The sequence below is a fragment of the Cellulomonas sp. P5_C5 genome (assembly GCF_054049655.1).
Genome location: NZ_JBFULY010000001.1, coordinates 1 through 110,377, shown reverse-complemented (window position 1 = coordinate 110,377; position 110,377 = coordinate 1). Strand labels below are relative to the sequence as shown.

The window sequence follows — 110,377 nt, the reverse complement described above, 5'->3', positions numbered from 1 at the left end:
ATCGCGATCGGCGCGGTCTACCTGGGTTCGGGGGCGGGGTTCCGGGCGCCGCTGCGGATGGTGGTCGTGGGCATCGCCGTCGGTGCGATGTCGATGGCGTTCGTGCAGCTGGCCCTCGCGCGTGCCACCCGCGAGGACGCACAGGTCGTGGCGGCGTACCTCAACGGCAGCCTCGCGGCGCGGGCGTGGTCGGACGTGGTCCTCATCGTGGTCGCGCTCGTCGTGCTGCTGCCGGTGGCGCTGACCCTGACCCGACCGATGCAGCTGGTCGAGATGGGCGACGAGGTCGCCGTCGCGGTCGGCGTCCACGCGGACCGGGTGCGGACGTGGGCGGTTGTCGTCGGTGTGCTGCTCACCGCGGCGGCCGTCACCGTGAGCGGGCCCATCGCGTTCGTCGCGCTGACCGCCCCGCAGATCGCCCGTCGGCTGACCCGGTCCACAGGACCGGGTATGGTCGCCGCCGCGTGCTGCGGCGCCGCGGTGCTCGTCGTCGCGGACCTGCTCGCCCAGTACGCCGTGCCGGGCGTCGTCTACCCCGTGGGTGTCGTCACCGCCGCGCTCGGCGGCGTGTACCTCGCGTTCCTGCTGGTCCGCGAGTGGAGGAGGAGCGCACTGTGAGCAGCCCTGTGAACGGTCCGCCGCTGGAGGCCGAGGGCCTGACCCTCGCCTACGACCAGTTCGTCGTCGCCCAGGACCTGTCCGTGCAGATCCCGCGCGCGTCCTTCACCGTGATCATCGGCCCCAACGGCTGCGGCAAGTCGACGCTCCTGCGGGCGCTCGGCCGCACCCTCAAGCCGCGCGCCGGCCGGGTGCTCCTGGACGGCGCCCCGATCTCGGCCATGCGGAGCAAGGACGTGGCCCGCCGGCTCGCGCTCCTGCCGCAGAGCCCGATCGCGCCGGAGTCCATCACCGTCGGAGACCTCGTCGCCCGCGGCCGGTACCCGCACCAGGGGCTGCTGCGGCAGTGGTCCGCGGCGGACGCCCGGGCCGTCGCGGACGCCCTCGACGCCACCGAGGTCACCGACCTGCGCGACCGCTACGTCGCCGAGCTGTCCGGCGGTCAGCGGCAGCGCGTCTGGCTCGCCATGGCCCTCGCGCAGGAGACCGACCTGCTGCTCCTCGACGAGCCGACGACCTTCCTCGACATCGCGCACCAGTTCGAGGTCATGGACCTGTGCGCCCGGCTGCACGAGGAGGGCCGCACGCTCGTCGCGGTCCTGCACGACCTGAACCAGGCCGCCCGGTACGCCACCCACCTCGTCGCGATGAAGGCCGGGGTCGTCGTCGCCGAGGGTCCACCGGCCGACGTCGTGACCGAGCCGCTGGTGCGAGAGGTCTTCGGGCTCGCCTGCCGCGTCGTGCCGGACCCGGAGACCGGGACGCCGATGGTCGTGCCGGCCCGCCGCGACGCGCACGTACGGCACGCCCGCTAGGTCCTCGGCATTCACGTTGGTGACGGTCGGTCTGTCGGGGCGCAACGACGGCGTGGCGGTCAGTGTTGTGGAGCTCGAGGGCCATGGTGCGAGGCCGGCGGTGCAGCCCTCCTCGGACTCGTAGGCCAGCCGTACGCCCGGTCGTGGCGAGGGCGCGGTTCTGAAGTATCCGACCTTGCAGTGCTGCCACGGACGGTGGCCTTTTGTGATCGTCATCGACGCTGCGCACCGGCGCGGACCACATTGTCGAGCGGCTAGCGCAGTTTCAGGCCGCGTGCGTCCCGGGAGTTGCCGGCGAGGAGGACGATCCCATCGATGAAGCTCCACGCGCCGGCGGCGGCGATGAAAAGGAACCCGATGAGGAGCCAGGCGGTCCCGATCCCGACGGCGAGCAACGCGAGCTGGGCTGACGCGATACCGGTGTGGCCCGTGTACCAGCGGCCTGCGCCAACCGAGCCGAGGAAGATCTGAAGCAACCCGGCTACCGCCTTGGATTTATCGGACAAGGGCTCGCCGGTGAACCGGTCGCGCCCGTACGGCGCGGTGGGGTCCATCCACGCCGGGACGTACAACGGGATGACCGGCGCCGGTGGTGTTGCCGGTTCAAGTTCGCGCGGCGAGTGCTTGGGCGGTGGCGGCACGAGCGGGACGGGCGGCGCGACCGGAGGGCTGGACGGCACCACCTCGGACGGAGGTGGTTCGGGCGGAACCGTCGCGTCGTCGGGTGTACTGCCCATGGCGGACAGCGTAGTGAGCCAGCCGGCCTGAATGCCCTGGTCATCGTCGCTCAACCACGAGCGCCAGTTCACCTACGACGGCCGGGCCGCATCGCGACCTTGGTCGGGGGATTGAGATGCACGGTGGCGAGCACGCAACACACATTCGACCGCGTGACGCTCGCCGGACCGTTGACCTATTGTTGATCTCCAATAGGGGGTGGGCCGCCGGCGGCAACCGACGACCCACCCGATGAGACCTCAGCTCAAGTAAGAGGTCCGAACCACAAGTTCAGCACCGACGCCGTGGCCGACACGACGGACGCGATCACCCTGATTAAGGTCGCCCGTCGTTCGGCCATTGGCATGCCCGGCACCTTCATGCCGCAACCCGTGCAGCGCGGTCCAAGATGAGCGGCCAAAGGCCCCACCTCCCGTTGAAAGCGAAACGCCAATGAAGCGGTCGCCGAGCGGATCCCGGCGGCACGCTCAACGGTAGGTGTTCCGGCCCACAACAGATCAGGCGTTGTGGGTCCGCACTTGGAACTGCGTCGCGCTCCGCTGGGTCGGAGACCTCCTGACCAGGGCGTTCGAGGCGTCGTGCAGGTACGTGCGGCACATTCTCTAGGAGTACCGAGCTGTCGCGACATCGCTTTGACCTGCGTGCTCACACCTCCGCAACGACAACCATCTGGCTTGAGGCTGCCGATGTTGCGCATCACCCGACGACGTTGCGCTTGTTCTGGCACGGGAAGCCCTCGGAGATGAGTTCGATCACGGTGAGGACGTCCTTCTTCCTCCTAGATGTAGCCGAACACCAAGCCCTTGCAACGACGCCATCGCGCCTGCCAACGACCGTGTTCGTCGCGGGCGACATGCTCCAGGGCTTCGACCCGCTTGCGTTTCATGGGTGGCGGGGAGTCGGGCGCACAGCATTCGAGCTCGGCAACGCGGGCCGAGCCCGCGGCGCTTACCGCCAAAGCCGTGGTGCGCGCTCGGCACCTCAACTAGAGCCGGACCTGCGCCAGGGCGGTCAGCGGCAGCCAGCGCTCGCGGTCCGCGAGGGCGCCGACCGGGGCGAGCACGTCGGCATCGACCAGCGGGCCGAGGTCGATCCCCGTGAGCGCCTCGACGTCCGCGACCGGCACCTGGAACGTGCGGAACGGGCCGAGGTCCGGCACCTCCACCTGCAGGGTGCGGACGAAGGGCGTCTGGTCCAGCACGAACGCGGCCGCGCGCAGGTCTCCCGCCGACGCCCACGCCGCGACCTTCCAGAACATCCGGGGGATCTGGATGCCGCGGTAGACCGGGTCGTCGTCGGCGAGGACCGGTCCGGTGAGCACCGAGACCCGGTGCCCGTGGTCCCGGGCGTACTCGAGCACGTGGTCCTCGAGGCCCACCCAGAGCAGCTCGCCCTGGTTGAACGCGGACGCCTGCGGCGCGGCGTTCGGGTACGCGAACGTGTCGAAGTTGGCCTTCCGGGCCGTCACCAGGTCTCCCCAGACGGGGTCCCGACGGCGCACCAGGTGCCCGCGGTCGAGGTCGTTGCGTGCGTACAGCTCCGGGCCGGCCTGCTCGTCGACGGGTACGCGCGGGTCGAGGTGCCAGTCGTCACCGCGCTCCAGGTTCACCAGCTGCGCGCCGTCGATGTTCACGGCCGTCGCCGCAGCCAGCCGGCGCGCAGGGTCGAGCAGCACGGTGAAGTGCGTCGACGGGAGGTCCCGGACGGTCTGCGCGGGTACCGGGAGCGGCACCAGCGGTCCAAGGAACGCGGGGTCGTATCCGGGCTCTACGGTGCTCACATGCGGACCGTACCGACCACCCGTGACGTCCTGCTGCGCGATGCTCGCCTGGTGGACGTCGACGGGCCCGTCGACGTCCTGCTCCGCGACGGCCGGGTCGCAGCCGTCGGGCCCGGGCTCGACGCCGACGCACCGCAGGTGCGGCTCGACGGCCGGTGGGTGATGCCCGGGCTGTGGGACGCGCACGTGCACCTGACCCAGTGGGCGCTGGCCCGGCGGCGGCTCGACGTCTCCGGGGCCACGTCCGCCGCGCACGCCGTGTCGCTCGTCGCCGCGGCACCCGCGCCGCCGCCGGGGACGGCCCTCGTCGGCTTCGGGTTCCGCGACGGGCTCTGGCCCGACGTCCCGACGGCCGCCCTGCTCGACGCGGTCGTCGGCGACCGGCCCGTCGTCCTCGTCTCCGGTGACCTGCACTGCGCCTGGGCCTCGACCGCCGGTCTGCGGTTCCTCGGTGTCGGGTCGCACCCCACCGGTCTGCTGCGGGAGGCCGAGTGGCTCCCGCTGCAGGGAGCCGTCGACCACGTGCCCGACGACGTCGCGGACGCCCTCGTCGACGACGCGTCCGCCGCCGCTGCCGCACGCGGGGTCGTCGGCGTCGTCGACCTGGAGATCGCCGACAACGTCGCCGTCTGGCGTCGTCGCGCGGCCTCCCGGCCCGCCCGGCTGCGGGTGCGTGCGGGTGTGTGGGAGGAGTTCCTCGACCGCGTCGTCCGGGAGGACCTGCACACCGGCGACACCGTCGCCGGGCTGGTGACGCAGGGTCCGCTGAAGGTCATCACCGACGGCTCCCTCAACACCCGCACGGCGTACTGCCACGACCCGTACGCCGGCCTGACCGGCCCGAACGCCCACGGCGTCCTCGCGGTACCCCCGTCCCGGCTGGCACCCCTCATGGCGCACGCCACCCGGCACGGTCTGCGCTGCGCGATCCACGCGATCGGCGACTCGGCGAACGCCCTGGCCCTGGACGCCTTCGCCGAGTCCGGTGCCGCCGGGTCGATCGAGCACGCGCAGCTGGTGTCCTGGGAGGACGTGGAGCGGTTCGCGGCGCTGGGCGTGATCGCCAGCGTGCAGCCCGAGCACGCCATGGACGACCGCGACGTCGCCGACCGCTACTGGCCCGGCCGCACGGACCGCGCGTTCGCCTTCGGGTCGCTGCACCGCGCCGGCGTCCGGCTCGCGCTCGGGTCCGACGCCCCCGTCGCGCCCCTCGACCCGTGGGTCGCCGCCGACGCCGCGGTCGCCCGGTCCCGCGACGGCCGTCCGGCCTGGCACCCCGAGCAGGCGATCGACCGTCGGGTCGCGCTGGAGTCCTCCGTCGACGGGCGCGGGCTCACCGTGACGGTCGGGGCGCCCGCGGACCTCGTCGTCCTCGACGCCGACCCGCTCACCGCACCCCTGCGCGGGATGCCGGTCGCGGGCACGGTGGTGGCCGGCGGCTGGACGCACCGCGGCTTCTGATCCGCGGGCGGCCCGGGGTCCGGGTGTCGACGAGAATGAGCGTCATGCGTGCCGTGGTGATCTCCGAGGCCGGCGTCCTCCCGACCGTGCGCGAGGTCCCGGCGCCGTCCTGTCCCGACGACGGCGTCGTGCTGCGGGTCACCGCGACCGGCGTCTGCCGCTCCGACTGGCACGGCTGGCAGGGTCACGACGACGACATCACGTTCCCGCACGTGCCCGGGCACGAGCTCGCCGGGGTCGTCGAGCAGGTCGGTCCGCTGGTCCACTCCTGGGCGCTCGGCGACGAGGTCACGGTGCCCTTCGTGTGCGCGTGCGGCGACTGCCCCGCCTGCCTCGCGGGCGAGCAGCAGGTCTGCGAGCGGCAGCGCCAGCCGGGGTTCACCGACGACGGGTCGTTCGCCGAGCTCGTCGCGATCCACCGCGCCGACGTCAACCTGGTCCGCCTCCCCGACGGCATGTCCGCGGTGACCGCGGCGGGTCTGGGGTGCCGGTTCGCGACCGCGTACCGGGCCGTCACCGTGCACGGCCGGGTCGGTGCGGGCGACTGGGTCGCGGTGCACGGCTGCGGCGGGGTGGGGCTCTCGGCGGTCATGGTCGCGGTCGCCGCCGGTGCGCGGGTGGTCGCGGTCGACGTCTCACCGGTCGCCCGCGACGCGGCCCGCGCGATGGGTGCCGCCGTCGTGCTGGACGGCACCGGCGACGTCGCCGCGCAGGTCCACCAGGTGACCGGCGGCGGCGCCACGGTCTCGCTCGACGCGCTGGGCAGCCGCGCCACGGCGACCGCGTCGGTCCTGTCGCTGCGCCGTCGCGGGCGGCACGTGCAGGTCGGCCTCCTGCTCGGCTCCGACACCGCCCCGTCGCTGCCCATGGGCCGGGTGATCGGGTGGGAGCTCGAGCTCTACGGCAGCCACGGCATGGCCGCCCACGAGTACCCCGCGATGCTCGCGCGCATCGCCTCCGGCGAGCTCGACCCGTCTCGGCTCGTCGGGCGCACGGTCGGTCTCGACGAGGCACCGGCTGCGCTCGCCGCCCTGGGCCACGGGACGGGTGGTCCCGGGATGACGGTCGTCGTCCCCTGACGGGTAGAGGTCAGCCGCGTGCGGGACCGCACGTCTCGGGCTCGGCGAACGCGGGGATCTCCTGATCCTCGTCCGGGGCCCGCCGGCCCGTGTCGGTGCTCACGGACGTCGCGAGGGCCGTCGAGGTCTCTCCCGTGGTCGGCTCCGCGTCGTCGGACGCTTCGGCCGTCGTCGCCGCCGCCCGCGCGACGTCGGCCGACCGGCGCCGCGCGGCACCCCACTGCGTGAGACCGACGCCCGCAAGCACGATCGCGCCACCCACCGGCTCGTACCAGTGCAGACCCTCGTGCAGCACGAGGACGCCGAGGGTCGTCGACACGAGCGGGATCACGTAGGTGACGCTGGCCGTCACCGTGGCGCCGGCGACCGCCAGGACGCGCCAGAACAGCACGTAGGCCAGCCCCGTCCCGCCGAGGCCGAGCGCGAGCAGGGCCAGTGCGGGTGCCGGGGCGATTGGGGCGGCCAGAGGGGTGGAGACGGCGAACGGCAGGATCACCAGGGCGCCGACGGCCAGCTGGATCGCCGGCAGGGCCACGGTCGACAGGCCGGTGCCGGTCAGTCGACGACGGCTCCACGCGTTCCCGAGGCCGTAGCAGAACGTCGCGCCCAGCAGCATGAGACCGCCGACGAGGTCGATCGCGCCGGAGTTCCACACGCCGAGCAGGACCGCGATCCCGCCGAAGCCCAGTGCCAGACCGCCCACCTGCACCCGGTCCGGACGCTCGCTGGGCAGCAGGAGCGCGACGAACACGGCCGTGAACAGGGGAGTCGTCGCGTTCACCAGGCCCGCGAGGACGGAGGTGACCCGCTGCTCCGCGAGTGCGAACAGCACGAACGGGATCGCCGTCATGATCGCGCCGACCATCACGAAGTCACCGATCCGACGCCGCTCGACCCGGACGCGCTCGCGGCGGATCAGCAGGATCACCGCGAGCAGCACGAAGCCGATGACGATCCGGCCGAACGCCACCTGCGTCGGCGCGAACGACTGCAGCGCCGTCGCGATGAACAGGAAGCTGCACCCCCACAGCACGGCGAGCAGCAGGTACGGGCCGATCCAGCCGCGGGTCGAGGAGGCCGGAGACGTCACCGGTGCATCATCTCTCCGACCACCGACACGCAGCCCGCGGCCGGTCCGTGAGCTCAGCCACCCGCACCGCGCCGGAACCGCCACGAACCACCACGAACTTCGCTAGCGTGCGCGCGGTGGGATACCGGACCAGCACCGACGTCTACTTCCTCGACGCCCCGCCGGAGCAGGTCTGGGCGCTGGTCGCGGACCCGACGGTGGTCGAGGAGCTCGTCGCGCACGGCGTGACGTTCGAACCGCCGCTGGGCGGTCCGGTGTCGACGGGCGACACCTGGGTCGAGGTGCACGGCGCCGAGTGCAACGACGACCGGGTGCCGTGGACGGCCGTCGAGGCGCGCGCGCCGGAGCTGCTCCGGCTGCACGGCTGGCAGTCGGGGATGCGGCAGGAGTCGACGTACGAGCTGTCGCCGCACGACGGCGGGACGATGGTGCGCACCCGGCTCACGCTGACGCCGACCCTGCGCGGCCGGTCGAAGGAGCGTCCGCTGACGTGGCTCCTGTTCGCGGTCGGGGTGCTCGGGTGGATGGTCGCGCGGGAGCCGGACCTGGTGAAGCAGAACCTCCCGGCCCGGCTCCGAGCGGCGGACGGCCCCTTGTCGGCATAGGTCGCTACGCGATATATATCGGCCATGGCGTTCCGGATGAGTGAGCAGGCGTACTTCGTGCTGCTGTCACTGGCCGAGGAGCCCCGCCACGGCTACGGCATCGTGCAGGCGGTCAAGGTCCTGTCCGACGACCGCGTCCGGCTCGGCGCCGGCACGCTCTACGGCATCCTCGACCGCCTGGTCGAGGCCGGGTACGCGGAGGCGTCGGGCGAGATCGTCGTCGACGGCCGCCTGCGCCGGTACTACCGGCTCACCCCCGAGGGCATGGCGGCGCTCGCCGCCGAGACCGCCCGGCTGACGGACCTCGCCTCGCTCGCGCGCCGGGTGCTCGCCGCCCGACCGACGTCCCGTCCCGCCCTCGGGTCGGCGTGATGCGCGGCCTGGACCGGTCCGCCGCCTTCTGGCTGCGGGCGTACCCGAGACGCTGGCGGGCGCAGAGCGCCGCCGAGGTCGCCGAGGTGCTGTCCGACGTCGCCCCGGCCGGCGCGACCCGGCTCGACGTGCGCGCGGCCGCCGGGCTCGTGCGGGCGGGGTGGAGCACGCGGTGGCGGCAGCGTCCTCCCCTCGGCGCGTTCCTGCGCTACCGCCTGCGCGGTCGGCGTCCGCCGCGCGCGTACGACGGGTGGCTCCGCGACGACCTCGAGGGCGCGCTCTACCCGTGGCGGGCGGCCCTGCTGCTCACCGCCGTGGTCGGGTCGCCGTTCGTGGCCGCGGGGATCCTCCTCGGCTGGCCGCTGACCGGGGTCGTCGCCGCCGTCGTGTACGCCGGGACCGTGGTGGACCACGCGCGGGGTCGCGCGCACACGGTCGAGACGCTCTTCGGGTCACGCCCCGACATCGGCCCGATGGGCCCCTACCGGCTCCTCGACCGATGACGGCCGAGCGACTCGAGCGGTCCGCCGCCTTCTGGCTGCGCGCCTACCCGCCGGGCTGGCGGGCCCAGCGTGCCGACGAGGTCACCGCCGTCCTGGTCGACCTCGCCCCCGACGGCGCCCGGCGCCTGGACGTCCGCACGGCCCTCAACCTGCTGCGCGGCGGTGTCATGACGCGGTGGCGCCAGACCCCGCCGCTGCGCGTGTACCTGGCCTACCGGCTGTTCGACGCGCGCGTGCCGCCGCAGTACCGCGACTGGGTGCGCAAGGACATCACCGGGCCGGGAGGCCTCCGCCGCAACCTGGTGGGGCGGCTCTGGCTGTTCGTGTTCCCGATCTCGAACGCGGTGGCGGCCGGGTTCCCCGTCGCGACCCTGCTGTGGTGGACGGCGCTGGCCGTCGCGTTCACGGCCGTGCTGCTGATGGTCCGTCCCGAGGCCGCGGCCCGGCGCAGGCTGCAGCGTCATGCGCGACGCCGGACGCGCCTCGAGCCGCACGCCGTCGGCGGGTTCGTCTGGGTGCGGCGACCGCGCGAGCGGATCGCGGCCGAACCCGGCGCCCGCGTGCTGGTGGTCCTCCTGACCGTCGGTGCGGTCGCCTGGACCGTGGCCGCGGTCCTCGCGCCGACCCGCCTGGGGTCCGTGCCGTGCGGCGCCGGCTGCACCGACGTCGTGATGGTGCCCCGGGCCGCGCGGCTGCTCATCACCGCACCGCTGACGGCAGCCGTGGCGGTCGGCCTCGGCGTCGCGGTCGCCGTCGCACGCCGGTGCCGTCGGCTGCTCGCCGCAGCTCCCCCTCAACCTGCTCGTCAGCTCGTCGGCCTCGCGCCGCACACCGGCACCGCGGTGGTCCTCTGGAGCGTCGTGGTCGTCGCCACCGCTCTCGCCGAGGTGAGCGGCGCGTGGGCGCTGTCGCTGTCCGCGGGCGCGGCTCCGGCCTGTCTGCTCGTCCTCCCGTCCGCGCTCGCGGTGTGGCGGCACGCCCGCGCGACGGACGGCCTCGCCCTCGTCGACCTGCGGCACGTCGCCTGCACGGGCCGCCCGGTGATCGCGGACCGGTTCGACACCGACCTCGTCCCCGACCTCGACCTCGCCCCCGCCCTGGAGAGCCGATGACCATCGACCCCCGTCTCGAGCGCTCGGTGCGCCGGTGGCTGCGTGCCTACCCGCGCCGGTGGCGGCTCCGGCGGTCCGACGAGATGGTCGCGCTGCTGGCCGACCTCGCGCCCCCGGGAGCGACGCGCGTCGACCTGCGAACGGCCGCGGGGCTGGTCCGGTCGGGCTGGGCGACGCGCGCGCGGACCCGGCCACCGCTGCGGCACGTGCTCGCGTACCGGCTGTTCGACCGTCGTGTCCCCGCCCGTTACCGCGGATGGGTCCGCGACGACCTCGAAGGGGCGTCCGCGCCGCTGCGGGTCCTGCTCGCCGTGGTCGCCGTGGTCGTCGCCGTCTCGGTGCTGCTCCCGCTGGCGACCGGCGACCGACCGCACGCGCCGTCGGGCTCCGCACTGGCGGTGGCGCTGGGGATGTCGATCGGCATCCTGTGCCGCGGTCGATGGCAGCTGCAGAAGCAGGCGCGCAAGCACCTGGTGGCCGACGTGGGCGAGGAGGTCACCGCCGACACGCTCCTGTTCGGGTGGGTGATGCGAGACAGGCTGACCGCACGGGGGGCGGCGGGGTTCCTCGCGGTCGCCGTGGGGGTCGTCGGGCTGGGCGCCGTGACGGCGTGCCTGGTGGCACCGACCAGGCTCGGTGGCGCGGCGTGCGGCGACGCCTGCGTCGGGACGGTCACCGTCGCGCGCTCCGGCATCTCGCCCGCGCTGATGGTGGCGCTCGTGGGTGCCCTCGCGATGGGGGTGCTCGGCTCGCTGCTCGCCCGCCGCCGTACACGACGGCTCGTCCCCGTCCGGCCCGCCCAGCCGTCGCGACGCCTCGTCGGGCCGATCCCGAGGCACCGCATGCTCGTCGCCGTGCTGAGCGGCTGCTTCCTCGGTCTCGCATGGGTCGAGGGCTCCGGCCGCGCGGACCTGTTCTTCTCGGTCGGGATCGCGGTGTGCGCGCTGCTCGCCGTGCCTGCGCTGCTCGTGGTCTGGCGGACGGCACGGTCGGGTCCGGCCGACCTCGCCCTCGTCGACGCCCTGCGGATCGCGTTCCGGGGTGTGCACCCGCGCGTCGACACTCTCCAGGAGGGCCTGGTCCCCGCCCTGGTCGCCACCGACTGAGCACCTGGACCAGGCCCCGGCGCGCACTGGCTAGAATCGCCGCGACCCCCCACCGCCGCGCGAACACCTGGAGCCCTTTCGTGGGACGAGTCGTCGTCGATGTCATGCCGAAGCCCGAGATCCTCGACCCGCAGGGCAAGGCCGTCGCCGGCGCCCTGCCGCGGCTCGGGTTCGGGCAGTTCGCGTCCGTCCGTCAGGGCAAGCGCTTCGAGCTCGAGGTCGACGGGCCGGTGACCGAGGAGATCCTCGCCGCGGCCCGCGAGGCCGGCGAGCACGTGCTGTCCAACCCGGTGATCGAGGACGTCGTCGCGGTCTACGAGGACACCCAGGCATGACGAGGATCGGCGTCGTCACCTTCCCCGGCACGCTCGACGACCGCGACGCCGCCCGCGCGGTCCGCCTCGCGGGTGCCGAGGCGGTCTCCCTCTGGCACGGCGACGCGGACCTGCACGGGGTCGACGCCGTGGTCCTGCCCGGCGGCTTCTCCTACGGCGACTACCTGCGTGCGGGTGCCATCAGCCGGTTCGCGCCGGTCATGGGTGAGATCGTCGACGCGGCCAACAAGGGCCTGCCGGTCCTCGGCATCTGCAACGGCTTCCAGGTCCTCACCGAGGCGCACCTGCTGCCCGGGTCGATGATCAAGAACGACCACCTGCACTTCGTGTGCCGCGAGCAGGTCCTCTCGGTCGACAACGTCGACACCGCGTGGACCCGCGACTACACGGCGGGGGAGCACATCACGATCCCGCTGAAGAACCAGGACGGCCAGTACGTCGCCGACGAGCACACGCTCGACGAGCTCGAGGGCGAGGGCCGCGTGGTCTTCCGCTACCAGGGCTGGAACCCGAACGGGTCGCGCCGCGGCATCGCCGGGATCTCCAACGCGGCGGGCAACGTCGTCGGCCTCATGCCGCACCCCGAGCACGCGGTCGAGTCCGGCTTCGGTCCGGACGGCGCCCAGGGCCCCCGCACCGGCACCGACGGTCTGCGGTTCTTCACGTCGGTCCTCAAGGCCCTCGTCGGCTGAGCGTTGACCACCAGCATCGCGCTCGTCGACTGGGACGACCCTGACGCGCTCCGGCTGCGCACCGCCCAGCAGGCCGAGCTGCTCGCCCTGTACGGCGAGGAGGACATCGGCCACGAGATGACCGGCGAGAGCATCCTGGCGATGCTCCTCGTGCGGGTGGACGGTGAGCCGGTGGCGTGCGGGGCGATCCGCGACGCGTCGGCCGAGCTGGGCGACGGCGTCGGCGAGCTCAAGCGCATGTTCGTCGTGCCGGACCACCGCGGTCGCGGCTACTCCCGTGCGGTGGTCCGCGAGCTCGAGCGCGTGGCGCAGGACAGGGGCCTGCACCGCCTCGTCCTGGAGACGGGCGTGCTGCAGGCGTCCGCCATCGGCCTGTACCTGAGCGAGGGCTACCGGTCGATCCCCAACTTCGGCGAGTACGCGGCGGAGGCCGAGTCGCGCTGCTTCGCGAAGGACCTGGACGCGACGACCACCCGGCCGCCGCGCACCGGCGAGCGGCCGACGGTCACCCTGACGCGCACCCACTGGTCCGACCCGGTCGCCACCGCCCTGCGGTTCGCGATGTGGCGCGACATCGAGGTGCGGTACCCAGAGATCGCCGCGAGCACGCCCGGCGGGTTCGCGGTCGACGACCCCCAGCAGGGCGTCGGCGAGCTGACCACGGTGCTCGCGTGGCTGGACGGTCACCCGGTCGGCTGCGCGACCCTGCGTGCCGCGCGGGACGGCTATCCCGCCGGGTCGGCCGAGCTGAAGAAGGTCTGGGTCGACGAGTCGGCCCGCGGCTCCGGTGCGGCCCGTGCCCTGCTCGTCGCGATCGAGGACGACGCCCGCATGCGCGGGCTGACCAGCGTCGTGCTGCAGACGGGGATCCGGCAGCCCGAGGCGGTCTCGCTGTACCTCTCGGCCGGCTACCGCCCGGTGGTGCCCTTCTTCGACTTCACCGACGACTTCCTGTCGCTCTGGATGGCCAAGGACGTCTGAGCGGCCACCCGCGCGTGCTCGGCGAACCGCATCCACTCGTCCTCCAGCGACGCCGGCAGCGCGACCCAGTCGTGGAACAGCCGCCCGCTGTCCCCGGGCGACCAGACGGTGGCCCCGGGCAGCGCCAGGGCGTCCGCGAACGTGGCGGTGTCCCGGCCGAGCTTGACGGCGAGCCGGTCCCCGCCGACGTGCGCCGCGAACATGGTCGACCCGACCTTGAGGATCGGCCGCCCCATCATCTGGGCGCGCGTGGCTCCGCGGGCGACCAGGTCGTCCGCCATCGCCTCGTAGTCGCTCTCCTCGGTCATCCTCCGAGCATGCAGCATCCCGGTGACATGCCTACGGTGGCCGGGCGCCGCGGTCAGCAGCCCCGTGAGCGCGCTGGTCGAGGAGGACGCATGACGCACGACGACGACGTCGCCACGGTGGCGGGCCTGATCAAGGACGCGAAGATCGCGATGCTCACGACGGTGGGTGCGGACGGCTCGCTGGTCAGCCGGCCGATGGGCGTGCAGGACGTGGACTTCGACGGGGACCTCTGGTTCTTCGCCGACGCCGACAGCCACAAGGTGCACGAGATCGAGGCGGGCAGCCCGGCGAACGCGGCCTTCGCCGACTCGACCGCATGGGTCTCGGTCTCGGGGTCGGCGGAGGTGGTCCGCGACGTGGCCAAGAACCGCGAGCTCTGGGGCGTGACGGCCGAGGCGTGGTTCCCGGACGGCCCGGAGACCCCCGGCCTGGTGCTCGTGGTGGTGCACGGGCAGACCGCGGAGTACTGGCACGCCAAGGGCGGCCGGCTGACCACCGCGTTCAGCCTGGTCAAGGCCAAGGTCACCGGCGAGCGCTACGACGGCGGGGAGAACGAGACCGTCCAGCTCTGAGCGGCTGCGTCGACGCGCCGAGGTTGACCAGGAGCAGATAGCTGAGCAGGGCGTGCGCGCGAGCGGTGGTCAGCCTGCGAGTGTCCCGAGTGCCTGCGCGAGGTCGTCGATCAGGTCCGCGGGGTCCTCGAGCCCGACGGAGAGCCGCACCGTCGACTCGGCGATCCCGACGGCCGCGCGCCCCTCGGGCCCGAGCTTGCGGTGCGTGGTCGTCGCGGGGTGCGTGACGAGCGACTTGGCGTCGCCGAGGTTGTTGGAGATGTCCACGACCCGCAGCGCGTCGAGGAAGCCGAAGGCGACCTTCTTGGCGACGTCGGGGGTCGCGCCGTCGGGCACGGCGAGGGTGAACGTGACGACGGTGCCGCCCCCGGACTGCTGCGCGAGGGCGAGCGCGTGCTGCGGGTGGGAGGGCAGGTACGGGTAGCGGACCAGGGAGACGCCGGGCTGCTGCTCGAGCCACGTCGCCACCTGCAGGGCCGACGAGGTCTGGTGGCGGACGCGCAGCGACAGCGTCTCCAGGCCCTTGAGCAGCACCCACGCGTTGAACGCGGACAGCGACGGGCCGGTGTTGCGGATGAGGGTCTGCACCGGTCCGTGGATGTACTCGTCGGTGCCCAGGATCGCGCCGCCGAGCACGCGCCCCTGCCCGTCGATGTGCTTGGTCGCGGAGTACACGACCACGTCGGCGCCGAAGTCCAGCGGCCGGGACAGGACGGGGGTGGCGAAGACGTTGTCGACGATGACCGTGGCCCCGGCGGCGTGCGCGAGCCGGCTGACGGCCGCGATGTCCACGAGGTCCTGCATCGGGTTGGACGGGGTCTCGAAGAAGACGACGTCGGCCGGCGTGGCCAGCGCGGCCTCCCACTGGTCGAGCTCGTGGCCGTCGACGTAGTCGGTGCGCACCCCCCACTTCGCCAGGATCTCCTCGAAGATCACGACGGTGGACCCGAAGAGTGCCCGGGCGGAGACGATGCGGGAGCCCGACTCGACGAGGGCGGCGATCGCAGTGAACACCGCGGACATGCCCGACGCGGTGGCGAAGGCCGCCTCGGCGCCCTCGAGCAGGCGCAGGCGCTCCTCGAACGTGGACACGGTGGGGTTGCTGTAGCGGCTGTACAGGAACCGGTCGGCGTCACCGGCGAACGCAGCCTCGGCCTCGGCGGCGTTGGTGTAGACGAACCCCTGCGTGAGGAACAGCGCCTCGGACGTCTCCTGGAACTGGCTGCGGACCAGGCCGCCGCGCACCGCGAGGGTGTCGGGGCGCAGGTCGGAGCGGGGGGAGCGCCGGTCGTCCCAGTCGCCCGGACCGGGGACGCGGCCGGCGCTCACGCCTGCCGCCAGGGGAGCCCGGCGGCGCGCCAGCCGGCGTGGCCGCGGTGACCGTCGGGGCCGACGTCGCCCTCGAAGCCCTCGAGCACGTTGTACGCCGGACCGAGCCCGGCCGCCGTCGCCACCTGCGCGGCCGCGACCGAGCGCACCCCGGAGCGGCAGAGGAACACGACGGGCCGACCGGCGGTGACGCCGGCCTCGGCCAGCTGCTTGAGGAACTGCGGGTTCGGGCGTCCCGACGGGTAGGAGACCCACTCGACCAGGGCCGCGCGCCCGTCGAGGGGTGCGGAGTCGGGGATGCCGACGTAGCGCCACTCGGCGTCGGTCCGGACGTCGACGAGCACCGCGCTCTGGTCGGACGTCAGGAGGTCCCAGGCCTGCTGGGGGGTCAGGTCGCCGGCGTAGCTCATACGGGCCTCGTCTCGTGGGTGGTGGCGGAGGGCAGGATGACGGCCTGCGCGACGATGACGTGCTCGCCGTCGAACGTCGCGGCCGGGCTGCCGTGCAGGACGTAGCCCTCGTCGAGCGCCGCGGTGACGCGGTCGCAGAACGCGGCGTCGTCGGGCCCGGTCAGCAGCCGGTAGCGGCGGACGCCGGGGGGTTGCCCAGGGGGTGGAGCAGTCACTGTCGCCTCCATCGGTCCTGGCGGTAGCACCCTCGGCCGGGCACAGGGTGCCCGCGGGTTGCTGCGGCGTCGTCGAGCCAGATCTCTCAGCCGCTCTGGATGGTGGCCGTGATGCTACGCGCGGCGAGGTGCACGCTCCAAGTGCTGGACAAGCCGTCCCGCCAGGCGAGACGGTTCGCGTGCCGCGTTGACAGTTCGCGGGGGCTGCCGGGACCCTCGTCACAGGTCATGAGCGCCAGCGTCAAGCCCCGGCTCGCTGGCCGGCAACCCTCCTCCGCGGTGGGGTGCCCCGGGTGACGACCTGGCCGCGTCCCGTCCGGGGCGCGGCAAGCGCGGGGTTCCACCACATCGGGTGTCCCCCCGGATCGTGTCGGAGGACCATCATGACCGTCATCGTCGAGCGCCTCTCGTGTGCTTCCGCCGACGAGGTGAGCGCCCTGCTCCCGGTCGTCGGCGGCGACACCACCGTCCCCCTGGTCGACGGCACGCAGCGCGTCTACGCCAACCTCGACTACGCCGCGAGCGCCCCCGCCCTGGAGGCCGTCGCGGCCCGCGTGACCGAGGTGCTGCCGCTGTACGCGTCGGTGCACCGCGGCGCCGGCTACCTGTCGCAGGTGTCCACCGCGCTGTACGAGTCGGCACGCCAGACAGTCGCGCGGTTCGTCGAGGCGCGTCCCGACGACGTCGCGATCATCACGCGGAACACCACGGACTCGCTCAACCTGCTGGCGGGGGTGGTCCCCGACGGCGGCCGCGTCCTCGTCCTGGACGTCGAGCACCACGCCAACCTGCTGCCGTGGGTCCAGTCGAGCGAGCGCCACGGCAACCGCACGACGATCCTGCCGATCCAGCGCACGGTCGCCGCGACCCTCGATGCGCTGCGCGCCGAGCTCGCCCGCCAGCCGTACGCGCTGCTCACGGTCACGGGCGCGTCCAACGTGACGGGGGAGGCGCTGCCGATCGACCAGGTCGTCGCGCTCGCCCACGCCGAGGGTGCGCGGGTGGCCGTCGACGGCGCCCAGCTGGTCCCGCACCGCGGCTTCTCGCTGACCGCCACGGACGCCGACTACGTCGCGTTCTCCGGCCACAAGACCTACGCGCCGTTCGGCGCCGGCGCCCTCGTCGGTCGCCGCGACTGGCTCGACACGGGCACGCCGTACCTCGCAGGGGGAGGTGCGGTGCGCGACGTGCGCGCCGACCGGACCGTCTGGCAGCCCGCGCCCGCGCGGCACGAGGCCGGGTCGCCCAACGTCATCGGCGCGATCGCGCTCGCGGAGGCGTGCGACCAGCTCGCCGCCCTGCCGGCCGGTGCCCTGGCGGCGCACGAGGAGGCACTGCGTGAGCGTCTGGTCGCCGGCCTGTCCGCCATCGACGGCGTCGAGATCGCGCGCATCTGGCCCGACTCCGACGCCCCCGTCGGCGTCCTGACGTTCACGGTGCCGGACCACGACCCGGGCCTCGTCGCGGCGTACCTCGCGGCCGAGCACGGCATCGGGGTCCGCGACGGTCGCTTCTGCGCGCACCCGCTGCTGGCGCACCTGGGCGCGTCGGGCGGCGCGATCCGCGCGTCGGTGGGCGTCGGCACGACGAGCGAGGCGGTCGACCGCCTGGTCGTGGCGCTCCGGCAGTACCTGTCCACCGGTCCCGCCGTCCGGTACGAGGTCGTCGACGGCTGCTGGGCGGTCGTCGAGGACACCCGCCCGCTGCTCGCCGTGCACGGCCTGAACCACCTGGCGGCCACGGCGGCCGCAGCCTGCGGCCCCGCCCTGGACGACTGACCCCACCGTCACGGGCTGCATCTCGGCGGCCGGTTCCGGACGAAGAGGACACAGGGCGCCCTTCTGGGTGCCTGCGCGGTGCGGCGCAGGGGCGTCGGCCGCGACCTTCGTCCGCAGGAGCCACCATGAGGATCCGCCGCACGCTGTCCGCCCTCGTCGCCGCCGGTGTCGCCGCCGGAGCGGGAATCGCGCTCGCGCCCGCAGCCAGCGCCGCCCCGCCCACCGGGACGTCCAGCCTGGCCGCCCTGCTCGCCTCCGACGGCGACACGTTCGACCGCAGCTGGCGGGACTTCGACATCCTCGACCAGGCGGTCGGCGCGGTGCTCGCCGCCAAGCCGGGCAGCCCGGTCGCGGTCCTCGCGGACGGCACCGTCCCGCTCACCGCGTTCCTGCCCAACGACCGGGCGTTCCAGCTCCTGGCCAAGGACCTGACGCACCGCTGGTACGGCAGCGAGCAGGAGGTCCTCACGGCGCTCGCGGGGGCGGTGGGCATCGACGCGATCGAGCAGGTGCTGCTCTACCACGTGGTGCCGGGCGCGACGATCGACTCCGGCACGGCGCTGGCCAGCGACAACGCGGTGCTGACCACCGCCCAGGGCGGGACGTTCACCGTCGACGTGCTCTCGAAGCGCTGGGGCGTCGTGCAGCTGCGCGACCAGGACCGCAACGACCTCAACCCGTTCCTGGTCCCCGGCAAGCTGGACCTCAACGTGGGGAACGTGCAGATCGCGCACGCGATCACGTTCGTCCTGCGGCCCGCGGACCTCTGAGTCGCTCCAGGGTCGGGTCGTGCAAGCATCTGCGGATGCTGCACGACCTGATCCTCGAGGGCCACGGCACCCGGCTGGTCCCGCTGGCCGACGAGCACGCCGGGCCGCTCGCCGCGTTCGTCGACGACCGCCTCTGGGCGGGCATGTCGTCGCCGACGCCGGACACCCCGGCGGCGATGCGCATCGAGATCCGCACCGCCCACGAGGCCCCGAGCCGGCTGGCGTTCACGGTGCTGGACAGCGCGACCGACCAGGTCCGGGGCTCGACGTCGTTCTACGACTGGGACCCGCGGATCGGGCGCGTCGAGATCGGGTACACGTACTACGACCCCCGCTGGTGGGGCACCACGAACAACCCGGCGTGCAAGCTGCTCCTGCTCACGCACGCGTTCGAGACGTGGGGCTGCGCCCGGGTGGCGTTCCGCGCCGACGCCCGCAACGCGCGCTCGATCGCGGCCATCCGACGTCTCGGCGCGGTGCCGGAGGGCGTGCTGCGCAGCCACCGGCTGGCCCCCGACGGCACGCGCGGCGACAGCGCGTACTTCTCGATCCTGCCCGACGAGTGGCCCGCCGTCCGGGCCGGCCTGGAGGCGCGGCTCAGCGCAGCGGGGTGACGGACCCGGTCAGGTGCGGCTTGCCGGAGCGGGAGTCCCAGCCGGCGAACGTGAAGCCCTCCGACGACCGCGCGATCCGCACGGTGACGGTCCCCGGCAGGAGCACCGGCTTCACGAAGTCGACCGACCACTCGAACGCGTCACCCCGCCCGGCGCCGACGTCGGCGAGCGCGCGCGACGCGGTGTACATGCCGTGCGCGATGGCCCGCGGGAACCCGAGCGCCTTGGCGGACAGGGCGGACAGGTGGATCGGGTTCCGGTCGCCCGAGACGGCGGCGTACCGGCGTCCGACGTCGCCGTCGAGCTTCCAGCGTCCGGTGGGCGTCGGGGGGACGAACGCGACCGGGTCGTCGTCGGACGAGGCGGACCCCGCGAGGAACAGCCCGCGCGCGAGGTAGGTGGACACCCCGCGCCACGCGACGGACCCGTCGACGGACACCTCGGTCACCAGGTCCACCTGTGTGCCGGACCGGTGCCCCCGCAGGTCGGTGGCGGTGGCGCGGACGTCGAGGACGTCGGTGAGCAGGACCGGCCGCAGCTGGGTCACGCGGTTGGCCAGGTGGACCAGGCCGACGAGCGGCAGCGGGAAGTCGGAGCGGACCATCAGTGCGGTGGCCACGGGGAACGCGAGCACGTGCACGAACCCGGCGGGCAGCACGTCCGACGCGGACTCCCCGAGCAGGTGCTGGTAGTCCGTCAGGTGCCCGGACGACGCCTGCACCCCGCGCACGACGTACTCGACGTCGGGCAGCACCGTCGGCCCGGACCGCACGCGCCGCGCCAGGGAGAGCCCGGCGCCGCGCGCGTACAGCCCACCGAGGGACGGGACCTCGGGCAGGACGACGGTCGTCGTCACTGGCCCACCAGGTTCTGACCGCACACGCGCAGCACGCGTCCGACCACGCCACCGGCGGCGGGGGAGGCCAGGAACGCCACGGTCTCGGCGACGTCCACCGGCTGCCCACCCTGCTGCAGCGAGTTGAGCCGGCGGGCCACCTGCCGCGTGACGGCGGGGATGCGGGCGGTCATCTCGGTCTCGATGAACCCGGGGGCGACCGCGTTCGCGGTGCCACCGAACGCCTCGAGCAGCGGCGCGGTCGCCCGGACCATGCCGATGACCCCGCCCTTCGACGCCGCGTAGTTGGTCTGCCCGCGGTTGCCGGCGATGCCCGAGGTCGACGCGAGCGACACGATCCGCGGCGCGTCGGTGAAGTCCCCGGACGTCAGCAGCGCCTCGTTGATCCGCAGCTGCGACGCGATGTTCACCGCGAGGACCGAGTCCCACGTGTCGGGTGCCATGTTGGCCAGCAGCTTGTCGCGGGTGATCCCGGCGTTGTGCACGACGATGTCGAGCCGCCCGTGCCGCTGCAGCGCATGCTCGAGGATCCGTGCCCCGGCGTCGTCGGCCGTGACGTCGAGCTGCAGCGCGGTCCCGCGGACGCGGTTGGCGACGGCCACCAGCTGCTCGCCGGCGGCGGGCACGTCGACCGCGACGACGGTGGCACCGTCGCGCGCGAGCGTGTCGGCGATCGAGGCGCCGATGCCGCGGGCGGCCCCGGTGACGACGGCGACGCGGCCGGCCAGCGGCTTCTCCCAGTCGGACGGCAGCGAGCCGGCGGCCGAGTCGACGGCGAGCAGCTGACCGTCGACGAACGCGGACTTGGTGGACAGGAAGAACCGCAGGGCGCCGACGACCGACGGCGCCGTGACGGCGACGTCAGCCGCCAGCACGATGCCGTTGCCGGTGGACCCGCCGCGCAGCTCCTTGGCCAGCGACCGCAGCAGCCCGTCGATGCCCTGCCGGGCGGCGGCGACGGCGGGGGCGTCGTCGGCACGGGACGCGCGCGAGACGGTGACGACGCGAGCGCCCTTCGGGAGCGCCTTGAGCACGCTGCCCGCGGTCAGCACCGGCTCGGAGAGCTGGTCGGGGTGGGTGAGCTCGGTCAGGGCGAGGACGACCGCGGAGTACCGCGTGCCGGGCGTGGTGTGCCGGTGGACGTCGAGGTCCCAGTCGGCGGACAGGAAGCCGGCGAGCGCGTCGGCCTCCGACCCGCGGCCCAGCACGAGCACGGCGCCCTGCACGAGCGGCTGCCCGGGCTCGTAGCGACGCAGGGGAGCGGGCTGCGGGAGCCCGAGCTGCTTCGCGACCTTCTTGGTGAAGCCGCTGTTGACCAGGTTCAGGTAGGTGTCGCTCATCGTCAGGCCGCCTCGAGGATCGCGGTGAGGCCCAGCCCGCCGGCCGCGCACACGGACACGAGCGCCCGGACGGGCTTGTCGGAGCCGGACTCGGCCTTGCGGCGGTGGAGCTCCTTGCTGACGGTCGCGATGATCCGCCCGCCGGTCGCGGCGAACGGGTGCCCCGCGGCCAGCGACGACCCGTGCACGTTGAGCTTGGCGCGGTCGACGGTGCCGAAGGCGCCGTCGAGGCCGAGCCGGGTCCGCCCGAACTCCTCGGACTCCCACGCCGCCAGGGTCGTCAGCACGGTCGCCGCGAACGCCTCGTGGATCTCGACGAGGTCGAGGTCGTCCAGCGTCAGCCCGTTGCGGGCGAGCAGGCGCGGCACCGCGAACGCCGGGGCCATGAGCAGGCCGTCGTCGCCGTGCACGAAGTCGACCGCACCGGCCTCGGCGTCGACCACCGACGCGAGCGGGACCAGGTCGTGCGCGGCGGCCCAGTCGGCCGACCCGAGCAGCACGGCGGACGCGCCGTCGGACAGCGGCGTCGAGTTGCCGGCCGTCATCGTCGCGGGGGTGTCGAGGCCGAGCCCGAACGCGGGCTTGAGCTTGGCCAGCTTCTCCAGCGAGGAGTCGGCGCGCAGGTTGGCGTCGCGCGTCAGACCGCGGAACGGGGTGACCAGGTCGTCGAAGAACCCGGAGTCGTAGGCGGCGGCGAGGCGCTGGTGGCTGGCGAGGGCGACCTCGTCCTGCGCGGCCTGCGTGATCTCCCACTGCGCGGTGGTCAGCGCCTGGTGCTCACCCATCGACAGGTGCGTGCGCGGCTCGCCCGTGTTCGGGGCGGACGGCGCGAGGTCCTTCGGGCGGATCTTGGCGACGGCCGCGAGCTTCTGCCCGACGGTCTTCGCACGGGACAGGTCGAGCAGCGCGCGGCGCAGGCGGTTGCTCACGGCGATCGGGGCGTCCGACGTGGAGTCGACGCCGCCGGCGATCGCGGACTCGAGCTGGCCGAGGCGGATCTTGTTGCTCAGCGAGACGACGGTCTCCAGGCCGGTCGCGCAGGCCTGCTGCACGTCGTAGGCGGGGGTCTCGGCCGAGAGCGCCGACCCGAGCACGGCCTCGCGGGTGAGGTTGAAGTCCTTGCTGTGCTTGAGCACGGCGCCCGCGGCGACCTCGCCGATGCGCTCGCCCTGCAGGCCGTACCGGGCGACGAGCCCGTCGATCGCGGCGGTGAGCATGTCCTGGTTGCTGGCCCGCACGTAGGGGCCGCCGGCGCGGGCGAAGGGGATCCGGTTGCCGCCGAGCACGTAGGCCTTGCGGACCTCGGGTGTACGGGTGGTGGGGCGTGCCATGGGCGCGTTCCTCTCGCATCGTCGTCGAGCGCAGGGGGTGTCGAGCAGGGTGCGCTCGAAGTGACGTGGTGTCCGAAACCCACAGTACCTGATACCTTCGGTCTCGTGAGCCCTGTCACACCGGGTCCGTCGAAGACGACGGCCCTCACCATGCTGAACTCCGAGGCCGGTCGTGCGCGACCGGCCCTTCCGACGCCCCCGTCGACCAGACGCCCCGCCGAGGACGCCTTCGCGGCCGACGGCCGGTCCACCCGCTGGGCCGACCACCGCGAGGCCCGCCGCGCGGAGCTGGTGCGCATCGCGCGCCGGACCGTCCACCACCGGGGGCCCGACGTCTCGATGGAGGAGATCGCGGCCGCCGCGGGCACCTCCAAGTCGATCGTCTACCGGTACTTCGCGGACAAGACCGGCCTGCAGATCGCCGTCGCGGAGGCCGTCGTGCTGCAGATCCAGGGGGCGCTCGAGGGCGTCCTGCGGATCGCGCCGACCCCTCGCGACGGCCTGCGCGCCATGGTCGCCGTGTACCTCGAGATGATCGAGTCGTCGCCCAACGTGTACGCGTTCGTGACGCGCAACGGCTCGGTGGAGTCGGGCGGCCCGCTCGGGCACTTCCTCGACTCGGTCACCGCGCTCGTCGCCGCCCCGTTCGCCCGTGGGCTGACCGAGGAGCACGACGGTCGGCGGACGGCGCGCCGGCCTGAGGGATTCGGGGAGGACGACCCTGACGACATGGCGCTCGCTGCCCGCGTCGCGCTCGCCGAGTCCTGGGCCGCCGGCGCCGTCGGCTTCGTGCGCGGCTCCGGCGAGTGGTGGCTGGCCCACCGCGACGAGCCCGCCAGCCCGGACCGAGAAGAGCTCACCGCCCAGGTCGCCGCATGGCTCTGGGCCGGACCCGTCGGGCTCCTTGCCCGTGACCGCAACCGCACGTCTCCGGAGGAGTCCCGATGACCACGACCAGCGCCCGCCCCACCCTCGAGGCCCCCGAGGCCGGCGACCCCCGCCTCGACGCCGACGTCACGAACGTCGACATCGCGCACCTGCAGCAGGTCCTGCTCGGCCACTACCCGGAGCTGCGGCTGGCCGCGCGCAAGCTCATGGCCGACGAGCGGTTCCACCGGATCGAGGGTCAGACCCTGGCCGACCACCGCGAGCGCGTCCTCGGGCAGCTCCGGCTGCTGGCGGCCGAGGGCGACGTGCACCGCTCGTTCCCGACGCGGTTCGGCGGCCACGAGGACCACGGCGGCTTCCTGGCCCGGTTCGAGGAGCTGACGCACGCGGACCCGTCGCTGCAGATCAAGTCGGGCGTGCAGTGGGGGCTGTTCGCCTCCGCGATCTACCACCTGGGCACCGAGCGCAACCACGACGAGTTCCTGGCCGACGCGCTGTCGGTCAAGGTGCCGGGCGCCTTCGCGATGACCGAGACGGGCCACGGCTCGGACGTCGCGGCCATCGGCACCACGGCCACGTACGACCCGGCGACGCAGGAGTTCGTCATCCACACGCCGTTCCGCGCGGCGTGGAAGGACTACCTGGGCAACGCCGGGGTCCACGGCACGGCGGCCACCGTCTTCGCCCGGCTGATCACCGCAGGCACCGACCACGGCGTGCACGCGTTCTACGTCCCGATCCGCGACGAGGACACGATGGAGTTCCTGCCGGGCGTCGGCGGCGAGGACGACGGTCTCAAGGGTGGTCTGAACGGCATCGACAACGGCCGGCTCTGGTTCGACCAGGTCCGCGTCCCGCGCACCAACCTGCTCAACCGGTACGGCGACGTCGACGAGGACGGCACCTACTCGTCGCCCATCGCGAGCCCCGGCCGCCGCTTCTTCACGATGCTCGGCACGCTGGTGCAGGGTCGCGTCTCGCTCGACGGCGCCGCGGTCACCGCCGCCCGGGTCGGCCTGACGATCGCGGTCACGTACGGCAACCAGCGCCGGCAGTTCAACGCGGCGTCGCCCACCGACGAGGTCGTCATCCTCGACTACGCCGAGCACCAGCGACGCCTGCTCCCGCTGCTCGCGGAGACCTACGCCGCCGGGTTCGCGCACGAGGACCTGCTCGCCGCGTTCGACGACGTGTTCTCCGGCCGCAACGACACCCCGGAGACGCGCGAGGACCTCGAGACGCTCGCCGCGGCGCTCAAGCCGGCGTCGACGTGGCACGCGCTGAACACGCTCCAGGTGGCCCGCGAGGCGTGCGGCGGGGCCGGGTTCCTGGCGGAGAACCGGCTCACCGGGCTGCGCGCCGACATGGACGTGTACGCGACGTTCGAGGGCGACAACACCGTCCTGCTGCAGCTCGTGGGCAAGCGTCTGCTCACCGACTACGGCAAGTCGTTCAAGCACCTCGACGCGACGAAGGTCGCCCGGATGGTGGCCGAGCGCGCGTCCGACGCCGCCCGGTACCGCACGCCCCTGCACCGCGCGGTGCAGACCATCGCCGACGTCGGCGACCCGCGCCGCTCGGCCGGTCAGCTGCGCGAGACGGCCACCCAGCGCGAGCTGCTGGTGGACCGCGTCGAGACGATGGTCGCGGAGGTCGCCCAGGCCCTGCGTCCGGCGCAGAAGGCCGACCCGGCGACGGCCGCGGCCCTGTTCAACGCCCACCAGCACGAGCTCATCGCGGCGGCCCGCGCGCACGCCGAGCTGGTCCAGTGGGAGTCGTTCACCGCCGCGCTGGAGCGCGTCACCGACCCGGGCACCCGTCAGATCCTGACCTGGGTGCGGGACCTCTTCGGCCTCACGGTCATCGAGCGGAACCTCACCTGGTACCTGCTGAACGGCCGGCTGTCCGCCGGTCGCGCCCGCACGGTCACGTCGTACCTCGACCGGCTGCTGGCCCGGCTGCGCCCGCACGCGCAGTCGCTGGTCGACGCGTTCGGCTACGAGCAGGCGCACCTGCGCGCACCGATCGCGTCGGGCGCCGAGCAGGACCGGCAGGACGAGGCCCGCGCCTACTACCGGGCGCAGCGCGCCTCGGGTGACGCCCCCGTCCCGGAGAAGCACAAGCGCTGACCGCGCGCACGGCACCGACGCAGGGTCACGACCCTGCGTCGGTGTCCTGTGCCCAGCGCCGGACGGGCTCCGGTGGCAGGTCGGACCCCGAGGTGTGCGCGGTGATCCGGGCACCGGCGAGCGCCCAGGTCTCGAGGAGCCGGCTGACGCTCTGCGTCCGTCCGTCGACGAGAACGCCTTCCTCGACGTCGACGACGGTGCCTGCCGCGCCCGCGACGTCGTTGTCGCCCCACGTCGAGCCGGCGGCGTAGACGAGGTACAGGTCCGCCTCGGTGAGGTTCGCGGAGCGGAGGTCGGCGCCGTCCAGCCAGGTCTTCACCAGGAACGAGCGCGACAGGTCGGCCCCGGTGAGGTCGGCGCCCGTCAGGTCCGTGCTGATCAGCGTGCACCCGCGCAGCACGGCTCCCCGGGCCCAGACCCGGTCGAGGTGCGCCTTCTTCAGGTACGCACCGGTGAGGTCCGCGCCGGACAGGTTCGCGTCGACGAGCCAGGCGTGACCGAGGTCCGCACCGCGCAGGTCGGCGCCGCGGAGATCCGCCCCTGACAGGTCGACCCCCGACAGGTCGGCTGCCGGTCCGAGCTCGGTCACGCCGGTCAGCCCTGCGGGGTGGTCGACGCTCCGGACATGTGTCACTACCTCCGTGCCGGGAGGGGCCTGCTTCCCCTCGTCGACCGCCAGTCTGGCGCGCTCAGGGGTTGCAGCGCTCGCGGATCATGTCGATGGCGTCGACCTCGGGACGCCACGGCTCCAGGTTCCAGGTCGCCTTGTCCGGGGCGCCGAGCTCGTGGCACTCGAGCTGTGCCTGCATGCCGGGCGTGTCGGCGTCCGGCGCCAGCGCCACGACCTGCGCCCACAGACCCTCCTGCGCGGCCAGTCCGCGGGCACGGGCCCACGCGCTGGGCGTGACCGCGAGCGAGCGTCCGCCCTCAGCCTCGCCCCAGACGGCGCTCTCGACGGCGACGGAGGTGAACCAGAGGGACGCGGCGTCGTCGAGCCGGACGACGTCGGGCCCCACCTGGACCAGCGCGGTGCCCCACGGGTCGGTGGTCAGGCCCGCGACGAACGCGCCGGTGCCGTCGCGGACGGCGGCGGTCCCGTCGGTCAGGGCCGCGATGGTCAGGCCCTCCGGTGCGGCGATCAGCGCGCCGCTGGGGACCGCGGCGCGGGCGGACCCGTCGGCGTCGACAGCCACCGCGAGACCGGGCACGGAGACGGTCAGCGTCACGGCGCCGGAGGTGACGGGCGTCCCGGTCGAACGGATCACGGCGGGGTCCGACGGGTCGACGGTGGGCGTCGGGGTGGCTGACGGGGACGCGGGCGGCGGCGGCGCGGCAGGGTCGGGGCTGCAGCCCGCCAGCACGAGCGCGACCAGTACCGGGACCAGGGCCGCCCTCGTTCTCACGTTCGGAACGGTACCTGCCGGTCCGTCAGCCAGACGCACTCCGACGGTGCGGCGGTCTCCGGCTCGGCGCCCGGACGGCTGCGCGCGACCACGGACGTCCCGGCGGGGAGCCGCCACGGGCGGGTCGAGGCGTTGAGCACCACGAGCGCGTCGCCGCGGCGGCCGACGAGAACCCCTGGTCGGGCGTCCTGCCACGTCAGGTCCTCGGTGGTCCAGAGGTCCGACCGTGCGGCGAGCGCTCGGTGCAGCACCGACCAGGTCGAGCCGGGGTCGGCCTCCTGACCGTCGCGGGCGTACTGCGACCAGGTCGGCGGGATCGGCAGCCACGGGGTGCCCGTCGTGAAGCCGACGCCCGGTCCGGACGTCCACGGCAGCGGGACGCGTGCGCCGTCGCGGTTGGGCAGCCGGCCGCCGGAGCGCAGCGACTGCGGGTCCTGCCACTGCTCCGGTGGCACGTCGGCGTCGGGCAGGCCGAGCTCGTCGCCGGCGTACAGGTAGAACGCGCCGGGCAGGGCGAGCAGGAACAGGTGCAGGGCCAGGGCGCGCTCGGGTCCGAGCCTCGTCGCGACGCGGGCGATGTCGTGGTTTCCGGCCACCCACGCGGGCAGGGCGCCGACCGCGCGGTGCGCCGCGAGCTGGGCGTCGACGGTCCGCCGAAGCGCCGCCGCGGACCACGGGGTCCGCAGGATGTCGAACGCGAACGCCTGGCCCAGCTCGTCGGGGCGCGCGAACGCCGCGGTGCGCTCTGGCGGACCCCAGGCCTCCGCGACCGCGGGGACGTCCCCGAGGACCGTGCGCCAGGAGCGATAGACGTCGTGCACCTCGGGCCGGTCCCAGTGCGGGTGCTCGACGTCCCCACGGACGTCGGAGTACGCCGGGTCCTTCGCCAGCCCGCCCGCGACGTCGACGCGGAACCCGTCGACCCCGCGGTCGAGCCAGAACCGCAGGGTGCTGACGAAGTCGGCCTGCACCACCGGGTCCGCCCAGTTGAGGTCCGGCTGCTCGGGCGCGAACAGGTGCAGGTAGGAGGAGCCGTCGGGCAGCGGCGACCACGCGGAGCCGCCGAACATCGAGCGCCACCGGGTCGGCGTGGACCGGACGTGGAACCGCGAACGCTCAGGACCTCCGGCCTTCGCGGCGACGAACCACGGGTGCTGGTCGGACACGTGGTTGGGGACCAGGTCCATGAGCACCCGCAGCCCGCGCTCGTGCGCCGCGGCCAGGAACGTGTCGAACCCCGCGAGGTCCCCGAACAGCGGGTCGATGTCGCGGTGGTCTGCCACGTCGTACCCGTGGTCGGCCTGCGGCGAGCGGTACACCGGCGTGAGCCACACCGCGTCGACGCCCAGGCGGGCGACGGCGTCGAGCCCGGCGGTCAGACCCGCCAGGTCACCGACGCCGTCGCCGTCCCCGTCCAGGAAGGACCGGACGTACACCTGGTAGACGACGGCCGTGCGCCACCACGACCTCACACGCGAACCAGCTCGATCAGCACGATCGACGGGTTCGGCAGGTCGACCGTCATGTCCGTCCCGTCCAGCGGGCGCTCCGTGACCGCGAGCCGGTCCGCCGCGCGCAGGGTCGCCCACTGCTCGTCGGTGGGCCAGTCGGCGCCGTCGGACATCGACGACCACAGGGCCGCGATGTTCGAGTGCTCGGCGTCGACCCGCGACTCGCGGACGGTCCACCCGCCGTCCGGGAGGCCGTCGAGCACCACCCTGGCCGTGCGGGCCAGCACGGTGGACCCGTCCACCTTGCCCTGGTCGAGGGTGCCGTTCCACAGGGCGACCGCGATGCGGTCCTCGTCGCGGGACGCCCACACCTCGACCAGGCTGTCCGCGCCGTCGCCGGTCACGGTCGCCGCGACCTCGTCGCGACCCAGCTGCTCCAGCAGCCACAGCGCCCACCACCGGGGCTTGCGCAGCTCCCCGACGGTCCGCAGCCCGAACCCGCCGTGCAGCAGCCGCGGCGGGCGGCCGAGCTCCTCGAACTGGTCGGAGACCACCCAGTAGGACAGGGCGTCGATGCGTCCGGCGGCCGAGCGCATGCCGCGGACCAGGAACGCCGCGGAGAACACGCCGTCGTTGGCGTTCCCGAAGTGCGTCGGGCTGACGCCCCACTCGGTCCACCAGATCTGCGCGTCCTCGCGCCCGTGCCGGGCGAGCGTCGCCCGCACGTCCAGGGGCGCGTTGCCGTAGGTGTGCGTCGAGACGAAGTCGACGGGTGCGCCGGACGAGGCGACGTGCTCCAGGAGCCCGTCCACCCACCCGGCGGCCGCCGTCGACGGCCCGCCGACGACCAGCTGGTCGTCCACCGCGCGCACGGCGTTCACCGTGACGTCGTACAGCCGCCAGAACTCGTCGCGCGTGCCGGACCAGAACACCTCGAGGTTCGGCTCGTTCCACACCTCGAACGACCACCGGGACCGCACCTCGTCCAGCCCGTAGCGGTCCACCAGGTGCTGCACGAGCGCCGTGATCAGGCCCGCCCACCGGTCCCAGTCCTTCGGTGGGGACACGATCGCGCCGTAGTCGAACACGGTCACGTCCGGGTCGGACGCCAGGTCGCGCGGCATGTACGACAGCTCGACGACGGGCCGCAGGCCGAGGGCGAGCAGCGCGTCGTAGGTCGCGTCGACGCCCGTGAAGTCGTGCACGGGCTCGTCGTCGATCTCGCGGTAGACGCCGAGGTCGTCGCACAGGATCGCGTGCGCCCGGACGGTGGAGACGCCCAGCTCGTCGTGCGCGGCCCGCAGCGCCGACGTGAGGTCGGCGGAGATGCTCTGCCCGCCCACCGTCTCGTCGCTCAGCAGGAGGCTGAGGTGCTCGGAGCCGATCATGGGCCGCCACGGGCGGGGCAGCTCGCGGACCACGGTGCCCAGGTCCACGAGCACCTCGACGCCGGCGTCCTCGAGCTCCAGCGACGCCGCGACGACCTCGTCGCCGGTCGGACCGGTGACGTCCACGTCGGTGACCGTCGCGACCGCGTACCGGTGCGCCACGCCGGGCTCGCCCGTGGTGTCCGCGTAGGGCCCGTGCGGCACCGCCAGGACGTCGCCGCCCCGGTGGTCCAGCGGTGTGCCGTCGCGGACCACCTGGTACCCGACCGCCCCCTCCACCGGCTCCCAGTGCAGCGTCACCTGACCGACCCCCGGCGAGGCGTACAGCCCCGCCGGGGGAGCGAGCACGGGGATCTCCCCGGCCGCCGCGGTGTCGGAGCGGCGCCCGATCCTGTTCTCCCAGTCCGTGCGTGCCTCGGTCACTTGATCACCCCCGCGCTGAACTCCTCCTGGCCGATGAGCGGTCGCAGGACCTTCTCCACCTGGCGGGTGCCGAACGACTCGTGCAGCACGTCCCCGCCGAGCACGTTGCCCAGCGCGCCCAGGACCATGCCCTGGTCGAGCGACAGGTACCGCTTCGCCTGGGTGTTGGAGCGGACCGCGACCGAGTCGTAGAACCCGCCGTCGCCGTAGGCGCCGAGCACGGTCTCGATCTTGCGCAGGTTGTCGACGGCCTCGCGCGGTGCGTACGGCAGCGCGAGGAACGACGCGTGCGGGGTGACGACGCCGTCACCGAACGTCGGCGCCGGGTTCGTCGCCTCGCGGCAGCCCTCGTAACCCGCGTCCACGTTCGTCTTCTCCGCGTCCGACGGGTACCCGGTCGGGTCCATGCCGATCGCGTCGACGCCGTACACGTTGTACGTGCCGAACGGGTCGCTCGCGGGGGAGAAGCCCCAGTAGCCGTAGCCGGCCTCGTCCAGGCCGTGCTCGATGTGCGCACGGACGGCGAGCGGGTGGTTGACGCCCCAGCTCTTCGGCGCCCACGTCGACTCGGGCACGAACATGTCGGGCATGAGCTCCTCGAACATGTCCCCGCCCCACGTCGGGACGATGTGCATGCCGCGGTAGGTGAACGCACCCTCGAAGACCTCGGTGCCCGCGTAGGTGCGGAACACGCCGACCGGGCGCTGCTCCAGCCAGTCCCAGTCACAGGCGGCCGGGAACGTGCGGGCCGTCGCGAAGTAGTGCTCGGGGGGGATCTGGCCGCGCGCGATGCCGATGTAGCTGGCGATCCGCGGCTCGGAGTTGGTGATGTCGTAGTGGTTCTTGGTGAAGTACACAGGCACCCCGGCGACGGTCCCGGGGTCGGTCTCCACGTTCGGCGGGTCGGCCCAGAGGCCGCCGCGCAGCAGGCCGGCGCGGGTCGGGTCGCCCCGGTTCGCGGCCGGGTCGTAGAACGCCCCGAAGTTCATCGGCTCCAGGAGCGCGTCCGCCTGCCGGCGCAGGGACGGCTCGGCGGTGCGGACCACCATGAGGGCCGCGGCCATCCACCCGTTGTCCACCGAGGACAGGAACGGGTAGATCGTCTCGCCCGTCGGGAAGACCGTGAGCTTCGCCGCGGAGGCCTCGTCGTACCAGTTGTAGAACATGCCGCTCGGCTCGTGCCGCTCCATCGTGGCGAGCGTGGTCAGCGTCTGCTTCAGCCGCTGCCGGGCCTCGCGCTTGCTGATGATCCCGAGCTCCTCCGCGGAGATCGTGGACCACAGGTAGGCGCCGATGTTCGTCGGCGACGTGTAGCCGGACCGGGTCGCCGGGTCCAGGGACGCGTCGATGTTGTCGGCCGGCAGGCCCGTGGTCTCGTCCGTCATGGCGACGAACGAGGTCCACGTGTCCTGGCCCCAGCGCTTCAGGTCGGCACGGTCGTGCCGGCTCAGGCCGAGGTCGTCGTGGTGGTGCCGCCCACCCGCGGACGCCGTCGTGGCACCCGTCAGGACGAGGGCGGTGGCAGCCGCGACGGCTGCCAGGGGTCGGAGTCTCATCATCGAGCCCTTCATGATTTCAGGCCGGTCGTCGCCAGACCCTGGACGAAGTGCTTCTGCAGCGCGAAGAACACGATGAGGATCGGGACGACCACGACCATCGCGCCGGCGAGCAGGAGCCCGTACTGCGTCGAGTTCTGCCCCACGCTGACCAGCGCCAGCGCCACCGGCAGGGTGTACATCTCCTCGGTGCTGGACACGACCAGCGGCCACAGGAAGTTGTTCCACGAGCCGAGGAACGTGAGGATCGCGAGCGTGGCGAGGGCCGGCTTGCACAGCGGCATGACCACCCGCGCGAAGATCCGGAACTCCCCGGCCCCGTCCACGCGCCCCGCGTCGATCAGCTCGTCGGGGATGCCCTGGATGAACTGCCGCATGAGGAACACGCCGAACGGTCCGGCCAGGAACGGCAGGATCAGCCCGAAGTACGTGTTGACCATGCCCAGGTTGCTGACCAGCACGAACAGCGGGACCAGCGTGACCATCCCGGGGATCATCAGCGTCGCCAGCACCAGCCGGAACAGCCAGGTGCGGCCCCAGAAGTCGAGCTTGGCGAACGCGTAGCCGAGCATCGAGCAGAACACCAGGTTGCCGAGCGTCACGACGACCGCGACGGCGACGGAGTTGGCGAAGAACAGCGGGAAGTCGAGCCGCGTGAACAGCTCCCGGAAGTTGTCGAGCGTCGGGCTCTGCGGCCACCACGTGGGCGGGTTGGCGCGCAGCTCGCCCTCGGTCTTGACCGACCCGAGGGCCATCCAGACGAACGGCGTGACGACGAGCACGAGGCCGATGCCGAGCACGGCGTAGAGCCACGGGCGGGCCTGGGGCTCACCGATGTGAGAGCCGACGGTGCCTCGCGGTTTCGTGTCCTGGACGGTGCTCATGCGGACTCACCTCCCGAACGACGGAACCAGCGGCGCTTCGACCCGGTCGCGTCGTCGCGCTCGCCGAGGACCTTGAACTGGATGATCGTGAGCAGCACGACCGCGGCGAAGAGCACGTAGCTCATCGCGGCCGCGACCCCGTAGTTGCCGAACCCGAACGTGTTGTAGACCAGGTAGGCGACCGAGAGCGTGCTGTTCAGCGGCCCGCCCTGCGTCATCACGAACGGCTCCTCGAAGAACTGCAGGAACCCGATGCCCGTGATCACGCCGGCGAAGAGCATGGTCGGCCGGATCGTCGGGATCGTGATCCGGCGCAGCCGCTGCCACGCGGTGGCACCGTCGAGCGCGGCGGCCTCGTGCAGGGCCTTGGGCACGGACTGGAGCCCGGCCAGGAAGATCACGACGAGCGTGCCCAGCGACCGCCACACGGCCATCGCGATGAGCGAGGGCATCGCCCAGGTGGTGCTGCCCAGCCAGTCGGGACCGGTGATGCCCACCCAGCCCAGCACCTCGTTGATCAGGCCGTTCTCCGGCCGCAGCATGAACCGCCACACCACGGCGACGGCCACGATCGAGGTGACGACCGGCATGTAGTAGCCGATCCGGAAGAACCCGGCCAGCTTCGTGATGCCGGTGTTCAGGGCGACCGCGATGGCGAGCGCGGTGAGCATGGTCAGCGGGACGCCGACGACGACGAAGTAGAGCGTGTTCGTCGCGGCCTTCCGGAACGTCGGGTCGGACAGCACGGTGGCGAAGTTGTCGAGCCCGACGAAGTTCACCGCGAACGGGTTCTGCAGGTCCCGGCTCTTGATGTCCGTGACGCTCATGAAGAGCGACGACAGGACGGGCCACGCCGTGAACACCAGGAACAGCAGCACGAAGGGTGCAGCCATGCCCCAGGCGGCGATGCTGCGCCGTCGGCGCAGGGGGGAGGAGCGCCGGACCCGGGGGGCGGCCTGGTCGGCCGCCCCCGGTGCCCGCACGCCCGACCCGGAGGTCAGGGTCGTGGACATGAGGTCAGAGCCCCGTGCCGATCGCCTCGGCCTGCTGCTGGATGGCCGTCGCAGCCTCCTGCGGGTCCATCCCCGCCTTGCAGACCTTCTCTAGCTCAGTGTCGATGACGTTCGCGATCTGCTGCCAGGTCGGGATCGACGGCGGCGCCTGCGCGGTCGTCATCTGCTCGCCGAACACGGCGAGCGCCTCGTCGGAGGCCAGGTCGCCCTCGTCCCACGCGGACTGCACGGCGGGCAGGTCGCTGGTGGTCGCGTACCACTCGGCCTGGATCTCCGGCTGGCTGAGCCACTGGACGAACTTCCAGGCGGCGTCGCGGTTCTCGGAGCTCTTGAAGACGGCGAGGTTGCTGCCGCCGATGAACGACGCCTGCTGCTCGTCGGCGGGCAGCGGCGCGAGGGTCACCCCGTCGAGGAAGCCCTCGCCGCCGGTCTCGTCGAGGATCCCGATGTGCCACGGGCCGGACTGGAACGCGCCGATCTTGCCGGCGACGAAGTCGGGCTCCATGGTGCCGTCGGGCAGCTCCTTCGGCGCGACGCCCTCGGTGAAGTAGGACTGGTAGTACGTCAGCGCCTTGACGAACTCGGGGCTGTCGAACGTGAACTCGGTCTGGTCGGCGTTCATGATCTCGGCGCCCGCCTGCCACGCGAACGGCAGGAACGTCTGCCACGCGCCGGTCTGCCCGGCCTGCAGCGTGATGCCCCACTGGGCGCCGGCGGACTGCATGCCCTTCGACGTGGCCATCAGGTCGTCCCAGGTCGCGGGCGTCGGGGAGACGCCGGCCTGCTCGGCGAGCGCGGTGTCGACGAACAGCACCCGCGTCTCCACGTACCACGGCACGGCGTAGGAGACCCCGCCGACCTCGGTGGAGCCCCACGCGCCCTCGAAGAACGCGGACTCGTCGATGAGGTCCGGGGGCGTCGGGTCCAGGCCGCCGCTCGTGGCGAACTCCCCCATCCAGGTGGTGCCGATCATGGAGACGTCGGGGACCTCGTCGGCCGCGATGGCGGTCGCGATCTTGTCGTGGGCGGCGTCCCAGGGGATCGCCGTGACGTCGACGGTCACGTCGGGGTTCTCCTCGGTGAAGGCCTGGGCGAACTCGCCCAGCGCCTCACCCTCGGTGCCCATGGCCCAGACCGTGATGTCGCCGCTGACGTCACCGGTGGCGACCGGGGCCGCGCTGGCGTCCTCGCCGGCGGCGTCGTCGCTGCGACCGCAGCCGGCGGTCAGGGCGAACGTGGTGACGGCCAACGCGGCGACGCTGACGCGCATGGATCTCTTCATGCTGGTTCCTCCTCGAACCGGACGGCCCCTCGTGGGGTCCGTCAGGGGTGCGTGCCGCAGCTGTCGCGGACCACCAGGTCGGTGGCGAGCGACTCGTGCCGCGGGGTCGTGCGTTCCTTGGTGATGCGCTCGTCCAGCACCTCGGCGGCGAGCGCGCCGAGGGTCCGCATGGGCTGCCGGACGGTGGTCAGTGCGGGACGCGCGTGGCGTGCAGCCATCACGTCGTCCCAGCCGGTGATCGCGATGTCGCGGCCGACGCGCAGGCCGATCTGCTCCGCGGCGACGATGGCGCCGAGTGCGATCTCGTCGTTGGCGCACACGAGGGCGTCGGGGCGGTCGTGAACGGCGAGCAGCCCGGCTGCGACGCGCGCGCCGGACTCCTCGTCGAACAGGCACGGCGTCACCGTCGGTTCGATGCCGTGGCTCCCGAGGCCCTCGCGGACCCCGCGCCAGCGTTCGGCGACGTCGGGCGACATCTCGGGCGACCCGAGGAAGGCGATCCTGCGCAGGCCGTGGCCGGCGAGGTGCTCGCCGAGGGCACGGGCCGCGGCGAGGCCGTCCGCGCGGATCGAGTCGACGCCGGCGACCTCCGGCCGGGCCACCACGACGACCGGGAGGCCGAACGCGCTGAGCTCCTCCACGACGTGGTCGTCGACGGTCCGGCCGAGCAGCACGATCCCGTCCACGCGGCCGGCGAGGTCGCGCACGGCGGCGGCGGGGTCGGGCCGGCCGTGGGTGGCCAGCACCAGCACGCTGCGGCCGAGCCGCGAGGCGGTCTCCTCGTACCCCAGCAGGACCTCGGCGTAGTAGGGGCCGGACAGGTCGGGGAAGACGATCCCGTTGGCGGCGTGGGTGCGGGCGGCCAGCGACGTACCGGCGTGGCTGGGGCGGAAGCCGAGCTCCTCGACGGCGGCGAGCACCCGGGCGCGGGTGGTGTCCGCGACGGGTGCCGACCCGTTCAGGGCCCGGGAGACGGTCGCGATCCCGACGCCGGCACGTGCGGCGACGTCGTAGATCGTCACCGTGCCCGAGTCGTGGCCCGAAGGCGTAGGAAGCGCTTTCATGTGGTGACCGTCACACTCCCTGACGAGTTGCGCAACTCGAGCGAGTCCCCGTGATCACGGTCATCTCGCGCAATTGCCAGTCACGTCGGCCTGTCGCCGCAGGTCAGTACCGCGATCCCCGGGCCGGGGGATACGGCCGCAATTGCCCGGAAACTCGTCGGCGCGGACGCTGCTCCGGACCGTGTCCGGGCGCCGGTATCCTGTGCGCGTCTGCCGACGTCGGCCGCGCGGCCACCGAGCCGGCGCCGAGCCACGGGTCTCCACCGAGGGAATCGATGACCACCGCACCTGCGCGCGCCCCCCAGACCGACACCGTCGACGTCGCGGCCGCGACCCCCGACCAGGAGCAGCCGTTCACGGAGCTGGGCCTGAAGCCGGACGAGTACCAGCGGATCCGGGACATCCTGGGCCGCCGCCCCACGGCCGCCGAGCTCGCGATGTACTCGGTCATGTGGTCGGAGCACTGCTCGTACAAGTCGAGCAAGAACCACCTGCGCCAGTTCGGCGACAAGACCACCGACGCCATGAAGGAGCACCTGCTCGTCGGCATCGGCGAGAACGCGGGCGTCGTGGACATCGGCGACGGCTGGGCCGTGACGTTCAAGGTCGAGTCGCACAACCACCCGTCCTACGTCGAGCCCTACCAGGGCGCGGCCACGGGCGTCGGCGGCATCGTGCGGGACATCATCTCGATGGGCGCCCGCCCGGTCGCCGTCATGGACCAGCTGCGGTTCGGCGCCGTCGACCACCCCGACACCGCCCGCGTGGTGCACGGCGTCGTGGCCGGTGTCGGCGGCTACGGCAACTCCCTCGGCCTGCCCAACATCGGCGGCGAGCTGGTGTTCGACGCCTCCTACCAGGGCAACCCGCTGGTCAACGCGCTCTGCCTCGGCGTGCTGCGGCACGAGGACATCCACCTGGCCAACGCCTCGGGCGCGGGCAACAAGGTGGTCCTGTTCGGTGCGCGCACGGGCGGCGACGGCATCGGCGGCGCGTCGATCCTGGCGTCCGAGACGTTCGACGACACCAAGCCCTCCAAGCGCCCGTCGGTGCAGGTGGGGGACCCGTTCATGGAGAAGGTGCTCATCGAGTGCTGCCTCGAGCTCTACGCCGCGCGCGTGGTCGAGGGCATCCAGGACCTGGGCGCCGCCGGCATCTCCTGCGCGACCAGCGAGCTGGCGTCCAACGGCGACGGCGGCATGCACGTCGACCTGGAGAACGTGCTGCTGCGCGACCCCACCCTGACCGCCGGCGAGATCCTCATGTCGGAGTCGCAGGAGCGCATGATGGCCGTGGTCCGGCCCGACCAGCTCGACGCGTTCCTGGCCATCACCGGCAAGTGGGACGTCGAGACGGCCGTCATCGGCGAGGTCACCGGCACCGGCCGCCTCACCATCGACCACCACGGCCTGCGCATCGTCGACGTCGACCCCAAGACCGTCGCGCACGAGGGTCCGGTCTACGACCGCCCGTACGCGCGCCCGGCCTGGCAGGACACGCTCAACGCCGACACGACGGCCGCGCTGCCGAAGCCGTCGACCAACGCCGAGCTCCGCGCCACGGTGCTGGAGCTCCTGGCCAGCCCGAACCTCGCGTCCAAGGCGTGGGTGACCAACCAGTACGACCGCTTCGTGCAGGGCAACACCGCGCTCGCGCAGCCCGACGACTCCGGCGTGATCCGGGTCGACGAGACCACCGGCCTCGGCGTCGCGCTCGCCACGGACGCCAACGGTCGCTACGCCAAGCTCGACCCGTACACGGGCGCGCAGCTGGCCCTGGCGGAGGCGTACCGGAACGTCGCGACGACGGGCGCCCGTCCGCTCGCCGTGACCGACTGCCTCAACTTCGGCAGCCCTGAGCACCCCGACTCCATGTGGCAGCTGGTCGAGGCCATCCGCGGGCTGGCCGACGCGTGCCAGGTGCTCGAGGTGCCCGTCACGGGCGGCAACGTCTCGCTCTACAACGGCACGGGGGAGCCGGGACTCATCGACTCCGCCATCCACCCGACACCGGTGGTGGGCGTGCTGGGCGTCCTCGACGACGTCGCCGACGCCACCCCGTCGGGCTGGACCGCCCCGGGTCAGGCCGTCTACCTGCTGGGTACCACGCGCGCGGAGCTCGACGGGTCGGCGTGGGCCGACGTCGTGCACGGCCACCTCGGTGGGCTGCCGCCCACCGTAGACCTGGCCGCCGAGCGCCGGCTGGCCGAGGTCCTCACCCGGGCCAGCCGCGACGAGCTCGTCGACGCCGCGCACGACCTCTCGGAGGGCGGTCTGATCCAGGCGCTCATCGAGTCGAGCCTGCGGTTCGGCGTCGGCGTCCAGGTGTCGCTCGAGTCGCTGTGCGCGCGGGACGGTGTCACGCCGTTCGAGGCGCTGTTCTCGGAGTCGACCGCCCGCGTGCTCGTCGCGGTCCCGCGCTCGGAGGAGGTCCGCCTGGTCGACCTCTGCACCGCGCGCGGCGTCCCGGCGCTGCGCCTGGGGGAGACCGCCGAGTCGTGCTCGCCGGGCGCCGGCACGCCGACCGACGCCGCCGACCACGTGCACGGTCCCGCGGTCGAGGTCCAGGGCGTCTTCACGCTGCCCCTGACGGACGCGCGCGAGGCCCACGAGGGGACGCTCCCGCACTACTTCGGCTGACCCGCGCACGACGAGCCCGACAGGGGGGGGGGGGCGCTCTGCGGCCGATGACGGCACCCCTGTCGGGTTCGCCGTCGCCGGGGAGGACGCGTGGCCGGACGGGCGGCTCGATCCCGTCCTCGCGGCCGCGCCTATTTCCGTAGCCCCTCGCCGCCGCACGCTCCTACCGTCGAGGACGTGACCGACCTCTTCCGTGTGGTGCGCGCCGACAAGGGCGCCGTCCTCGTGCTGCCCGCCGACTGGCTCGACGGAGCCCACGAGCCCCATCGGGTCACGCTCGACAGGGACGGCCTGCTCGCGACGGAGGACGGCGACCGGCTCGCGCCGACGGTCGGGGACTGGCTGGGCATCGACGACACCGGCCCGAGCCTGCGTCCGCGCACCACCGCCCTGGTCCGCGACAGCGCGGGCGCGACGTCCCGGGTCCAGGCGCTCGCCGCCAACATCGACGTCGTGCTCGTGGTCGAGCACCTCGAGCCCGACCCGGACCTCGGCCGCGTCGAGCGGCTGCTCACCCTGGCGTGGCGTTCCGGCGCGACCCCCGTCGTGGTCCTGACGAAGGCCGACCTCGTCCCGGACCCGGACGGCATGACCGCGGAGGTCGAGGCGGTGGCCCTCGCGGTCGACGTCCACACGGTCAGTGTCCCCACGGGCCGGGGTCTCGACGCCCTCCGGGCCCTGCTCGTGCCGGGTGCCACCCTCGTCGTCGTCGGCCCGTCGGGCGCCGGCAAGTCCACCCTGGTCAACGCGCTGGCCGGCCGGGACGTGATGGCGACGGGAGAGCGGCGGGTCGACGGCCGCGGCCGGCACACGACGACGCACCGCGAGCTGGTCCCGCTGGCCGGTGGCGCGATGCTCATCGACACGCCCGGCATCCGCGGGGTCGGCGTGGTGGCGGACGAGGACGCGCTGGACACGACCTTCGCGGACGTCGCCGGGCTGGCCGCCGCGTGCCGGTTCGCCGACTGCCACCACGCGGGGGAGCCGGGCTGCGCGATCCAGGCGGCGCTCGACAGCGGGGAGCTCGCCGAGCGCCGGTTCGACAGCTGGCGCCGGCTCGCGCGCGAGGCGGCGTACCAGGCGCGGAGGTCGGACGCGCGGCTGCGCGCCGAGGAGCGCGACCGGTGGAAGAAGGTCACCAAGGAGTACCAGCGGGGCCTGCGCGGACCTGGTCGCCCGCGCCCCTGAGCCGGGCGCGGAAGCGCATCGACGACCCGGATCAGGTACCAAAACGTTTCGGATCCTGCCGAGCGCTCGCCAGACCTCAGGGCGGTCGGGTTTCCTCGTCGAGACCGGGGTGCGCCGCCGTCATCGCCGACGCGCGGCCCGCCCCGCCCAGACACAGACGTCCCGAGGAGACCCATGCCCACCCGCAGATCCGCCACCGCGCTGCTCGCCGCCGCGGCCATCGCGGTCGGAGGCCTCACAGCCGCCGCGACCGCCGCGCAGGCCGCCCCCGGCTGCAAGGTCGAGTACAAGATCACGAACCAGTGGGGCGGCGGCTACGGCGCCGACGTCACGGTCACCAACCTGGGCGACCCGGTCAGCTCCTGGACCGTCGGCTGGACGTTCACGGCCGGACAGAAGATCACGCAGCTCTGGAACGGCACCGCGACCCAGAGCGGCTCGTCGGTCTCGGTCGCGAGCCTGCAGTACAACGGCTCGCTGGGCACGAACGGCAAGACGAACTTCGGGTTCAACGGGTCGTGGAGCGGGTCCAACCCCGTACCGGCCACGTTCACGGTCAACGGCACCACCTGCACCGGCACCACGCCGACCCAGACACCGACGCCCACGCAGACGGCGACCCCGACGCCCACCCCCACGGTGACCGCGACGCCCACCCCCACGCCGACGCAGACCCCCACCCCGACGCCGACCCCGACGCAGACCACGCCTCCGCAGCCGGCCGGCAACTTCTACGTCGACCCGACCACGCAGGGCTACCGCGCGTGGCAGGCGGCGGGCGGCAGCGACAAGGCGCTCCTCGAGAAGATCGCCCTGACCCCGCAGGCCTACTGGGTGGGCAACTGGGCCGACGCGTCGCACGCCCGTGCCGAGGTGGCCGACTACACCGGTCGCGCAGCGGCGGCGGGCAAGACCCCGATGCTCGTCGTCTACGCGATCCCCGGCCGCGACTGCGGCAACTACTCCGGCGGCGGCGTCGCCGAGTCCGCCTATGCGGCCTGGATCGACACGGTCGCGTCCGGCATCCAGGGCAACCCCTACGTGATCCTCGAGCCCGACGCGCTCGCCATGCTCGGCGACTGCAGCGGCCAGGGCGACCGGGTCGGCTTCCTCAAGTACGCCGCCAAGGCGCTGACCCTCAAGGGTGCCCGCGTGTACATCGACGCCGGCCACTCGGCGTGGCTGCCCGTCAGCACGGCCGTGAGCCGTCTCAACCAGGTCGGCTTCGAGTACGCGGTCGGCTTCGCGCTGAACACGTCGAACTACCAGACCACCGCGGCGTCGAAGTCGTACGGCCAGCAGATCTCGCAGCAGCTGGGCGGCAAGAAGTTCGTCATCGACACGTCCCGCAACGGCAACGGCTCCAACGGCCAGTGGTGCAACCCGAGCGGCCGCGCCCTGGGCGAGAAGCCGACGCTCGTGAACGACGGCTCCGGTCTCGACGCCCTCCTGTGGGTCAAGCTGCCCGGCGAGTCCGACGGCACCTGCAACGGTGGCCCGTCCGCCGGTGCCTGGTTCCAGAGCATGGCTCTGGAGCTCGCCCGCAACGCGAAGTGGTGACCTCTCCTCAGCAGTAGGTCATCCCCATGAGCTCGCGGACGTCACGGATCGTGGCGTCCGCGAGCTCGTTCGCGCGTGCGTTGCCCGCCGCGAGGATCTCGGTCACGAGCCCCGGCTCGGCGGCGAACAGGGCGCGACGGGCCCGCAGGGGAGCCAGGTGCTCGACCAGGGCGTCCGCGACCACCGCCTTGAGGTGCCCGGAGCCGCGCGACCCCACCTCGTCGGCGATCGTCTCCGGCGGCACGCCCGTGCACAGCGACGCGAGCAGGAGCAGGTTCGCCACCTCGGGCCGCGCCACGGGGTCGTAGGTGATCACCCGGTCCGAGTCGGTCTTCGCGGACCGGATCGCGCGGACCGTCTCGTCGGCGCTCGCCCGCAGCGCGATGCCGTTCCCGTTGCTCTTGCTCATCTTGCGGCCGTCGGTGCCCAGCACCACGGGAGCATCGGACAGCAGCGCCTCGGGCTCCGTGAAGCACGGCCCGTAGCGCTGGGTGAACCGCCGCACGATCGTCCGCGTGAGCTCCAGGTGCGGCAGCTGGTCCCGGCCCACCGGCACGACGTCCGCGTGGCAGAACAGGATGTCCGCCGCCTGGTGCACGGGGTAGGTGAGCAGCAGCCCGGACAGCGACCGGCCTGAGTCGGCCAGCTCCTGCTTGACCGTGGGGTTCCGTTCCAGCTCCGCGACGCTCACCAGCGACAGGAACGGCAGCATGAGCTGGTGCAGGGCGGGCACGGCGCTGTGCGTGAAGATCGTCGCGGCATCGGGGTCGATCCCGGCCGCGAGGTAGTCGAGCACGATCTCGTGCACGTTGCGCCCGACGTCACCGGTCACGTCCCGGTCGGTGATCACCTGGTAGTCGGCGAGCACGAGCAGCGTCTCGACGCCCGAGCGCTGCAGCCGCACCCGGTTGGCGACCGTGCCGAACAGGTGGCCGATGTGCAGCGGGCCGGTCGGGCGCTCGCCGGTGAGCATGCGGGGCTGTGTCATGGGGGGACTCCTTCTTCCGAGGGGAGCCGCGCACGTGCCCGGAGACAGCGATGCCCCCGTAGCCGCGTGAGCAGCTCGGGGGCAGGACGACCGCGGGCTGCGTCTAGAGCAGCCAGCGCCAGGTCGTCGAGGACATGGCCACGAGGCTAGCGGACGTCTCCGTCGCGTCAACCCGCGCCGAGCCGTCCCGCGTCCTGCGCCGGCCCGTGACGAGCCCGGCGTGCTCGGCGGCCTCGGTTCCCCCGACGACGGCGACCCGCTCTGGGGCGAGGGAGAATCGAGCCATGCCGCCGCGTCGACGTACCGATCCTGCCGACGGGCGGGCCGCGCTCGCCGTCTGGCGGGCCGACCCCGCCGGCGCGCCGACGGCCGCGCGGCGGACCGCGGTCCGGTTCACGCTCGAGGAGCTGGCCGACGTGGCGCCCGGCAACGCGGTCGAGGTGCGGGTCCCGCCCGACGGTGCCGTGCAGGCGGTGGAAGGACCTCGTCACACCCGCGGCACCCCGCCGAACGTCGTGGAGACGGACGCGCAGACGTGGCTTGGGCTGGCCACCGGGGCGCTGACGTGGGAGTCCGCTGTGGCCGACGGACGGATCCGGGCGTCCGGCGAGCGCGCCGACCTGCGGGAGTGGCTCCCGCTGCAGGCCGCCCGCGACCGCGGCTGAGCTTGGTGGGGTGGGCACCCGCGGGCCCTGACCTAGGATCACGGGGTGCCTGACGACCCCCAGCCCGCCGACACCCCGGACGCCGCCGAGCAGCCGGCAGCCATCGCCGCGCAGCCGGTCGAGCCCTCGGACGTGCCGCCCGCATCCTCCGAGCCTGTCGCCCTCGACGCCCGCGGCGTGCCGATCCCGTCGGAGGCGGAGCTGGACCGGGTCGCGGAGCCGGCCGTCGTCCGGCACGCCCCGAAGTACGGCGCCTTCATCACCACGGGCGTCCTCGTCGGCATCGTCGTGGGGCTCGTGCTGGTCGCGGTCGTCCGCCCCGAGGTCCCCTGGGTGGCCGACGGCTCGGGCTTCATCTCGTTCCTCGACGGCGAGGGTGCGGTGCGCACCGTCATGGCCGTCGCCGGTGGTGTCCTCGGCGGCTTCCTCGGCGGGCTGGTCGCGGTGCTGGCGGACCGGCGCAGCGTCCGCAAGGCGGTCCGCCCGACCGTCTGACGGGTGGGCGCCCTGGTCGCCCACGACGAGGACTGTGCGACCATAGGCGAGTGGCCCCCCGCGCAGACGGACGTCTGAACCACGACCTCCTCCCCAACGAAAAAGGCCCCCAGGACGCTTGTGGCGTCTTCGGTGTGTGGGCACCTGGCGAGGAAGTCGCCAAGCTGACCTACTTCGGCCTCTACGCACTGCAGCACCGTGGTCAGGAGTCGGCGGGCATCGCCACCTCCAACGGCCAGCAGCTGCTCGTGTACAAGGACATGGGCCTGGTGTCCCAGGTCTTCGACGAGACGGCGCTGAACGCCCTGCAGGGGCACATCGCCATCGGCCACACGCGCTACTCGACCACCGGTGGCAGCACCTGGGAGAACGCGCAGCCGACGCTCGGCCCCACGGCGGCCGGCACGGTCGCCCTGGGCCACAACGGCAACCTGACCAACGCCGCGGAGCTGGTCGACCTCGTCGCCGAGCGCTACGGCAGCCAGCGGCGCGGAGAGCTCGCGCGCGGCAACACCACGGACACCGCGCTGATCACGGCCCTGCTGGCGGGGGACCCGGACCACACGCTGGAGGCCACCGCGCTCGAGGTGCTCCCGCGCCTGCGCGGGGCGTTCAGCCTCGTCTTCATGGACGAGCACACCCTGTACGCCGCACGGGACCCGCAGGGCGTCCGGCCGCTCGTCCTCGGCCGGCTGGAGCGCGGCTGGGTCGTGGCCAGCGAGACCCCGGCCCTGGATATCGTCGGCGCCTCGTTCGTCCGCGAGATCGAGCCCGGTGAGTTCATCGCGATCGACGCCGACGGTCTGCGCAGCAGCCGGTTCGCGTCGGTCGACCGCGCCGGGTGCGTCTTCGAGTACGTCTACCTGGCCCGTCCCGACACCTCGATCGCGGGCCGCTCCGTGCACGCCGCGCGCGTCGCGATGGGCCGTCGCCTCGCGGTCGAGCACCCCGTCGAGGCGGACCTGGTCATCCCCGTGCCGGAGTCCGGGACGCCCGCGGCCGTCGGCTACGCCGCGGAGTCGGGGATCACGTTCGGTCAGGGGCTGACCAAGAACGCCTATGTCGGTCGCACCTTCATCCAGCCGTCGCAGACGCTGCGCCAGCTCGGCATCCGGCTCAAGCTCAACCCGCTCAAGGACGTCATCCGCGGCAAGCGCCTGGTGGTCGTCGACGACTCGATCGTCCGCGGCAACACCCAGCGCGCACTCATCCGGATGCTGCGGGAGGCGGGCGCGGCCGAGGTGCACGTGCGCATCAGCTCCCCGCCGGTGAAGTGGCCCTGCTTCTACGGCATCGACTTCGCGTCTCGCGCCGAGCTCATCGCGAACGGCCTGGGGGTCGACGAGATCGCCGCGTCGCTCGGCGCCGACTCGCTCGGCTACATCTCCCCGGAGGGCATGATCGCCGCCACCGAGCAGCCCGCGTCGCAGCTCTGCGCCGCCTGCTTCACCGGCCAGTACCCCATCGAGCTGCCGCCCGACGACAGGCTGGGCAAGTTCCTGCTCGAGCAGAACGAGCTCCCGCTGGGCGCCCCGGAGGACGGGCTGCTGTCCATCGTCCCGAGCGCCGGCGGCGCGACCGCCCTGGACCACCCGTGAGCGGGGCGCAGGGCGGCTCCGTCACGTACGCAGCGGCGGGCGTCGACACCGAGGCCGGTGACAAGGCCGTCGAGCTGATGAAGGACGCCGTCCGGGCGACGCACGGACCCCAGGTGCTCGGCGGCGTCGGAGGCTTCGCAGGGCTCTACGACGCGAGCGCGCTGCTGACCTACCGCAAGCCGCTGCTGGCCACGTCGACCGACGGCGTCGGCACCAAGGTCGCCATCGCGCAGGCGCTCGACATCCACGACACCATCGGGTTCGACCTGGTGGGCATGGTGGTCGACGACATCGTGGTGGTCGGCGCGAAGCCGCTGTTCATGACCGACTACATCGCGTGCGGCCGCGTGGTGCCCGAGCGCATCGCGGGCATCGTGCGCGGCATCGCGGCGGCCTGCTCGGTGGCGGGGACGGCGCTCGTCGGCGGCGAGACCGCGGAGCACCCCGGCCTGCTGGGTCCTGACGAGTACGACGTGGCCGGTGCCGCGACGGGCGTCGTCGAGGCCGACCAGCTGCTCGGTCCGGAGCGCGTGCGGGCCGGTGACGTGCTCCTCGCGCTCGGCTCGAGCGGTCTGCACTCCAACGGGTACTCGCTGGTCCGCAAGGTCGTGTCGGTGGCCGGCTGGTCCCTGGACCGCCACGTCGACGAGCTCGGCCGCACGCTGGGCGAGGAGCTCCTGGAGCCCACCCGCGTCTACGCCTCCGACTGCCTCGCGCTCGCCGACCGGGCAGGTGTCGCCGGCCTGCACGCGTACAGCCACGTCACCGGTGGGGGACTCGCGTCGAACGTCGCGCGCGTGCTGCCGCAGGGACTCGTCGCGGACATCGACCGCGCCGGCTGGACCCTGCCGCCGATCTTCTCCCTGGTGCAGCGCCTCGGGCAGGTGCCGTGGACCGACCTCGAGGGCACCCTCAACCTGGGTGTCGGCATGGTGGCGATCGTCGCCGCCGACGCCGTGGACGGGATCCTCGCGCACGCCGCCGAGCTCGGACTGCCCGCCTGGGAGCTGGGCACCGTCCGGCACGCCGACCCGGCGATCGACGTCGTCGGTGCCCCGGGCTTCGTGGCCGGGACGAAGGGTGTGCACGGCGGAGCGGTCCAGCTCACCGGTGCCTACCGGGCGTAGCCCGCGGGCCGGATGGCCCCAGCGCTGCACAGCGTCCGGCGCAGCGGACGGGTCGCCGCCCAGGCTGAGCCAGTGGCGGCGTCGGAGCACGCAGGGCCGGCTGGGTCCGGCGACGAGCAGGTCAGATCGCCGACGATGCGCGCAGCGCACGCCGGGACCGGCAGCGGAGAGCGTGGCTCGCACGTGCGCCGCCGCCGTCGGGAACCGCAGGCGCGGTGTCGACGAGCAGACGTGGCCCAGCAGCACGCATGGCCCACGAGCACGCGAGCTGGGCCGACGTCACCGACGGGCCCGGCGAGCAAGGCTCAGAGAGCGACGTGCGAGACGAGCGACAGCTCTGCTGCCGCCGTCTCGCTCGGCGATCTCGTGGCGTGCGCGAGATGAGTGACGACCGCGTCAGCGGTCGTCGTCGGACCAGCGGCGGTAGTCGTCGCTGTCGTCGTCAGTGTCCGTCTCCACAGCCGCGCGAGGGCGGTTGTCGGTGACGACATCGTTGTGGCCGTGCGACGTGAGCTCCTGCTCGAGAGCTCGGTAGTTGGTCTCCGGGCTGAAGTACTTCAGCTCCCGGGCCACCTTCGTCTGCTTAGCCTTCTGACGGCCGCGCCCCATGGCATCGACCCCCTCTTACGTGGATGCGGGGCGGCTCCGTGCTGACACGTGCGGCCCCGGGGTGCTGAATCGTCTCTTCGAGGGGCAACGGTACATGCTCGTTCGCTATTCCGACCACTCGCCGCGGGCGATCCGCGTCACGTGCTCCGTCCGGCCCGGTCGCCGGCAGGCGGGAGTCCAGGTCGGCCGTCCAATCGTGCGTGGACAGTGCGCGCGTCGGGGTGAATGACCGATTGGTCGGGTTTAGGGTGGTGCTGTGGCCGCGGAGTGGAGCGGTATGAGAGTTGTATGAGAGTCCTGTGTAGGTTTGTTACGCGAACGTGTCCTGGAATGCGCTATCTGCGGCTTTCGTTCATGCTAGAGAGCGATGTCATGGTTTGGGCATCGACGACGTAGGCTCGCCATCCCGAGAACGTTTCACACGGTTGGACCTGCACCACCCGCACCTGAACTGGCCAGGGGCCGACATGTCGGCACCGCAGGCCGCACGCTTGCCAGGAGGCAGCTGATGAACGCACACCCCGTAGAGACCGAAGCACTGCTCACGCCCTCCGAGGTCGCGACTCTGTTCCGGGTTGATCCGAAGACCGTCACCCGGTGGGCCAAGGCCGGGAAGCTGTCCTCGATCCGCACCCTCGGTGGTCACCGGCGCTACCGCGAGTCCGAGGTGCGCGACCTGCTGAACGGTGTTCCGCAGCAGCGCCCGTCGGACGGCTGAGCGACCACACCCGCCCCGGCCGAGCCCGTCGACGACGATCGACGGGTCCTCGGCCGTCGAGCGCATGGCACGACCGTACGACCTGAATGCCTCCGCAGAACTGCGAGGGTCGCGATGACGCGACCCTCGCAGCTCTCGTTCCCGGCACCCGGTGTCTCAGGACCGGGCGTTCACTCCTTGTGGCGCCCCGCCGCGACGACGAGCGCGAGCAGCGCCGCCACCCCCGCCACGGCGCCGCCGATGATCGCGATCGCCTTCTTGCGCGCGTCCGGCGAGGAGTCGCCGCTCGTCGCGTCCCGCCAGAGCTGACGTCCCGAGTCGACCGCCCGGCCGGCCTGCGCGCGGGGGTCCAGGCGGGCCACCAGCTCGTCCACCGTCGACGCCAGCTGGGCGCGCGTCACGGCGAGCTCGGCCTCCAGCGCCACCATCTCCGGCGTGCTGAAGGGCTTCTGCGTGCTCGCGGGCTTCTCGACCGACTCGTCGCTCATGCGCTGAACCCCGCCTTCACCGCTGCGATGTCGTTCTGGACGTTCTCGATCGCCTTCGCCGGTGTGGGTGGCGACCCGGCCTTGACGCGGTTGATGCCGATCAGGACCAGGATCACGATGACCAGCAGCAGGAACGCGCACACGATGAGCGCGGCCAGCCAGAGGTCCAGCCAGAGGTCCAGCACGATGATGCTGGTGGCGATCCCGGCGCCCAGCAGGTAGAGCGCGAGGACGGCGCCGGCCACGATCAGCCCCGCGCCGACGCCCAGCTGCTGCGCCCGCCCGGTGATCTCGGCCTTGGCCAGGTCGATCTCCGCGCGGACGAGCCGCGCACCCTGCTCGCTGAGCTCGGACACCAGCTGGCCGAGCGACTTCTCGTCGTTCGGCAGTCCCGACTGCGTGGTCATGGGCACGGCCTCTCGTCTGCACTTCCGTAGGGAACTCAGTGTGGTGGTCGGCGATCCTGCCCGCGAGTCAGTCTGCCCACGGGTGCACCTGCTCCTCGGCCGGGTGGACCGGCTCGTGGATGCGGACGACCGAGACCGACGGCCCCGGGGGGAGGTGCCGCTTGGCCCAGGCGGCGACCCCGGCGCCGACGAGGAGGAGCGCGACGCCGATGATGAGCGACGCGAGCCAGGGGTCGAGCGCGTGGGACAGGCCGAGCACGGCGGCGGTGATCAGGAGCGCCAGGCCGAAGAAGCTGAGGAGCGCGGCGGCGCCGAACCCGATGGCGGACGGTCGGACCTCGATCGCCCGGGTGCGGACGCTGCGTGCGACCGCGTCGATCTCGTGCTGGATGGCCTCGCGGACGTGGTCCTCGGCCTGCTCGAACTTCTCGCGCGCGCGGTCGGCGAACGGCTCGGTCAGCCGGTCGAAGAAGCTGCGGGGTCGATCGGCACCGGGGGTGCTGGCCATGGGTCCTCCTCGTACGGCGTGCGGTGTGCCCAGCGTAGGAGCAGAAGGCCTGGTCGTAGGGTTGCCGCGCTAGTGACCAGGTACCGGGACGACGCACTCCGAGGTGTTCGCGGGGCACAGGCGGGTGCCGCCGACCACGAGGGCGAGCCGCAGGTCGGTGCCGGCCAGCCCGTCGGCGTCGAACGCGTCACGCAGGGACTCCGGGTCGATCGACGGCGGCGGACCGAGCGCGCTCACCGTGACCACGCCGTTGAGCGCCACGACGGTGGTGACCTCCCAGCCGGCGTCGCGTGCCCAGGCCTGGGCGATCGGACGTGCCTGCGTCTCGAGCGACTGGTCCTGGACCACGGCCCGGGAGCCCGCCGCGAGGGGGATCGCGACGAGGACGACGAGCGCGGCGACCAGCGCGAACGTCGCGCCGCTGAGCCGGCCGACCGGGTAGCCCGCCGTCTCCGCGGCGGACCGCACCCCCGCCAGCACGAGGACGACCGTGCCGGTGGCGATGATGGCCGCGACGTTGGTGCCGAAGAGCAGGGCCGACTGCGCGGCGTCCGCGGTGCGACCGACCTGCAGCAGCAGTCCGGTGACCGCCAGGGGCGGCACGAGGGAGATGGCGATCGCGACGCCCGGCAGCGTGTCGGAGATGTCCGAGCGGATCAGGGCGAACGCACCGACCGTGCCCGTGGCGAGCGCGGCGAGCAGGTCGATGAGCTTGGGGCTGATGCGACCGGCCACCTGTGAGTTGCCCGCGAAGTCGTCGGCCGGGTGGACCAGCATGCCGATCAGGTAGCCGATGGCCACGACGAGCAGGGCGCCCAGCAGGACGTGCACGAGGCTGCGCACCAGGTGCGGCCGGTCCGCGAGGACCAGGGCAAACGCCATGCCCAGGATCGGCGTCATCAGGGGAGCCACGATCATCGCGCCGATGACGGTGGCCGTGGAGTCGGCCACGACACCGGCCGTGGCGATGACGGACGCGAGTGCCAGGAGGACCCAGAACCGCGTCGAGGAGCGGCTGCGCACGGGCGGCTCGATGAACAGCGCGGTGGCGATGCGCTCGATGTCGCCGGCGCCGACCGTGCTCAGGCTGCTCATCCGTCATCCCCCCGGGGTCGCTGTCGCCATCGTCTCGGACGGTGTCCCGGCGCTCCGGGCGGCGCGCCGCTGGCGGGCGCGGGTCGGGGGCAGCATGACGAAGCCCCGCACCGGATGATCCGGGCGGGGCTTGCGTGGTGGCCACTGGCAGGGTCGAACTGCCGACCTTTCGATTTTCAGTCGAACGCTCTACCAACTGAGCTAAGTGGCCGTAACCGACGACGCCCGGGTTCCTGCGAACAGGATGACCGGGCGGATCGAGCGACCCCGACGGGACTTGAACCCGCGACCTCCGCCGTGACAGGGCGGCGCGCTAACCAACTGCGCTACGGGGCCTTGAACTGCTGCAAGGCCTACTGCTGAACTACTGAACTGCTCGTACCCCCAACGGGATTCGAACCCGTGCTACCGCCGTGAAAGGGCGGGGTCCTAGGCCGCTAGACGATGGGGGCATGTCCTACGCGAACATCCAACCCCCAACGCCGAGGCGCCGGATGACCGGTGATGAGCATACGGGGTCATCGGCCCGATCTCCAAAGTCGATGACGAGTGGCGGTGGTCACCCTCCGGCACCCGTCGCTGAGCAGGCAGGATGGACCTCATGGTCGACATGTCACCCGCAGAGTTCGAGGATGCGGTCCGCGACGCGCTCGACGAGATCCCCGACGAGCTCGCCGCGATGATGGACAACGTCGTCGTCCTGGTCGAGGACGCCCCGCCCGAGGGCGAGGTCGACCTGCTCGGGCTGTACGAGGGCACGCCGCTGACCGAGCGCGGCGAGTTCTGGGCCGCCGGGTCGCTGCCCGACCGGATCACGATCTTCCGGCTCCCGACGCTCGCCATCTGCGACAGCCGCGAGGACGTCGTCGAGGAGGTCGCCGTCACCGTCGTGCACGAGATCGCGCACCACTTCGGCATCGACGACGAGCGCCTGCACGAGCTGGGCTGGGACTGAGCGGTGGGCCACGACCACTCCCACTCCACCGCGGCGCAGGCCCATCGCGGCCGGCTCCTCGCGGTGCTCGTCCTCACGCTCGTCGTGCTCGTGGTCGAGGTGGTCGGCGGGCTGCTCTCCGGCTCGTTCGCGCTGATCGCGGATGCGGGGCACATGCTCACCGACGCCGCGGGGGTGGGTCTGGCGCTCGGTGCCACCGCGCTCGCCGCCCGGCCCGCGACCGCCGCCCGCACGTTCGGGTGGCAGCGCGCCGAGATCCTCGCGGCGCTGGTGAACGGGCTGGTCATCGCGGCTGTCGGGGTCGGGGTGATCGTCGGCGGCATCGCGCGGATCATCACGCCCGGTGAGGTGGAGGCCGGGCTGATGCTCGTCGTCGCCGTCGTCGGTCTCGCCGCCAACGGGGTCGGGCTCCTGCTCCTGCGCCGCGGGCAGGAGGAGTCGCTGACCGTGCGCGGTGCCTACCTGGAGGTGCTCGGCGACCTGCTGGGCTCGGCGGCGGTCGTCGCGGCCGCGCTCGTGGTGATGGCCACCGGGTACCTGCGGGCCGACGGCATCGCGTCGGTGCTCATCGGCCTCATGATCGTGCCGCGCGCGGTGGCGCTGCTGCGCGAGGTCGGGACGGTGCTCCTGGAGGCCACCCCGCGCGGCGTGGACCTGGACGCCATCCGGGCGCACATCTGCGGCGTCCCGGGGGTGCTCGGCGTGCACGACCTGCACGCCTGGACGATCACCTCCGGCGTCCCCGTGCTGTCGGCGCACGTCGAGGTGCCCGACGAGCTCCTGTCCCGGGGCGAGGCCGGTCGGGTGCTCGGCGACCTGCGGCACTGCCTGGCGGGCCACTTCGACGTCGACCACTGCACGTTCCAGCTGGAACCCCCGTCCACCACCGGCAGCGAGCACCACGCCCACGCCTGACCCTCCACCGCCGCAGCGTCCGCACTCCTCGAGGCTCCGACAACCCGGGACGTCCGCACTCCGGAGGGCTCCCGCCTGCAGGTGGCCGGACGTTGTCGGGGTGGGCACATAGGGTCGGCGCATGGTTGCTGTGGGGATCGCGTTGCTGCCGCAGGAGCGGTGGAGCACTGCTCGTCGCAAGTGGGAGCAGGTCGAGGAGTGGGGCTTCGACCATGCCTGGACGTACGACCACCTGGCGTGGCGCTCGCTCGTGGACCAGCCGTGGTTCGCGACCGTCCCGCTGCTGGCCGCGGCGGCCGCCGTCACCGAGCGGATCGGCCTCGGGACCTGGGTGGCGTCGCCGAACTTCCGGCACCCGGTGCCGTTCGCCAAGGACGTGCTGGGGCTCGACGACGTCAGCAACGGCCGGTTCCTGCTCGGGCTCGGTGCCGGGGGCGAAGGGTTCGACGCCTCCGTCATGGGCGACCCGCCCACCCGCGGTGAGCGGACCCGGCGGTTCGAGGAGTTCGTCGGGCTGCTCGACGAGCTCCTGACGCAGCCGGTCACGTCGCACCAGGGCACGTTCTACCGGGCCCACGAGGCACGGATGATCCCCGGCACGATCGCGCAGCCCCGGACGCCGTTCGTCGTCGCCGCCAACGGCCCGCGCACGATGGCCCTGGCCGCGCGGTACGGGCAGGGGTGGGCCACCTACGGTCCCGCGTACGCGACCGAGGACGTGCCCGACGACCAGCTCGCCGCGCAGGAGCAGTGGTGGACGGGGCTCGCTGCCATGCGCGAGCAGGTCGACGCGATCGAGGCCGAGCACCGCCCCGCCGGACAGCCGCCGCTGCGCCGGTACCTGAGCCTGGACGGGGCACCGATCTTCTCGATGAGCTCCCTCGCCGTCGTCACCGACGGCATCGAGCGTGCCGCGACGCTGGGGTTCACCGACGTGGTGGTCCACTGGCCACGCGCCGACGGCATCTACGAGGGCGACGAGTCCGTGCTGGAGGGCCTCGTCGACCACCTGCCACGGCTCCAGGCGCTGTAACAGCCAGACGTGGTCCCGCAGCGTCCGCGCATCGGGAAAGCGCCTCGGGCGCTGGGACGTCCGAACATCGGGAAGGGTGCGTAGCGTCCGAGCGTCTGGTCGTTGGGACGCACGGATCGTCGGACGTTGCGGGAACTGGGGGGTAGCGTCCGCGGATCTTACCGTTGGGGCGCTCGGATGCTCGGACGTTGTGGGGCCCTGCCCCGGTGGGTCAGTGGGCCTGGCGGGCTTCCCAGGCGCTGGTGACCATGTCGAGCAGGGTGTGGCGCATCTGCCAGTCGAGGTCCCGGGCTGCCAGCTCGCCCGACGCGACGATGCGGGCCGGGTCGCCCGGGCGGCGCGGGCCGGTCTCCGGCTCGAAGGGGATACCGGTGCCCTCGGCCATCGCGGTCATGATCTCCCGCACGGAGACGCCGGCGCCCGATCCCAGGTTGTAGACCGGCTCCAGGGTGCGGCCGGCGGCGAGCGCCTGGGCAGCGGCGACGTGGGAGGCCGCGAGGTCAGCGACGTGGATGTAGTCGCGGACGCACGTCCCGTCCGGCGTCGCGTAGTCGGTGCCGTTGACGCGCGGCGTGCGGCCGCCGGCCAGGGCGTCCAGGACGAGCGGGAAGAGGTTGTGCGGGCTGGTGTCGTACAGGTCCGGGGTGGCGGAGCCGACGACGTTGAAGTAGCGCAGCGACGTGTGCCGGAGCCCGACCGCCCGCCCCTGGTCGCGCAGCAGCCACTCGCCGATGAGCTTGGACTCGCCGTAGGGGGACTCCGGGCTGGTGGCGGTGGCCTCGGTGACGAGGTCGACGTCCGGCGTGCCGTAGACGGCCGCCGAGGACGAGAAGACGATCGCGTCGACGCCCTGGGACGCCATCGCCTCGAGCAGGTGGGCGGTGCCGGTGACGTTCTGGTCGTACGTGTGCAGCGGGCGGTCCACGGAGACGCCCGCGTACTTGAACCCGGCGAGGTGCACGACGCCGACGATGCCGTGCTGGACCAGGGTGTCCGCGACCAGGTCGGTGTCGAGGATCGAGCCCTCGACCAACGGCACGTCGTCGGGGACGAACGACCGGTGGCCGCTGGACAGGTCGTCGAGGACCACCGTCTCCAGCCCGACCTGCCCGAACGCCCGCACCACGTGCGACCCGATGTACCCGGCACCCCCGGTGACCAGCCATGTCATGCAGGCGAGCCTACCGACGACGGCGGTGGGCGGCCGACCGGAGCAGTGCTGAAGAAAGTCGGCGCGAGGTGCATCCGTCGAGGGGCGTCCGGCCGAAGGGTGCAGAACAGCCCTGTGCGGTGGCGGTCCGGAGAATGCTCAGTAGCCTGAGGATTCCTCGTGGCCGGTCGTGCGGGCGAACGGGTCGGATCCAGCAACGACGGGAGAGCCCATGCACGTCGAGTCGGCGCTGCGGACCACACCGGGGTCCGCACGGGCTCAGGAGGCCGACGCGCGCGCACGGGTCGCGGAGCGTGCTGACCTGGCGGAGTCGGTCGAGCGCGCGATGGCCGTGACCTCGGCCGTGCTGCAGGACTTTCTCGACGCCCGGGTGCGCGCCGCCGCCGGTGTGTCCGACGTCGCGGCGCAGCTCTGGGGCGATCTCGCCGCCGGCGTCGGGGGCAAGCTCATGCGTCCGCGGCTCGCGGTCGCCGCCTACCTGGGGCTGGGGGGCGGTCACGACGGGCGCGACGGGCTGCTCGGGCGGGACGCGGCGCCGATCGCGCCGGTCGCGGCCGCGGTCGAGGTGCTGCACGCCGCGATGCTCGTGCACGACGACCTGCTCGACCACGACGAGGTGCGGCGCGGGCGGCCCAACGTCGCGGGAGCGACGCGCGCTCGCCTGGCGGGCCGAGGGCTCCCCGAGCGGACCGTGTCCGACCAGGTGCTCGCCGCCGGCGTGCTGGCGGGCGACCTGGCCATCGCGTCGGCGTTCGCGCTGGTGGCGAGCGCGCCGGCGGACAGCGCCGCCCTGCTGCGCGTGGTGGGGCTGCTGGCCGCGGGCATCGAGACGACCGTCGTCGGCGAGCTGCTCGACGTGACGGGCGCCCTGTCCTCGCCGCGGGACGTGGACGCGCTCGCGGTCGCGGAGCTGAAGACGGCCGCGTACTCGGGCAGCCTGCCGCTGGTCGTCGGTGCGGTCCTGGCGGGTGCCGACGACGGTCAGGTGGCCCGGCTCGGCGCGGTGGGCTCCGCCCTCGGCGTCGCGTTCCAGCTCACCGACGACGTCCTGGGGGTGTTCGGCGACCCTGCCGTGACGGGGAAGTCGGTGCTGTCGGACCTGCGCGAGGGCAAGCGCACCGAGCTGCTGCGCCTGGCGTACGCGCGGGCGGACGACGCCGGGTGCGCGGTGCTCGACGCGAACGTCGGGCGCGCGGACCTGGACGACCGGGGAGCGGCCGCGGTGCGGGAGGTCCTGGTGGCCAGCGGGGCGCTGGACGCGGTGCGGGACCTGGTGCGGGCCACGGCGCAGCGTGCACGCGAGCTGGCGGTGGACGGGGTGCCGGAGCCGTTGGGAGGCTACCTTGTGGGCGTCGTCGACGATCTCGTCGGACGGGGTCACTGAGGTGCTGGGGGAGTCGATGACGGACCTGCGGACAGCCCGCGACCGGGCGCTCCGGTTGTACGACGCCACGGCCGCGCGCACGAGCGCGGGGGTGCTGGCCGCCTACTCCACGTCGTTCGGTCTGGGCACCCGCCTGCTCGGTCGGCGGGGTCAGGAGGACATCCGCGCGGTCTACGCGCTGGTGCGGCTGGCCGACGAGGTGGTCGACACCTACCGCGGCGAGGACGCGGGCGCCGAGCTGGACGAGCTCGAGGAGCAGACCGCTCGTGCGCTGCGCACCGGGTACTCGACGAACCTCGTGGTGCACGCGTTCGCGCGGACCGCGCGGCGCGTGGGGATCACCGCGGCGGAGACGGCGCCGTTCTTCGCGTCCATGCGGGCGGACCTGACGGTCCGCGAGCACGACCGGGCCAGCTACGAGGCCTACGTGTACGGCTCGGCCGAGGTGGTCGGCCTCATGTGCGTGCGGGCGTTCCTCAACGAGGACCGGCGGCCCGGCGAGCCGGTGCGGGAGCCCGACGAGGCGCAGGTGACCGGCGCCCGGGCGCTGGGTGCGGCGTTCCAGAAGATCAACTTCCTGCGCGACCTCGGCGCCGACACCGAGGAGCTGGGTCGCACCTACTTCCCGGGCACGACGCCGGGGCACCTGGACGACGCGCAGCTGAGCGCGATCCTGCGGGAGATCACCGACGACGTGGAGGCGGCGCGCGCGGCGGTGCCGAGCCTGCCGCGGCGGGCGCGCTACGCGGTCGGCGCCACCCTCGCGCTCTACCAGCGGCTGCTCGACGAGATCGCGGCGCGGCCGGCGGGGGAGCTGCTGGCCGCCCGGGTGCGGCTGCCCACGCCCGTCAAGCTCCTGGTCGTCGGCGAGTCGGTGCTGGCGGAGGCGCGGGCAGGCCGGACGGGCGACGCAGGACGCCTCGACGCATGACGCCAGGACGCGTCGTCGTCATCGGTGGCGGCATCGCCGGGCTGACCACCGCCGCCCTGCTGGCCCGCGGGGGCGCGCTGGTGACCCTGCTGGAGCGGCACGACCAGCTCGGCGGGCGGGCGGGGACGTGGTCCGTCGACGGGTTCCGGTTCGACACCGGGCCGTCCTGGTACTTCATGCCGGAGGTCTTCGAGCACGCGTTCGCGCTGCTGGGCGAGCGGATCGAGGACCACGTCGAGCTGGACCGGCTGGACCCGGCGTACCGGCTGTTCCCGGAGCCGGTCGGCGGCGGCCCGTCAGAGCCGTTCGACGTGGTCGGCGACGCCGAGACCAACTGGGCGACGTTCGAGGCGCGCGAGGCCGGCGCAGGGGAGGCCGTCCGCAGGTACTCCGAGGCGTCGACGCAGGCGTACCGGACGGCGCTCGACTCGTTCCTCTACACGACGTTCGCGCGACCGGACCGGCTCCTGTCGCTCGACGTCGCCCGGCAGTCGCGGACGCTGGCGGGTCTGCTGACGGGCACGCTGGCCGACAAGGTCGCGGCCACGGTGACCGATCCCGTGCTTCGGCAGGTGCTCGGGTACCACGCGGTGTTCCTCGGGTCCTCGCCGTACCGGGTCCCCGCGCTGTACTCGCTGATGAGCCACCTGGACCTGGTCGACGGCGTACGTTTCCCGCGCGGCGGGATGTACACGATCATCGAGGCGCTCGAGAGGATCGCCCGCAAGGAGGGCGTGGACATCTGCACGGGTGCCGACGTGGCGGCGGTCGAGATCGACGACGCCAGCCCGTCCCTCCGGCATCCCCGCAGGTCAGGCGAGGCCCGGGGCGTGCGGCTGGCCGACGGGAGGTTCGTCCGGGCCGACGTCGTGGTGTCCGCCGCGGACCGCCACCACACCGAGACCGCGCTGCTGGGCGAGCACCGCGAGCTGCCCGAGGAGTGGTGGGAGGACCGCGGGCCGGGGATCTCCGCGCTGCTGATCATGGCGGGGGTGCGCGGCGAGCTGCCCGAGCTGGCGCACCACTCGCTGTTCTTCACGCGGGACTGGCCCGGCAACTTCGAGGACATCCTCGGGCCGGGCAGGTCGACGCCGCCGGACGGTCTGCGGGTGCCCGAGGTGGCGTCGATGTACGTGTCGCGGACCTCCGCGAGCGACCCGACGGCCGCTCCGCCCGGGCACGAGAACCTGTTCGTCCTCGTCCCCTTCCCCGCGGACCCGGACCTGGGCGCGGGGGACCGGGGTGCCGTCGAGCGGCACGCCGACCGGTACCTCGACCAGGTCGGCGCCTGGGCCGGCATCCCCGGGCTGCGCGACCGCGTGGTGACCCGCCGCGTCGTCGCCCCCGCGGACTTCGCCCGCGACCTGTCCGCCTGGCGCGGCACGGCCCTCGGGATGGAGCACACCCTGCGGCAGAGCGCGATGTTCCGGCCGGGCGACGCGTCGGCGCGCGTCCCGAACGTGCTGCACGTCGGAGGTGGCACGATCCCGGGTGTGGGACTGCCGATGTGCCTGATCAGTGCCGAGCTCGTGGTCAAGCGGATGCTGGGGGAGACCTCGTCGCGACCCCTGCCCGCCCCGCTGCGACCGGGGTTCCTCGCGGCCGCCCGGCCCCGCGGGGTGTGGAGCGAGACGGTCGGATGACGTTCGCGTACCTCGGCGCCCTGCTGCTGTCGCTGGGCGGCCTCGCCCTGCTGGACCGACGCTTCCGGCTCGCGTTCTGGTCCGACCCGCGCCGGGCCGCGCTCACCGTGGGGATCGGCGTGGTCGGCTTCCTGCTCTGGGACGGGATCGGGCTGGTGCTCGGCATCTTCGCGCGCGGCGACTCCCCGCACATGACCGGGCTCCTGCTGGCACCCGAGCTGCCCGTCGAGGAGGCGTTCTTCCTGGCGCTGCTCTGCTACACGGCGCTGCTGGCGTGGCGGGCGCAGATGCGGTGGCGGGGGGAGCCCTCGTGACCAACATCGTGCTCAACGTGATCGTGCTCGCGGTGCTCGGGGTGGTGTCCTGGCCCGTGCTGCGCCGGCTGCGGGCGGTCCCGATCCTGCTGACGGTCCTGGTCCTGTGCGTGCTGACCGCCGTCTTCGACACCCTCATGATCGCGGCCGACCTGTACGTGTTCGACCCCGACAAGATCCTGGGCGTGCGCATCTGGGGAGCTCCGCTGGAGGACTTCGCCTACGCGATCGCCGCGGCCGTCGGGATGCCGGTGCTCTGGGTCGTCCTCGGGCGTCGCAAGGGCCGCACGCCGTGAGGGAGGTCCTCGCCGCGTCCCGGCCGTTCTCCTGGATCAACACCGCCTACCCGTTCGCGGCCGGGTACCTGCTGGCTACCGGCGGACGCGTCGACGTGACGTTCGTCGTCGGCACCCTGTTCTTCCTGGGCCCGTACAACCTGCTGATGTACGGCATCAACGACGTGTTCGACTACGCCTCCGACCTGCGCAACCCGCGCAAGGGCGGGATCGAGGGCGGCCTCGTCGAGCCTGCGCGGGCCCGCGAGGTGCACCGCCGGATCCTGTGGGCGTGCCTCGTCACGACGTTGCCGTTCGTCGTCTACCTGCTCCTGGTCGGCGACGCCGCCGCGAACGCGACGCTGGCCCTGGTCCTGTTCCTCGTCGTCGCGTACTCGGCGCCCGTGCTCCGGTTCAAGGAGCGCCCGGTGCTGGACTCCCTGACGTCCGCGATGCACTTCGTCGGCCCGCTCCTGTACGCGTTGGTGCTGGTGGGTGCGGACCTCGGGGCGACGACCACGTGGCCCGTGCTGGTGGCGTTCGTGCTCTGGGGGATGGCGTCGCACGCGTTCGGGGCCGTGCAGGACGTCCGGGCGGACCGCGAGGGCGGGATCGCGTCCGTGGCGACAGCGCTCGGCGCGCACGCGACGGTGGTGGCGTCGACCGTGCTCTACGTCCTGGCGGCCGCGGTGCTGCTCATCGTGCCGTGGCCAGGGACGCTCGCCGCCGTCCTGCCGATCCCGTACGCGATCAGCACCGCGCAGTTCTGGTCGGTGCGCGACGAGGACTGCGAGCGCGCGAACGCGGGCTGGCGGCGGTTCCTCTGGCTGAACCTGGTCACCGGGTTCCTGGTGACGATGCTGCTCATCGTCATCGCGCGGTCGGGCTGACCAGTCCCGCGTCCGGCGGCCGGTACCGGCGCAGCAGCTCGTGCCACCCACGGAGGGTGAGGACCCACAGGACCACCACGAGGGCGGTCTCCGCCACGGACGTGACGAGCCACGGGAGCCGGTCGGCCAGGCTGGGCTCCAGCCACGTGCTCGACCCCGCGACCCCGTAGCTGCCCCCCGCGCTCGTGCGCCACCAGACCCACGAGAGCAGGAGCGCAGGCACGAGGTAGGCGGCGGCCCGCGCGGGCAGAGGATGTCGGGAAGCGAGGACGAGGCCGCCGACGACGAGCACGAGCACGAGCGCGGTCAGTCGGGTTGCGTCGAGCGCGACGGTCGCCGGCACGGAGGCGATCGGCGCTCCCGCGGCGGACCAGCGCGGCCCCGGGGGGACCCACAGCGGGATGGTCAGGAGAGCCGCGACGACAGCGAGCTCGCGGACCGACGAGCTGCCCGGGCGTCGGGCGACCGTGACCAGGCCGACCACCGCGAGGGTCCAGAGCAGCGTCAGGAGCACGAGGAAGGCGGCGGCCACGGCGGCCTCGAGTGCATCGGTCGGGGGCGCCATCAGGTCTGCCGACGAGGCGACCGCGATGCTGCTCCCGGTGACGGTCTCCACGGTCAGGGTGTAGGCGAACGCACCGCCCGGCAGGCTCCACACGCCCCAGCCGAGCAGCAGCCCGGGGACGGCGAACCAGGCGGCGAGGCGGGCGGCGGTCGACCGCCGGAGGACGACGACCGCGGCGACTGCGGGCACCGCGGCGAACCCGGCCCGCTGCACCAGGTCCTGGGTCTCGCCGTCGAACGGCCACGGCGTGAGCCACGGGGTGATCGCCACGAACGCCACCAGCGCGACCGCCACGGCCGCACCGACGAGGACGAGCCTGTCGCGCATGGCGATCACCGTAGAGGTCCGCGGGTCGCCACGGGTCCGGATCGGTCGCGGGATCGCTAGAGTCCCCGCATGACGGACGCGAGCACCATCGACTGGACCGTGTTCGTGCTGGTCGTGGGGCTGCGGCTGGTGGTGCCGCTGTTCATCCCGCGGTTCCCGCTGCCGGCGATCCTCGCCGCGCTCGTGATCGACGGCGTCGACAAGTCGATCTTCGCCGCGTTCACCGGCCTGCCGCTCGACAACTACCAGTCGTACGACAAGGCGCTCGACATCTACTACCTGACGATCGCGTACCTCTCGGTGCTGCGGAACTGGCGCAACCCGTTCGCGGTCGGGGTCGCGGCCTTCCTCTGGTACTACCGGCTGGTCGGGGTGCTCCTCTTCGAGCTGACCGACCTGCGCTGGCTGCTCATGGTGTTCCCGAACACCTTCGAGTACTTCGTGATCGCGATCGAGGTGGTCCGGACGCGGCGGGACGCCGCCCGGCTGAGCAAGGCCGCGTTCCTGTGGACGGCCGGGCTCATCTGGGTGGTCATCAAGCTGCCGCAGGAGTGGTGGATCCACGTCGCGCAGCTGGACTTCACCGACGAGTTCGGGAAGCTGGTCGACGCGCACCCGTGGGTCTGGGGCCTCCTGGCCGTCCTCGCGGTGGTGCTGGTCGTCGTCGGCCGGCGCGTGGTCCGGCGTCTGCCTCCGGCCGACTGGCCGTTCACCGTGGACGCGGACAGGGTCGCCGAGCGGGTGGGCTGGGTGCCGAAGCGCCCCGTCGGGGTCGCGCCGAGGGGCGTCGGTCACCTCGCCGAGAAGGTGGCGCTGGCCGGGCTGGTCACGGCCGTCCTGTTCGAGTCGTACCCGCTCACGGAGGGGCGGCTGTCGGTGGTCGTGCTCGTCGTCACGGGGACGGTGCTCGTGCACGCGGGGCTGGCGCTGTGGCGGGGGCGGGCCACGGCCTCGCTCGGCATCGGTGTCGCGGTCAACACCGTCATCAGCGTCGTCGCCATGCTCGTCTTCGCGGCGTTCGCCACCGGGCAGAGGGGGTCGGTGGCGGTGGGTGACGTGCTCCTGTTCGCCTACGTGGTCGCGCTCGTCGTCACGCTGTACGACCGCTACTCGGCCCGCCGCGAGGCGTGCGTCTGACGCGCGACAGGATGCCGAGGACGACGAGCGTCCACGTGATGACCACCAGCGCGGACAGCGCGACCGCGACCGCGAACCAGGGCGACGTGAACGCGTGCGGGGGGTCCTGACCGGCCGAGCCGAACATCGCGACCGTGTAGCTGCCGCCGCCCTCCGTCCGCCACCAGACCCAGCTCAGCGCCAGGGCCGGCACCACGTAGAGCCCGACGACGCGCCTGCCCCGCCACAGGGTCAGCCCGGCGAGCAGCACCACGAGGACCAGGGCCGCGACCCGGACGACCGCGACCCCCGGCGGCGCGGCCGCCGCGACCATGAAGACGCCGTCGGAGGTGGTCACGTGGTCCGGCGGTGCCCACAGCGGGATCGTCGCGAGGACAGCCAGGATCGCGAGCACACGCACGAGGCGCGAGCGAACCTGCTGGTCAGCGGGGGGCATCCCGCCACGCTAGGAGCGGACCGGTCCACCCGGGGGTGAACCGGTCCGACGTTCACCCGTGCGCGCGCAGGTTCCTCCACGTCTCGCGGCGGGCGGCCTGCTCGACCGGGTCCGGCACGGGCAGCGACGCCAGCAGGCGCTGCGTGTACGGGTGCTTCGGTGCACCGAGCACCTCGTCGCCCGTGCCCTCCTCGACCAGCACGCCGCGGTGCAGGACCGCGATGCGGTGGGCCAGCAGGTCCACGACGGCCAGGTCGTGGCTGATGAACAGGCACGCGAAGCCCAGCTCGGCCTGCAGGCGGGCGAACAGGTCGAGCACCCGGGCCTGCACCGAGACGTCGAGCGCGCTCGTCGGCTCGTCGGCGATGAGCAGCTCTGGGCCCAGGATGAGCGCCCGGGCCAGGCTGGCGCGCTGCCGCTGACCGCCCGACAGCTCGTGCGGGAACCGGTCACCGAACGCCTTGGGCAGCTGGACGGCCTCCATCAGCTCGTCGACGCGCGGCCGGGCCTCGTCGGGGTTCGGCGCCAGGCCGTGCACGACCATCGGCTCGGCGACGCACTGGGCGATCGTGAGCAGCGGGTTGAAGCTGGTCGCCGGGTCCTGGAAGACGAACCCGATGCGCTTGCGGACCGGTCGGAAGACCTTCGCCTTGACGTCGAGCATCTCGACGCCGTGGACCTTCAGGGAGCCGCCGCTGATCGGGGTGAGACCGGCGATGGCCCGCCCGATCGTCGTCTTGCCGCTGCCCGACTCGCCCACCAGGCCGAGCACCTCGCCGGGGCGGATGACCAGGTTCACGCCGTCGACGGCCGTGAACGCGGGCTGCCGCAGCCGGCCCGGGTAGACGATCCGCAGGTCGGACGCCTCGACGACCGGTGTCGCCGACTCGTCGACGACCATCGCCTCGAGCTCGTCGGCCACCCGGACGCGGTCGCGCAGGCGGCGCCCGCCCACCCGCGGCACGGCGTCCAGCAGCCGCTGCGTGTACGGGTGCTGCGGCGACGCGAACAGCGTGCGGACGTCGGCCTGCTCCACGATCTCGCCGTTGAACATGACCGCGACGCGGTCGGCCAGGTCCGCGACGACGCCCATGTTGTGCGTGATCAGGACGATCGCGGAGCCGAACTCCTTCGGGAGGCGGCGCAGCAGGTCGAGGATCTCGGCCTGCACGGTGACGTCGAGGGCGGTCGTCGGCTCGTCGGCGATGATCAGGCCGGGGTCGAGGACGAGCGCCTGGGCGATGACGATGCGCTGCTTCTGCCCGCCCGAGAACTGGTGCGGGTAGTGGTCGACGCGGTGCTCCGGGTCGGGGATGCCGACCAGGCGCAGGATCTCGATCGCCCGCGCGCGGGCGTCCTTGTCGGAGACCTTGCCGTGCGCCTTCAGGCCTTCCGCGATCTGCCAGCCCACCGGGAACACCGGGTTCAGGGCGGTGGACGGCTCCTGGAAGACCATCGCGGCGTCGCGACCGCGCACGTCGCGCAGGTCGGTGCCGCCCAGCGTCACGATGTCGTGCGTGGCGGACCCGTCCTTGCGCGTGAGCATGACGGTGCCGCTGCTCAGGGCGGTCTCCGGCAGCAGGCCCAGGATCGAGCGGGCGGTGACGGTCTTGCCGGACCCGGACTCGCCGACGATCGCGAGCACCTCCCCGGCGGCGACGTGGAGCGTGACGCCCTCGACGGCCCGGACGGTTCCGGCGTCGGTGGCGAACGAGACGTGCAGGTTCTTGATGTCGACGACGTTGGTCATCAGCGCTGGCCCCTTCCGTCGAACAGGTCTGTCGGCCCCTCGAGGTCGTCGATGCTCTCGACGCCCGGGACGCGGTCGGTGGCGACACCGCCGGGAACAGCGGTGACCGGGCTCAGCGGCACGGCGGCCTTGGCGGCCCGGCGCCTGCGCAGACGCGGGTCCGCGAGGTCGTTGAGCGACTCGCCCACGAGGGTCAGCCCGAGCACGGTGAGCACGATCGCGACGCCCGGGGGCACCGCGGTCCACCAGATGCCGCTGGTCACGTCGGACAGGGACTTGGACAGGTCGTAGCCCCAGTCCGCCGCGGCCGTCGGCTCGATGCCGAACCCGAGGAAGCCCAGGCCCGCCAGCGTGAGCACCGCCTCGGAGCAGTTCAGCGTGAGGATCAGCGGGAGGGTCCGGGTGGAGTTGCGCAGGACGTGGCGGCCCATGATCCGCAGGTGCCCCGAGCCGATCACGCGGGCGGACTCGACGAACGCCTCCGCCTTGACGCGGACGACCTCGGCGCGGACCACGCGGAAGTACTGGGGGATCATCACGACGCTCAGCGAGATGGCCGCCGCCATCACCCCGCCCCACATCGATGACTGCCCACCGCTGATCACGATGGCGACGACGATGGCGAGCAGCAGCGACGGGAACGCGAAGAGCGCGTCGGCGATGACGACCAGCACGCGGTCGACCCAGCCGCCGAAGTACCCCGACACCAGACCGAGCGCCACGCCCGCGAAGATCGAGAGCGTGACCGCGACGATGATCACGAGGAACGCGGGCCGGGCGCCCCAGATGGTGCGGGACAGCACGTCGTAGCCGCCGACGGTGGTGCCCAGGAGGTTCTCGGCCGAGGGCGGCTGCTGCGAGCCGAAGTTCACGTCGCCCGAGCTCAGCTGCGCGTACCCGTAGGGGGCGAGCAGCGGGGCGAACGCCGCGGTGATGATGAAGATGAGCATCAGGACGATGCCGATGACCAGCATGGTGCGCTGCAGGCCGACGCTCGTGCGGACGTGGCGCACCACCGGCAGACGCTTCCAGAACGACGTGTGCTCGGGCGTGGCGGGGGCGGCGTGCGCGACGGCGAGGCCGACCTCGGGCAGGGAGGTGTCGGTCATGTCAGTACCTGATCCTCGGGTCGACGAGCGCGGCGATGACGTCGACGACGAAGTTCGTCAGCGCCACCACCACGGCGAGCAGGACGACGATGCCCTGCACGGCGACGAAGTCGCGGGCCAGCAGGTACTGGACCAGCTGGAAGCCGAGGCCCTTCCACTCGAAGGTCTTCTCGGTCAGGACGGCGCCGGACAGCAGCAGCGCGACCTGCAGGCCGATCACGGTGATGATCGGGACGAGCGCGGGGCGCCACGCGTGCTGGCGCAGCAGGCGACGCTCGTTGACACCGCGCGAGCGCGCTGCCTCGACGTACCCCGTGGACAGGGTGCCGATGACGTTGGTGCGGACCAGCCGCAGGAAGATGCCACCCGTCAGCAGCCCGAGCGCGAGGGCGGGCAGGATCGCGTGCTCGAGCACGTCGAGGACCACGGACGGGTCGCCGGTGCTGATCGCGTCGATGAGGAAGATGCCGGTGCCCGCGCCGTTGCGCTGGAGCTCGATCTGCGCGTCGGTGGACGCGCGCCCCGCGACCGGGAGCCAGCCCAGCCACACGGAGAAGATGAGCTTGAGCAGGATGCCGGCGAAGAACACGGGCGTCGCGTAGGCCAGGATCCCGGAGATGCGCAGGGACGCGTCGACGCCCTTGTCGCGACGGGCGGCGGCGATGCGGCCCAGCGGGATGCCGACCAGGAGCGCGACGAGCATCGCGTAGAACGCGAGCTCCAGGGTCGCGGTCCCGTACGTCAGGACGACCTGGGTGACCGGGCGGTTGTCGGAGATCGTGGTGCCGAAGTCCCCGCGGAACACGTTCCCCAGGTACTCGAAGTACTGCACGATGATCGGCCGGTCGTAGCCGGCCTCGTGGATGCGCTCCTGCAGCTGGTCGTGCGTCAGCCGTCCGCCCAGCGAGGCGGTGATCGGGTCACCCGTGGCCCGCATCAGGACGAAGACGGTGGTGACCAGGATGAAGATCGTCGGGAAGATCAGCAGGAACCGCACCAGCAGGTAGCTGCCGAGGTGTCCCCCCGATCGCCTGCTCTTCGCGGCCGGGGTCGCCGGCGTGGTGGGCCCTGGGGGCGCGACGCCGATGGGTGCTCCGGTGGTGGTGGAGGTCATGGGTTCCTGCCTTGTTGATGACGTGCCGTACGGACGTGCCGGACGGCCCCGCCCCCCGAGTGTGGCGGGGGACGGGACCGTCGGCCTGCGGTGCGGAGAGGTCAGCCGTTCGCGAGCGCGCCGTAGCGGAACTTGAACGACGCGTCGAGGGTGTCCTCGGTGCCCGTCACGTCCTTGCCGACGACGGCCACCTGGGCGCCCTGGAGGTACGGGACGGTGGACAGGTCCGCTGCCACCTTGTCCTGGATCTCCTCGATGAGCGCGGTGCGGGCGTCGGCGTCAGCCGTCGTCGCCTGCTCCAGGATGAGGTCGTTGACCTCGGGGTTGTCGTAGTGGTTCGACAGGAAGTTCTCCTTGAGGAAGAACGGCGTCAGGTAGTTGTCGGCGTCCGAGTAGTCCGGGAACCAGCCGAGCTGGTACGACGGGTAGACGTCGGCGGTGCGGTCCTTCGAGTACTGGACCCACTCGGTGGTCTGCAGGTCGACCGCGAACAGGCCGTCCTTCTCCAGCTGGTCCTTGATCAGCGCGTACTCGTCGGCCGACGACGGACCGTAGTGGTCGTTCGAGTACTGGAGGCTGAGCGCGACCGGGACGGTGACGCCGGCTGCCTCGAGCGTGGCCTTGGCCTTGTCGGCGTCGGGGCCACCCTCGCCGTCGCCGTAGAGGCCCTTGAGGGACTCGGTGGCGCCGGTCAGGCCGTCCGGGACGTAGGAGTACAGGGGCGTGTAGGTGCCCTTGTAGACCTGCTCCGACAGCGGGGCGCGGTCGATCAGGTCCGCGACGGCCTGGCGGACCGCGAGGGCCTTCGCCGGGTCGGCGCCGTCGGCCTTGGTGCCGTACGGCTGCGTGTCGAAGTTGAACGTGATGTAGCGGATCTCCCCGCCGGGTCCGTCGACGACCTTGACGTTGTCGTTCGTCGCCAGGTCCGCGATGTCCGTCGCCGAGAGGCTGCGGAACGCCACGTCGATGTTGCCCTCCTGGATGTCCAGCTTGAGGTTCGACGAGTCGGCGTAGTACTTGACGTTGACCTCGGCGGTCTCGGCCGGCGGCAGGACGCCCGCGTAGTCCGCGTAGGCCTCGTACGAGATCAGCTCGTTGAACGAGTAGCTGGTGATCGTGTACTGACCGGCGAACGCGTTGGCGTCGACGATCTCGTTGTCCGGCGTCAGCGCGTCGGCGGCGAAGACCTCGTCGTCGACGATCGGGCCCACGGGGCTGGACAGGATCTGCGGGAAGATCTGGTCGTTCTCCGACTTCAGGTGGAAGACCACCGTGGTGTCGTCGACCGCGTCCACGCTGTCCAGGTTGTAGAGCAGCGAGGACGGACCGTTCTCGTCGGCGATGGCGAGCTGGCGGTCGAACGAGAACTTCACGTCCGAGGACGTCAGGTCGTTGCCGTTGGCCCACTTCAGGTCCGGCTTGAGCGTGACGGTGTACTCGGTCGGCGCCGTGAACTCCGCGGACTCCGCGATGTCGGGCTCGACGTCCGGGCTGCCGTACGGGGTGTTCATGAGGAACGGGAACACCTGGTTCTGCACGGCGAAGGAGCCGTTGTCGTACGAGCCTGCGGGGTCGAGCGACGTGACCTTGTCGGTGGTGCCGATGGTCAGGGCGCCCCCGGCGGAGGTGCTGCCGCCGTCGCCGCCCTCGTCGTCGTTGGCGCCCGAGCAGGCGGTCAGGACGAGAGCGGTGGCTGCGAGGCCTGCAGTCGCCGCGAGGACGCGGCGGCGGTGTGGTGCGAGGGAGGACATGCGCTACCTCTTCTGTCAGGGCCGCGGGCGCGCGTCGAAGCGGACCCGTCGGCTGTTTCTCAGTGGGCTATGGGTAGCACACAGATGCTTCACGCATGTCGAGGGTCTTACCGGTAAGTAACATCCATATCTCGGGATGGTCACGATCGGTCGGACATTTCCCGGGGCAGACCGTCGTCGTCGATGGGCTCCGCCTCCGTGGCGCGCACCCCGAGCAGGCGTGCGACCAGGGGACCTGTGCTCCCGTAGACGATCGCGGTGAACAGCACCACGCCGAAGACGATCGGCACGAGCGCCGGGAAGGGCTCTCCGGCGTCATCGAACTGCAACGCGAAGACGCTCGCGGTGGACGCCGCGACGATGCCGCGAGGAGCCATCCAGCCGACCATCGCGCGCTCCCGCCGGGACAGCACGGTGCGCATCGTGGCGAGCCCGGCCGCGAGGGGCCGCACGCCCAGCACCAGGAACGCGAGCAGCACGAGCGTGGCCGGCGTGTAGAGGACGAGCGCGTCGAGGTCGATCCGGGCGGTCAGGACGATGAACAGGGAGCCGATCAGGAGCATCCCGACGTGGCTGCCGAACTCGTGCAGCGCCTCCAGGCTCACCCACGGCTGGTTGGCCAGGGCGACGCCCAGGGCTGTGGTCGCCCAGAGGCCGGACTCCTCCCCGACGGACTCCGCGGTCGCGAACGCCGCGAGCGCGACGGCCACCCCGAGCGCGACGTGGGTGGCCGCGGGGACGCGCCCGAACCGCACGATCACCAGGTACGCCGCGGCGGACCCCAGCCCGGTCACGATGCCCACGAGGGCGGTGATGCCGAGGCCCGTCCCGCTCTTGTGCAGCGCGAGGTGGACCATGGTCAGCGCGACGGTGGCACCGATCGGGTCGATGAAGATCCCCTCGAAGGCCAGCACCGACTCGAGCGGCTGCTTCGGCCGGATGACCGCGAGCAGCGGACCGACGACCGTGGGACCGGACACGATGAGGATCGCGCCGATGACCGTCGCCCGGCTGAAGGGCAGGCCGAACACCCAGTGGGCGAGCAGGGTGGCGCAGACACCGGTGACGAGGGCGCCCGTCGTGACCAGGCCGAGGACGGGACGGCGCGCCCCGCCGTGCAGCCGGGAGAAGTCGAGCTTGAGGGACTCCTCGAACAGCAGCAGCCCCACGGCCATCGACACCAGCGGGAACAGGGCGTCACCCAGGAGCGCGTCCGGGTCCACCAGCCCGAGGACGGGACCGGCCAGCAGCCCGAGCACCAGCAGGACGATGATCGACGGGACGCGCACCGCATGGCCCAGGAGCTGGCCCAGCACGCCGAGCAGGACGATCGCGGCGATGCCGGCGGTGAACCCGAGCTCCATGCCCGCCATTGTGTCGTCGGCTACGTTGGCGGGTGGCCTGGACACGAGGTCGAACGGCGCACAGGAGGAGAACGGCATGAGCGGCACCCCACCGTCCGGGCGGCAGTACCGCATCATGGCGGGTTCTCATGAGGCGGTGGTCACTCAGGTCGGGGCGGGCCTGCGGGAGTGCGTGCTCGACGGTCGCGCGGTGCTCGACGGCTACGACGAGTCCGAGCGGGCGCCCGACGGGCGCGGGCAGGTCCTCGCGCCGTTCCCCAACAGGGTCGCCGACGGCCGCTACGCGTTCGGCGGGCACACGTGCCAGGTCGCGATGGACGAGCCGGAGCGCGGGAACGCCATCCACGGCATGGTCCGCTGGCTGGACTGGGCCGAGGTGTCCTTCACCGAGCACGACGTCGTGCTGGCCTGCGTCCTGCGCCCGCAGCCCGGGTACGCGTGGGAGCTCAGCCTGCAGGTGGGCTACCACCTGTCCGCCGACGGGCTGACGGTCGCGTCGTCGGCGACGAACACCGGCACGGAGCCGGCACCGTTCGGCATCGGGTTCCACCCGTACCTCGGCGTGGGCGCCGCCCTCGACGGGCTCGACCTGCTGGTGCCGGCCGGCACCCACTCGCCGGTGCCCGCCGACCGCGACGAGCGCCCCGTGCCCGTCGACGTGACCGATGGCCCGCTCGACTTCCGTGCCGGTCGGGCCGTGGGACCCACGGTGCTGGACACGGTGTTCGGTGACCTCGCCCGCGGCGCCGACGGGCGCGCGGTGGTCGCGCTGACCGACCCGGCGACCGACCAGGGGGTGCACCTCTGGGTCGACGAGTCCTTCGGGTACGTCATGGTCTACTCCGCCGACGGCGTCCTCCCGGCCGACCGGCAGCGGCAGTCCGTGGCCGTCGAGCCCATGACCTGCCCGCCGCACGCGTTCCGGTCCGGCGCGGACCTCATCACGCTCGCCCCGGGGGAGTCCTGGACGGGCACGTGGGGGCTGACGGCAGGCTGACGTGCGACGGGGCGGCCGGTGAGGGTCCGGCCGCCCCGCCCGTCACGGCAGGACGATCAGCACCCTGCGGTCGGACGACGCCTTCACCGTCGTGGACCCCGCGTAGGTCGTCTCGACCACGTGGATCCCGACGGGCAGGCGCGGCAGCCGGAGCCGGGCGACCGAGTCCTTCGGGCCGGGCACCAGGGTGCCGGTGACCTGCGCGAGGACCGGCCCGTCGCCGTGCAGCCGGGCCGTGCGGACGGTCGTGGTGACCTCGCCGGTCGGTGCCGCGGCGCCCTTGGCGGCCTTGACCGTCGCGACGACCGTGGCCTGCGTGGTGCGCCGGACGACGTGCGGCTCGATCTTCACCGAGGTCGTGGAGCGGACCGCGTTCGCGGCCGGGACGGCCGTGCTCGTCGTCGCGCCCACGTTCCCGACCTTGTCGACCGCCCGGTGCTCGACCGTCGTGGCAGTCGCCCCGACCTGCACCGGTGCGGTGTACACCGTCCACGCGCCGGCGCCGACCTTGTACTCGATCCGGTCGACGCCCGAGCCCTGGTCGGTCCCGGTGAGCGTGACCCGGCGCTGCGCGTCGACGGAGGCGGACGTCGCCGGCGCGATCGCGTCCAGCCGGAACGTCACCGACTCGACCTCCGAGACGTTGCCGGCCGCGTCCGTCGCCCGGACTCCGACGGTGTGCTCGCCGTGGCCGTCGACCTGGACCGAGGCGGTCGGCGTCCACGAACCGCCGTCGACCGACATCTCCAGCGAGACGCCCGCGCGGTCGTCGGACGCGGTGGCCACGACGGTCGCCGGGGCTGCACGCCAGTCACCCACGGCGTCGGGGGTGACCAGGACCGAGTCGACCGTCGGGGCCGTCGCGTCCTTCGGCACGGTGTGCAGCGTCAGGAACGTGACCGAGTACGGCGGCAGGTCGTACGTGAACGACGACGACAGCCCGCCGAGCTCGCGCGTCACCGGCTCGACCGTGCTGGGCGCGGTCTTGGTGTTGGTCGCCCCCGGCGGCGCGACGATCTCCGTCACCGAGCCCGTCGGCGCGATCTCGACGTCGGAGACCTCCACCTGCGTGCGCTGCGTGACGGCCGAGACGTTGACCACCTTGGCGACGATGTCGCCGCTGTCCTCGTCGCGGGTGACCACCTGGAAGACGTCCGCGGCGGGCGCCGGGTCGTCGTAGGACATCTGCAGCACCCCGTCGAGGTACAGCTCGATGTGCCGGTCCTGCACCACGACCTTGACCCGGTACGTCTGGCCGGTCGTGATGCTGTGGCCCTCGACCGCCTTCACCTCACCGGCACCGCCGCCGTCCGCCTTCTGCAGCGCCTGGCGGGTGTTGTTCCAGCCGCCCAGGTTCCACCAGAAGTAGTCGCTCGGACCGCCCGCGGCGAAGCCCACGAGGAAGCCCTCGGAGCCCGCCGTCTTGCGGGCGTCGAGCTCGAGCGTGTAGTCGCTCCAGTCCTGCTCGTAGGCGCCCGTGGGGATGCTGCGGGCGTCGGTGACGGTCGTGCTGGACTGCACGTACTCGCCGTCGACCACGGACCAGTCGCCCGTCTGCGGCGACCAGGCCGACGCGTCGGCGAAGTCCTCGTCGAACAGGACCCCACCGCCGTCGTTCTCGGTCACGCGGACGTTGTCGTACGCGGCCGACGTGGCCCAGGTGGACAGGAACACGCCGCCGTCCAGCGGCGTGGGCTCGACCGACGGGGTGGTGAGCGTGCTGGGCACCACCTGGTCGCCGACGTTGTTCGAGAACAGGTGCTGGACCCAGTAGTTGGCGCTGGACCAGGACTCGTCGTTGTCGAACCAGATGGCGTCCGGCGACCACTGCACGTACGACTCGTTGGCCAGGAGCGGAGCGTAGGACGCCAGCTCGACCAGGTCGCCGTTGCGCTCCAGCCCCGTCATGTACGCGGCCTCGGTCAGGCCGTTCCACCACGTGTTGCCGCGCGACGCGTACTCGCCGAGGAACACGTGCGGACCCTCGCGGTCGTAGGAGTCGTACCGCTCGGTGTTGGTCAGGAACCAGCTCGGGTCGTTGTAGTAGTGCTCGTCGACCAGGTCGACGTCCTGCTCACGGTTGAACTCCCACAGCGCGTCGAACCGTGCGCCGGTGTCGTCCGGGCCCGAGTTGGAGATGATCTTGATGTCCGGGTACTGCGCCACGATCGCGTCCCGGAAGGCCGGGAAGTTGGCCTCGAACGTGGTGGTGTTCTCCTCGTTGCCGAGCCCGATGTACGGCAGCTCGAACGGCTCCGGGTGACCCAGCGCGGCACGCTTCGCGCCCCACGTCGTGGACGTGTCGCCCGTGCTGAACTCGATGAGGTCGAGCGTGTCCTGCACCCACCGGTCGATCTGCGCGGGATCCGTCATCTCGGGGATGTTGCTCCCGCAGCCGTTCGCGCCCACGGACAGCACCGGCAGGGGGATAGACCCGAGGTCCTCGGCGAGCTCCAGGTACTCGAGGTAGCCGATGCCGTACGACTGGTTGTAGCCCCAGAAGTTCCAGTTGGTGGCGCGCTCCTCCACCGGGCCGATGGTCTCCTTCCACTGGTACGTACGGCGCCGGTCGGTGTACCCGGACTCCTCGTACGTGCGGAACGTGCCCACGTTGGTCACGCAGCCGCCGGGGAAGCGCAGGAAGGACGGGTCGAGCGCCGCGATCTTCTCTGCGAGGTCCCTGCGCAGCGGCGACTTCCCGTTGACCGGGCCGACCCACGTGTCCTGCGGGAACAGGGACACCTGGTCCAGGTGCAGGGTCGACGGGGCGCCGGCGAGCACGACGAGCCGGCCCGCGTCCGTGGTGGCGCTCGCGGTGAGCGTGACCTCGTACTTGCTCCAGACGTCCGAGCCGTCGACCTCGACCGTGCCCGACGCCACGGTCTGCGTGCCGTTCTCGACGGCCAGGGTCAGGGTCTGCGGCGTGGTCGTGCGGACCCAGACGCTCGCGTCGTAGGACGCGCCGTCCTTGACCGCGACGCCGGAGTTGTAGCTCGTGTTGCGCAGCCCGTCACCCGCCGCGGCCGCGACCAGGACGGCCCGGGTGCGGTTGGTGGCGTTGAGCCTGCCGTCGTCGTCGACCACCGTGACGGTGGTGCCGGCACCGCTGCGGTCCAGCACGTCCCAGCCGGTCAGCCCGGTGAACGAGGCGTTGTCGGACGTGTTGAACTCGAACGAGCGGTTGCGCACCAGCTCGGCGTACAGACCGCCGTCGGCGGCGTAGTTGATGTCCTCGTAGAAGATCCCGTACAGCCGGTCGGAGATCTCGGCGTCGGTGCCGTCGCCGTCGATCTCGATGGTCGTGCCCTCGGCCCGCGTGAACGGCTCGAGCACGAACCCGGCGGCGTCCCCGGGGTCGCCCAGGACGAGCGCACCGTCGACGATGCCGACCGCCTGCGACCCGTCGGCCGTCGTGAGGTGCAGCTTGCCGCCGCCCGCCTCGGTGAGCCGCAGGGTGGTCGGCTCGTCGGCCAGCACGAGGTGGCCGTCCGGCCGTGCCGCGACGGACCGGTCACCGGCCGTCAGCGTCAGGCCGCCGGACACCTCCGTCGCCTCCAGCACGAACGCGTCGCCGGGCCGCTGCGTCGCGACGACGATCGCGTCGTCGGCGTCCGTCGTCAGGTACGGGGCGGTGCCCGGTGCGCGCAACGTGAACGGCCCGTCCGGGACCACGTCGTCGCCCGCCGATGCCACGAGGGTGACGTCGTCGAACACCGCCGGGAACGTCGTGCCGTCCTGCGCGCCCAGCGCGTACAGGCCGACGTGCTCGATGGGGAACGTGACCTCCACGGCGTTCACGTCGACCCAGGCCGTCGTCGGCTCGTCCCAGCGGGCGGTGGTGACGGTGTTCCCCGCCCGGCTCAGCCGCAGCGTCTCGGCGGTCGAGCCCGGCCGGTCCTCGAAGTGGTCGGCGGCGAAGATCGCCGCGGTCTCGATGTCGTTCTCGATCGCGACGCCCGACGGCGTGATCCCGCCGACGAACGTCAGACCCGAGCGCACGTAGTTGTCGAGGTCCTGGTACGCGATGATGCCGGCGCCCTGGAACGTCTTGGCGACGGGCGCCTGGACGTTGACGGCGATCGAGAAGTCGCCGTCGGGGATGTCGAGCGTCAGCACGTTGCGCGCCGAGTTGTTGCCCTGCCACGTGTCACCCGGCAGCGCGGTGATCGTCAGCGCACCCGGGGTGGTGGTCAGGGACCGGGCCGACGGCTCGTCGTTGACCACGGTCCAGCGCGGGTCCAGCGTCGCCGAGTCGAAGCCGTCGGTCCACGCGCCGTCGGGCACGGGAGGGGCGGCGCCGGCGGGCGCGGCGAGCGCCGCAGCCAGCGGAACGGCCAGCGTGAGTGCGAGGACGCCTCGCAGCGCCGGTCGACGGGTCCTGCGGGTCTGTCGCGACAGTGCGACGGGCATGGCGGCCTCCCTGTGCGCACGTCGTCGTGCGCCTCGTCCAGGACTCCGTCGCGCCCGATGTGAGCGCTAACATCCCGGTGATGCGACGACCCTAGGGGGAGGGGGCGATGCCCGGCAAGGGAGGTTTACAACGTTTACCGAAAGAGTTCGGTCCTCAGTGCGCGGGTTCGGCCTTCTTGCGCTTCGGGATGACGTGCATGATCGCGACCACCACGGCACCGACCATGAGACCGACGAGCGCCGAGCCGAGGGTGTCGACCAGCCATGCCAGGAACCCGCCAACGCCGGGCACGACGGCCACGGCCTCCTCCAGGTGGTGCAGGAGCTCGTACGGCGCGTGCCAGCCCAGCTCGTCGACCCCGGCGAGCAGGATGTGCCCGCCGACCCACAGCATCGCGACGATGCCGACCGTCGACAGGACCGAGAGCACCTTCGGCATCGCGCGCACCAGCCCTCGGCCGATCGCGGCGACGGCACCGTTGCGGCGCTCGGCGAGGTGCAGGCCGATGTCGTCCATCTTCACGATGAGCCCGACGACGCCGTAGACCAGCACCGTGATGGCCAGCGCGACGATCGCCAGGATGATCGTGCGGGAGAGGAACGGCTCGTCGGCCACCTCGTTGAGGGCGATGACCATGATCTCGGCCGACAGGATGAAGTCCGTGCGGATCGCGCCGCGCACCATCGACTTCTCGGTGTCCTCGCCCTGGACGGCCACCGGCGTGGTGGTGTGCTCCTTGGCGTGCCCGGAGATCAGCTCCCAGATCTTCTCCGCACCCTCGTACGCGAGGTACGTGCCGCCGACCATGAGGATCGGGGTGAGCAGCCACGGCAGGAACTGGCTGAGCAGCAGCGCGGCCGGGAGGATGAACAGCAGCTTGTTGCGCAGCGACCCGAACGCGATCTTGCGGACGATCGGCAGCTCGCGCTGCGGCTGGAACCCGTGCACGTAGCGCGGGGTCACCGCCGTGTCGTCGATGACGACGCCCGCCGCCTTCGCGCTCGCCCGGCCCGCCGCCGCGCCCACGTCGTCGACCGACGCCGCGGCGAGCTTCGCCAGCGCCGCGATGTCGTCCAGAAGCGCGGCAAGACCGCCAGCCATCAGTTCTCCCTCGTCTCCGTGCGCGTGCGCACGGGTGATCCTGACACAGACCTCGGGTCAGTTCAGTTCAGGCTGGCGTCGAGCGCGAACGTCGACACGATCGCCAGGTCGCCGCCCTGGCGACGCAGCACCCGCCGCCACAGCTGCTCGGGCTCGGGCGTCAGCACGTCGTCGGCGACCGCGTCGACCACGTACCAGGCGCGCTCGGCCAGCTCGTCCTCCAGCTGGCCCGCGCCCCAGCCCGCGTGCCCGGCGAACACCCGGACGCCACCGACGTGCGGCGCCACCGCCGACGGCTCCGCGTCCAGGTCGACCAGGCCGAACCGGCCCGTCACCCGGTCGACCTCCGGCGAGAGGCCGCCGCCGTGGGGGAGCGCGGCGACCCCCATCGCGCCGTCCAGGCCGACGGGCCCACCGTGGAACAGCCGCGGCGGGTCGCTCACGTGCTCCTGCCAGTCGGGCAGGACGACGCCGACGTCCACCGTCGACGGGCGGTTCAGCACCACCCCGATCGCGCCCTCCGGTCCGTGGTCGAGCAGCAGGATCACGGTCCGCAGGAACGTGGCCTCGCGCAGGCGGGGCGTCGCGACGAGGAGCCGGCCGCGCAGGGCCGTGTCGTCGGTCACCGGCCCACCTCCCGCCGCATGACCACCCGGGGCCGACCGCCGCTGTGACCGGTCGTCTCCGCGGCCTGCGTGAACCCCGCGGACTCGAAGAGCCGGCTCGTCCCCACGTAGCCGGAGATGACGTCCACGCGTTCGTCCGGGGTGAGCGCCACCGGGTAGCCCTCGACCACCTCCGCGCCGCTCGCGGCGGCGTGCGCGACGGCCCCCTCCAGCAGCTCGTGCATCAGCCCCTGGCGCCGGAACGCGGGCCGGACCACGAAGCACACGATGCTCCACGCGTCCCGGTCGTCGACGAACGGGATGGTCCGCGACGCCATCAGCCGCCGGTAGCTGCTGCGCGGGGCGACCGAGCACCAGCCGGCCACCGTGCCGTCCACGTACGCCAGCACCCCCGGGCCCGGCTCGGTGGCGCACTCGTCGCGCATGTACTGCGCGCGCTCCTCGTTGGGCACCCGGCTGTCCCGGTACGCCATGCACCAGCAGCCGGCGCCGCCCGGCTTCTTCACGCCGACGACCTCGAAGAAGTCGTCGTACCGCCCGACGGCGGGGAGCACCTCGATGGTCATCCACCCAGGCTACGGAACGCCTCCGACGCGCTCAGACGGGCTCAGCTGCCTGCTCGTCGATCCTGTGCCGCTCGTCCTGGATCGTCGCGCCGGCTGCGACCAGCTTGGCCTCGTGGGCGCGGAAGTGGTGACCGCAGAACAGCAGGTCGAGCCCGTCGGTCAGCGTCGCCTTGACGAACGCCTGCGCGCCGCAGCGGTCGCACCGGTCCTGCCGGCTGAGCCCGGCGGTCGTGGGGAGGTCGATGGTGGCGGTCGTCATGTCGGTACCTCGTCTCGGTGCAGGAGGCGGAGCCTGGGCTCCACATGTGCTGCTCATCCGAACCATCGGTCGTGGTCAGACCATTCCTGAGTCGTGTTCGCTCAGCGGGGAACTGCCCTACCTGGATGGGGCGCGGGCGGAAGCGGGAATACCCGGCCCACGGGAAAGGCCCGTGACCTGCGCAGACGCAGGTCACGGGCCCTCCTCGCGCTCAGGTGAGGAACAGTCCCGACGCGCCGCCGACCACCTGGCCGGACTCGTCGCGCTGCGCCACCGACACCTCCAGCTGCCGTCCGGCCTCGACACCGGCGGGCAGCCGCGTCTCGAGGACGAGGGGCAGGAGCTGCCCGGCCGCCTTCTCGATCCGAACGACGGCGACGTCGTCGGTGAGGACCGCGAACCGCAGGCCGTCGCGGACGACGACATCGCCGCCCTTCACCGACACGTCCCGGACCCGGCGCCTGTCCGCGCAGTCGAAGCGCGAGCCCTTCTCCAGGGTGAGCACCCCCTCGCAGCACCCGAACCGGGTCCGCACACGCGTGCGGTCCAGGAACACCAGGCCGCCGCCGCACCCGTCGTGACCCCCTCCGCCGCCGTCGCCCGGGACATGGGCGTCGACGTCGACCTCGGGGAAGTACACGTTGGGCCCGTCGAGGGCGAGCAGGAGCGTCGCCGCCTTCGGGAGCGCGGACCGGTTGACGACCAGCTCGAGGAACCGGTCCCTGTTCAGCGCGTTCCCGGCCAGGAACGGGAACGCCGCCGTGGTGTCCGCCAGGACGTTGATCAGCGACAGGTTCCGCTGGGCCAGGTTGCCGATCCGGGTGACCACCGGGTCGGCGACGAACGCCGCCGTCGCGAACGCGTAGTCGTTGTCCGCGTTCACCGAGACGACCACGCACGGGTGCCAGGCCTCCGAGTGCAGGATCCCCACCTGCGCGGCGGAGATCGAGAACGTGGCGATCTCCTCGCCGCCCGCCGGGATCGTCGCGAAGGTCGCGGACATCGGGGTCGGGGCCAGGTGGGTGCCGTCGGTGGTGGTCCAGTCCGTCGGGTAGACGAACTGCGTGCCGACGTACGGCGTGAGGCGGGCGTCCACCGTCACGTTGCGGGCCTCGCGCGGACCGACGTTGCGCACCCGGACGTAGAGGAAGTTCTCCTGCCCGACCTCCAGGTTCTGCGACTGCAGCGGGTCGCTGGGGACGAAGACGTCGTCGTCGAAGATCCGCACGACGACGTCCGCGAAGTTCCAGAAGTTGCCGCCGCTCGGCGCGGACGGTTCCGTCCCGGTGTCACCGGGCCAGTCGCGGATCATCAGGTCGGCGAGGTCCAGCGCCTTGCGGACGCTGATCCGGCCGTAGCCCATGTTCTGGTTCCACGTGCCGCTGTCGTAGCCGGCGGTCTCGACGTACGCCGTGGTGCCCGTCTTGTCGGCCGTGCGCTCGATGGTCCGGCGCACCTCGGCGTTGGTCATGCCCGGGTACTCGCTGAGCAGCAGCGCGGCGAGGCCCGCGACGTGCGGGGTCGCCGCCGACGTCCCGTCGAACACCGTCACGTAGTCGCCCGCGGCGTCGCCGAAGCTGGGGTAGTTCACCCCGGCCCACACCCCGCCGGAGCCGTCGACGTTGTAGCCGTCGGCGCCCTGCCGGTCCGTGGTCGGGACCAGCACCCCGGGTGCGACCACCGAGATCTCCGGGCCGAAGTTCGACCCCCACGTCTCGCCGTCCGGGCTGGCCGGGGACTTGCGGTCGTCCGCCTGGTCGGAGGCGCCGACGCCGATCACCAGGGGGTGCGTCGCCGGGTAGGTGATGGAGTTGCTGTCGTAGTTGTGCGTCGCCGCGGCCATGACGAGGCCCGCGGCGTCCGCCGCCACGATCGACGGGTCAACGATCAGCGGGTCGACGTAGTACCCCCCGAAGCTCATGCTGATGACGTCCGCGCCGTTGCCGGTCGCCCAGCTGATCCCCGCGGCGATCTCGGCGTCGCTCCAGGTCACGAACGCGACGGGCAGGATCTGCGCCGCCCCGGCCACGCCCGCCACCCCGGTCGAGTTGTTGAACGTCGCCGCGACGATGCCGGCACAGGCCGTCCCGTGCGACCCCGTGGGGGAGCCGTCACCGGACATGCTGCCCAGGTTGATCCCCGTGCCCGCGAACACCAGGTCGGGATGCGTGAGGTCACAGCCCTCGTCCAGCACGCAGACGACGACCGACGCGGAACCGGTCGAGATGTCCCACCCCGCCGGCGCCTCGATCTGGACCATGTCCCACTGCTGCGCCCAGAGGGTGTCGTTGGGGATGACCGCCGTCGGGACCACCATCGGCATCGTCTCCAGCCGCACGTCCGCCACCTGCTCGCGCTGGCTCTCGAGCAGCAGGTCCCGCAGCTGGTACGCGTCGACCTGCGCGGGGTCGTCGATGACGAAGTAGCGCAGCCCGTTCAGGTACTTCGAGCGCTCCCGGTCCTCCGAGACCTTCAGACCGCGAGCCGCCCCCGTGAACGCGCGGCCCACCGGCCCCTCGACCCCGCGCCGGAACCGCACCAGCACCACGTGGGGCAACGGCGCCACCAGGGCGGCGCGCCCGATCGGCCGCGACTGCCTCCCGCCGAGCCGGTACACGGGCCCGATCCAGGCGAGCACGTCGCCCAGGACCTCGCGCAGCAGCGCGACCCGTCCCTCGTCGAGCGGCTCGCGGTCCGCCGACCGGATCCAGAACCGGGTGGCCGTGTGGTTGATCCGCTCGAAGCGGCGGGCGTCCTGGTCGTCGCCCGCGTCCTCGAGCACGACGCGCGCCTGCTTGAGCCGTGCAGCCAGGTCGTCCGGCGTGATCGGTTCCCTCGTCGCGATGAGGAGCCGGGTGTCGTCCAGCTCCATGGGCACGCCGGTGCCGTGCACCAGCCGCCTAGGAAAAGTGCTCATGATGGTGCCCCCTTGTTCCTGTCCCGGACGTGGTCCTCGTCGTCGAGGACGCCCCCTCCGCCCGAAACAGACAAAAGGGACAATCCGCCCATTCACTCTTTCGAGTCAACGCCGGCCGGCCGTTTTCACCCCGGCGCCTCAACACCGGGCGACCGGGAGCCGATGTCCCTGCGGTGAGCAACGTGCGCTACCTGTCGTGGCCGGCGATGATCCTGGACGCCGCCCCCGACGTCCGGGCGCAGGGCTATCTCCAGGTCCCGGACGACCTCCAGGAGGCGCGCGCCGGGCTAGCCCGGGCGCTCGCGGGCGGAGACGACGTGCTCGACGACGCGCTCACGTTCCTCGTCGACCGCGGCGGCCCCGTCGCGCGCACGATCCTGGTGGAGGCGCTGGACAACCGCCCGCCCTATGCCTGCCATCCCCTCCGAGCGGCCATCGGGGAGATCGACGTCCGTCGGCACGCGCCGGACCCGCGCGTCGTCCTGCCTCCGTTCCAGCCGTGGCCGGACTCCCCGGCGCCGCTCGGGTTCGCGGAGCGGCTGTACGACATCGTCGCGCGGTGGATCGGGATGGAGCGCCAGAGCCTCCAAGTTGGCCGGCGCCTGACGGGCGAACGGGGGGAGGACGAGCAGTCGAGGCTGTGGCGGATCCAGACCGAGCGGGACGTCGCAGCCCACGAGGCGATCACGCTCGAGCACTGCGCCGAGGCCGTCCGCGCGATCGAAGGGAGCGGAGGGCGGGTGCACCCGCTGATCCGCAAGCTCACCGACATCCGCTTCGCCGACGAGGTGGGGCCGATGCTCACCCCGCTCCAGCGACTGCGGCTGGACTGGGAACCTGATCGGCCCCATGTGCTGATGTGGAGCTTCGACTACGCCGGCGTCGACCTCCGCCATTTCGCCGACTCCCTGGGCCGGCTCGGAGTGGCCCGTCCCGAGGCGATAGTCGCCCGCGACTACCTGCTCGGCGACTACCTGCTCCCCACGCTCGCGTGGCCCTTCTTCGTCGAGCACCCCGAACGCCTGGAGGACTGCCTCGGCCTCGCCGTGCCCGAGATGCCCGTCGAGGACGCGTGGCTGATCAAGGCGCTGGGCGTGCTCGCGCAGATGCCCGTGATGCCCTCCCGGTACCTCCCGCGCGTCACCGACCTGTCCGTCACCGGTCCCGCCCGACCCCGCACCGCCGCCCGACGCGTCGTCGAGGCCCACGGCGACCCGCTCACCGTCGCCACCGGAGCACTGGGTCACAGCCGCGGGGCGGTCCGCTCCAGTGCGGCCCAGTGGCTCGGCGAGCAGGGGGCGACCGCCGCGCTGCCCGCGCTGCGCGAGGCGCTCGCGCGGGAGGGCAGCGCACCGGCTCGGACCGCGCTCGCTGCGGTCATCGGTCGGCTCGAGGGGTAGCGAGGCTAGGCGCCCGACCTGGTGTTCCGTGCCGGGTACGGAGTCGTGCCCTCCGCCAGGGCATCCGTGAGCTGCTCGATGCGGCGGGCGCGGGTCTCCGGGCGCACCGCGGTCTGGATGCGTGAGAGGAACGCGAAGCGGTTGCGGCTGTCCAGCGCGGCGAAGACCTCCGTGAGGTCGCGCGTGGCCAGCGCGACGGCGAGGTCGTCGGGCACCACCGCCGTGGCCGGCCCGTCGTAGGCCGCGTCCCAGCGGCCGTCCGCCTTCGCCCGCTCCACCTCGACCAGGCCGGCAGGGCGCATCCGCCCGTCGGCGGTCAGCCGCTCGATGCGGTCACGGTTGATCTTCGACCAGAGGCTCCTCGCGCGCCGCGGGGTGAACCGCTGCACGTACCACTCGTCGTCGAGCCGGCGGGCGATGCCGTCGATCCAGCCGAAGCAGAGCGCCACGTCGACCGCTCTCGTCCAGTCGATCGACGGGACGCCGGTGCCCTTCTTGGCCATCCGCACCCAGACGTGCGTGGCGCTCGCGGCGTTCTCGACGAGCCACGCCTCGAACGCCGCCTCGTCCTCGAAGAACACCGCGTCCGTGTGGTCCATCGACATGGCGGCAGCCTAGGGCTCGGGTGTGACGGAGCCGGACGCGCGACGTCAGGCGGGTCGGTGGGCCCCGTGGGGATCGAACCCACAACCCGCGGATTAAAAGTCCGCTGCTCTGCCGATTGAGCTAGAGGCCCGGGGATGGGGGCGGTTACCAGAAGAACCCTCGGGACAGCTCCCGTGCAGTTCTGCTCGTCCAAGAAGCCGCCCGGCCACCCTTGGACGAGGGTACGGGAGCGGGGTGACTGGGGTGGACCGAAGGGGACCACCGACGGCCGGGCCCACGGGCGAACTGCCTCCACCGCGACCACACGGTGCTGGGCTGTGGCTGCAGGACGCCCTCTCCGCCTGCGGTCGGCGGAGCACAGCCACAGGGCATCGACGGCGTCAGCCCGTCGGCATCGTGACGGGGCAGGGCGGCGCAGGGCGGCACCGTCGAGGCATCCAGCAGCAGTCGGTCGCCGAGCGGCTCGTCGAGCTCGATCGTGAACGGTGTCGGTGGGTTGGACGGGCAGTCGTGGGCGCCGCCCCGGGGCGTGACCGCAAGCGCCACCTCGACGGCGGACGCCGTCTCCCGCAGTTCGACCACCTCGATGCGACCGTCGGCGTCCTGGCCGCTGTTGCACGCGGCCTCGGTGACCAGGAGGGCGACCTCGGTCGAGCCGGGGCTCGGGGGTGCGGCCGGGTCGAGAGTCAGCATGGCGCTGCCACTGCCGGGGTACGAGATCGTGAGCGCGCAGGAGCCGAACGCGGAGAGCCGCCAGGCCGGGCCGTCCGGTGCGTCGACGAGGGCGTGCCCTGCTGTCGTCATCGAGGCGTCCTGCGGCCCAGGATGCCGGTCATTGGCTACGCCTGGGCCCGCTTCACGTCACAGCTCTATCTTGACCGAGTGGTCGGCGTTGCTGCCGTCGCCGTGCAGAACTGCGCGACCCGGTCGAGCATGCGCGAACGGAGCCCGGAGACCTCGAGGTCGTCGTGCTCGGCCTCGGCGGTGAAGGCGTCTGCCATCGCGTCGGGGATGCGCTCGGCCAGGCTGAGCACCCTGGCGATCACGGCGTCGGGGTCGAGTCCGGCGTCAGAAGCGAACCGGCCCCAGCGCTCGAGGTCGATCTGCACGAACCGTCGCCGGCCGCCGATCGCCATCGCCGACGTTCGCAGCCCGGTCTGGTCGGCGGAGTCGTAGGGCGTGCCGGACGCGACGTCGTACAGCGGCGCGAGCCGCACGATGCTGTCGAGCAGGAAGAGGGAGTAGTTCTTCGCGTGGGCGTCGGGCGCCTGGATCAGGATGTTGAAGGCCAGCGCGTCGACGAACGCGTCCAGGTTTCCCTGCCGGTCGCTGCGCGTGCTGCTGGTCCGCAGCAGCTCGATGATCTGCACCGCCCGGGGGCCGCCCTCGGACTCGTACTTGTCCCCCGGGTAGGTGCCGGTGGCCTGGCACAGGTCCTCCTGGTGCAGCCGGACGAGGACGCCGTCCCGGTCGCGGCGACGGTCGTAGCGCTCGACCACCAGCGCTGACTCGGTGCCGAACCGCTCGAAGGTCGACCGGGCGGCCGCGAGACCGGCACGCCGGGCGGTCTGCAGGCTGATGTGCTCGTTGAGGGCCTGGGAGCGGAAGCCGTCCACGCCGGGTTTGACGATGTGGGTGGTCGGCTCGGCGCCGGTGGCCTCGTACCAGGTGTCACCTTCGCGCCGCAGGGCGAACTTGGCCTGAGCGCCGGCCAGGGACCACCGCTCTCGCGGAGCGAGCCAGCTGGCGCTGGGGTTGGTGCGCAGCTCGGTCAGGCGCTTCTCGATCTCGTCGTCGGTGAGTGCGTCGAGGGAGCCGCTGCGAGCCAGGACGTCAGCCACCTCGTCCTCGGCGCAGAACTGCACGGCGCCGGCACAGTCCAGGCCCATGTGGCCCAGCAGTGCGTACGGGTTGCGGGCGGACACGTCGAACTCGCGCGACATGGCCTCGCGTGCAGCCTCGCGCTCAGGCAGCAGCCCCTCGAGGAAGGGGTCCACGACCCGCTGCCTGAAGGGGCCGCCCGCGAGAGGCATCGTCAACGAGATCGGTGTGGTGCCCGGATCGTCGCGGTACGCCAGGAGGTGCTGCCCGCCAGGGGTCTGCTCGAGGTCGGCGATGTGCTGCCCGTACAGCAGCACGGCCAGGTGCTGGCCGGTCACACGTCCTCCAGCAGGTCGGCGAGGTCGCTCGTGTGACGCCGCGCCCCGGTGACGGTCAGGTGCAGTCCGAGTGCGTCGAGGGTGTCGAGGATCTTGCCGAGCTCGGCCCGTTCCGCATGCCCTTGCTCGAGGCTGACCAACCATCGGCGGCTGACCCCGGCCCGCTCGGCCAGGTCGGTCTGCGTGATGTCCGCTCGCCGGCGGGCGCCCAGGATCGCCGCCCCGAACTGGGCAGGAGTCGTGAGCGCGATGTCGGCCATGGTTGTGATCGTACGTGCACATCGTGACAATGTGCAAGAACGGTAACATTGCGCCGATGTGCACGATCGTTCACATGCGGCGACCGCGGGCGGTCGGCGGTCAGAGCGTGGCGTCGGCCGGACCCGTGCCCGGGAGACCGCTCAGCTCCCACGGGATGACGAACCCGTAGGACACGACGCTGACCACCTGGCCCGCGGAGTCGTACCCGAGGAACGTCGGGTAGCCGCCGTCGCCCCAGCCGGAGGAGAACACCACCCCGTCGACGTGGTCCCTCGTCGAGCGCAGGACGCACACGTTCCCCGAGGCCGAGTCGCTGTCCGGGTACATCACCTCGATCCGCTCGAACGTTGCGTCGGACGCGGCCGCGGGCTCGTCGAGGGACCCGGGGGCCAGGACACCGCCGTCGCCGCCGTCGGTGCCGAACCCGAGGCTCGGCACCTCCTCCCACCGGACCGGGGGCTGCGGGGCGACGCGGACCTCCAGGAACGCGACCCGGCGCCCGGACGTCGGGCTGTCCAGGACGGCGAGCGACACCGGCGCGGTCGTGCCCGGCGCGGCGACCTCGCGCAGGCGCTCGCCGCCCAGCGCACCGATAGACGCCTCGAACCCGTCGCCGAAGCCCAGCAGGCCCGCGGGCAGTGTCAGGTCCGTGACGTGCTCGACCACCATCCGCCCGTCGGGGAGGGGCCCGTAGCCCCAGTCCTGCACGGCGGCACGCTCGGTAGGCGTGAGCTCCGACGGGCGGAGGTTGGTCACGCTGGGGTCCGCCGGCTCGCGGCCGCACGCGACGAACGTCGGGTGCTCGCCGACCACCTCGGTCGGCGACGGGACCACTGATCCCGGCTCCGTCCGTGACGCGGAGCCGGACCCCAGGTCTGTCCGTGACGGGAGGCCGGACCCCGGCTCTGTCCGTGACGCGGCGCCGGACCCCGGAGGGGTGGCGGGCTGCGCGCAGGCCGCGAGGAGCAGGCCGGCCACGGCGAGAGCGACGCCGGAGCGAACGACCCCCGTCGTGGTCAGCACCGCACCGGTCAGAACTTCGCTCGGACGCCCGTGAGCCCGGGCCGGGGCGGGGAGACCGAGAACGGCGTGGCGGCGCTCGTCGACGCCTGGTGGATCGTGGAGCCCAGGTACTTCGCGGTGACGGTGTACGAGCCGGCAGCCCACACCGGCGCGTTCCACGTCGCCTTGCCCGCGACCAGGGTCACGGTCGCCAGCTTCACGGTGCCGCCGTACAGGTCGACGGTGCCGGTCGGGGTCGCGATGCCGGTCGGCGGCGTCACGGTCACGGTGAACCGCGGCGCGAGGCCGTCGGGGACGTTCGGTGCGACGACCGTGGTGGTCGTCACCGCCTTGTTGACCTTGATCGTGCCGGTCGCGCTCGAGGGCTTGTCGATGCTGGAGCCCAGGTAGTTCGCCGTGATCGGGTAGGTGCCCGGCGCCTTGACGGGGCCGGTCCAGACCGCGGTCCCTCCGCTCAGCTTCACGGACGTGAGCTTGGTGGCGCCGGAGAAGATGTCGACGACGCTGCCGTTGGGCGCGCTCGGCACGGTCACCCGGCCGCTCAGCTTCGCTCCGTACTTGACGGCCGGGTTGCTCAGCGTGGTGGTGCTGGCGACGCGCGCGTCCTTGCCGAGCTCGAGGGAGACGGTGGCGGCGCTCGTGGACAGCGCGGTGACGGACACGGTGAACGTGGCCGGCGTCGCGGCGTAGGTCTTGCCGGTCGACTGGGTCGCCCAGTACCGGGCGCCGTCGAACGTCGACAGGGTCGTCAGGTCCTCCCCGTCGATGCGGGTGATGTGCACCCCCGGCGAGTACGTGACGCTTCCACCGGTCACGCTCAGCGAGCGCCCGGTCGTGTAGAACGCTCCGGCGTCAGCACCCGCGCCCGCCCGGTACTCGACGAAGTAGGTGGCGCCGGTCGTCGGGTCCGTGAACTGCACGGCGGTCACACCGGTCCCGCTCGTCGACGGGCTCAGGGTGACGACCGACGTGGTCGGCTGCGTCGGCCAGGCCAGCGTGGTGCGGTGCGTGGCGCGGCCCGGCAGGGCGAGCAGCTCCTGGAAGCCGGCCTCGAGGGTGGCCGGGAGGTAGGAGCCGATGCGCGCGGACATCACACCGAAGGCGCCGTAGTACTCGCCGATGTTCGACGGGGAGAACTCGAGGTTCGCGTGCCCCAGGCTGACGTTGTGCCCGAGCTCGTGGGCGACCGTGGACCAGTACGTGTCGGCGATCTGGATGAGGCCGCCGTCGGCGAGGTCGCTGCCGACCGTCCCGATGCCCGTGTAGTCGTAGTCGCAGGTCGACGGCGAGTACACGATGAGGTGGTTGCCGTTCGAGAACGAGACGTCGGGGAACAGGGCGCTCGCCCGCTGCCAGATGGAGGCGTAGTTGTACATGCAGCTGCTGGGCAGGGTGAGCGTGGCGCGGCCGGCGATGTCGAACGAGGAGACCGACCCCTTCGCCTCGCGGATCCAGTAGTTCCCGCCGTCCGTCGTCAGCTGGTCCGCCTGGGCGGTGGTGATGTCCCCGGAAGCGTTCGCGTCGTCGATGACGACGACGTACGCGTGGTGCGCGGTCGCCGGTGCGGTCGCGACGGCGGCGGCTACCTCCGGGGCGGGTTCGGTGAGGGTCGCGGACAGGACGTCGCGGGTGCCTTCCGCATCCGGCGCGGACACCTCGGCGACGATGGTCGTCCCCGCGTCGAAGTCCGTGTACGCCGCAGGCAGGTCCACCGGCACGAGCTCGCCCGCAGGGGTCTGGATGAGGAACTCGTCGACGACGGTCGCGCCCGGCAGGGTCGGCTGGATGTCGTTCGAGACGCGCACCAGCTCGCCGGTGACGGTCGTCGTGTCCGCGGCCACGGAGGGTGCGGTGACGGCGAGCGTCAGCCCGAGAGAGGCGACGGCGGCGAGAGCCATCCCGCGCACGTGCTGCCTGGTCGGTCGTGTCCGTCGGAGCTGGGAAGGCACGAGCGGGTCTCCTCGGTCGAGTGGCGGTGCTTCAGGCTCTATCGGCATCAGGGACCGCGTGGTGAAGGCCCGTGACTCTCGGCTTGCTCGTGCACGGCGTGATGAACCGGCAGGTCAGCGGGGCTGCCGGTCCGGCCGTCACAGGTGCGGGGTCGAGGGTACCGAGCATCCGGACCCCGTCGGACGCGTTCGGGCGCCACGATGGTCGGTGTGCTTCTCAACCAGCGCATCGCCGACGGGATCCGCAGCGGCAAGGTGACCCTGGCGTTCCGACGATGGGACGGCCGCTCCCCGTGGGCGGCACCCGCGGAGTAGCGTGGCGGGATGCCCACGCCACCGGCCGACTGGTACGCAGACCCGCAGGAGCCCGCTCGGCTGCGGTACTGGGACGGTGCGCAGTGGACGGGCTACCTGGTCGACCCGGACCGCCCCGGGGTCGTCCGGTACGAGAACCCGCCGTGGGCGACGGGCGCCCGGGCGGCCGGGATCAACGTGCCGCTGTCGATTGCGGTGACCTCCGCGTTCTGAGCTGCTGCGCCGGGCCCGGTCGCGCGCCCCCGTGAGCAGCGGGAACATCACGAGCATGGCCGCAGAGCAGCTCAAGGCATCGCCGGACCCGTACCTGGCTCACGAGACGTACCGTCACCTCCGGCTGATGCTGGTCGCCCTGCCGGCGCTCCTGCTCGCCGGCCTGGTGGGCGCAGCGTTCGCCTTCGGGATCGGCTCGATCCAGGGCTCCATCAGCGCCTACTACCTGGGCCCCATGCGGGACGTGTTCGTCGGCTGCATGGTCGGGATCGCCGTGTGCCTGGTGGCCTACCGCGGCGAGGCGCTGGAGGACTACGCCCTCAACCTGGCGGGCTTCTACGCGTTGTTCGTGGCCTTCGTCCCGACGCAGCTGGCGCGGACGCTGGCAGGGCTCGACGCGCAGGAGCGCGCCCAGGTCGTCGCGTCGCTGCGCGTCACGATCGCCGCCGTGCTCGTCGTGACAGCCGCCTTCCTCGTCGTCGAGGCGAGAACCCAGCACTGGCCGTACGACGAGCTCCGGAAGAACACCCTGACCAGGTGGTTCTTCCACGTCTCCACCGCGCTCGCCGTCGCCTTCGTGATCCTTCTCGTCTGGCGGGCCGCGGAGGGGACGACGTTCGCCGACGTCCACCTCGCGGCGACGGTCCTGCTGATCGTCAGCATGGCGACCGCCGTCGCCAGCTACGCCTGGCCCGAACGCACCGGGGCTGTGCGGCCGCTGCTGGCCGACGGGACGCCGCCCGGGACGCGCACGTACGTCGTGATCTTCTGGCTGATGGTGGCCGGTATCGCCGTCTACGCCGCGCTGAGCCGCACCGGCTACGCCGGCATCGTCGCGGAGCTGTGGGAGCTCGGCCTGTTCGTCGCGTTCTGGTTCATCCAGACCCGCGAGAAGTGGGACCCGCCGGTTGCGGCGGTCGCAGCGGCGCGAGGTTCCGCGGCGTGATGCGGGCGGTCAGTCGAGCGACCCGTGCCGGAACACCCGCCAGACGGTCGGCAGCATCTGCTTGCGGGGGACGCCACGCAGGATGCGGGTGATCTGCTTGCCGGCGACGAGGGCGCCGAGGGCGCCGACGACCGTCTGGACGACGACGAGGCCCACCACGACGTTCTCGACCTCGAGCCCGAACGCCTCGGCGATCACCGGGGCGGCGAGCCAGACGGGAACCCACCAGAGCAGGATGAGGAAGACGCCCGCGCGCAGGCGGGTCGGTGAGATCGGGGTCGTCGTCACCGGTCCGTCCGGGGCGGCGCGGCGGGCAGACGGACCACGACGCGCAGACCCCCGTCGGCACGGGGGGTGAGCATCAGGTGCCCGTCGTGCGCGCGGACGATGCTCTCGACGATCGCCAGCCCGAGGCCGACGCCCGCGTGGTCGCCGTGCACGCGCGCGGTCCCGCGCTGGAACGGCTCGGTGAGCGTCGCGACGAGCCTCGGGTCGAGCTGCTCGCCCGTGTTCTCGACGGTGAGCACGGCCGACCCCCGCAGGGCCGCGGTCCGCACCCGCACGGTCCCGCCGGTGGGCGCGTTGTGGACGATCGCGTTGTGCACGAGGTTCGTGGTCATCTGCAGCAGGAGCGCGCGCGACCCCACGGCCGGCGTGAGGTCGCCGGAGGTGTCGAGGCGTACGCCGCGCTGCTCCGCGAACGGGAGCAGGGTCTCGGCGGCCTCCTCGGCGAGGAGCGACAGGTCCACGCGTTCGCGCGTGAACGACCGCTGGTCCGCGCGGCTGAGCAGGAGCAGCGCCTCGGTGAGGTCGATGGCCCGGGCGTTGACCGTGTGGAGGCGTTCGACCAGCTCGTCGTGGTCGTGCGCCGGGTCCTGGCGGGCGACGTCGAGCAGCGTCCGGGTGGTCGCCAGCGGGGTGCGCAGCTCGTGGGACGCGTTGGCCGCGAACCGGCCCTGCTCGGCGACGTGCGCCTCGAGGCGGTCGAGCATCGCGTCGAACGCGTCGGCGAGCTCGCGGAACTCGTCGCTGCGGCCGGGCAGCCGGATCCGGTGGGAGAGCGACCCCCTCCCGGTCAGCCGGCTGGCCTCGGTGATGCGCTGCAGGGGCGCGAGCATCCTGCCGGCGAGGATCCACCCGCCGGCCAGCCCGAGCACCAGGAGGAGAGCCAGCGCCATGGCCGCCTTGGGGGCGAACGCACGCCAGAGGTCGGACCGGCCCGGGATGAAGAGCCCAGGGCCGCCGGGTGCGTCGTCCCCGGAGACCGTGACCGCCTCGTCGGGGACGTACCGCAGGAGGAACACCAGGACGACGGCGAGGAGCAGGAAGCTCGCGATCATGAGGAACCCGGCATAGCTGAGCGTCAGCTTGAGGCGGACGCTCAGCCCTGGCTCCCTACCCACGCTCGTCCTCGATGCGGTACCCGGCGCCGGCCACGGTGGCGATGAGCCAGGGCTCGCCGAGCCGTTTGCGCAGCGCCGAGACGGTGATGCGCACCGCGTTGGTGAACGGGTCGGCGTTCTCGTCCCAGGCCCGCTCGAGCAGCTCCTCGGCGCTGACCACCCCGCCGTCGGCCGCGACGAGGACCTCCAGGACGGCGAACTGCTTGCGGGTCAGCGGGACGTAGCGGCCGTCCCGGAAGACCTCGCGGCGGAACGGGTCCAGGCGCAGGCCCGCGATCTCGCGGACGGGGGGCCGGTGGTGGGCGCGTCGCCGGTCCAGCGCCCGGAGCCGGAGCACCAGCTCGCGCAGGTCGAACGGCTTGGTGAGGTAGTCGTCGGCGCCGAGCCCGAACCCGGAGGCCAGGTCGTCGAGCCGGTCCGCTGCGGTGAGCATGAGGATCGGCGTCCCGCGTCCGGACGCGACGATGTGCGCGGCGACGGCGTCACCGGACGGCCCCGGGATGTCGCGGTCGAGGACGGCGAGGTCGTAGGCGTGGACGTCGAACAGCTCCAGCGCGGTGTCCCCGTCGCCGGCGATGTCGGCGGCGATGGCCTCCAGGCGCAGGCCGTCGCGGATGGCCTCGGCCAGGTAGGGCTCGTCCTCGACGATCAGCACGCGCACCCTCTCGACTCTACGAGCCGCGACCTGTCGTCGAGATATCGGAATCCGCATACGCCCCGGCAACACGCGCTCGCGTTGGCTGGTGCGATGTTCTCCTCGACCCACGCGCGCCGTCCTCGATCGGCCGTCGTCTCCGGGGCGGTCGGCGTCGCGATCATGGCGGTCGCCGTCGTCGGGTTCCTCGGCGACCAGCCCTCGTCCGCGTCCGTCGTCCTGGCCGCATCCGAGGCGCCCGCACCGCCGCCGCGTGACGCCGCCCCGGTCCTCGGGGCCGACGGGAGCGTCCCGGACGGCGTGACGGTCTTCGACGACGAGGTCCCGGCCGTGGCCAATCTCGACCCCGACCTGCTCGACGCCTTCCGCCGGGCTGCGACGGACGCCGCCGCCGACGGCATCACGTTCGTCGTGAACAGCGGCTGGCGCTCCGCCGAGTACCAGGACCAGCTGCTGCGCGACGCGGTCATCGGGTACGGCTCGGCCGCGGAGGCGGCCCGCTGGGTGGCGACGCCGGACACGTCCCCGCACGTGCAGGGAGCCGCGGTCGACGTGGGACCGTGGGCCGCTGCGACGTGGCTCTCGGAGCACGGCGCGGGGTACGGGCTGTGCCAGGTCTACGGCAACGAGCCGTGGCACTACGAGCTGCGCCCGGAGGCCGTCGACGGCGGCTGCCCGACCCTGTACGCCGACCCGACGCACGACCCGAGGATGCACCCGTGACCAGCACGTTCCGCCCCGAGGCACCGACTGCCGGGCAGAGCCCGGAGGCCGCCGCGACCCGGCTGGTCCTGCTCCTCGCGGTCTACCTCGTGCTGCTCGCGTGGGCCGTGCTGTGGAAGCTCGAGGTCCCGTGGGTCGGCGAGGCCGGGATGCGCATCGTCAAGCTCGTCCCGTTCGTCTCCACGAGGGGTGCCGGTGCCAGCACCCCCTTCGACGTGGTGGTGAACGTCGCACTCTTCGTCCCCTTGGGTCTCTACCTGGGCCTGCTCGCGCCGTCGTGGCGGTGGTGGAAGGTCGCGGGCGCGGCTGCGGCGGTGAGCCTCGGCCTCGAGGTCGCCCAGTACGTCCTGGCCGTCGGCAGCTCCGACCTCACCGACGTCGTCGTCAACACCGCCGGCGCCCTGGTCGGGCTCGGCCTGCTCGCGACGGCGCGCCGCCGGCTGGGTGCGCGCACCGGCGCGGTCCTGACGCGGGTGTGCACGGTCGGGACGGTGCTGGCCGTGCTCGCGTGCGCGCTCGTCGTCGTCTCGCCGCTGCGGTACGGGCCGCCGGAGGACGTCCGGTGCGACCGCGTCACGGGGCTGTGCGGGCCGCCCCTACAGGAACTCGAGCCGCGCGATGCGCTGGGCCTTGGGTAGCAGTCCCTTGTGGACCTGGTCCAGCACCCACAGCACGGGCATGAGGACCTCGGCGAGGCCGGCCGACTCCTGCCAGGTCACGGTGGGCGGCCCCGCGGGTGAGCGCGGGTGCCCGGGGACCGGTCGCAGCGTGTGGGTGACGACGGGGGACCGGTCGCCGTCGCGGGTGAGCTCCATGCGGTCGGCGATCAGCGTGCCGGCGGGGCGCCACCGCCAGGACCGGCCCTCGGGTCCCTCGACGTGGAACGCCCACCGGTCGCGGCCGCTGCGCTCCCGGGTGGCCTCGACCGTCTCGCCCGCGACCGTCAGCGGCATCAGGAGGTAGTCCCACACGAACGCGTCCTGGCCGGTGCGGACACCCTCGGCCTTGCCGGACGCCACCTCACGCGCCCCGCCGTCGGCGGTGGGATCGGGCACCGAGCACGCGAGGACGCGCCCGAGCCGCCAGTGCACGTCGACCCGGTGGCCGGCGACCTCCACATCGCACCGGTGCACGAGGGGCGCCGCCGCGGGCGAGCTCGCGAACTGCTGGTGGGTCAGGACGTCGACGACCTCGGCCGACCCCGCCGCGCCGAGCGGCGCCCAGACGTCGAGCCCCGTCACCGGGGGACGTTGGCCTGGGCGTCGCGCGCGTCCTGCTCGCGCTGCGCCGCCCTGCCCGCCTCGCCCCGCACGCGGGACGCCTCCTCGCGCAGGTTGCCCGCCGACGAGCGGGCGGCGCTGCGCCACTGGTCGAGCGCGCCGCGCACGTCGTTCGCGTTGGCGCACTCCCACTCCGGCGAGCGGGGCACACCCCATGCGACGTCGACGCAGGTCTCGACGTCGTCGGCGAGCGCGTCGAGGTCCCGTGCCTTGGCGTACAGGTCGTCCGAGGTCATCGTGTCCTCCCTAGAACCAGTTCATCGGGTTGAGGTCGGACTCCTTGATGTCGTCCAGGCGGTCGCCGGCCCAGTCGGCGGCATCGTCGGCCCGGTCGCCCACCCAGTCCGCGGCGTCGTCGACGGCGGCGGTGATGTCGTCCCAGTGCTCGACGACCTCCGCACCTGCCCACACCAGGCCGGTCACGGCGACGAGCCCCAGGGTCACCGGGTTGGGGGCGATGAGGGCGGCGGTCATCGAGGCGTTGAACGCGGTCTCGGCGTACTCGCCGATGACGTGCGCCTTCCCCTCGGTGCCCCCGTTCTCCCACAGGTCCGCGTTCTCGTCCCAGTTGTTGACGAGGCCGACGACGCCGTCGACCGTGGCCAGGCCGCTCCCGGCGACCCCCAGCACGCGCAGCGCACCGGCGCTGGACACCATGGTGCGCAGGCCGGACTGGTTCGCCATGGTCAGGAGGTTGCCCGCGCCGCGCCCGTAGGTGACGCCCGTGACCGTGTTGGTCCAGGGCCGCCCGAAGACGTTGTTGCCCCAGCCGGCGAGCCGGGTGGCGAGCTGCCCGGTGCTCGTCGTGTTCAGGATCGACGACACCCACGTGGTGGTGGCCGTGCCCGGGCGGGACGTGAGCAGCTTGGCCAGCAGGGTCGGCTTGACCTGGCCGGCGACCTCGTAGGGCTTGACCGCCTGGGAGGTCCGCAGCACCCACGCGTCGAAGTCCTCGACCGTCGACGCGGTGCGCAGCAGCAGCTTCTGGGTCAGGTTGGGGACGAAGCTGCCGGGCCGGGTGAACTGGGTCTTGCCGTTGATGTAGTTGGAGTCGGCGGCGTTGAGCGCACCGCTGAGCCAGTTCGCCAGGCCCGGCCGGCCGGACGCGACCAGGGCGTTGAGGCCGGGGTCGACGATGCCGCGCTGTGCCATCCAGCGGACGAGTGCGGGGCCTCCCTTGAGGATGATCTGGGAGACCGCCGCGGTGGTGCCGGTGCTGGCGACGACGAGGTTCTGGACGTCGTTGTACGCGTCGACGAGCTTCTCGGCCTGCTCCGCGTCGCTCATGCCGGTGAGCTTCTGCAGCGCGGAGGCCTGGAGCTGCTCGAACCACTCGCTGAGGTTGGCCGGGTCCCCCTTCCAGGCGTCGGCGGGGGTGCCGGAGACCTCGAGCGCGAGCGCGGCGTCCTCGATGCGCATCGACTGGCCGGCGACCTCGAGGGCCTGGCCGCCGGTCATCCGGACCCCGGCGAACGTGGGGTTCGCCTGGGCCATCTGCTCCAGCACGCCGATGCGGGCCTGCAGGTCCCGGGCGGTGTCGACGGCCCACTGGTCCGCGCCGCGCAGGCCGGCGAGGTCCGTGCCGGCGCCCAGGTTGCTGGCGCGGGAGAACAGGGCCGGCAGCGCGTAGGACAGGTCGTCCAGGGCGATGACCGTCGCCGCCAGGACGTCCTTGTCGATCTTGACGGTCACGGCGCGGGGACCCTGTCGAGCACCGCCCGCAGGTCCGCCGACGACGGCAGCAGCCCGGCGAGCAGCCGCCACGCCTCCCCACCGCTGACCGGCCGGAAGTGGGCAGCCGTGTCGGGGGTGATGTCCTCGGCGCGCAGGGGCTCGGCGGGCTGCTCGCGCACCCAGTACCCGCCCGGTCCGCAGTCCCACAGCACCAGGCCGCGGGCGTCCGTCCCGATCTCCGGTCCCCACACCAGGGTCACCCGGGACGTCGACTCCAGGAACGACAGGGTCGCCATGAGCATCGTGCGGTCCTGCTCGGCGATGTCGGCGCCGAAGAACCGCTCCAGCTGCGCGGTCGCCACGATCCGGGTGGGCTCCCACGCGTCCTCGGACAGCGCCATCGTCTGCACGACGGCGTCGATCGCCCGCAGCGGGACCGTGAACGGCGTCGCCACCGGCGGCACCTCGCGGCGCCGCAGCCCGACCAGCCGCGCGAGGACCCACAGGATCTGCGGCAGCTCGTCCTGGCAGTACACCGTGGACGGTGTCGGCCCGCCCTGCGGCCACGGGTCGGTGTACCAGACGGTCTCCTCGCGCACCGCGAGCAGCGCGTTCGCCGCCCCCTGCGGACCGGCGGTCTCGACGGCGCACTCGATCATCGGCTCCGAGACGGTGCGCACCAGGTCGAGCACCAGCGGCGCGATGCCGTCGTCGTCGCTCACGATCCCGGCGTCCACGAGCGCCTGCCGGGCCTCGTCCGCGACCGGCTCGTCGTTGTGGACCAGCCGCAACGTCTCGAACTCGTCGTCGCTCAGCGAGATCCGTCGTCGCACCACATCGAGCTGCGCCATGCTCTGGGTCTCCTCGGGGAGGGGTCGTTTCCGGGCGAAACCTTACCGGGGCCGTGCGGGTGTCACCGGCGGGCCGGACGTGTCAGGGCGCGTCCGCGCGGAACGGCACCAGGGCGGCGTCGAGGGCGGCGCGCAGCGCCTGCGGGTCCTTCGCCTGCACCAGCTTGGTCTCGCCGTCGCGCATGGTGAGCCCGATGACGTGGGTGCCCATCGCCTGCGCGTACGCGCCGCCGATGATCTTGCCCGCGAGGGCCTCGCCGGGCTTCGAGACACCCCACGGGTTGATGTCCGCGATCGGCACCCGGGCCCGCCCGACGCGCAGCTCGGTGTCCGTCAGCGTGATGTTGCCGTAGCGCCCCGTGCTCCACATCGTGATGGCGGCGATGATGCCGAGCATGCCCACGATGGTCGTCGGCATCCACGGGGAGGACGTGTCGACGAGGAAGAGGCCGAGCCACGCGATGACGCAGATCCCGAGGAGGATCAGCCACGCGCGACGGCTGGGGGAACGTTCCTGGTACCGGATCACCCGGGCATCCTAGGACGAGTCGGCCGCGGCTACCGTGGCCCCATGTTTCTGGAGAACCTCGTCCTCGACGCCGTCGACCCGCAGCGGGTGGGCCGGTTCTGGGAGGCGGTGGTCGGCGGTGAGCGGCTGACCGACACGCCCGACGGCTTCGAGACGCGGCTCGCCCTCGAGGGCGGACCGGTCCTCGACCTGTGCTTCCAGCGCGTTCCCGAGCCGCCGACGGAGCCGCTGCGGCTCCACCCGGACCTGCGGGGCGGGGTCCGCCAGGCCGACGAGGTCGACCGGCTGCTCGGGCTCGGCGCGCAGCGGCTCGACATCGGGCAGGGCGACGTGCCGTGGGTGGTGCTCGCGGACCCGGAGGGCAACCCGTTCTGCGTCATGGAGGACCGGGACGTGTACACCGACACCGGTCCCATCGCCGCGCTGCCGCTGGACTGTGCGGACCCCGACCGCGCCGCGGAGCTCTGGTCGTGGCTGACCGGATGGACGGACGCTCCCGGCGTCGCACCCCGGACCCTGCGGCACCCGTCGCGACGCGGACCCCTGCTCGACCTGTGCCACGAGCCGGCCCCCAAGGGCCCCGCGAAGAACCGGCTGCACCTCGACATCCGGCTCGAGGCGGGGGACGACCCGGACCGCGTCGCGGCGGGGATCGCCGACCGCGGCGGCCGCGAGCTCCACCCGGACTGGGCCCGCGGCCTGCCGTGGCGGCTCTACGCGGACCCGTCCGGGAACGAGTTCTGCGTGCTGCCCGCGACGGCCTGAGCAGGCGCTCCTTGCCTATCCGGGCAAAACGGGGCAAGTATGGACGAACCAGACCGGCGCGCGCGCCCTCGGCGTCCTGGGCGCCGGGTGTCCCACCGGGGGTTGCCATGAGGCTCGTCGCGCGTTCCGTCCTGACCGCTCTGCTCACCGCCGCCGTGCTGGCGCTCGGTGTCCCCGCGCACGCGGCGCCGCCGCCCGGGGCGGCCGTGCGGTGCGGGGACGTCCTGACCGGGGACCGTCACCTCGCCCGCAACCTCACGTGCCCGGGGGTCGCGTTCACGGTGGTCACGCCTGCGACCCTCGACCTGCGCGGTCACACGCTGCGCGGCGGCGACGTCGCGTTCGCGGTGCAGGCCACCGACATGGACGTGTTCCCGTTCGTCGTGCGCAACGGGCGGGTCACCGGGTTCGGGACGGTGGTCGAGAACGCCCGCGACGCGTTCGCCTGGAACGTGACGCTGACCGGCCTGCGGATCGACGCCAACGGCACGGTCGCGCGTGGCAACGACTGGGGCGGGCCGTTCGTCGTCGACCGCTCGAAGGTCGTCGACAACACCACGGTGTTCGCGATGGAGCGCTTCGCGGACGTGAACGTCACGAGCTCGCGCCTCGTCCGCAACGACGTGGTCATCTCCGCGATCTCCGACGGCGGCCGGGCGGCGTTCACCGACAGCACCCTCGTCGACAACCGTCGGCTGTCCGGGTTCGTGGGCATCGCCAACCTCACCCTGCTCCGGAACACCATCACGGGCTCCGAGGAGGTCGTCTCCCCGTCCGGCTGGACCTTCGTCACGGCCCAGGACAACACGTTCGTGGGCAACGACGTCGCGGTGAGCCTCGGCTCGCTGCCGGGCAACGTCCGCGGCAACACCTTCCGGGGCAACGGGGTCGGCATCACGGCCACCGCTCCCGCCGGTGGCATCTGGGACGGGCCGGCGGAGATCGTCGGCAACACGCTCATCCGCAACGGCGACGCCATCGTCACCGAGGACGGTGCGGCGGTGTCCCTCGGGGACAACCGCGCGGTGCGCAACTCCGGGTGGGGCATCTTCGCGCCCGGCGCGACGGACCTCGGCGGCAACGTCGCGAAGGGCAACGGCCTCGAGCCCCAGTGCACCGGGGTGGTGTGCGGCCCCACCCGGAGCTGAGCGCACTCAGGAGCAGGTGACCCCCACGCACTGCGGGCTGTTCCCGTTGCCGCTCGCCGCGTTCCCGCCCAGGTCGGTGACACCCGGCGCGTAGATGCCCCAGCCGCTGTTGCGCGTCGCGGTGTTGCCGCCCAGCGACGTGTTCGCGTCGGCGGCGTCGAAGACGATCGCGTCCCCGTTGCCCCGCAGGACGTTGTCCTGCACGACCAGGCTGGTGGTGGCCGTGGACTGCCCGTGCACGCCCGACCCGTTACGACGGAACACGTTCGAGCTAATCGTGCCGTCGACGTCGCCGAGCTCGACCGCCTGGGTGTTCGCCGCGAACGTGTTGCCCGTCAGCGACAGCTGCGGCACGAAGCCGAGGGCATTGACGGCGACGCCGTTGCCGCGGAACGTGCTCGCATCGGCCGTGGCCGCGCCCATGAAGTAGAGCTGGATGCCCGTGGTGTTGTCGGCGAGCGTCGAGCCGTGGACGTGGACCTCGCCCTCCGTCGCCGCGATCGCGGTCCCGTTGCCGGCGAACCGCGAGCCCGACACGTCGGCGACCGAGGTGTCCACGCGCAGGCCCATCGTCGAGTCGGTGAACGTGGACGCGCTGACCCACACGTCGGCGAACCACGAGGCGTTGACGCCCGTGCCGACGCGCTCGAAGTGGCTGCGCGTCACGGTCGTGGCCTTGCCGCCGGAGAACGGCAGCTCGCCGGACGCGTCGACGCCCGTCCCGCTGTCCGTGACGGTGACCCGGTCGACCGCGACCGTGCCCGAGCGCGGCTCGTCCACCGGTCCGCCCGTGTCGACGCCGGCGCCCCAGCCGGTGAGCGTGCCGTTGCGGATCACCACGTCACCGTCCTGCGGCACGAGGATCGCCACCCCGGTGCCGGGACCGCTGACCGTGTGGCCCTTGAGGTTGAGCGTGACGCCGGCGCCGAGGGTCAGTGCGGGCGCCGGACCCGTACAGGTCAGGTCGGTGGTCAGCGAGGAGCTGACGGTGACGGTCGAGCCGCAGACCAGCGGCGCGGCGTGGGCGGGGGTGGCGACAAGCACGGCCGTGCCGACGAGGGCGGCGGTGGCCAGGACGGAGGTCGTTCGCATGGTGGGCTCCGTGGGATCGGGGCGCCCCCTGATGGGCGCTCCTCGAGGAGGACAAGCACGCTACGCCGGATACACCCCATATGTCCGTATCAGGCCCGGCGGTCGCTGTCCCCTTTCCTCTCGAACGGCCCAGCCCGGGCCGCTCGGCCTGACGCCGTCCGGCGTGGGCCTCTCTGGAGGGGGAGCCATGGGTTTCTACGTGAAAGACCTGTACGTCCAGCGCGTGCCGAAGTTCCAGTGGCACGACAAGCTGACCAACCCGCCGACGATCCCCGAGACGTCGCCGATCATCGAGATCGCGGCACTGTCGCCGCAGATCGCCCAGGTGCGTGCCGGCGGGGGCGGGGGCGGGGGTGTCTACCAGCCCGCCGACGACACGACCTTCTACACGATCCCGTCCTGGCTCACGCCGGTCGTGAACCCGGCGCGGCGCCTCTCGGAGTCCGACCTGCACACCGTGCGGGAGAGCCTCGCGGTGACGCTGAAGGCGGTCGAGCTGCAGATCGAGGGTCTGCAGGGCACGCCCGAGGACATCGCGTACGCGCAGTCCGTGCTGAAGGGCTGACCATGTCGCAGCCGTCCGGCGGTCGCCTCGCCCAGATGACCCGCACGGTGGTCGTCCGTGCGGCGGCGCTCGCCGGACGGGTGGGACCCGACGAGCTCGCCGCCGTGCTGTACCGGTCCGGCGGGACCGCCGCCGACCCGCGCCAGGACCCCCGCTGGCCGCACCACCTGGTCCACGTGGCCGAGCGGTCGACGCCGGCGATCGAGCGGTACGACCGCTCCCGCACGGAGCACTGGAACGGGTGGACGACCCCCGGGATCGAGACGTCCACGCAGGTGCACAAGGTCTACGTGAGCCCGACGCCCCCCTGCCTGCCCGCCGCGCTGCCGGTGGTCTTCGCGACCGCGGCGGCCCTCGACGTGCCGTCCTGGAAGGTCGGCGCCGACGCGGCCGGACTGCACCGCGCCGACAAGATCGTGCTCTACCTCCCGTCGGCGCCGCGTGCCGACGCCGTGGCCGCCGCCCTCGCGGAGGCTCTCGACGGGTTCGACGCGCAGGGGGTGCCGTTCACCGGGCAGGTCGGCGCGACCGGCATCGTGTCCCGGGGGCAGGACCGGCACCGGGAGAGCTGGCGCGCGGTGCTGTGCCGGGCGGTGGCCGGAGCGCTCGACGAGCACCGCACGCTGCTGGGCCCGGACGTCCCGCCGGACGTCGTCGCCGGCTCGGCACTGGACGCGCTGGCGGACGCCTACGACGTCGTGACCTGGCGCCCCGACCTGCGGGTCTCGGCATGACCGCCCCCGAGGTGCAGTTCCTCCTGCACGCCGACGTCGAGGCGGTGCCGATGCCGGACCAGGACGAGGTGCTCGTCGCGCGACGCGGCAGCCGCGTCCCACCCCAGCTGATCTCGAGCGACGCGATGGCCCTGCTCGAGCACTTCCGGGAGCCGTCGACGCTGGTCGACGCGATCCTGGCGTACAGCGCGGACGTCGGCGCCGACCCGATGGCCACGCTCGACCAGTCGTTCGGCGTCCTCGTCGCCCTGACCCGCACCGACGTCCTCGTCGCGGACGGCACGGCGCCGGCGCACGTCCTGGCGGACCGGCACCGGGTCGGCGAGGTGGTCGGACCCGCGACGGTCACCGGGCGCATCCGGGTGCTGCGGGACAGCGAGATCTGGCGCGGGGTGCTGGCGGACGGCACCCGCGTCGTCGTGAAGGTCGTCGACGACGAGGTCCACGGGCCCGGCCTGGTCTCCCGCGAGCTCGCGGCGCTGCACCGGCTCGACGGCTCCGTCGCCCCCCGGCTCGTGTGGCACGAGCGGTCGTCCACCGGGGGGACGCTCGTGCTGGACGAGGTCGACGGCGACTCCGCCGACCTGGCCGCGCTGGTGGCCGACGCCGACGGGCGCCGCCGGATCGCGGCGGCCGTGCTCGACGCGTACGTCGCCCTGCACGAGCGCGGCGTCCTGCACGGTGACGTCCACCCCGGGAACGTGCTCGTCGGCGGGGACAGCAGCGTGACGCTGATCGACTTCGGCCTTGCCGGCACCGCGACCGAGCCGCCCCCGCGGCCCGGCGGTGGCGAGTACCTCGACCCGGCCGGCGCCGCGGCGCTGCGGACCGGCACCCCGACCCCCGCGCTGGACGCGGCCGCCGAGCAGTACGCGGTGGCGGCCGTGGTGTACCGGCTGCTCACCGGCGCGGCCCCGCTGGACCTGGCGTGCGAGCGCGACGAGGCCCTGCGACGGATCGCCGAGGACCGGCCGCGCCCCTTCGTCGCGGTCGGGGCGACCCCCTGGCCGACGGGGGAGCGCGTGCTGCGCCGGGCGCTGTCCACCGACCCCGAGCGCCGGTACCGCTCGGTGCGCGCGCTGCGGGACGCGTTCGCCGGGGCGGCCGTCGCCCCCCGCACCAGCGCCCCGGACCTGGGCGACGCCCTGGCGGCCCTCGACGTCACCGGGTCCGTGTGGGCGACGGCGGACGACGCCCGTGCGGCCCACGTCGCCTGGTTCGCCGGCCGCGTCGCGACCCTCACGGGCGACCCGTTCGCCTACGACCTCGCGCTCGTCTGGGCGAGCCGCTGCGGGCACGTCCCGCCGCCCGCACCGGACCCGCGCAGCCCGCTGGCCCGCGCCCACCGCGCCCTCGCCGCGCACGCGCTGACCGGGCGGCCGGCGTTCCTGCGCGCTGCCCGCGACGTCGCCGCACAGCTGCAGGCGCAGGCGCACGCACCCGAGGCGGTCGACGTGCTGACCGGCGGCTGGGCCGGGCTGCTCCTCGCGCTCGAGTGCGAGCGACCCGCCCTCGCGCTTGCCCCGGGGACCGCCGACGGGTGACTAGCGTGGCGCCCATGCCGGCCAAGGGAACGCGCAGGGCGCGGTACGCGACGCGACGCAAGCGCCGCATGGCTGCCGTCGAGCACGACCTCAGCCCCGAGCAGTGGGGTGCGCTCACGGCGGCCTGGGGCGGGTGCGCGTACTGCGGGGCGACGGACCGGCCGCTGCAGCGCGACTGCGTCCTGCCGATCTCCCGTGGCGGGCGCTACACGCTGGACAACATCGCCCCGGCCTGCGGGTCCTGCAACGCGAGCAAGTGCAACGACGAGGTCACCGGCTGGCTGCGCCGCAAGCGCCTCGACGAGCGGGCGTTCCTGGCGAAGCACGTCCAGGTCCAGGCGGAGCTGGCGCAGCGGTTCGCCCTCACTCCGGGGGAGTGAACTGGCTCGCGGTGAAGACCGCGCCCTGCGGGTCCCGGATCGTCGCCGTGCGCGCCCACTGCGACTCCTCGGTGGCGAGCACCTCACCGCCGTTCGCGGTGGCGAGCGCCACGGTCTCGTCCCGGTCCGCGACCGCGAAGGTCACGTGCCAGTGCGGCAGCCGGCCGTCCTCGGCGGGCGCGACCCAGCCGATCGCGTCCTCGAACCCGGGCGGCACCGAGACGCTCGCCTGGAGCTCGCGGATGTCCGGGTCGGTGGTCGCGGCCAGGTGGTCGCCGTACCCGGGGACGCGGATCAGCGTCGCGGACCACACGTCGGTGATCTCCCAGCCGAGCACCGACTCGTAGAACTCGGTCGCCGGGTCGTCGGCGTGCAGGTCGCTGAAGTTCCAGGCGCCGGGGGAGTTGACGAGCTGGGCGCCCAGCCGGCGGTTCGCCTTCCACAGCCGCAGGACCGCCCCCGACGGGTCGGCGACCTCGGCCCAGGTGCCGCCCTCGCCCGCCGCGGTGGGTCCGGCGGTGACGGTCCCGCCGGCGGCCACGACCGCGTCGAGGACGCCCTCGAGGTCGTCGACCGCGACGTACGTCTGCCAGCCGGGCCCGTCCGGTGAGCCGCTGCCGATGCCCGCCACGTCGAGCCCGTCCACCTGCGCGATGACGTACCGGGACGGCGCCCCGGGCGGGGCGGCGTCCTGGAACGTCCAGCCCAGGACCGCTCCGTAGAACGCCAGCGCCGCCTCGACGTCGGCCTGCTCGAGGTCCACCCAGGACGTCACGCCGGGCGGGTACGTCCGCTGCTGCTGAGTCATCCTCCCAACCTACGAAGGCCCACCCACACTCCGCTCCAGGAGCGTGCACGAGAAGTCGGCGAAGTCCTTCTGACCGACCGCCCGGAACCCGTGGCGCTCGTAGTAGGTGCGCAGGACGGGGTTGGTGGTCCGGCAGTCGAGCCGGAGCAGGCCCACCCCGGCGTCGCGTCCGCGTGCCGCCGCCCAGTCCAGCAGCGTCGTGCCCACCCCGCGGCCGGCCGCGCGGCGGTCGACCATCAGCCCGTGCACGTAGACCGCCGGGGCATGGTCGTCACCCCAGAAGTCCGGGTCCGACCACAGGAGCCGGACGGTCCCGACGAGGCCGAGCGCCTCGTCGCGCACCACGTGGAACTCGCCGGCGTCCACCCGGGCCGCGATGCGCTCGCGCGGCAGCGATCCCTGCGGCCACTGCACCGTTCCCTGCGCGGCCATCCAGTCCTCCAGGGACCGGCGCAGCGCGTGGATGTCGTCGACGTCGGCGGGGGTGGCGGGCCGCGGGGGGTCGAAGGTCACCGGGCGAAACCTACCCGTGGAGCCGTTCCAGGACCTGCCAGGCGGCCCCGTCGCTCGGAGGCCCGTGGAGCTGCTCGAGCGTCGGGGCGTCCGGACGCTCGGCCCAGTAGGTGGTGTGCACGGCGGACCAGTCGCACGCTGCCGCGTACGGGCGGACCAGCTCGAGCGCCTCGGCGTGCTGGAAGCCTCCCCGGGAGTCGGACCGGAACCGCTCCAGCCCGTCGAGCAGCAGCCGCAGCCCCTCGGTGTACCGGGGTACCCCGCAGGACGCCGCCGTGACGAGCTCGTCGAGCGCGCGGTCGCCCTCGGGCACCCCGTCCTGCTGCAGCAGGACGCTCGCCGCGAGCACGTGCGCGTCCGGCAGCCACTCGAACGCCTCGACGAAGACGTCGACCCAGTCGCGCAGCTGCTCGGACCGACGGACGCGGAGCAGGAAGTACCCGGCCGCCGCCATCGCCTCGGCGCTCACCCCGCCCGTGCCGAGCGCCTCGGTGACCTCGGTGAGCAGCTCGTCGGCCAGGCCCGACGCCGCGCCCAGCTGGCCCGACTGCAGGTACCCGAGGAGCGAGCCGGCCAGCAGGGACGTCCCACGGGCCTCCAGGTGGAGACCGTCGTCGAAGCCGTCCCGGTCGGGCGACGGGCTCGTCCGGACGATGGCGCCGTAGCTGGGTGGCAGGCAGACGACGCGCCACGCGGTGCGGTCTCCCCCCACCTGGTAGGCGTACATGCCCGGTTCGACGTCGAGCGCCACCTCGACGCTCCCGTCCACACGCTGCGAGATCGTGGGGTCGGCATCGGAGGTCAGCGACCCGCGCCAGAGGCGACCCCACCTCGCCGGCGTCGGGTTCGCCGGGCCCGCCCCGGAGGTGGGCCACGGCTCGGTGAACGGTTCTGTGAACGGTTCGGTGAACGGGTTGTCGGTGAGCTGCTCCGTGAACGACCCGCCGGGCGCCCGGGTGATGGGCCTCGGGAGCGGCTGCAGGACCGGTTCGGTGAACGGCTCGGTGCTCCGGGAGGGCGTCGCCGCGAGCACGGTCCGCTGCTCGTCGTCGGCGCCGACCACGACCGTCTGGCTGACGTACGGACCGGACGGCAGGGTCGCACGCACCAGGTACGTCCCGCGCGGCAGCTCGACCACCGACGGCCGCCCCACCCGCCCGACCCAGGACCGCGTGCCGGCGTCGCTGATCGCCTCGCACGCGACCGGCTGACCGGTCGCGATCCCTCCGGCCTCGACGACCACGGTGAGGCGGCTCCGCGCGCGCTCGCTCACGGGACCAGGACGATCGGGTCGTAGAAGACGCCCGGCGGGTGCGCGTAGACCGGGGCGTCGTACGTCGGGTAGCTGTGGTCCGCGAAGTCGAGCCGCAACGCGTAGGTGCCCGCCGGGGCCTCACCGGACCACCCCGTCGGCACCGCCTCCAGCCGTGCCGGGCGGTCGTCGGCAGCCTGCGTCCCGATGAGCGCCGTGAGCGAGCTCAGCGTCGCGGTCGCCCGGGCGACCGCGTCGGTCGGGGTGCACTGCAGCGAGACGGGCACCACGGGAGCGCGCGGCAGCCGGTGGAGCACGCCGGTCCCGGAGACGACGACGGTGGGCACCTGCGCGGGGCCTCCGTGGGTCCCGTCGAGAAGCTGCGTGATCGCGCTCAGCGTCGTCGGGACGTCCACCACCCACGAGCGGCCGAGCTGGCGCGCCCCGAGCCCGTCGAGCGCGCGCAGGAGAGCCGCCGTGAACTGCGTGACGCCGCCCACCTGACCGAAGGCCGAGTGGCCGCCCGCCACCGCGAACACCAGCGCCGAGTGGCGACGCCGGTCCGCGGAGACGTCCCGGTCGACGAGCGCGGCCGCGGTGCCGGACAGCTGCTTGACCAGCTGGAACGGGATCGACCGGCACGCGTCGACGAACACGTACTGCTCGCGGGCTGCGCACCGGGCCATCCCCGCATGGGTCGCGGTGATGTCCACCGCGTTGTCCAGGAGCCGCGTCGCGGACCTGCCGAAGTCGTCGAGCAGGATGAACTGGGACTCGCGCTCCACCCCGTGACCGCAGAAGTACAGGACCGAGACGTTGCCCGGATCGGTGTCGCAGCGCGCGTACCACCGGTCGAACGCGTCGCGGACGTTCGCCATCGACGCGCGTTCCACGCCGGGGAGGTCGGAGGCCAGCATCTCGATGGTGCCGAGCGGCGCCGTGGGGTGGGACAGGGACGTCTCGAGCCAGGCGGTGAGCTGCTGGACGGACCGCGGAGGACCGTCGAGCTGGTCGAGGTCGAGGGTGCCGTGGTCGACGGGCTCCGGGCCCCCGGGCAGGTGCCGGTAGGTGCCCACGCCGATGGCGAGGACGTGCACGGCGGCGCCGGCGACCTTGCGGTCCGTCCCGAGCGTCATGGTGGCGTGGCCCCTGCGGCCCGCACCGGCGTGGGCGCCGCGACCCGCGACGGCGCCGCTCCTGCGGCCCGCAGCGCGAGCCGCTCGTGGAACGCGGGCTGCAGGAAGTAGAGGGTGTGGGCCTTGACCAGCGAGCCGGTGCGGAACGCGAAGTCCTCGACGCCGTCGATGATCGAGCCGGCCTGGAAGCCGATCGGGTCGGTGTAGTCGAAGACGTTGATCCACCGCGTGACGTTCGGCAGCCGGGGGACCAGGTCCTGCGGACCGGCCGGGATCGTGTCGTCGCTGCCCCGGAAGAGCTTGAGCTCCTCGAAGAGGCCGATCTGCGTGCCCGCGGTGACGAGGAGGTGCACGGGCAGCTCCGCCAGCTCCTGGTCCCGCAGCAGGTCGTACACGATGTCGCCCCCCATGCTGTGGGCGACGATGACCAGGGGCTCGCCCGGCGGTGCGGCCTTGACCGCCGCACGGATCGCGTCGGCGACGATCGCGCGGACGGGGCCGGCAGGGTCGCCCTGCTCGTGCAGGTACACGAACACGTCGCCGATGAAGTGGGCGAGCAGCGGCGTGACGGCCGGCCGCACACGGTCGGCGATCTTCTTGCCGACGACGTTCGCGACGGCCTCCCGGATGCGTGTCGCCCCCTCGACGACGGCGTTCCACCAGGCGCCGACCCCCATGCCCTGGAACGCGGGGGAGCCGGCGGGACCGACCACCTCCCTGCGGAGGCGTGACACGAAGGCGTCGTCGTCGGCGACCTCGTCCACCCAGGCGGGCCGCGGGTTCGTCCGGGCGTACGCGATCGCGGCCGTGCCGAAGGACGCGAGCTCGACGGCCGCGTCGGGCTCCGTGTCGTCGAGCGCGATCACCGCGGCGCCGAAGAGCACGTCGACGGCGTCGGCCAGCGGGTTGACCTCGAGCGTCGGGTCGTACGGCATCGACGCGATCGACACCAGCGCGCGTCGGTCGTCGCCCGCCGGGTCGAAGGACGCCGGCAGCGCCCCCGACAACAGCTCCACCAGGGCGGCGTCGCCCGATCCCAGCAGCTCGAACTTCCCGGTCGGCACCGAGCGGCCGCCCCACCGGAGCCTGGCCGCGGCGTCGCCCCACAGCGGGTTGGAGATCCTGGCCTGCGGGATCCCGAGGGCGGGGAGCAGGTGCTGGCGGAACAGGGCGTCCCGGACGGCGACCCCGCGGTCGAACCCGGGGCCTGACCGCGTCGACACTCCGTGCACGAAGACGAGCGGCATCGCGGCCTCCAGGGCTCTTCGGGTGTGCTCCTGTGTACTCCCGGGACAAACCGGTGCACAAGGACGAAAAGCCGTCCTAAACGGGCGTGAGCCGCGCGGCGAGGAAGTCGCTGACCTCGGTCGCCGCGGCGGCGAGCAGGACCCGGGCGTGCTCGGCGCCCGACCCCTTCCTGTCCGCGTACTTGGCCGGTGCCGCGGTGAGGACCGCGTGGTCGAACACCCCGAACGGCGCGGCGGGCAGCTGTGCCGTGTGCACGCGCGCTCCGCCGTCGAGCGTCTCGACCGCTGACTTCAGTCGGCTGCGAGGGCTGATGAAGTCGTCCGCGAACCGCGTGTAGTAGACCTCGACCTCGCCCCGGGAGAGCCGTGCCCTGATGTCCCGGACGTCCCCGGGCGACAGCCCGAGCGCCCGTCCGCAGAACGGTCGCGCCGGCAGCGCCGGCTGGGCGGCGACCGCTGCGACCACGCTCGGGTCCGCTGCCAGCGCCAGCGCGAACCCGCCGGTCAGGCACATGCCGACGACGCCGACCCGACCTGTCCCGTGCTCCGTCGCCACGGCCTGGGCGAGCACCCGGAGCGGGGTGACGACCGGGCTCCTGCGCCCGCTGCGCAGGACGTCGATCTCCCGCGAGATGCAGATGGCGCCGACGGCGGCAGCCCGCTGGACGGGTGTGCGCGACGGGAACGCGCCCACGAGCTGCGGCATCCAGACGGTGAACCCGTCGTCGGCCAGCCGGTAGCAGAAGGACAGGTACATCTCGGTCATGCCGAACAGCTCGTGCATGACGACGACCGGTGGCCCGACCCCGACGCGGTGCACGGGCCAGGGCAGCGACGTGCCGGGCAGCGCCACGTCGTGGTCGACGTCGTCCCAGCCGAAGGGCGGTGGGCTCATGGTGTCTCCCGATCAGTGCCGGTCCGGCTGACGGTTCCAGGACGAAACCTACTCGCGGCGCTGCCGTCCCTCGCTAGGGTCCGAAGATGGGTGCGAAGCGTCGTCGCTGGGCGGACCGGGTGCCGATCATCGGCGTGCTGCGCACCTACGACCGACGGTGGTTGCGGACCGACGTGGCCGCCGGTGTCGCGGTCGCGGCGCTGATCGTCCCGAAGAACCTCGGGTATGCCGGCATCGCGGGGATCCCGCTGCAGAACGGTCTGTACGCCGCGGCGGCCGGCGCGATCCTCTACGCGATCTTCGGCACCAGCCGGCAGATCTCGACGGGCCCCAGCTCCGGGCTGGCCGCCGTCGCCGCGAGCGCGGTGCTCGCCGTCGGGCTCACGGGGGCGCAGGCGGCACCGTTCGTCGCCGGGATCACGCTCGTGTCGGGCGTCGTGTTCCTCGTCCTCGCGGTGCTGAAGATGGGCTGGATCGCGCAGTTCCTGTCCCGGGCCGTCGTGACGGGCTTCCTGTTCGGCGCCGCGATCGACGTCGTCGTCGGGGAGCTGCCCAAGATCACGGGGACGAGCGCCGAGGGGTCGACGCCGCCGCAGGAGCTGTGGTCGTGGCTCGGGACGCTCGGCGACGTGAACCGCGCGACGGTCGTCGTCGGCGTGGTCGCGCTCGTGACGGTGTTCGGGCTGCGGCGGGTGGCGCCGCGCGTGCCCGGCGCGCTCGTCCTGGTCGTCGGCGGGCTGCTGGCTACGTGGCTGTTCGACCTGGGGGAGCGGGGGGTCGCCCTGGTCGGGGACGTGCCGCGCGGGCTGCCGTCGGTCGAGGTGCCCGACGTGGCGCTGCTGCTGGACAACGTCGCGACGGTCGCCCTCGCGTCCGTCGCGCTGGTGATGATCGGGTTCTCGCAGACCGCGGGGGACGCGCGCACGTTCGCCGCGCGGCACCGCTACCGCGTCGACATCGACCAGGAGTCGTTCGCGCAGGGGGCGGCGAACGTGGGCGCGGGACTGCTCCAGGGCATGCCCGTGTCCACGAGCCTGTCCGCGAGCTCCCTGAACGACCGCACGGGTGCACGCACCCCGGTCGCCTCCCTGACGTCCGGTGCGATGGTGCTGCTCACCCTGGTGCTGCTGGCGCCGCTGTTCTCCGGGCTGCCGACGGCGGTGCTCGCGGCGATCATCATCGAGGCCGTCGTCATGGGGATGATGGACGTGGCCGCGCTGCGCCGGCTCGCCCGGGTGCAGCGGTTCGACTTCTGGATCGCGATCGTCGCGCTGGTCAGCACGGTGCTGGTCGGCGTGCTGGCGGGGGTGCTCGTCGGCATCGGGCTGTCGCTGCTGTGGCTGATCTCGGTGACCACCCGGCCGTCCCTGCCCCTGATGGTCCGGGAGCGCGGCACGCAGGTGTTCCGGGAGCTCGGGGAGCACGCGGACGACGAGCCCGAGCCGGACATCGCGGTGATCCGCATCGACGGCGGGCTGTTCTTCGCCACGGCGGACGCTCTGGAGGACCGGGTGCGCGAGGTGTCCGAGGCGAACCCCGGGCTGTCGGCGATCGTGATCGACTGCGGGGCGATCACCATCGTCGACGCCCAGGGGGCCGCGACCCTGCACGAGATCCTCACGCTGGCGCAGGACCACGACGTGGCGGTCCGGCTGGCCCGGGTCAAGCCGTCCGTGCGCGCGACGCTGGCCCGCGACGGTGTGGTCGACCGCCTCGGGCCGGACCGGCTGCACGGGAGCGTGCACCGGGCCGTCGAGGCCCACCGGGCGCAGGCGCGCGAGACGCCCTAGTTGTACTCGGCCGTCACGTTGGTGACAGTCGGCTGATCGGTGGGAGGCCTCCGAGGGCGCTGTGGCGTCGTCGAGTGTTGTAGTGCTCGAGCCAGGGGGCAAGGGCGGCGGTACGTTCGGCGTTGCTGGTGAAGACCTGCCGGTAGGCCCACTCGGTCTGCAGGGTGCGGTTCAGGCGCTCCACCTTGCCGTTCTGCCAGGGG

General features: G+C 72.9%; 109 protein-coding genes, 4 tRNA genes, 1 pseudogene and 2 riboswitches (1 of these 116 cut by a window edge). Of the genes and pseudogenes, 49 read left to right on the top strand and 65 right to left on the bottom strand.

Annotation, left to right across the window (positions count from 1 at the left end):
• Window positions 1-618: the 3' portion of a FecCD family ABC transporter permease gene (locus tag ACXJKF_RS00570; RefSeq protein ID WP_456785797.1), read on the top strand. Its footprint begins 411 nt before the window's first position; 618 of the gene's 1,029 nt are visible here — the last part of the coding sequence; its start codon lies off the left edge, out of view; the stop codon is at window positions 616-618.
• Window positions 615-1,433 (top strand): ABC transporter ATP-binding protein, encoded by an 819-nt coding sequence (locus tag ACXJKF_RS00565; RefSeq protein ID WP_456785796.1) that lies wholly within the window; start codon window positions 615-617, stop codon window positions 1,431-1,433. Before ACXJKF_RS00570 ends, ACXJKF_RS00565 begins: the two co-directional genes overlap by 4 nt.
• 254 nt (window positions 1,434-1,687) lie before the next feature.
• Here ACXJKF_RS00565 and ACXJKF_RS00560 read toward each other — a convergent pair whose 3' ends face one another.
• Together ACXJKF_RS00560 and ACXJKF_RS00555 are read right to left on the bottom strand one after the other, a co-directional pair.
• A complete protein-coding gene (locus tag ACXJKF_RS00560; RefSeq protein WP_456785795.1) occupies window positions 1,688-2,170 on the bottom strand; it encodes a TM2 domain-containing protein in 483 nt (160 codons plus the stop codon).
• Between the two features lie 986 nt (window positions 2,171-3,156).
• Entirely contained in the window at window positions 3,157-3,951 is a 795-nt protein-coding gene (locus ACXJKF_RS00555; RefSeq protein ID WP_456785794.1) for a DNA/RNA non-specific endonuclease, read from the bottom strand.
• Between ACXJKF_RS00555 and ACXJKF_RS00550 the strand changes: the two genes are divergently transcribed.
• Together ACXJKF_RS00550 and ACXJKF_RS00545 are read left to right on the top strand one after the other, a co-directional pair.
• Window positions 3,952-5,412 carry an amidohydrolase gene (locus ACXJKF_RS00550; protein ID WP_456785793.1) on the top strand — a complete coding sequence of 487 codons (1,461 nt, stop codon included), beginning with the start codon at window positions 3,952-3,954 and terminating at the stop codon, window positions 5,410-5,412.
• Between the two features lie 44 nt (window positions 5,413-5,456).
• Window positions 5,457-6,491, top strand: a complete 1,035-nt coding sequence (locus tag ACXJKF_RS00545) for a zinc-dependent alcohol dehydrogenase family protein (RefSeq protein WP_456785792.1) — start codon at window positions 5,457-5,459, stop codon at window positions 6,489-6,491.
• Between the two features lie 10 nt (window positions 6,492-6,501).
• Here the strand turns inward: ACXJKF_RS00545 and ACXJKF_RS00540 are convergent, their stop codons facing one another.
• Window positions 6,502-7,581 (bottom strand): DMT family transporter, encoded by a 1,080-nt coding sequence (locus ACXJKF_RS00540; RefSeq protein WP_456785791.1) that lies wholly within the window; start codon window positions 7,579-7,581, stop codon window positions 6,502-6,504.
• 116 nt (window positions 7,582-7,697) lie between these two features.
• Here ACXJKF_RS00540 and ACXJKF_RS00535 point away from each other — a divergent pair, with 116 nt between their 5' ends.
• The 8 genes from ACXJKF_RS00535 to ACXJKF_RS00500 all read left to right on the top strand — a co-directional run bounded on the left by ACXJKF_RS00535 (window position 7,698) and on the right by ACXJKF_RS00500 (window position 13,287).
• Window positions 7,698-8,186, top strand: a complete 489-nt coding sequence (locus ACXJKF_RS00535) for an SRPBCC family protein (protein ID WP_456785790.1) — start codon at window positions 7,698-7,700, stop codon at window positions 8,184-8,186.
• Between the two features lie 36 nt (window positions 8,187-8,222).
• Entirely contained in the window at window positions 8,223-8,558 is a 336-nt protein-coding gene (locus ACXJKF_RS00530; protein ID WP_456785789.1) for a PadR family transcriptional regulator, read from the top strand.
• Window positions 8,558-9,061, top strand: coding sequence for a hypothetical protein (locus ACXJKF_RS00525; RefSeq protein WP_456785788.1), 504 nt, complete (start codon window positions 8,558-8,560; stop codon window positions 9,059-9,061). The genes ACXJKF_RS00530 and ACXJKF_RS00525 overlap by 1 nt, the downstream gene beginning before the upstream one ends.
• Entirely contained in the window at window positions 9,058-10,173 is a 1,116-nt protein-coding gene (locus ACXJKF_RS00520; protein WP_456785787.1) for a hypothetical protein, read from the top strand. Before ACXJKF_RS00525 ends, ACXJKF_RS00520 begins: the two co-directional genes overlap by 4 nt.
• The gene (locus ACXJKF_RS00515; RefSeq protein ID WP_456785786.1) at window positions 10,170-11,279 is read left to right on the top strand and encodes a hypothetical protein; all 1,110 of its coding nucleotides are present in this window, start codon (window positions 10,170-10,172) and stop codon (window positions 11,277-11,279) included. Before ACXJKF_RS00520 ends, ACXJKF_RS00515 begins: the two co-directional genes overlap by 4 nt.
• A gap of 80 nt (window positions 11,280-11,359) precedes the next feature.
• The gene (purS, locus tag ACXJKF_RS00510) at window positions 11,360-11,614 is read left to right on the top strand and encodes a phosphoribosylformylglycinamidine synthase subunit PurS (protein ID WP_056593189.1); all 255 of its coding nucleotides are present in this window, start codon (window positions 11,360-11,362) and stop codon (window positions 11,612-11,614) included.
• Window positions 11,611-12,306, top strand: a complete 696-nt coding sequence (gene purQ / locus ACXJKF_RS00505; RefSeq protein ID WP_456785785.1) for a phosphoribosylformylglycinamidine synthase subunit PurQ — start codon at window positions 11,611-11,613, stop codon at window positions 12,304-12,306. The genes purS and purQ overlap by 4 nt, the downstream gene beginning before the upstream one ends.
• A 3-nt stretch (window positions 12,307-12,309) precedes the next feature.
• Window positions 12,310-13,287 carry a GNAT family N-acetyltransferase gene (locus ACXJKF_RS00500; protein ID WP_456785784.1) on the top strand — a complete coding sequence of 326 codons (978 nt, stop codon included), beginning with the start codon at window positions 12,310-12,312 and terminating at the stop codon, window positions 13,285-13,287.
• Here ACXJKF_RS00500 and ACXJKF_RS00495 read toward each other — a convergent pair.
• Entirely contained in the window at window positions 13,215-13,595 is a 381-nt protein-coding gene (locus ACXJKF_RS00495) for a hypothetical protein (RefSeq protein WP_456785783.1), read from the bottom strand. The genes ACXJKF_RS00500 and ACXJKF_RS00495 overlap by 73 nt on opposite strands.
• A 90-nt stretch (window positions 13,596-13,685) precedes the next feature.
• Between ACXJKF_RS00495 and ACXJKF_RS00490 the strand changes: the two genes are divergently transcribed.
• On the top strand, window positions 13,686-14,168 hold the full coding sequence (locus ACXJKF_RS00490) for a pyridoxamine 5'-phosphate oxidase family protein (RefSeq protein WP_456785782.1): 483 nt from the start codon (window positions 13,686-13,688) through the stop codon (window positions 14,166-14,168).
• Window positions 14,169-14,237: 69 nt separating this feature from the next.
• Here the strand turns inward: ACXJKF_RS00490 and ACXJKF_RS00485 are convergent, their stop codons facing one another.
• The 3 genes and pseudogenes from ACXJKF_RS00485 to ACXJKF_RS00475 all read right to left on the bottom strand — a co-directional run.
• Complete coding sequence (locus ACXJKF_RS00485) at window positions 14,238-15,497, bottom strand: O-succinylhomoserine sulfhydrylase (protein WP_456785781.1); 1,260 nt, start codon at window positions 15,495-15,497, stop codon at window positions 14,238-14,240.
• Complete coding sequence (locus tag ACXJKF_RS00480) at window positions 15,494-15,907, bottom strand: rhodanese-like domain-containing protein (protein WP_456785780.1); 414 nt, start codon at window positions 15,905-15,907, stop codon at window positions 15,494-15,496. The genes ACXJKF_RS00485 and ACXJKF_RS00480 overlap by 4 nt, the downstream gene beginning before the upstream one ends.
• Window positions 15,908-15,930: 23 nt before the next feature.
• Window positions 15,931-16,134, bottom strand: a pseudogene (locus tag ACXJKF_RS00475) (DUF1737 domain-containing protein); the annotation flags it as partial.
• Window positions 16,128-16,228: riboswitch (SAM riboswitch) on the bottom strand. (Overlaps the previous pseudogene by 7 nt.)
• Window positions 16,229-16,346: 118 nt before the next feature.
• A riboswitch (SAM riboswitch) is annotated at window positions 16,347-16,461 on the top strand.
• Window positions 16,462-16,505: 44 nt separating this feature from the next.
• Between ACXJKF_RS00475 and ACXJKF_RS00470 the strand changes: the two are divergent.
• From ACXJKF_RS00470 to ACXJKF_RS00460, 3 genes are all read left to right on the top strand, one after another.
• Window positions 16,506-17,900 carry an aminotransferase class V-fold PLP-dependent enzyme gene (locus tag ACXJKF_RS00470; RefSeq protein WP_456785779.1) on the top strand — a complete coding sequence of 465 codons (1,395 nt, stop codon included), beginning with the start codon at window positions 16,506-16,508 and terminating at the stop codon, window positions 17,898-17,900.
• 125 nt (window positions 17,901-18,025) lie between these two features.
• The gene (locus ACXJKF_RS00465; RefSeq protein WP_456785778.1) at window positions 18,026-18,670 is read left to right on the top strand and encodes a fasciclin domain-containing protein; all 645 of its coding nucleotides are present in this window, start codon (window positions 18,026-18,028) and stop codon (window positions 18,668-18,670) included.
• Between the two features lie 35 nt (window positions 18,671-18,705).
• Window positions 18,706-19,284 (top strand): GNAT family N-acetyltransferase, encoded by a 579-nt coding sequence (locus ACXJKF_RS00460; protein WP_456785777.1) that lies wholly within the window; start codon window positions 18,706-18,708, stop codon window positions 19,282-19,284.
• On the opposite strand, the gene ACXJKF_RS00455 is transcribed toward ACXJKF_RS00460, so the two are convergent.
• From ACXJKF_RS00455 to ACXJKF_RS00445, 3 genes are read right to left on the bottom strand one after another with little or no spacing between them, the layout of a single operon-like run.
• On the bottom strand, window positions 19,268-20,140 hold the full coding sequence (locus ACXJKF_RS00455) for a MaoC/PaaZ C-terminal domain-containing protein (RefSeq protein WP_456785776.1): 873 nt from the start codon (window positions 20,138-20,140) through the stop codon (window positions 19,268-19,270). The genes ACXJKF_RS00460 and ACXJKF_RS00455 overlap by 17 nt on opposite strands.
• A complete protein-coding gene (locus ACXJKF_RS00450; protein WP_456785775.1) occupies window positions 20,137-21,480 on the bottom strand; it encodes a 3-oxoacyl-ACP reductase in 1,344 nt (447 codons plus the stop codon). The genes ACXJKF_RS00455 and ACXJKF_RS00450 overlap by 4 nt, the downstream gene beginning before the upstream one ends.
• Window positions 21,481-21,482: 2 nt before the next feature.
• Window positions 21,483-22,811 (bottom strand): acetyl-CoA C-acetyltransferase, encoded by a 1,329-nt coding sequence (locus tag ACXJKF_RS00445; RefSeq protein WP_456785774.1) that lies wholly within the window; start codon window positions 22,809-22,811, stop codon window positions 21,483-21,485.
• 105 nt (window positions 22,812-22,916) lie between these two features.
• Between ACXJKF_RS00445 and ACXJKF_RS00440 the strand changes: the two genes are divergently transcribed.
• Both ACXJKF_RS00440 and ACXJKF_RS00435 read left to right on the top strand, forming a co-directional pair.
• Complete coding sequence (locus tag ACXJKF_RS00440) at window positions 22,917-23,759, top strand: TetR/AcrR family transcriptional regulator (protein WP_456785773.1); 843 nt, start codon at window positions 22,917-22,919, stop codon at window positions 23,757-23,759.
• Entirely contained in the window at window positions 23,756-25,828 is a 2,073-nt protein-coding gene (locus ACXJKF_RS00435) for an acyl-CoA dehydrogenase family protein (protein WP_456785772.1), read from the top strand. The genes ACXJKF_RS00440 and ACXJKF_RS00435 overlap by 4 nt, the downstream gene beginning before the upstream one ends.
• 25 nt (window positions 25,829-25,853) lie before the next feature.
• Here ACXJKF_RS00435 and ACXJKF_RS00430 read toward each other — a convergent pair whose 3' ends face one another.
• From ACXJKF_RS00430 to ACXJKF_RS00390, 9 genes are all read right to left on the bottom strand, one after another.
• Window positions 25,854-26,417 carry a pentapeptide repeat-containing protein gene (locus ACXJKF_RS00430; protein ID WP_456785771.1) on the bottom strand — a complete coding sequence of 188 codons (564 nt, stop codon included), beginning with the start codon at window positions 26,415-26,417 and terminating at the stop codon, window positions 25,854-25,856.
• A 100-nt stretch (window positions 26,418-26,517) separates the two neighbouring features.
• Window positions 26,518-27,231, bottom strand: a complete 714-nt coding sequence (locus ACXJKF_RS00425) for a DUF2599 domain-containing protein (RefSeq protein ID WP_456785770.1) — start codon at window positions 27,229-27,231, stop codon at window positions 26,518-26,520.
• Window positions 27,228-28,703, bottom strand: a complete 1,476-nt coding sequence (locus ACXJKF_RS00420; protein WP_456785769.1) for an alpha-amylase family glycosyl hydrolase — start codon at window positions 28,701-28,703, stop codon at window positions 27,228-27,230. The genes ACXJKF_RS00425 and ACXJKF_RS00420 overlap by 4 nt, the downstream gene beginning before the upstream one ends.
• Window positions 28,700-30,493 (bottom strand): GH39 family glycosyl hydrolase, encoded by a 1,794-nt coding sequence (locus tag ACXJKF_RS00415; RefSeq protein WP_456785768.1) that lies wholly within the window; start codon window positions 30,491-30,493, stop codon window positions 28,700-28,702. Before ACXJKF_RS00415 ends, ACXJKF_RS00420 begins: the two co-directional genes overlap by 4 nt.
• A complete protein-coding gene (locus ACXJKF_RS00410; RefSeq protein WP_456785767.1) occupies window positions 30,490-32,049 on the bottom strand; it encodes a glucoamylase family protein in 1,560 nt (519 codons plus the stop codon). Before ACXJKF_RS00410 ends, ACXJKF_RS00415 begins: the two co-directional genes overlap by 4 nt.
• Window positions 32,050-32,060: 11 nt before the next feature.
• The gene (locus ACXJKF_RS00405) at window positions 32,061-32,933 is read right to left on the bottom strand and encodes a carbohydrate ABC transporter permease (RefSeq protein ID WP_456785766.1); all 873 of its coding nucleotides are present in this window, start codon (window positions 32,931-32,933) and stop codon (window positions 32,061-32,063) included.
• Window positions 32,930-33,946 (bottom strand): carbohydrate ABC transporter permease, encoded by a 1,017-nt coding sequence (locus ACXJKF_RS00400; protein ID WP_456785765.1) that lies wholly within the window; start codon window positions 33,944-33,946, stop codon window positions 32,930-32,932. The genes ACXJKF_RS00405 and ACXJKF_RS00400 overlap by 4 nt, the downstream gene beginning before the upstream one ends.
• 4 nt (window positions 33,947-33,950) lie before the next feature.
• Window positions 33,951-35,228 carry a sugar ABC transporter substrate-binding protein gene (locus ACXJKF_RS00395; RefSeq protein WP_456785764.1) on the bottom strand — a complete coding sequence of 426 codons (1,278 nt, stop codon included), beginning with the start codon at window positions 35,226-35,228 and terminating at the stop codon, window positions 33,951-33,953.
• A gap of 41 nt (window positions 35,229-35,269) precedes the next feature.
• A complete protein-coding gene (locus ACXJKF_RS00390) occupies window positions 35,270-36,292 on the bottom strand; it encodes a LacI family DNA-binding transcriptional regulator (RefSeq protein WP_456785763.1) in 1,023 nt (340 codons plus the stop codon).
• Between the two features lie 275 nt (window positions 36,293-36,567).
• On the opposite strand from ACXJKF_RS00390, the gene purL reads away from it, so the two are divergent.
• From purL to ACXJKF_RS00375, 3 genes are all read left to right on the top strand, one after another.
• Complete coding sequence (purL, locus tag ACXJKF_RS00385) at window positions 36,568-38,931, top strand: phosphoribosylformylglycinamidine synthase subunit PurL (RefSeq protein ID WP_456785762.1); 2,364 nt, start codon at window positions 36,568-36,570, stop codon at window positions 38,929-38,931.
• Between the two features lie 177 nt (window positions 38,932-39,108).
• Window positions 39,109-40,119: a ribosome small subunit-dependent GTPase A gene (gene rsgA, locus ACXJKF_RS00380; protein ID WP_456785761.1), complete on the top strand. Its 1,011-nt coding sequence runs from the start codon at window positions 39,109-39,111 to the stop codon at window positions 40,117-40,119.
• Between the two features lie 174 nt (window positions 40,120-40,293).
• On the top strand, window positions 40,294-41,679 hold the full coding sequence (locus ACXJKF_RS00375) for a glycoside hydrolase family 6 protein (RefSeq protein WP_456785760.1): 1,386 nt from the start codon (window positions 40,294-40,296) through the stop codon (window positions 41,677-41,679).
• Window positions 41,680-41,686: 7 nt separating this feature from the next.
• On the opposite strand, the gene trpS is transcribed toward ACXJKF_RS00375, so the two are convergent.
• Window positions 41,687-42,667, bottom strand: coding sequence for a tryptophan--tRNA ligase (trpS, locus tag ACXJKF_RS00370; RefSeq protein WP_456785759.1), 981 nt, complete (start codon window positions 42,665-42,667; stop codon window positions 41,687-41,689).
• A gap of 284 nt (window positions 42,668-42,951) precedes the next feature.
• Between trpS and ACXJKF_RS00365 the strand changes: the two genes are divergently transcribed.
• Genes ACXJKF_RS00365 through purM form a run of 4 tightly spaced genes read left to right on the top strand, consistent with a single transcriptional unit; the run spans window position 42,952 to window position 46,552 of the window.
• Entirely contained in the window at window positions 42,952-43,332 is a 381-nt protein-coding gene (locus ACXJKF_RS00365; RefSeq protein ID WP_456785758.1) for a sterol carrier family protein, read from the top strand.
• Between the two features lie 45 nt (window positions 43,333-43,377).
• Window positions 43,378-43,827: a histidine kinase gene (locus tag ACXJKF_RS00360; RefSeq protein WP_456785757.1), complete on the top strand. Its 450-nt coding sequence runs from the start codon at window positions 43,378-43,380 to the stop codon at window positions 43,825-43,827.
• 50 nt (window positions 43,828-43,877) lie between these two features.
• Window positions 43,878-45,425, top strand: coding sequence for an amidophosphoribosyltransferase (purF, locus tag ACXJKF_RS00355; RefSeq protein WP_456785756.1), 1,548 nt, complete (start codon window positions 43,878-43,880; stop codon window positions 45,423-45,425).
• A complete protein-coding gene (gene purM / locus ACXJKF_RS00350; RefSeq protein ID WP_456785755.1) occupies window positions 45,422-46,552 on the top strand; it encodes a phosphoribosylformylglycinamidine cyclo-ligase in 1,131 nt (376 codons plus the stop codon). Before purF ends, purM begins: the two co-directional genes overlap by 4 nt.
• Window positions 46,553-46,948: 396 nt before the next feature.
• On the opposite strand, the gene ACXJKF_RS00345 is transcribed toward purM, so the two are convergent.
• Window positions 46,949-47,161, bottom strand: a complete 213-nt coding sequence (locus ACXJKF_RS00345; RefSeq protein WP_055911492.1) for a DUF3073 domain-containing protein — start codon at window positions 47,159-47,161, stop codon at window positions 46,949-46,951.
• Between the two features lie 508 nt (window positions 47,162-47,669).
• Here ACXJKF_RS00345 and ACXJKF_RS00340 point away from each other — a divergent pair.
• Entirely contained in the window at window positions 47,670-47,879 is a 210-nt protein-coding gene (locus ACXJKF_RS00340) for a BldC family transcriptional regulator (RefSeq protein WP_456785754.1), read from the top strand.
• A 170-nt stretch (window positions 47,880-48,049) separates the two neighbouring features.
• On the opposite strand, the gene ACXJKF_RS00335 is transcribed toward ACXJKF_RS00340, so the two are convergent.
• From ACXJKF_RS00335 to ACXJKF_RS00305, 7 genes are all read right to left on the bottom strand, one after another.
• On the bottom strand, window positions 48,050-48,367 hold the full coding sequence (locus ACXJKF_RS00335) for a DUF3618 domain-containing protein (protein WP_456785753.1): 318 nt from the start codon (window positions 48,365-48,367) through the stop codon (window positions 48,050-48,052).
• Entirely contained in the window at window positions 48,364-48,774 is a 411-nt protein-coding gene (locus tag ACXJKF_RS00330; RefSeq protein ID WP_456785752.1) for a phage holin family protein, read from the bottom strand. The genes ACXJKF_RS00335 and ACXJKF_RS00330 overlap by 4 nt, the downstream gene beginning before the upstream one ends.
• Window positions 48,775-48,841: 67 nt before the next feature.
• Window positions 48,842-49,282 carry a phage holin family protein gene (locus ACXJKF_RS00325; RefSeq protein WP_456785751.1) on the bottom strand — a complete coding sequence of 147 codons (441 nt, stop codon included), beginning with the start codon at window positions 49,280-49,282 and terminating at the stop codon, window positions 48,842-48,844.
• Window positions 49,283-49,351: 69 nt separating this feature from the next.
• Complete coding sequence (locus ACXJKF_RS00320) at window positions 49,352-50,377, bottom strand: DUF389 domain-containing protein (protein ID WP_456785750.1); 1,026 nt, start codon at window positions 50,375-50,377, stop codon at window positions 49,352-49,354.
• A gap of 135 nt (window positions 50,378-50,512) precedes the next feature.
• Window positions 50,513-50,588 (bottom strand) — tRNA-Phe (locus ACXJKF_RS00315).
• Window positions 50,589-50,639: 51 nt separating this feature from the next.
• A tRNA-Asp gene (locus ACXJKF_RS00310) sits at window positions 50,640-50,713 on the bottom strand.
• Between the two features lie 43 nt (window positions 50,714-50,756).
• Window positions 50,757-50,829 (bottom strand) — tRNA-Glu (locus ACXJKF_RS00305).
• Between the two features lie 149 nt (window positions 50,830-50,978).
• Between ACXJKF_RS00305 and ACXJKF_RS00300 the strand changes: the two genes are divergently transcribed.
• From ACXJKF_RS00300 to ACXJKF_RS00290, 3 genes are all read left to right on the top strand, one after another.
• Complete coding sequence (locus ACXJKF_RS00300) at window positions 50,979-51,332, top strand: metallopeptidase family protein (RefSeq protein ID WP_456786012.1); 354 nt, start codon at window positions 50,979-50,981, stop codon at window positions 51,330-51,332.
• A 3-nt stretch (window positions 51,333-51,335) separates the two neighbouring features.
• The gene (locus tag ACXJKF_RS00295) at window positions 51,336-52,247 is read left to right on the top strand and encodes a cation diffusion facilitator family transporter (RefSeq protein ID WP_456785749.1); all 912 of its coding nucleotides are present in this window, start codon (window positions 51,336-51,338) and stop codon (window positions 52,245-52,247) included.
• Window positions 52,248-52,368: 121 nt separating this feature from the next.
• Complete coding sequence (locus ACXJKF_RS00290; RefSeq protein ID WP_456785748.1) at window positions 52,369-53,280, top strand: LLM class flavin-dependent oxidoreductase; 912 nt, start codon at window positions 52,369-52,371, stop codon at window positions 53,278-53,280.
• 211 nt (window positions 53,281-53,491) lie between these two features.
• Here the strand turns inward: ACXJKF_RS00290 and galE are convergent, their stop codons facing one another.
• Window positions 53,492-54,451 carry a UDP-glucose 4-epimerase GalE gene (gene galE, locus ACXJKF_RS00285; protein WP_456785747.1) on the bottom strand — a complete coding sequence of 320 codons (960 nt, stop codon included), beginning with the start codon at window positions 54,449-54,451 and terminating at the stop codon, window positions 53,492-53,494.
• 211 nt (window positions 54,452-54,662) lie between these two features.
• Here galE and ACXJKF_RS00280 point away from each other — a divergent pair, with 211 nt between their 5' ends.
• The 6 genes from ACXJKF_RS00280 to ACXJKF_RS00255 are packed head-to-tail and all read left to right on the top strand — an operon-like array spanning window position 54,663 to window position 59,888.
• Window positions 54,663-55,835: a polyprenyl synthetase family protein gene (locus ACXJKF_RS00280; RefSeq protein WP_456785746.1), complete on the top strand. Its 1,173-nt coding sequence runs from the start codon at window positions 54,663-54,665 to the stop codon at window positions 55,833-55,835.
• 16 nt (window positions 55,836-55,851) lie between these two features.
• Window positions 55,852-56,766, top strand: a complete 915-nt coding sequence (locus ACXJKF_RS00275; RefSeq protein ID WP_456785745.1) for a phytoene/squalene synthase family protein — start codon at window positions 55,852-55,854, stop codon at window positions 56,764-56,766.
• Complete coding sequence (gene crtI, locus ACXJKF_RS00270; protein WP_456785744.1) at window positions 56,763-58,409, top strand: phytoene desaturase family protein; 1,647 nt, start codon at window positions 56,763-56,765, stop codon at window positions 58,407-58,409. The genes ACXJKF_RS00275 and crtI overlap by 4 nt, the downstream gene beginning before the upstream one ends.
• The gene (locus tag ACXJKF_RS00265; protein ID WP_456785743.1) at window positions 58,406-58,723 is read left to right on the top strand and encodes a lycopene cyclase domain-containing protein; all 318 of its coding nucleotides are present in this window, start codon (window positions 58,406-58,408) and stop codon (window positions 58,721-58,723) included. Before crtI ends, ACXJKF_RS00265 begins: the two co-directional genes overlap by 4 nt.
• On the top strand, window positions 58,720-59,019 hold the full coding sequence (locus tag ACXJKF_RS00260) for a lycopene cyclase domain-containing protein (RefSeq protein ID WP_456785742.1): 300 nt from the start codon (window positions 58,720-58,722) through the stop codon (window positions 59,017-59,019). Before ACXJKF_RS00265 ends, ACXJKF_RS00260 begins: the two co-directional genes overlap by 4 nt.
• Window positions 59,016-59,888 (top strand): prenyltransferase, encoded by an 873-nt coding sequence (locus ACXJKF_RS00255; RefSeq protein ID WP_456785741.1) that lies wholly within the window; start codon window positions 59,016-59,018, stop codon window positions 59,886-59,888. Before ACXJKF_RS00260 ends, ACXJKF_RS00255 begins: the two co-directional genes overlap by 4 nt.
• Here ACXJKF_RS00255 and ACXJKF_RS00250 read toward each other — a convergent pair.
• Window positions 59,869-60,780, bottom strand: coding sequence for a hypothetical protein (locus tag ACXJKF_RS00250; protein WP_456785740.1), 912 nt, complete (start codon window positions 60,778-60,780; stop codon window positions 59,869-59,871). The genes ACXJKF_RS00255 and ACXJKF_RS00250 overlap by 20 nt on opposite strands.
• A gap of 69 nt (window positions 60,781-60,849) precedes the next feature.
• On the opposite strand from ACXJKF_RS00250, the gene ACXJKF_RS00245 reads away from it, so the two are divergent.
• Window positions 60,850-61,917, top strand: coding sequence for a hypothetical protein (locus tag ACXJKF_RS00245; protein WP_456785739.1), 1,068 nt, complete (start codon window positions 60,850-60,852; stop codon window positions 61,915-61,917).
• Here ACXJKF_RS00245 and ACXJKF_RS00240 read toward each other — a convergent pair.
• The 6 genes from ACXJKF_RS00240 to ACXJKF_RS00215 form a co-directional block, all read right to left on the bottom strand.
• On the bottom strand, window positions 61,871-62,353 hold the full coding sequence (locus ACXJKF_RS00240) for a hypothetical protein (RefSeq protein WP_456785738.1): 483 nt from the start codon (window positions 62,351-62,353) through the stop codon (window positions 61,871-61,873). The genes ACXJKF_RS00245 and ACXJKF_RS00240 overlap by 47 nt on opposite strands.
• A 52-nt stretch (window positions 62,354-62,405) precedes the next feature.
• Complete coding sequence (locus tag ACXJKF_RS00235) at window positions 62,406-64,103, bottom strand: ABC transporter ATP-binding protein (RefSeq protein ID WP_456785737.1); 1,698 nt, start codon at window positions 64,101-64,103, stop codon at window positions 62,406-62,408.
• Complete coding sequence (locus tag ACXJKF_RS00230) at window positions 64,103-65,212, bottom strand: ABC transporter permease (RefSeq protein ID WP_456785736.1); 1,110 nt, start codon at window positions 65,210-65,212, stop codon at window positions 64,103-64,105. The genes ACXJKF_RS00235 and ACXJKF_RS00230 overlap by 1 nt, the downstream gene beginning before the upstream one ends.
• Before the next feature lies 1 nt (window position 65,213).
• Complete coding sequence (locus ACXJKF_RS00225) at window positions 65,214-66,326, bottom strand: ABC transporter permease (RefSeq protein WP_456785735.1); 1,113 nt, start codon at window positions 66,324-66,326, stop codon at window positions 65,214-65,216.
• A gap of 101 nt (window positions 66,327-66,427) precedes the next feature.
• On the bottom strand, window positions 66,428-68,077 hold the full coding sequence (locus ACXJKF_RS00220) for an ABC transporter substrate-binding protein (protein ID WP_456785734.1): 1,650 nt from the start codon (window positions 68,075-68,077) through the stop codon (window positions 66,428-66,430).
• A gap of 140 nt (window positions 68,078-68,217) precedes the next feature.
• Window positions 68,218-69,441 carry a cation:proton antiporter gene (locus tag ACXJKF_RS00215; protein ID WP_456785733.1) on the bottom strand — a complete coding sequence of 408 codons (1,224 nt, stop codon included), beginning with the start codon at window positions 69,439-69,441 and terminating at the stop codon, window positions 68,218-68,220.
• 76 nt (window positions 69,442-69,517) lie between these two features.
• Here ACXJKF_RS00215 and ACXJKF_RS00210 point away from each other — a divergent pair, with 76 nt between their 5' ends.
• Window positions 69,518-70,438 carry an aldose 1-epimerase family protein gene (locus tag ACXJKF_RS00210; RefSeq protein WP_456785732.1) on the top strand — a complete coding sequence of 307 codons (921 nt, stop codon included), beginning with the start codon at window positions 69,518-69,520 and terminating at the stop codon, window positions 70,436-70,438.
• Between the two features lie 42 nt (window positions 70,439-70,480).
• On the opposite strand, the gene ACXJKF_RS00205 is transcribed toward ACXJKF_RS00210, so the two are convergent.
• The 6 genes from ACXJKF_RS00205 to ACXJKF_RS00180 form a co-directional block, all read right to left on the bottom strand.
• The gene (locus tag ACXJKF_RS00205) at window positions 70,481-74,848 is read right to left on the bottom strand and encodes an OmpL47-type beta-barrel domain-containing protein (protein ID WP_456785731.1); all 4,368 of its coding nucleotides are present in this window, start codon (window positions 74,846-74,848) and stop codon (window positions 70,481-70,483) included.
• Between the two features lie 154 nt (window positions 74,849-75,002).
• Window positions 75,003-75,950 carry a DUF808 domain-containing protein gene (locus ACXJKF_RS00200; RefSeq protein ID WP_456785730.1) on the bottom strand — a complete coding sequence of 316 codons (948 nt, stop codon included), beginning with the start codon at window positions 75,948-75,950 and terminating at the stop codon, window positions 75,003-75,005.
• A gap of 62 nt (window positions 75,951-76,012) precedes the next feature.
• Entirely contained in the window at window positions 76,013-76,576 is a 564-nt protein-coding gene (locus ACXJKF_RS00195) for a YqgE/AlgH family protein (protein WP_456785729.1), read from the bottom strand.
• Entirely contained in the window at window positions 76,573-77,142 is a 570-nt protein-coding gene (locus tag ACXJKF_RS00190; protein WP_456785728.1) for a GNAT family N-acetyltransferase, read from the bottom strand. The genes ACXJKF_RS00195 and ACXJKF_RS00190 overlap by 4 nt, the downstream gene beginning before the upstream one ends.
• A 31-nt stretch (window positions 77,143-77,173) precedes the next feature.
• Entirely contained in the window at window positions 77,174-77,401 is a 228-nt protein-coding gene (locus ACXJKF_RS00185; RefSeq protein WP_456785727.1) for a DUF7455 domain-containing protein, read from the bottom strand.
• A 211-nt stretch (window positions 77,402-77,612) separates the two neighbouring features.
• Window positions 77,613-80,318 (bottom strand): S8 family serine peptidase, encoded by a 2,706-nt coding sequence (locus ACXJKF_RS00180; protein ID WP_456785726.1) that lies wholly within the window; start codon window positions 80,316-80,318, stop codon window positions 77,613-77,615.
• Window positions 80,319-80,491: 173 nt separating this feature from the next.
• Between ACXJKF_RS00180 and ACXJKF_RS00175 the strand changes: the two genes are divergently transcribed.
• Entirely contained in the window at window positions 80,492-81,718 is a 1,227-nt protein-coding gene (locus tag ACXJKF_RS00175) for a hypothetical protein (protein WP_456785725.1), read from the top strand.
• Window positions 81,719-81,723: 5 nt separating this feature from the next.
• Here ACXJKF_RS00175 and ACXJKF_RS00170 read toward each other — a convergent pair whose 3' ends face one another.
• The 7 genes from ACXJKF_RS00170 to ACXJKF_RS00140 form a co-directional block, all read right to left on the bottom strand.
• Complete coding sequence (locus ACXJKF_RS00170) at window positions 81,724-82,323, bottom strand: YdeI/OmpD-associated family protein (RefSeq protein WP_456785724.1); 600 nt, start codon at window positions 82,321-82,323, stop codon at window positions 81,724-81,726.
• A 58-nt stretch (window positions 82,324-82,381) separates the two neighbouring features.
• Window positions 82,382-82,454 (bottom strand) — tRNA-Lys (locus tag ACXJKF_RS00165).
• A gap of 14 nt (window positions 82,455-82,468) precedes the next feature.
• Window positions 82,469-83,128: a hypothetical protein gene (locus ACXJKF_RS00160; protein ID WP_456785723.1), complete on the bottom strand. Its 660-nt coding sequence runs from the start codon at window positions 83,126-83,128 to the stop codon at window positions 82,469-82,471.
• 65 nt (window positions 83,129-83,193) lie between these two features.
• Complete coding sequence (locus ACXJKF_RS00155) at window positions 83,194-84,483, bottom strand: type II toxin-antitoxin system HipA family toxin (protein WP_456785722.1); 1,290 nt, start codon at window positions 84,481-84,483, stop codon at window positions 83,194-83,196.
• Entirely contained in the window at window positions 84,480-84,743 is a 264-nt protein-coding gene (locus ACXJKF_RS00150) for a helix-turn-helix domain-containing protein (protein ID WP_456785721.1), read from the bottom strand. The genes ACXJKF_RS00155 and ACXJKF_RS00150 overlap by 4 nt, the downstream gene beginning before the upstream one ends.
• A 100-nt stretch (window positions 84,744-84,843) precedes the next feature.
• Window positions 84,844-85,578, bottom strand: a complete 735-nt coding sequence (locus ACXJKF_RS00145) for a DUF4241 domain-containing protein (RefSeq protein WP_456785720.1) — start codon at window positions 85,576-85,578, stop codon at window positions 84,844-84,846.
• A gap of 197 nt (window positions 85,579-85,775) precedes the next feature.
• A complete protein-coding gene (locus ACXJKF_RS00140; protein ID WP_456785719.1) occupies window positions 85,776-87,665 on the bottom strand; it encodes an Ig-like domain-containing protein in 1,890 nt (629 codons plus the stop codon).
• A 375-nt stretch (window positions 87,666-88,040) separates the two neighbouring features.
• Between ACXJKF_RS00140 and ACXJKF_RS00135 the strand changes: the two genes are divergently transcribed.
• A complete protein-coding gene (locus tag ACXJKF_RS00135) occupies window positions 88,041-88,244 on the top strand; it encodes a DUF2510 domain-containing protein (RefSeq protein WP_456785718.1) in 204 nt (67 codons plus the stop codon).
• Window positions 88,245-88,299: 55 nt separating this feature from the next.
• Window positions 88,300-89,190 carry a hypothetical protein gene (locus ACXJKF_RS00130; RefSeq protein ID WP_456785717.1) on the top strand — a complete coding sequence of 297 codons (891 nt, stop codon included), beginning with the start codon at window positions 88,300-88,302 and terminating at the stop codon, window positions 89,188-89,190.
• 9 nt (window positions 89,191-89,199) lie between these two features.
• Here the strand turns inward: ACXJKF_RS00130 and ACXJKF_RS00125 are convergent, their stop codons facing one another.
• Genes ACXJKF_RS00125 through ACXJKF_RS00115 form a run of 3 tightly spaced genes read right to left on the bottom strand, consistent with a single transcriptional unit; the run spans window position 89,200 to window position 91,254 of the window.
• The gene (locus ACXJKF_RS00125) at window positions 89,200-89,478 is read right to left on the bottom strand and encodes a hypothetical protein (protein ID WP_456785716.1); all 279 of its coding nucleotides are present in this window, start codon (window positions 89,476-89,478) and stop codon (window positions 89,200-89,202) included.
• A complete protein-coding gene (locus ACXJKF_RS00120; RefSeq protein WP_456786011.1) occupies window positions 89,475-90,575 on the bottom strand; it encodes a sensor histidine kinase in 1,101 nt (366 codons plus the stop codon). Before ACXJKF_RS00120 ends, ACXJKF_RS00125 begins: the two co-directional genes overlap by 4 nt.
• A gap of 10 nt (window positions 90,576-90,585) precedes the next feature.
• Window positions 90,586-91,254 (bottom strand): response regulator transcription factor, encoded by a 669-nt coding sequence (locus tag ACXJKF_RS00115; RefSeq protein WP_456785715.1) that lies wholly within the window; start codon window positions 91,252-91,254, stop codon window positions 90,586-90,588.
• 87 nt (window positions 91,255-91,341) lie between these two features.
• On the opposite strand from ACXJKF_RS00115, the gene ACXJKF_RS00110 reads away from it, so the two are divergent.
• Entirely contained in the window at window positions 91,342-91,971 is a 630-nt protein-coding gene (locus tag ACXJKF_RS00110; RefSeq protein ID WP_456785714.1) for a M15 family metallopeptidase, read from the top strand.
• On the top strand, window positions 91,968-92,609 hold the full coding sequence (locus tag ACXJKF_RS00105; protein ID WP_456785713.1) for a VanZ family protein: 642 nt from the start codon (window positions 91,968-91,970) through the stop codon (window positions 92,607-92,609). The genes ACXJKF_RS00110 and ACXJKF_RS00105 overlap by 4 nt, the downstream gene beginning before the upstream one ends.
• Here ACXJKF_RS00105 and ACXJKF_RS00100 read toward each other — a convergent pair.
• From ACXJKF_RS00100 to ACXJKF_RS00080, 5 genes are all read right to left on the bottom strand, one after another.
• Window positions 92,568-93,212, bottom strand: coding sequence for a hypothetical protein (locus tag ACXJKF_RS00100; protein ID WP_456785712.1), 645 nt, complete (start codon window positions 93,210-93,212; stop codon window positions 92,568-92,570). The two genes, ACXJKF_RS00105 and ACXJKF_RS00100, sit on opposite strands and share 42 nt — an antisense overlap.
• Entirely contained in the window at window positions 93,209-93,487 is a 279-nt protein-coding gene (locus ACXJKF_RS00095) for a hypothetical protein (RefSeq protein WP_456785711.1), read from the bottom strand. Before ACXJKF_RS00095 ends, ACXJKF_RS00100 begins: the two co-directional genes overlap by 4 nt.
• 10 nt (window positions 93,488-93,497) lie before the next feature.
• Window positions 93,498-94,943 (bottom strand): hypothetical protein, encoded by a 1,446-nt coding sequence (locus tag ACXJKF_RS00090; RefSeq protein ID WP_456785710.1) that lies wholly within the window; start codon window positions 94,941-94,943, stop codon window positions 93,498-93,500.
• On the bottom strand, window positions 94,940-95,776 hold the full coding sequence (locus ACXJKF_RS00085; protein ID WP_456785709.1) for a hypothetical protein: 837 nt from the start codon (window positions 95,774-95,776) through the stop codon (window positions 94,940-94,942). The genes ACXJKF_RS00090 and ACXJKF_RS00085 overlap by 4 nt, the downstream gene beginning before the upstream one ends.
• 82 nt (window positions 95,777-95,858) lie before the next feature.
• Complete coding sequence (locus tag ACXJKF_RS00080) at window positions 95,859-96,305, bottom strand: DUF3093 family protein (protein ID WP_456785708.1); 447 nt, start codon at window positions 96,303-96,305, stop codon at window positions 95,859-95,861.
• Window positions 96,306-96,347: 42 nt separating this feature from the next.
• Here ACXJKF_RS00080 and ACXJKF_RS00075 point away from each other — a divergent pair, with 42 nt between their 5' ends.
• Both ACXJKF_RS00075 and ACXJKF_RS00070 read left to right on the top strand, forming a co-directional pair.
• Window positions 96,348-97,070 carry a VOC family protein gene (locus ACXJKF_RS00075; RefSeq protein ID WP_456785707.1) on the top strand — a complete coding sequence of 241 codons (723 nt, stop codon included), beginning with the start codon at window positions 96,348-96,350 and terminating at the stop codon, window positions 97,068-97,070.
• Between the two features lie 107 nt (window positions 97,071-97,177).
• Window positions 97,178-98,218 (top strand): NosD domain-containing protein, encoded by a 1,041-nt coding sequence (locus ACXJKF_RS00070; RefSeq protein ID WP_456785706.1) that lies wholly within the window; start codon window positions 97,178-97,180, stop codon window positions 98,216-98,218.
• Window positions 98,219-98,224: 6 nt separating this feature from the next.
• Here the strand turns inward: ACXJKF_RS00070 and ACXJKF_RS00065 are convergent, their stop codons facing one another.
• Window positions 98,225-99,310, bottom strand: coding sequence for a right-handed parallel beta-helix repeat-containing protein (locus ACXJKF_RS00065; protein ID WP_456785705.1), 1,086 nt, complete (start codon window positions 99,308-99,310; stop codon window positions 98,225-98,227).
• A 187-nt stretch (window positions 99,311-99,497) separates the two neighbouring features.
• Here ACXJKF_RS00065 and ACXJKF_RS00060 point away from each other — a divergent pair, with 187 nt between their 5' ends.
• From ACXJKF_RS00060 to ACXJKF_RS00045, 4 genes are read left to right on the top strand one after another with little or no spacing between them, the layout of a single operon-like run.
• Window positions 99,498-99,875 carry a hypothetical protein gene (locus ACXJKF_RS00060; RefSeq protein ID WP_456785704.1) on the top strand — a complete coding sequence of 126 codons (378 nt, stop codon included), beginning with the start codon at window positions 99,498-99,500 and terminating at the stop codon, window positions 99,873-99,875.
• Window positions 99,876-99,877: 2 nt separating this feature from the next.
• Complete coding sequence (locus ACXJKF_RS00055) at window positions 99,878-100,609, top strand: hypothetical protein (protein WP_456785703.1); 732 nt, start codon at window positions 99,878-99,880, stop codon at window positions 100,607-100,609.
• Window positions 100,606-102,153: a protein kinase domain-containing protein gene (locus ACXJKF_RS00050; RefSeq protein ID WP_456785702.1), complete on the top strand. Its 1,548-nt coding sequence runs from the start codon at window positions 100,606-100,608 to the stop codon at window positions 102,151-102,153. Before ACXJKF_RS00055 ends, ACXJKF_RS00050 begins: the two co-directional genes overlap by 4 nt.
• A gap of 14 nt (window positions 102,154-102,167) precedes the next feature.
• Window positions 102,168-102,533 carry an HNH endonuclease gene (locus ACXJKF_RS00045; protein WP_456785701.1) on the top strand — a complete coding sequence of 122 codons (366 nt, stop codon included), beginning with the start codon at window positions 102,168-102,170 and terminating at the stop codon, window positions 102,531-102,533.
• On the opposite strand, the gene ACXJKF_RS00040 is transcribed toward ACXJKF_RS00045, so the two are convergent.
• The 6 genes from ACXJKF_RS00040 to ACXJKF_RS00015 form a co-directional block, all read right to left on the bottom strand.
• Entirely contained in the window at window positions 102,517-103,341 is an 825-nt protein-coding gene (locus ACXJKF_RS00040; protein WP_456785700.1) for a VOC family protein, read from the bottom strand. The two genes, ACXJKF_RS00045 and ACXJKF_RS00040, sit on opposite strands and share 17 nt — an antisense overlap.
• 9 nt (window positions 103,342-103,350) lie before the next feature.
• Window positions 103,351-103,854: a GNAT family N-acetyltransferase gene (locus tag ACXJKF_RS00035; protein ID WP_456785699.1), complete on the bottom strand. Its 504-nt coding sequence runs from the start codon at window positions 103,852-103,854 to the stop codon at window positions 103,351-103,353.
• A gap of 10 nt (window positions 103,855-103,864) precedes the next feature.
• A complete protein-coding gene (locus tag ACXJKF_RS00030) occupies window positions 103,865-105,127 on the bottom strand; it encodes a hypothetical protein (protein WP_456785698.1) in 1,263 nt (420 codons plus the stop codon).
• Window positions 105,124-106,242, bottom strand: a complete 1,119-nt coding sequence (locus ACXJKF_RS00025) for a caspase family protein (RefSeq protein ID WP_456785697.1) — start codon at window positions 106,240-106,242, stop codon at window positions 105,124-105,126. Before ACXJKF_RS00025 ends, ACXJKF_RS00030 begins: the two co-directional genes overlap by 4 nt.
• Window positions 106,239-107,489, bottom strand: coding sequence for a hypothetical protein (locus ACXJKF_RS00020; protein WP_456785696.1), 1,251 nt, complete (start codon window positions 107,487-107,489; stop codon window positions 106,239-106,241). The genes ACXJKF_RS00025 and ACXJKF_RS00020 overlap by 4 nt, the downstream gene beginning before the upstream one ends.
• Before the next feature lie 76 nt (window positions 107,490-107,565).
• A complete protein-coding gene (locus tag ACXJKF_RS00015; RefSeq protein ID WP_456785695.1) occupies window positions 107,566-108,384 on the bottom strand; it encodes a dienelactone hydrolase family protein in 819 nt (272 codons plus the stop codon).
• Window positions 108,385-108,470: 86 nt separating this feature from the next.
• On the opposite strand from ACXJKF_RS00015, the gene ACXJKF_RS00010 reads away from it, so the two are divergent.
• Window positions 108,471-110,174, top strand: coding sequence for a SulP family inorganic anion transporter (locus ACXJKF_RS00010; RefSeq protein WP_456785694.1), 1,704 nt, complete (start codon window positions 108,471-108,473; stop codon window positions 110,172-110,174).
• A gap of 13 nt (window positions 110,175-110,187) precedes the next feature.
• Here ACXJKF_RS00010 and ACXJKF_RS00005 read toward each other — a convergent pair.
• On the bottom strand, window positions 110,188-110,377 hold a 190-nt coding region (locus tag ACXJKF_RS00005), incomplete at its 5' end, for an integrase core domain-containing protein (protein WP_456785693.1).

Excerpts from the sequence above, each read along its gene's own strand:
- ACXJKF_RS00550 (WP_456785793.1), top strand. The coding sequence starts at position 3,952 with ATGCGGACCGTACCGACCACCCGTGACGTCCTGCTGCGCGATGCTCGC.
- purQ (WP_456785785.1), top strand. The coding sequence starts at position 11,611 with ATGACGAGGATCGGCGTCGTCACCTTCCCCGGCACGCTCGACGACCGC.
- crtI (WP_456785744.1), top strand. The coding sequence starts at position 56,763 with ATGACGCCAGGACGCGTCGTCGTCATCGGTGGCGGCATCGCCGGGCTG.
- ACXJKF_RS00290 (WP_456785748.1), top strand. The coding sequence starts at position 52,369 with ATGGTTGCTGTGGGGATCGCGTTGCTGCCGCAGGAGCGGTGGAGCACT.
- ACXJKF_RS00445 (WP_456785774.1), bottom strand. The coding sequence starts at position 22,811 with ATGGCACGCCCCACCACCCGTACACCCGAGGTCCGCAAGGCCTACGTG.
- ACXJKF_RS00170 (WP_456785724.1), bottom strand. The coding sequence starts at position 82,323 with ATGTCGATGGACCACACGGACGCGGTGTTCTTCGAGGACGAGGCGGCG.
- ACXJKF_RS00465 (WP_456785778.1), top strand. The coding sequence starts at position 18,026 with ATGAGGATCCGCCGCACGCTGTCCGCCCTCGTCGCCGCCGGTGTCGCC.
- galE (WP_456785747.1), bottom strand. The coding sequence starts at position 54,451 with ATGACATGGCTGGTCACCGGGGGTGCCGGGTACATCGGGTCGCACGTG.
- ACXJKF_RS00250 (WP_456785740.1), bottom strand. The coding sequence starts at position 60,780 with ATGCGCGACAGGCTCGTCCTCGTCGGTGCGGCCGTGGCGGTCGCGCTG.
- ACXJKF_RS00335 (WP_456785753.1), bottom strand. The coding sequence starts at position 48,367 with ATGAGCGACGAGTCGGTCGAGAAGCCCGCGAGCACGCAGAAGCCCTTC.
- ACXJKF_RS00070 (WP_456785706.1), top strand. The coding sequence starts at position 97,178 with ATGAGGCTCGTCGCGCGTTCCGTCCTGACCGCTCTGCTCACCGCCGCC.
- ACXJKF_RS00525 (WP_456785788.1), top strand. The coding sequence starts at position 8,558 with ATGCGCGGCCTGGACCGGTCCGCCGCCTTCTGGCTGCGGGCGTACCCG.
- ACXJKF_RS00230 (WP_456785736.1), bottom strand. The coding sequence starts at position 65,212 with ATGACCGACACCTCCCTGCCCGAGGTCGGCCTCGCCGTCGCGCACGCC.
- ACXJKF_RS00220 (WP_456785734.1), bottom strand. The coding sequence starts at position 68,077 with ATGTCCTCCCTCGCACCACACCGCCGCCGCGTCCTCGCGGCGACTGCA.
- ACXJKF_RS00405 (WP_456785766.1), bottom strand. The coding sequence starts at position 32,933 with ATGAGCACCGTCCAGGACACGAAACCGCGAGGCACCGTCGGCTCTCAC.
- purL (WP_456785762.1), top strand. The coding sequence starts at position 36,568 with ATGACCACCGCACCTGCGCGCGCCCCCCAGACCGACACCGTCGACGTC.
- ACXJKF_RS00140 (WP_456785719.1), bottom strand. The coding sequence starts at position 87,665 with ATGGCTCTCGCCGCCGTCGCCTCTCTCGGGCTGACGCTCGCCGTCACC.
- ACXJKF_RS00410 (WP_456785767.1), bottom strand. The coding sequence starts at position 32,049 with ATGAGACTCCGACCCCTGGCAGCCGTCGCGGCTGCCACCGCCCTCGTC.
- ACXJKF_RS00560 (WP_456785795.1), bottom strand. The coding sequence starts at position 2,170 with ATGGGCAGTACACCCGACGACGCGACGGTTCCGCCCGAACCACCTCCG.
- ACXJKF_RS00150 (WP_456785721.1), bottom strand. The coding sequence starts at position 84,743 with ATGGCCGACATCGCGCTCACGACTCCTGCCCAGTTCGGGGCGGCGATC.
- ACXJKF_RS00065 (WP_456785705.1), bottom strand. The coding sequence starts at position 99,310 with ATGCGAACGACCTCCGTCCTGGCCACCGCCGCCCTCGTCGGCACGGCC.
- ACXJKF_RS00015 (WP_456785695.1), bottom strand. The coding sequence starts at position 108,384 with ATGAGCCCACCGCCCTTCGGCTGGGACGACGTCGACCACGACGTGGCG.
- ACXJKF_RS00185 (WP_456785727.1), bottom strand. The coding sequence starts at position 77,401 with ATGACGACCGCCACCATCGACCTCCCCACGACCGCCGGGCTCAGCCGG.
- ACXJKF_RS00345 (WP_055911492.1), bottom strand. The coding sequence starts at position 47,161 with ATGGGGCGCGGCCGTCAGAAGGCTAAGCAGACGAAGGTGGCCCGGGAG.
- ACXJKF_RS00470 (WP_456785779.1), top strand. The coding sequence starts at position 16,506 with ATGACCGTCATCGTCGAGCGCCTCTCGTGTGCTTCCGCCGACGAGGTG.
- ACXJKF_RS00085 (WP_456785709.1), bottom strand. The coding sequence starts at position 95,776 with ATGGCGCAGCTCGATGTGGTGCGACGACGGATCTCGCTGAGCGACGAC.
- ACXJKF_RS00210 (WP_456785732.1), top strand. The coding sequence starts at position 69,518 with ATGAGCGGCACCCCACCGTCCGGGCGGCAGTACCGCATCATGGCGGGT.
- ACXJKF_RS00180 (WP_456785726.1), bottom strand. The coding sequence starts at position 80,318 with ATGAGCACTTTTCCTAGGCGGCTGGTGCACGGCACCGGCGTGCCCATG.
- ACXJKF_RS00225 (WP_456785735.1), bottom strand. The coding sequence starts at position 66,326 with ATGACCTCCACCACCACCGGAGCACCCATCGGCGTCGCGCCCCCAGGG.
- ACXJKF_RS00095 (WP_456785711.1), bottom strand. The coding sequence starts at position 93,487 with ATGACCTCGGACGACCTGTACGCCAAGGCACGGGACCTCGACGCGCTC.
- ACXJKF_RS00075 (WP_456785707.1), top strand. The coding sequence starts at position 96,348 with ATGTTTCTGGAGAACCTCGTCCTCGACGCCGTCGACCCGCAGCGGGTG.
- ACXJKF_RS00515 (WP_456785786.1), top strand. The coding sequence starts at position 10,170 with ATGACCATCGACCCCCGTCTCGAGCGCTCGGTGCGCCGGTGGCTGCGT.
- ACXJKF_RS00020 (WP_456785696.1), bottom strand. The coding sequence starts at position 107,489 with ATGCCGCTCGTCTTCGTGCACGGAGTGTCGACGCGGTCAGGCCCCGGG.
- ACXJKF_RS00060 (WP_456785704.1), top strand. The coding sequence starts at position 99,498 with ATGGGTTTCTACGTGAAAGACCTGTACGTCCAGCGCGTGCCGAAGTTC.
- ACXJKF_RS00205 (WP_456785731.1), bottom strand. The coding sequence starts at position 74,848 with ATGCCCGTCGCACTGTCGCGACAGACCCGCAGGACCCGTCGACCGGCG.
- ACXJKF_RS00545 (WP_456785792.1), top strand. The coding sequence starts at position 5,457 with ATGCGTGCCGTGGTGATCTCCGAGGCCGGCGTCCTCCCGACCGTGCGC.
- ACXJKF_RS00460 (WP_456785777.1), top strand. The coding sequence starts at position 18,706 with ATGCTGCACGACCTGATCCTCGAGGGCCACGGCACCCGGCTGGTCCCG.
- ACXJKF_RS00110 (WP_456785714.1), top strand. The coding sequence starts at position 91,342 with ATGTTCTCCTCGACCCACGCGCGCCGTCCTCGATCGGCCGTCGTCTCC.
- ACXJKF_RS00160 (WP_456785723.1), bottom strand. The coding sequence starts at position 83,128 with ATGACGACAGCAGGGCACGCCCTCGTCGACGCACCGGACGGCCCGGCC.
- ACXJKF_RS00330 (WP_456785752.1), bottom strand. The coding sequence starts at position 48,774 with ATGACCACGCAGTCGGGACTGCCGAACGACGAGAAGTCGCTCGGCCAG.
- ACXJKF_RS00240 (WP_456785738.1), bottom strand. The coding sequence starts at position 62,353 with ATGCCCCCCGCTGACCAGCAGGTTCGCTCGCGCCTCGTGCGTGTGCTC.
- ACXJKF_RS00055 (WP_456785703.1), top strand. The coding sequence starts at position 99,878 with ATGTCGCAGCCGTCCGGCGGTCGCCTCGCCCAGATGACCCGCACGGTG.
- ACXJKF_RS00190 (WP_456785728.1), bottom strand. The coding sequence starts at position 77,142 with ATGACCATCGAGGTGCTCCCCGCCGTCGGGCGGTACGACGACTTCTTC.
- ACXJKF_RS00530 (WP_456785789.1), top strand. The coding sequence starts at position 8,223 with ATGAGTGAGCAGGCGTACTTCGTGCTGCTGTCACTGGCCGAGGAGCCC.
- ACXJKF_RS00135 (WP_456785718.1), top strand. The coding sequence starts at position 88,041 with ATGCCCACGCCACCGGCCGACTGGTACGCAGACCCGCAGGAGCCCGCT.
- ACXJKF_RS00130 (WP_456785717.1), top strand. The coding sequence starts at position 88,300 with ATGGCCGCAGAGCAGCTCAAGGCATCGCCGGACCCGTACCTGGCTCAC.
- ACXJKF_RS00235 (WP_456785737.1), bottom strand. The coding sequence starts at position 64,103 with ATGACCAACGTCGTCGACATCAAGAACCTGCACGTCTCGTTCGCCACC.
- ACXJKF_RS00480 (WP_456785780.1), bottom strand. The coding sequence starts at position 15,907 with ATGAGCTACGCCGGCGACCTGACCCCCCAGCAGGCCTGGGACCTCCTG.
- ACXJKF_RS00340 (WP_456785754.1), top strand. The coding sequence starts at position 47,670 with ATGAACGCACACCCCGTAGAGACCGAAGCACTGCTCACGCCCTCCGAG.
- ACXJKF_RS00265 (WP_456785743.1), top strand. The coding sequence starts at position 58,406 with ATGACGTTCGCGTACCTCGGCGCCCTGCTGCTGTCGCTGGGCGGCCTC.
- ACXJKF_RS00390 (WP_456785763.1), bottom strand. The coding sequence starts at position 36,292 with ATGAAAGCGCTTCCTACGCCTTCGGGCCACGACTCGGGCACGGTGACG.
- ACXJKF_RS00450 (WP_456785775.1), bottom strand. The coding sequence starts at position 21,480 with ATGAGCGACACCTACCTGAACCTGGTCAACAGCGGCTTCACCAAGAAG.
- ACXJKF_RS00400 (WP_456785765.1), bottom strand. The coding sequence starts at position 33,946 with ATGTCCACGACCCTGACCTCCGGGTCGGGCGTGCGGGCACCGGGGGCG.
- ACXJKF_RS00045 (WP_456785701.1), top strand. The coding sequence starts at position 102,168 with ATGCCGGCCAAGGGAACGCGCAGGGCGCGGTACGCGACGCGACGCAAG.
- trpS (WP_456785759.1), bottom strand. The coding sequence starts at position 42,667 with ATGACACAGCCCCGCATGCTCACCGGCGAGCGCCCGACCGGCCCGCTG.
- ACXJKF_RS00040 (WP_456785700.1), bottom strand. The coding sequence starts at position 103,341 with ATGACTCAGCAGCAGCGGACGTACCCGCCCGGCGTGACGTCCTGGGTG.
- ACXJKF_RS00325 (WP_456785751.1), bottom strand. The coding sequence starts at position 49,282 with ATGGCCAGCACCCCCGGTGCCGATCGACCCCGCAGCTTCTTCGACCGG.
- ACXJKF_RS00050 (WP_456785702.1), top strand. The coding sequence starts at position 100,606 with ATGACCGCCCCCGAGGTGCAGTTCCTCCTGCACGCCGACGTCGAGGCG.
- ACXJKF_RS00010 (WP_456785694.1), top strand. The coding sequence starts at position 108,471 with ATGGGTGCGAAGCGTCGTCGCTGGGCGGACCGGGTGCCGATCATCGGC.
- ACXJKF_RS00375 (WP_456785760.1), top strand. The coding sequence starts at position 40,294 with ATGCCCACCCGCAGATCCGCCACCGCGCTGCTCGCCGCCGCGGCCATC.
- ACXJKF_RS00495 (WP_456785783.1), bottom strand. The coding sequence starts at position 13,595 with ATGACCGAGGAGAGCGACTACGAGGCGATGGCGGACGACCTGGTCGCC.
- ACXJKF_RS00490 (WP_456785782.1), top strand. The coding sequence starts at position 13,686 with ATGACGCACGACGACGACGTCGCCACGGTGGCGGGCCTGATCAAGGAC.
- ACXJKF_RS00395 (WP_456785764.1), bottom strand. The coding sequence starts at position 35,228 with ATGAAGAGATCCATGCGCGTCAGCGTCGCCGCGTTGGCCGTCACCACG.
- ACXJKF_RS00215 (WP_456785733.1), bottom strand. The coding sequence starts at position 69,441 with ATGGAGCTCGGGTTCACCGCCGGCATCGCCGCGATCGTCCTGCTCGGC.
- ACXJKF_RS00320 (WP_456785750.1), bottom strand. The coding sequence starts at position 50,377 with ATGAGCAGCCTGAGCACGGTCGGCGCCGGCGACATCGAGCGCATCGCC.
- ACXJKF_RS00435 (WP_456785772.1), top strand. The coding sequence starts at position 23,756 with ATGACCACGACCAGCGCCCGCCCCACCCTCGAGGCCCCCGAGGCCGGC.
- ACXJKF_RS00025 (WP_456785697.1), bottom strand. The coding sequence starts at position 106,242 with ATGACGCTCGGGACGGACCGCAAGGTCGCCGGCGCCGCCGTGCACGTC.
- ACXJKF_RS00365 (WP_456785758.1), top strand. The coding sequence starts at position 42,952 with ATGCCGCCGCGTCGACGTACCGATCCTGCCGACGGGCGGGCCGCGCTC.
- ACXJKF_RS00275 (WP_456785745.1), top strand. The coding sequence starts at position 55,852 with ATGACGGACCTGCGGACAGCCCGCGACCGGGCGCTCCGGTTGTACGAC.
- ACXJKF_RS00245 (WP_456785739.1), top strand. The coding sequence starts at position 60,850 with ATGACGGACGCGAGCACCATCGACTGGACCGTGTTCGTGCTGGTCGTG.
- ACXJKF_RS00300 (WP_456786012.1), top strand. The coding sequence starts at position 50,979 with ATGGTCGACATGTCACCCGCAGAGTTCGAGGATGCGGTCCGCGACGCG.
- ACXJKF_RS00200 (WP_456785730.1), bottom strand. The coding sequence starts at position 75,950 with ATGGCTGGCGGTCTTGCCGCGCTTCTGGACGACATCGCGGCGCTGGCG.
- ACXJKF_RS00280 (WP_456785746.1), top strand. The coding sequence starts at position 54,663 with ATGCACGTCGAGTCGGCGCTGCGGACCACACCGGGGTCCGCACGGGCT.
- ACXJKF_RS00520 (WP_456785787.1), top strand. The coding sequence starts at position 9,058 with ATGACGGCCGAGCGACTCGAGCGGTCCGCCGCCTTCTGGCTGCGCGCC.